The organism is Halomicrococcus gelatinilyticus, from assembly GCA_024227995.1.
GTDB classification, from domain to species: domain Archaea; phylum Halobacteriota; class Halobacteria; order Halobacteriales; family Haladaptataceae; genus Halomicrococcus; species Halomicrococcus gelatinilyticus.
Genome location: CP100465.1, coordinates 2,417,333 through 2,525,438 on the forward strand (window position 1 = coordinate 2,417,333; position 108,106 = coordinate 2,525,438).

Sequence of the window (108,106 nt, forward strand, 5' to 3'; positions counted from 1 at the left end):
CGACCGACGTTCACCTCGCTGCGCTCGGTGAACTCCCGGTCGGCGCACTTCTGCGACGAACGGACGTGAGGAGCGAATGCGGTACGAAGGGATTTGAGCCCTGCAAGTCACAGCCCACGCAGGGAGCGCAGCGACCGAGTAGGAATGTCTTGCTCCGGTTCAAATTCCGGTCGGCGCATTTTTCGGCGACCGACACGGCGAGCAGTTCATCTGCTCGCCACTGCGGGAGACGGAAAATCGGCCGAGGGATTTGAAGTAGAGAAGACGCAGCGCCGAGCGGAGCGAGGCGACCGTCTTCGCGTGGTTCAAATCCCGGTCGGCGCACTCCCTGTGGTCGTTTGCCGACCGACGTTCACCTCGCTGCGCTCGGTGAACTCCCCGCCGCCGCATTCGCTCCTCACGCTCCGCTCGCGTTCCCGACGACCGTCTGGTTCACCTCGTAGATGCGGACGCTGCCGAAGTGGTCGACCTGCGAGATGCCGGGATACCTGTCGAAGTCGGTGTTCACCCGTCCGTACCGCTCGGTCTCGTGCGGGCCGAGGTAGATGTAGCGCACGTCGTAGCGGTCGAGCAGGCGCTCGCGGGTCTCCCAGTCGGCGGTGTATATCTGATCGACGTCCGCCGTGCGCTCGCGGTAGGCGTCCGTGCCGCGGTAGATGCGCTCTTTGGTCCAGCCGACGACGGTCGGGAGGCCCGTCAGCGACGCCGCCGGGTTCGACCACTGGTAGGGTTTCCCGGGCGCGGAGACGATGTGGGGCCGGCCGCTCCGGGCGTCCAGCCACGCGATGGCCGCCGTCTCGGTCGGGTGCGTGGACTCGACGAACGCCTTGCCGTCCAGCGTCGGGTCGTCCGCGCGGTGGATGCGCTTGTCAGCGGCGACGTGCTCGCCCAGCGCGAAGACGCCGTAGACGCCGGTCGAGAGCACGAGCGCGACGGCGAGCACGGCGCTCACCTGCCGTCTGGAGACGGGGAGGCCGGGGACGTCCCAGTCCGGGACCGCCCCCGAGACGAGGCTCGCGAGCGCGACGCCGGCGGCCGTCCCCCACAGCACCCAGACCTGCATGTACACCTTGAACACCGTGTTGTACCGGGTCGGGACGGCGTTGTCGCGGACGTAGACGAACTCGACGAGGAGCACCAGTCCCGCGCCCGCGACGACCAGGACCGTCTCGAAGTCGACGCCGTCGGTGGTGCGCAGCAGCGCCCACGCGACGAACAGGAGCGGGGCGACGAGCGCGATAGCGGCGACGTTCCACTGCCAGCCGGCGAAGAGGAACGCCGCGCCCAGCGCGCCGACCTCGGTGGCGCTGTCGGTCACGGTGCGCTTCGCGTACGAGCCGAGGTAGAGCGCGAACACGGCGAGGAACGCGCCGTGGACGACGAGCAGTCCGACGAAGCTGCTCCGGTCGGGGAAGAAGACGATGCCGCGCGACCCCGCTGCGCCGAGCAGGACGTTGAGGACGAACGGGCCGGCCCAGACGAACGCCAGGACGCCGACGACGGCGGTGACGGCCAGCGCACCCAGGATGCGGACGAGCTCCTCCCGGAGTCGTCGGTCGGGGGCCGGCGCCGCGACGCGTGGCAGGAGTGACAGCGGGTGGGCGTCGGCGAACGTCAGTCCGAGCCAGGTGACGCCCAGCGTCGTCGGGAAGCTCCAGAAGTTGGTGGTGGCGACCAGGCCGGACGCGGCCGGGAGCGCGCCGAAGACGATCGCCTGCCGTCGGCGGGTGTCCTCGGCAGGCGTCCGATAGGCCACGTACGTCAGCGCGGCGACGATCACGAGGAACGGCTGGCTCATCATGTGCGCGTGGAGGTCGCCGTTGATGTACGCGAACAGTGGGAACTCCGTGATGGTGCCGGGGATGACGCGGCTGGCGTCCCAGTAGAAGAAGTCCTTCGGAGCGAGTCCCAGGCCTTCGTCCATCTCCAGCACGGTGGCGACGTGCGTCGACAGCGACGCGGGGAGGACGCCCGCGGCGAGGCGCAGGGCGGTGAACAGGTTGCTCGCGAACGCGACGAAGAAGGCCGCCAGCCCGCCGGCGAGCCGTCGGGACGCGCCGCGGCTGTCGGCGACGGCACCCGCGAGCCCGTAGACGGACGTGACGAGCATCGCGTAGAAGCCGGCCAGCGCGAGGTTGTAGGCGTAGCGCGGGAGCGTCCCCGTTATCGTCGTGAGGACCGCCGTCATGAGGTGGCCGCCGTAGTAGTACGCGACGGGTTCCCCGGCCCACCACATGTCCTCTGGCGGGAGCGCGGGCGCGCGCATGAGCGACTTGAGCAGGCCGAAGTCGAGGAACTTCTCGCCGGCACGTGGCGTGATGGCGGGGTCGACCGCCCGGACGGCGACGAGGAACAGGAACGCCACGGTGAACACCGCCATCGCCTCCGCGTACGCTCGCAGGTCGAGGTCGCGGTCGCGAGCGAGCAGCGCGGATGCAGCGACGACGACGGCGACGGCGACAGCGACGGTCGCAGACGTGAACGCGACCTGGCCGAACCAGTCGGCGAGCAGCGTCACGGTCCCGAGCGCGACGGGTAGTGCGAGCGTCGCACCGCGGTCCGGGAAGCGAGAGAAGAGGGCGGAGGCGACCGGCAGCGCGGCGAGCGCGAACGCGTAGTAGGCGACCAGCCACAGGACGACGAGCGCGTACTCCATTCAGGTCGTTGGTGGCGGCCCGGATAGATAAACATCTTGGGGACGTGAAAGGTCGCCGAGAAGTCGCCCGCGGCGAGGCCGTCACGAAATGCCACGCCGTCTTCGAATCACAACCCTTAACTACAAAACCGGACTACCAGATAGTAGCGGGATGGGATAGCCAGGAGATTCCGGCGGGCTCATAACCCGCAGATCGGTAGTTCAAATCTACCTCCCGCTACTTTCCTTCCGAATTTTCCTCCCCCAGCGAGATTGCTCTGTCTTCCGTTCGACCGTCATCGATCCCGTTGGTTCGTCACGAGGTTCCCGTCATTGATTCGTTCCGGGACGAGCGGGTCCTCATTGTTGTTCGTCTCCCCATATGTATCGTCGCTGGCGCTCCGTTCACGTAGCTTCGGGGCCTTCACGGCAGGGAAACCGGCACGAACCCAGGCGGCCCCGCCACTTATTACCGGAACTTCCGTAACGGAAACGATGACATCAGCACTGTTCGTCGTTAGCGAGGAAGGGTACTGGGGAGAGGAGTGCGTCGAACCGCTGGAGACGCTCTCGGACGCGGGCGTCGAGATATCGGTCGCGACGCCGACCGGGTCGAAACCGGTCGTCGACGAGCGGTCCGTCGACCCGGACGCCGTCGGCGAGGAGACTGCCGAACGCGTACGCGAGGTCCACGAGACGGACCCGCGACTGGCCGACCCGGCACCCATCGCGACCGTCGACGCGGACGACTACGACGCGGTCGTGTTCCCGGGCGGTCACGGAACGGCGTGGGACGTCAACCAGGACCGGCACGCACGCGGGCTGCTCCGCGACGCCCTCGCTGGTGACGAGGGGACGGCGCTGGTCGTCTGCCACGCCGTCGGCCTGCTCGCGTTCACCCGCGACGACGACGGTACCCCCGTCGCGGACGGCCGCGACGTCACTGGATTCCCGAACGAGTGGGAGGAGGACATCGTCGACGAGAACGACTGCATGCCGGACGGCCGGAAACTCCCGTACTGGGTCGAGACGGAGGTGACGGCCGCGGGCGGCAACTGGAACTCGGACCTCGACGCGGACACCTGCGTGCGGACCGACGGCGACCTCGTGACCGGCCGCGGACCGGGGTCGTCGCACGCGGCGGCCGTCGAACTGCTCGACCAGCTCGGCGTCCGGACGTCGGCGTAACGCCGTTCGGCAAGCGAGGGCGCTCTCCCGCCGGGGGCGTCGACTGTCGTACGGCCTGCCGACTGCACCGTTCGCTGTACGCCGTCTTCCGTCTCCATTTCATCGCTTCCACGTCCGTGGCTTCCTCGCGTACGACGTAGGATAAGGGAAGTCGGCGTAACGAGAGGTCCACGGACGCAGGGTCACGTCGAAGCGTGTGATTTATTCACTTGCTCCACACAGTTGCGCCAGAGGAATCGATTGTGCTCGGAACGCGCGGCGTGCTGGCGATCATGGCCGGTCTCGCGATGACCGGTGGTCTCGTCGTCCACCGGAAGGGACGTGAACAGACCGGGCTGTGGCTGCTGACGGCCGGGTTCGCGCTGGCGAGTCTCTGGTCGGGACTGAGCGTCGTCTGGGCGCCGGACAACCCGAGCATGCTGCCTGGTGACTCCTATCTCGTCATGGGGACGACTGCCGTGGCCGGGACGATCTACTACGGCACTCTGGCGCAGGAGAGCGCGAACAGGTCCCGGTGACCCGGTGAAGTTTGCAACTGTCGAGTAGATTGCCCCAGTCCTATTCTTGGGTTCCTTATTCCCGCGGAAACAAAAACCTTCTGTTAATCATTATCTTTAAATACATCTTGTACAAGTGTATGGTATGCCACGGCGACGCAACCCAAGTGGTAAGGATGACAGTCGACGTAACTTTCTGAAGGCGAGCGGTGCCGGTGCGGTCGCACTCTCGCTGGCCGGCTGTTCCGGCGGTGGAGGGAACAATACCAGCACGACCGACGACGGCCCCAGTGGCACCGGTACGACCACCGCCACCGAGAACACCATCGGTCCCGACCAGATCGAACGCGGTGGCACGCTCCGGTACGGGATGGCGACGAACCCGGACACCTCGAACATCATGACGTCCGGCTCCGTGTACGCGGCAGTCGGGTGGTACCCGGTCTACGACTTCGGTCTGACCCAGGACCCGATCACGTTCGAGTTCCACGAAGGCGTCTTCACTGACTGGACGATCGAGAACACCGATTCGGAGAAACCGGACATCTACGCGAACGTCCGCACGGAAGGACTGGAGTGGAACGACGGCGAGGAGTTCAAGCCGATTGAGGACGTGCTGTTCTCCCACCAGTTCCTGCTCGACAACGAACCGGGCGAGTGGACCGCCTGGAACGACTACGAGGCGGTCGAGGAGGCCAGCAACGACTGGGACATCCACATCAAGATGTCCAACCAGGTCGGCACGTGGGAGTCCGCTATCCTTGCTAGCGTACCGATCATCCCGAAGCACATCTGGTCGAACGTCGACTGGGAAGCGTACGCCCCCCACGAGGAGCGCGAGGAAGGCCCCGTCGGTACCGGGCCGGCGAAGCTCGTGAAGTTCAAGCCCGACACGTCGATGCAGCTCAAGACCCGGCGCGACTACGTCGAGAACACGTACGCGCTCAACAAGCTCGACTGGAAGAAGGAACACCCCTCCGTCATCCACGGCGGGCCGTTCCTCGACGGCGTGAACTTCAAGGTCTACGGCGGGAAGAACCCGAAGACGCAGGCGTTCCTCAACGGCGACATCGACACCCACTACGGAACGCTGGACACCTCGAAGATTCCGAAGGCGCGAAAACAGTCCGGACTCGGTCTCGTCAAAGCCTTCGACAGCGGTTTCACCTACATCGGTTACAACCTGCGCCGCGCGCCGCTCGACGACGTGTCGATGCGGCAGGCGATGGCGTTCGCCTGGGACGAGAAGTTCTGGACGCAGAGCCTGAAGGGCGGCTACGTTATCGACGGCGACTACGCACAGCCGCCGGGCTACCGTGCCGTCCGCCCCGAGACGGTCCACGATGCCAAACTGCTCGAAGCACCGGAGACGAACATGTTCACGTTCCGCCGGAAGTCCGGCAAGACGGTCGACAAACAGGCCATCCGTGACTTCCTCACGAGCGGGAAGGTCATCGGCGCGGACGGCGGCACGTTCGCCGGGAAGGACGTGCCCGGCACGTTCTCCGGCGTCGATGCGAGTCGGTCGAGCGCGAAGCACGACTACAGCTTCGGCGAACCGGTGTCCGAGGCCATCAGGGAACAGGATGGTGCGGACAAGGAGATCCGCGTCAACGGCAATACCATCCCCGAGATGATGGACGGCGACGCGATCACGCTGCTCATGGACCCGCCGGGCGACAAGCCCAACGAGGCGAAGGCGCTCCAGCAGTGGACCAAGAACCTCCGCCTCGTCGGTATCCCCATCAAGACGACGCCGATCGAGTTCAACGCGATGAGCGAGCGGGTGTACGAAACCGAACAGTTCGACATCTACCCCATGGGATGGGGTGGCTGGAACTCGTTCGGTCTCTCCATCGAGGCCACCTTCCACTCGCGGAACGCGGGCAACGACACGGAAGTGTTCTCCGCGAACGCGATGAACTACGGGAACACCGGCGGCAGTGCGGACGATCTCATCGAGGACGCGTACTCGACCTACGACACGAAGCCGCGCAACAAGAAGTGGGCGAAGGCGCTGGAGCGCATCTACCTTGACCAGCCCTACATGCTCATGGACTACGCGAAGTACCGTTGGCCGATGAACACGGCCAAGTTCGGCGGCTACATCGAGGGCATCGTCGACCCCGGTTACGCGACCTGGACGGACCAGTTCAACAACATCTACCTGAAAGAGAACGTGAAGGAGTAAACGGACGTCCTCCCTCCTCGCTCGTTTTTTGACGGGTGCAACGCCGACGAAGTTTGATAATCATTACATTGATAATGAGTCTGTCCCATGCTTGGGATACGCAGCCGTACGTAATATGCTAATCAGGAAATCGGACACGACGAAGATGCAACCATGACAAACATCAGCGCACGCTATCTGGCGAAACGCCTGGTGGTCTCCTACCTCACCCTGCTGGTCATCATGACGATCCTGTTCGTGCTCGTCAGGAGCATGCCGGGGTCGTTCATCAGCAGCATGATCACCCGGGAGATGGACGCCGAGCAGGTCAGGCGACTCAGAGAGGTCTGGGGACTGAACGAACCGCTGTGGAGACAGTACATCGACTTCATGATCAACTACCAGACCGGGGAGTTCGGTCGTTCGCCGACGGAGCGCACGGCGGTCTGGTCTCTCATCATCCGCCGGTTGCCACGGACGCTCATCCTCTTCGGGTCGTCGTTCATCGTCGCGTACACGGTGGGGCCGCTCGTCGGGATGTACCTGGGCTGGTGGCGCGGGACGAAGAAGGACAAGTCCATCTTCGCGACCGGCCTGACGATGTACTCCATGCCCCCGTTCTGGATCGCGTGGCTGTTCATCTGGCTGTTCGATCACAAACTCGAGCTGCTCAAGTCCACGTTCATGCTCGACCAGTTCGCGGAGTTCACGTGGACGCCGGTCACGGCGATGACGAACATCCTCCATCACATCGCGTTGCCGCTCATCAGCATGGCGTTCGTGGGCTGGGTCGGCGCGATGCTCGTCATGCGTCCGTCGATGAACAACGTCACCAGCCAGGACTACGTGTTCCTCGCGCAGGCGAAGGGACTCAGCGAGCGGACGGTGATGATGAAGCACGCGGCGCGGAACGCGCTCATCCCGGTGGCGACGCAGGCCATCGTCGGCATCGCGTTCATGATCGACGGCAGCGTCATCATCGAGCAGGTGTTCAGCTGGCCCGGCATCGGGAAGCTGATGATAACGGCGGTCCTGCAACAGGACTACCCGATAACGCAGGCGACGTTCTTCCTGCTCGCGGTGATCATCGTCGCTATGCGACTGCTCACCGACATCGTGTACACGATACTCGACCCGCGGATCAAGTTCGGGGAGGAATCATAGATGTCGACGGAATCTGAACAGGCCTCCAGGGTCAACGACTTCAAGGAACGCTGGGAACCGCGCATCGAACGCTTCCGTCGCGGCTGGGACCGCTACACGCGCCACCGGATGGGCGTCATCGGACTGCTCATCCTGACCGTCTACATCCTGTGGGCGCTGTTCCCGTCGGTGTTCGCACCGCACGGCATGGAGTGGCGCGCGTTCGCCGGCAGCGACGCGAGCGCGTACCTCACGCAACAGCAGCGGGCACAGCTTCCCCACCCGCCCGCGTTCGGTTCGCTCACCGGTGACGAGTTCTTCGCACCGTTCGGCACGAACAAGCTCGGATACGGCATCTTCACGAAGATGGTGTACGCCGCCCGTTCGGCGCTCTACATCGGCTTCGCGGCCGGCCTGCTGTCCAGCCTCGTGGGCGTCCCCCTCGGGCTCATCAGTGGGTTCTACGGCGACACCTGGGTCGACGAACTCGTCCAGCGCATCGTGGACGTGATGTACGGCATGCCGTTCATCCCGTTCCTCATCGTCCTCGTCGCTATCCGCGGCATCAGCACGACGAACATCATCTTCGGTATCGCCATCACGTCGTGGCTCAACAACTGCATCCTCATCCGCGGCGAGACGCTGTCGCTGAAGGAGCGGTCCTACATCGAGTCCGCGAAGGTTGCGGGCGCGAGCGACACCCGGATCGTCTTCCGTCACATCTTTCCGAACGTCGTCCCGCTCGCGTTCGTCTTCCTCGCGCAGGACGCGGCGGTGGCGATCCTCGCCCAGGCGTCGCTGGCGTACCTCGGGCTGGCCGACTTCACGACCAACTCGTGGGGACTGATGATCCAGAACGTCAAGGCGTCGGGGTTCATCTTCAGCGCGCCGTGGTGGCTCATCCCGCCGGGGCTCGCCATCACGTCGATCGCCGCGGCGTTCTACTTCATCGGCTTCTCCGTCGAAGACGTCGTCAACCCACAGGACTGATATCATGACACTGCTAGAAGTAAACGACCTTCACGTTCGGTACGACGCCGACGGCCAGCAGGTTCACGCTGTCGACGGCGTCGACTTCAGCGTCGAACACGGCGAGACGTACGGTCTCGTCGGCGAATCGGGGTGTGGCAAGACCACGCTGGCGAAGTCCCTCGTCCACCTGCTGGACTCGAACGGCCACATCGAGAACGGCGAGATATGGTTCGACGGGACGCTCCCGCACTGGGAGGACGAGCGCGGGGAGCCCCGTCGCGAGATCATCGAGGACGACCAGTATCCGGTCCGCGAGGACGGGATGACGGACCTCGCACAGCTCGACAACCAGCAGATCCGCGACGTCCGGTGGCGCAACGTCGCGCTGGTCCCGCAGAGCGCGATGAACGCGCTCAACCCCGTCTACAAGGTCGGCGACCAGATAGTCGAGGCCATCCTCCGTCACGAGCCGGAGACGACGAAGGCGGAGGCGGACCGGCGCGCGCGCGACCTGCTCGAACGAGTCGGTATCGACCCCGAACGAGCGGACGACTACGCCCACCAGTTCAGCGGCGGGATGAAACAGCGCGCGGTCATCGCGATGGCGATGGCGTGCAGTCCCGACCTGCTCATCGCCGACGAGCCGACGACGGCGCTCGACGTCATCATCCAGGACCGCATCCTGGAGGAACTCGAGGAACTGCAGGAGGAGTTCGGCGTCGCCATCCTCGTCGTCAGCCACGACATCAGCGTCATGGCGGAGATCTGTGACAAGCTCGCCGTCATGTACGGCGGGAAGATGATGGAGTCGGGGCCGAAGGCCGACGTCCTCGAGGAGGCAGCCAACCCCTACACGCTGGGGCTCAAGAACTCCTTCCCGACGGTCGAGAAGGCCGACCAGGACCTCGTCTCGATCCCCGGGACGCCTCCGACGCTGCTCGACCCGAGCGACGGCTGCCGCTTCGCGAACCGGTGTCCGTTCGCCATCGAGGAGTGTCACTCCGAACATCCGCCGATGTACGACGTCGAACAGGCAGCGAGCGGGAAACGAACCGAGGCCGGGACGGCGTCCGCGCACCGCTCGGCTTGCTATCGCGTCGACGAACTCGACGCGATGCGAACCGAAGCACGCAAGGAGGAAACATGGCAGCAAATCAACGCGAAGAACCACTGATAGAGATCGACAACGTCTCGAAGCTGTTCGACACGTCCCAGGGGGTCGTCGACCGGCTGCTGGGTCGCGAACCGACGCCCGTCCGTGCAGTCGACGACGTCAGCCTCACCATCAACGAGGGCGACATCATGGGCATCGCCGGCGAGTCCGGGTGTGGGAAGACCACCCTCGGAAAGCTCCTGGTGAAGCTGTACGATCCGACCATGGGGTCGATCGAGTTCGACGGCAGGGACATCACCGATCTGTCCGCCGAGGAGGAGAAGATGTTCCGCCGACGCGTCCAGATGATCTTCCAGGACCCGTTCCAGAGCCTCAACCCACGGATGACGGTGTTCCAGTCGGTCGTCGAGCCGCTGAAGACCAACGACATCGGCGACTCCTACTCGGAACGCCGTGAACGCGTCGTCGAGGTGCTGGAGGACGTCGGACTCGCCCCGGCGGAGACGTACCTCGACGAGTTCCCGTCGGAGCTGTCTGGCGGGGAGCGCCAGCGCGTCGCCATCGCACGCGCGCTCGTCGTCAACCCCGACTTCGTCGTCTGCGACGAACCGGTGTCGATGCTCGACGTCTCCATCCGGGCGGGCGTGCTGAACCTGATGAAGGAACTCCAGGACGAGTACGGCCTGACCTACCTGTTCATCAGCCATGACCTCTCGCTCATCCGGTACATGTGCGACCGGACCGCCATCATGTACCTCGGGAACGTCATCGAGCAGGGGCCGACCGACGACGTGGTGACGAACCCGAAACACCCCTACACGGAGGCGCTGTTCGACGCCGTCCCCGAGGTGGACGCGTACGCGGAACGCCAGCGCGCGAACGTGACGGGGGAGGTCCCCAACCCGCGCAACCCGCCATCCGGGTGCCGGTTCCACCCGCGCTGTTCGAAGATCATCCCGCCGGAGGACTGGACGGGCAGTCAGGCCGGGTTCCGGCGCGCGTACAAGTTCAAGCGCCTGACGCTGACCGGCGAACTCACCGTCGAGGACGTGGTTGCCGACCCGGAGACGGCGGACGAGCAGGCGCTCGCAGACGAACTGCTGTCCTACGGGCTCTCGCTCGAAGTCCCCGAGGAACATCGTATCGAGGGCGAGACAGCGACGACGGTCGACCTGGCGGCGCTCGATCTGTCGCGGGACGCCGAGGAGACGCTCCGTTCGGCGGCCCGTGCGCTCGCCGAGGGCGACCGTGAGGCCGCGGAGGCGGAACTCGACGGTGCGTTCCAGACCCTCTGTGCCAACCAGCACCCCGACCAGCGCGAGACCGGCCAGCAGACCACCGCCTGCCACCTCTACGAGTCGTCGTCCTCCTCCAGCGCCGAACCGGTCGCGCCCGACGCCTCCGACTGAGACGACCGACTGTCGCGGACGACCTCGTCGCCTCTCGTTATCGTCGTTCCGTCGTCTCGTGCGAAACTCTTAGGTGAGTGATATCCGAACGTAGACCTATCGTCATGTCAGCATCGCGCATGCGGTCGCTCGCCCGCCCGGAACGTCCCCTCGTCGTGGCCGCCGTCCTCCTCACCGCCCTCGTCACGCTCTGGCTCCTCGTCCCGACCGTGTACGGTCACCTCGCGACCTACCAGGTCGGTGACATCACGGTGTCGCCGACCGACGTCGAGATGACGGAGGACGGCGAGGCGGTTGCAGTCACGTTCGCGGTTCACAATCCGACGCCCCGTGCGGTTCAGTTCAACAGCGGGCGCGTGAACGTCTACGACGGCGACACGAAGCTGTCCACCGGTACGACGATGCAGTATTCGAAGACCACGATTCCGAGCGGTGAGACGAAGCGCATCACCGGCACCGTCGAGATCGACGCCGAGCACGCGGACCAGACTCGTCGCGCGATCGAGACGGATGGCCTCCGCTACCTCGGGGAGCTCGACGGCGAGATCGGCGACAACTCGATAACGATCACGGTCGGAGGTGACGAGCCGTGACCGAGACGCCGAACGGCTGGTCGGACTCCGGATACGAACACCGCCGAGTGTGGAACGCGCTGGTGACGCTCGGGAAGGGAACCGCCACCGGCGTGACGGCCGGTCTGGCGACGTTCGTCTACGTCAAGCAAGGGCTGATGGCGGCAGACGTGGACCCGGTTGTCCTGCTCGTCATCACGGCTCTCTGTGGCGCGTACGCCCACCTGCTCTCGAACACGCTCCGGGAGAGCATCCGCGTCGGGATGACCGGCTTCTTCGCCGGCGTCGTCGCGTTCGTCGGCGTGTGGATCTCCCCATTGTGGGTGCTCCATTACTCGCCGACGGTTCGGGACGTGTTGCTGCCGTCACTGCTCGGATCGGCCCTCGTGGGTGCGATGTTCCTCTACGCGGCGGCGTACTTCAGCGGGTACCTCACGGCCGTCGTGGTCGACGCGTACACCTGACCGCCACGACCGTCGGCGTCCGGGTGGAACGTATCGTCTGGCACGTGAGAAACCGTGGACGTTTTATCGCTTTCACGCCATGACTGTGCCGTGACGAAGGACACCCCACAGCGAGAACGCTCCGTCCGGGAACGCGGCACGTACGCGAAGCACGGCGACGACCCGACGCTCGCCAGCTACGTCTCCTCCCTGCTGTACGTCCTCTCGGTGCCTGCGCTGCTGCTCGTCACCTACGCGGGGTACTGGTACGACGTCTACGGGTACGGTATGTTGGTGCCCGTGTTCGCCGGTCTGCTGGTCGGTACCATCGCGGTGGCGCTCGCGGTGATGCACCTGCTCACGCGCTAGCGAGCGTTGCTCTGGAACGTCAGGTACAAGAAGATCGCGACGGCCCCGGTGAGCAGCGCGAACTGGAGTCTGGTCGGCGGACCGCGGTGGAGGAAAAAGAGGGTGAGACTGGCGAGCCCCAGCAGGGTCGCGAGGACGAACAGGCCGAGGATGCGGTTCGTCTCGTCGAAGAGGAGGTCGACCAGTCTCGTTCCAGGGTCGTCCATGCAGGACCGTCAGAAGGGGACGTCCTCGTAGACGCACTCCACGGGGTCGGCCGCGAGCTGCTGTGCGAGTGCGTACGTGGTGAGGGCAAGCTTCGTGTCCGCGGTGAACGGCTCGTCGTCCTCGCGCCACTCTGCGACGCTCGCGGCGAACCGGACGTGGGAGTCGTGGACGGTCATGAGCCACTCCGACGGGAGTTCGTCGTGGTCGCCGCGATGGGTCGCCCGGAACAGGTACTTGAACGTGGCGTCGGTCCGCCAGCTGATGTCCTCGCCGGCTTCGTACTCGGGGAGCTGTGGCGTCCCGAACAGCTGGACGAGCCGGTACAGTCCGACGCCGATGTTCGAGCTGTCGGTACCGTCGGTCTTGTGACTGAGGTAGGCCATGACGTCGAGGTCCTCGCGCTCGCGGACGTTGTCCTCGACGAGCACCTGTCCGTCCGAACGTCGACGCTCGATCTCCTCGCGCGGGACGGGTTCGACGACGAGCTCCGCCAGCTCCTCGGGGTCGGGGGCGTCAGGGTGCTTTCGGATCTCCATGTCAGTACGAGAAGTAGGTGAAGCCGCGCCAGCCGGTGTACCCCAGCCCGAGCGTGGCGATACCGACCGCCAGGACGACGAGCGATTCGGTCTTCGACATGGCTCCGGGGTCGAGGCTGGTGAGGTCGAAGTACAGCGACAGTCCGAACATCACGAAGATGTATCCGACGACCGTACTCAACAGGGCCACGGTGATAGAGAGGAACCCAACCGGACCACGGAGGGATTTCGGCACGCTATTTTTGAGCGCCATGGTTTGTGGTACTGTGGAACAAGCTTAAAAGTTCTGCAATTTCGCCTTGTCTTCACTCGTCGTCCTGCGTTTCGAGGTGCTCCAGCCCCTCGTCCCCGAGCGGCGACATATCCTCGTCGAACTCCTCCTCGTCGGATTCGACCGACGGCGTGCTCTCCGTGAGGATGTCGGTGACGAGGCTATCGCGATGGATCTTGAGGCGGTAGCCGACCCAGATGAGGGCGACGCCGGGGACGACCCGGAAGACGGCCGCCGGCGACGTGGGAGAGTACTGGCTGGTCACGACGCCGCCGTGGAGCGCGTCACCGACCAGCAGCGCCCCACCGACGAGCGCCGTCGTCGACAGCATCGCGAGGAACTGGCGCGACGGCATCGTTACCCGTCGCCGTCTTCGTCCTCGATGACCACTTCGCCGTCGACCACGTCGACGTTGATGAGCGTCTTCACGTCGTGGTCGGTGTCGTCGAGTTCGTTCTCGCCGACCTTCTTGATGACGGCGACGATGTCGACGACGTCGGCGCCGATGTACCCCAGCGCCTCGGTGACGGCCTTCATCGTGCCGCCCGTGCTGAGGACGTCGTCGAGCACGAGCACGCGGTCGCCGTCCTCGACGTTGTTGATGTACATCTCGTTCTCGGAGTAGCCCGTCTGCTGGGAGAGCGCGACCTCGCCGTCGAGGCCGTACTGTCGCTTGCGGATGACGACCAGCGGGATGTCGGTCATCAGCGAGACGGCGGTGGAGATGTGGATACCCATCGCCGCGGGCGTGACGATCTTGTCGACGTTCTCGAGGTCGGCCTTGCGGATGATCTTGATGACGATCTCGCGGAGGAGGCTCGGTTCGAGGACGGGGATCCCGTCGCTGACCGGATGGACGAAGTAGTGGTATCCGTTCTTCTCGATGATAGGGGCGTCGAGCAGCGACTGCTTCAGTTGGTCCATGTTGGGGGTATTCGACCCACAGGAAAAAGGTGCCGGTATCACGAGCCGTGCGCGTCACGTCCGCACACGTCACTCGTCGGCGTCAGCGCTGAATCGCCCGTCCGCCGAAGTCACCCGTCGGCGTCCGCACCGCCCTCGATGAGCGTCCCCGGGGTCCCGCCGCTCAGGAACGCCCCGAGTGCGTCCGGCCCGAAGACGGAGGCCGGCGTCGCCAGGCCCAGCAACGCCCTGACCTTCCCCGCCATGCCGCCGGTCACGTCCGTCGCGTCGCTCTCGCCGAGGACGTCGGCGACGGCGTCGTAGTCGTCGATGCGCTCGACGACCGCGTCGTCGGCGTCGAGTACGCCCGGGACCGTCGAACAGAACCCGACGCGGTCGGCGTCGAGTCCGCGCGCGAGGGAGACGACGAGTTCGTCGCCGCTGACGACGGTGACGCCCTCGCCGGCGTGGGCCACCACGTCGCCGTGGAGGACGGGCACGAACCCTTCGCCCAGCATCGTCTCGACCTGCGCCGTCGGCAGCGCGAGCGTCGCGTCGGCGTCGCGCGTGGCGGCCGAGAACGGATGGACGGGTACGGCCGGCACGCCGCGGTCGTGCAGGCGCGCGAGCACGAACTCGTTCAACGTCTTCATCGCGCCGTGGATGTCCACCGCAGCTCCTGCGTCGTCGCTTCCCGCCGTCTTCGAGACCCCGTGCTCGCTGGCGTGGTGGTGGCCGAAGCTACCGCCGCCGTGGACGACGACGAGGTCGTCGACGTCGACGGCGGCGATGGCGTCCGCCAGCCGGTCCAGCGCCGCGCCGTCGAGGGTGTCGGCGCGGTCCTTCTCCGTGATGACGCTCCCGCCGAGCTTGACGATCGTCGTCATGCGTCCTCCGCGCGAACGCCGTCGGTGTCCAGTTCGGCCCGGAAAGCGTCCTCGCAACCGGGCGTGAACCGCAGCGCCGTGGTGGTCTCGTCGGTCGGGTCGAGCGCGACGATGCAGCCACCGCCGCCCGCGCCGGTCAGCTTCGCGCCGAGCGCGCCCGCGTCCCGGGCCGCCCAGACCATCCCGTCGAGCGAGCGCGAAGAGACGCCGAGCGCCTCCAGCAACCCGTGGTTGAAGTTCATCAGCCGTCCGAGTTCGGCCAGGTCGCCGTCGGCGAGCGCGTCCTCGCCGCGGCGGACGACGTCGCCGATGCTCTCGACCGTGTCCGCGGCGAAGTCGTACTCCTCGCGGAGCGCCCGCACGCCCGCGACGAGCTTGCCGGTGTCGCCCGCGCCGCCGTCGAACCCGACGACGATGGGCAGGTCGGGCGCGTCGATGCTGCGGCAGTCGTCGCCCTCGACGCGGACCGCGCCGCCGGTCGCCGAGCAGAAGGTGTCGGCGCGCGAGGCCTGGCCGTCCTGGACCGCGAGCTCCGCGCGGTAGGCGCGCTCGGCGATCTCCTCGTCGGAGAGGTCGACGCCGAGTTCGCGCGTCGCGGCGTCGATGCCGGCGACGGTCACTGCGGCGGACGACCCGAGGCCCGCCCCGAGCGGTATCTCGCTCTCGATGGTGATGTCGAAGCCGGCGTTCGGCGCGTCCGCCGCCTCGCGGGCCTCCGAGACCGCGGCGTCGACGTACCCGATGCCCTCCTCGACGAGCGGCGTCGACACGTCGACGTCCGGCGTCGCCCCCGTCTCGCCGCTGTACTCGACCGTGAAGCCGTCGAGGCTCAGGTCCTGGGCGTGGACCCGCAACCGGTCGTCGTCGCGTTCCTCGACCGTCACCGTCGCACGGCGTTCGATGGCGCACGGCACCGCGGGTTCGCCGTAGACGACGGCGTGCTCCCCGAAGAGGTAGACCTTCCCCGGGGCACTCGACTCTGTCATGGTCGTGGCTGCGCGTCCGGACGTAACAGGGTTTTCGGAGTCGCTCCCGCGCCCGGCGGTACTATCAGTCTGCTGTCATCGGTTAGTCGATTCCAAGCATTAATCAGGGAAGAGTGCGGTTTCTCCCGGTAGAGTTCATCCATGGCGACCGAACAGGTAAACGCGACGTCGGCGATCGCACCGGACGACGACGCCGTGTTCTGGCGACAGGCATTCGAATCGCTCGTCGAGACGCTGCCGGAGCCGGCGTTCGTCGTCGACGGCGACGGGTACGTCACTCACTGGAACGACGGCGTCGAATCGCTGACGGGCTACCCGGCGGCGGACGCCGTCGGCGAACACGCCTTCGACCTGTTCGGGACGAAGGGGCAGGACGAGACCCTCGCCGAGGAGGTCGTCCGGACCGCGGAGCCGATCCGCGAGACGGCCATCCGTAGCGCGGAGTCTGCCGACGGCGACGTGTTTCACGGTCGCGCCCTCGGCGTCCCCATCACGACGCCTGCCGGCGAGTCGGTCGGGGCGGTCGAGATAATCACCCGTCTCACGGACCTCGTCGAGCAGCGCGAGCAGGTGCGCGAACTCCAGCAGAAGCTCTCCGGCGAGGTCGAGGTCGCGGTCGACGAACTGCGCGACTCGGCGACGGAGGTCTCCGAGAACGCCCAGGAGATCAGCGACTTCGCGCAGGAGCAGACGGACAACCTCGAGGAGATCCAGTCCGAGGTCGGCACGTTCAGCGCCACGGTCGAGCAGATCGCCTCCAGCGCGGAGGAGGTCAGCAGCCAGAGTTCGGAGGCGAAGGCGCTCGCGGAGGAGTCCGCCGACGCGGCGGAGGAGACGCTCGACGCCGTCGAGGACGTCGCCGACGAGGCCGGCGGCGTCGCCGACGACGCCAGGACCCTCGAGGAGCGCGTCGACGAGATCGACGAGATCGTCGACGTCATCAACGACATCGCCGACCAGACGAACCTGCTCGCGCTCAACGCCAACATCGAGGCCGCGCGCGCGAAGGACGGCGGCGACGGGTTCGCCGTCGTCGCGAACGAGATCAAGGACCTCGCCGAGCAGTCGAAACAGCGCGTCGACGAGATCGAGCGCATCGTCGAGGAGGTCCGCGAGACGGCGCTCGGGACGGTCGACAGCGTCGAATCGCAGACCGACCGCATCGACTCGGTCGCCGCCGACATCGAGACGGTCGTCGACAACCAGCAGTCCATCGTCTCGGCCATCCAGGAGACCGACGTCGGCGTCACCGAGATCGCGGAGGCCACCGACGACCAGGCCGCCAGCGCCGAGGAGATCGCCAGCATGGTCGACACCACCGTCGACCGGAGCGCGGAGGTGTCCGACGCCGTCGAGGAGGTCGCCGCGGCCAACGAGGAGCAGACGATGATGGTCGAGGACCTCGAGGAGAGCCTGGAGTCCGTCGAGGAAGAGATACAGGCGGTTCTGGACGACTGAGGCTGCACGGTCGCCACCTCGTTCTCTCCTTTCCATCTACCGGCATCAGGAGCGCCATCAGCAGCGACCCTGGCGGTGACGGGTGGCGAGTTGCTGCGTCGCTTACCGACGGTAGGAAGCGCGAGAAAACGGCCTAAATAGCAGCGAAAACGGCGTTAAATCCCGCTCTCGAAGTCGTCGAGCGAGTAGGCGGGCTCTGCGCCACGGCGGTCGAGCGTCTCGTTGGCCAGCAGCCAGTAGACGACCGACAGCGCCTTGCGCCCCTTGTTGTTCGTCGGGACGACGAGGTCGACGTTGCTGGTGTTGTTGTTGGAGTCGCACATCGCGATGACCGGGATGCCCACCGTGATGGCCTCCTTGACGGCCTGGGAGTCACCGATGGGGTCGGTGACGACCAGGACGTCCGGCTCGATGTAGCCGTCGTACTTGGGGTTCGTGAGCGTGCCCGGGATGAACCGTCCGGTGCGTGCGCGCGCGCCGACCGCGTCCGCGAACTTCTCCGCGGGGAAGCGGCCGTACTGGCGCGAACTCGTCACGAGGATCTGTTCGGGGTCGTAGTTGGCCAGGAAGTCGGCCGCGGTCCGGATGCGACCGTCCGTCCGGCTCACGTCGAGGACGTAGAGGCCGTCCGTGCGGACGCGGTGGATGAACCGCTCCATGTCCTGGGTCTTCTGCTGGGTGCCGATGTGGACGCCAGCGCCGAGGTAGTCCTCGACGGGGATGAGGAGGTCGGCCTCCTCGTCGCCGAGCACGTCCTCGTCCAGCTGGGGGCCCTCGTCTTCGGTCTCCGTTTCGGCCTCGTCCGCCTGCGCGCCGACGTCCTCCTCGGGGTCGGTGCCGGGGTTCGCGCCCGACTCGCCCTCGGGTTCGGCGTCGATCTCCTCCTCCGCGGCGTCGAGACCGTCCGCTTCGTCTACCTGTTCGGGGTCGTTTTCACTCATAGTCGTGATGCGTTCTGCTCGATCCGCACGAGCTCGTTCAGCTTGGCAGTTCGCTCGCCGCCGACGGCGCCCGTCTTGATGAACGGGGCGTCCGTCGCGACGGCGAGGTGTGCGATGGTCGTGTCCTCCGTCTCGCCACTCCGGTGGGAGATGACCGGGTCGTACCCGTTGCGGACGGCGAGTTCGACCGCGTCGAACGCGTCCGAGAGGGTCCCGATCTGGTTCGGCTTGACGAGGATGGAGTTGCCCGCACCGACGTCGATGCCGTCCGCGAGGCGGTCGGTGTTGGTGACGAACAGGTCGTCACCGCAGATCAGCGTCCGGTCGCCCACCCGCTCGGTGAGCTCCGCGAACCCCTCGTAGTCGTCCTCGTCGAGCGGGTCCTCGACGTACGCGAGGTCGTACTCCTCGACGAGGTCGGCCACGTAGTCGACCTGCTCCTCGGGCGTCCGCGTCTCGCCGTCGTAGTGGTACTCGCCGTCCTCGTACAGTTCGGCGGCGGCCACGTCGAGGCCGAACCGGATGTCGAAGCCGAACTCCTCGGAGACGGCGGCGACGGCCTCCTCCATCACGTCGAACGCGTCGGCGTCGTCGATGGAGGGCGCCCACGCGCCCTCGTCGCCCTTGCCCGCGGGCACGCCGCGCTCGTCGAGCAGGTCGGCCACCTCGTGGTGGACCGCTGCGTTGGCGAACACTGCGTCCTGGACGTTCGGCGCGCCGACCGGCGCGACCAGGAACTCCTGGATGTCCGTCGCGTCGGCGGCGTGTTCGCCGCCGCCGATGACGTTGCCCAGCGGGACCGGGAAGTCGTCACCGCGGAACGCACCGCCGAGGTGCTGGTACAGTGGCGCACCGAGCACGTCGGCGGCGGCCTTCGCGGCGGCCATGCTGATGGCGACGGCGCTGTTCGCGCCGATCTCGGAGAAGTCGTCCGTGCCGTCGGCCGCGCGGAGCGTCCGGTCCACGTCGCGCTGGTCGCCGACGTACACCTTCCCTTCGAGTCGCGGCACGGCGTACTCGCGCGCCGCGGCGATGGCCTCGCCCGGTTCGAGTTCGATCGCCTCGTACTCGCCCGTGCTGGCACCGCTCGGCGCGGCCGCGCGGCCGAACCCGCCGCTCTGGGTGACCACGTCGGCCTCGACGGTCGCGTTACCGCGCGAGTCGAGCACCTGCCGGAGGCGGACGCTCTCGACGAGCGTCATTGGCCCTCCCGACGTACGGTGAACGGCAGGACGCCGGCGTCGTACTCCTCGGCCGCGATGAGGATGGGTTGCGACTCGTCGGTGTCGACGAGCACGGGCGCACCGTAGGACACCTGCAGGGCTCGCGCCCCGATGATGCGTGCTTTCTCGTACCGGGAGTAACGTTGTCGGGCCATCACTGGTAGGGTGCGACGATGTCGACCAGGTCCTTGTGCGAGACGAGCATCCGCCGACAGCACTGGCGGTCGACGCCGAGTTCGTCGAGTACCTTCTCGGGGTCTTCGTCGCCCTCTTTCGTCTCGGCACGTGCCTTGAACTCTTCCCAGTGTTCACCGACGACCTTGCCGCACGTGAAACACCGGACTGGTACCATCATGGTTGGATCACTTAGCGGTAGGACTTCTGGTAGCGAGCCCGAGCGCCGGGGCCGCCCCACTTCTTGGGTTCGGACTGGCGGACGTCGTTCACCAGCAGCGAGCGGTCGAACTCCATGAACGCGTCGCGGAGTTCGGCGTCGCCGGTGTGCTGGACGATACCGCGCGCGATGGCGGTGCGGACCGCGTCCGCCTGGCCGCTGATGCCGCCGCCGGAGACGTCGATGTCGACGTCGACGTCCTCGCGCTCCTCTTCGGCGATGCGGAACGGCTCCAGCATCTTCAGGCGAGCCATCTCCGGTTCGACCAGTTCGACTGGCTGAGAGTTGATTCGCACGCGACCCTCGCCGTCCGTGACCGTCGCACGGGCGATGGCCGTCTTCTTCTTGCCGCTCGTGTTCGTTACCATGTGACGTTAGCACCCAGTTGTTCGCTGACCTCGCCCAGCTGGACGAAGCGGATGTTCGAGAGTCGGTCCAGCGAGGTGTCCTCGAGGACGTCGGCGTCCTCGTCGAAGGGGTTCCCGACGTAGACGCGGACGTTCTCGAAGGCCTCGCGGCCGCGGTCCTTCTTGTACGGCAGCATGCCGCGGATGGACCGCTTGAAGATCATGTCCGGTCGCTTCGGGTAGTAGGGACCGCTGTCCGATCCCAGGTTGACGCGCTTCCGGAACGTGGACACCACGTCGTCCTCGCTGCCGGTGATGACGGCGTCCTCGGCGTTGACGACGGCGACCGTCTGGCCGTCCATCGCCTTCTGTGCGACCTGGCTCGCGACGCGACCCAGGATGCAGTCGCGGGCGTCCACGACGACGTCGGCGTCGAATTCTGCGATACTCATCGAATCACCCGTACGTTCGAGCCGCTGGGGTTCTGTTCCACTGCCTGTTCGAGTTCGATGGGCTCACCGCTAGCCTGCTCGATCTTCGTCTCCGCGGTCGAGGAGAAGTCGACTGCGGCGACGGTGACGTTCTTTTCGAGCACGCCACTCCCGAGAACCTTGCCGGGCACGACGACGGTCTCGTCCTCCTGGGCGTATCGCTCGATGCGACCCAGGTTGACCTCCGCGTGCGTACTGCGAGGTTTCTCGAGGCGTGCTGCAACGTCGCTCCACACGTCGGCGTCCGAATCGCGGGACACCGACTTGAGTTCGGCGATAAGACTAGTGAGCCTCGGATTCGTCTTGCTCATGCTACTTCCTCCTTGGAATAAGAGCTGAAGTGCAGGGAGCAGGATTTGAACCTGCGGACTCCTACGAGACAGCGCCCTGAACGCTGCGCCGTTGGCCTGACTTGGCTATCCCTGCACGCTGAGAACACGTGCGCACCCTCGCGGGTATCACACAGTTGCAGGCGACCCTTCAAACCACTTTCGGTCTGCCGTTTTCGGCTGGCAGACGTCGGTGTCTGCGAGCGCCGAACGGCAGTTGCCACTCCGACAGCGGCGGACGCGTCAGGGAGGTTCGAAGGGTCAGTCATTCTATAGTTGGATTGCTTCTTCGAGTTCGTTCGCGCGCGCTTCGATCGTGTCGACCGCCTCGGTCACGAGGTCCTCGATGGACAGCGACCCGTCGGTCTCGACGTGGAACACGAAGGCGTTCGGTACGTCGTGGACCTCGACCTCCTTGCCGGTGTACCGGTTGGTGAGGTCGTGGTCGAACGTCTCGGTCGGCACGAGGTCGCCGTCCGTCGGCTCCTCGCCGTCCGGGCCGGGCGACGCGTGTTCTGCCTCGTGTTCCTCGATGGTGCCGCGAAGGATGTGCGGTTCCGCTTCCTCGTACTCCTCGCGGTCACCGACGACTTCGACGCGCTGCAGGTGGCGGTAGCCGACCGCGACGCCACCCTGGTGTTTGGCGTGGTCCTTGCCCGTCGAGAGGACGGCGTCGGCCTCGAGCTCGAGGCGCTGGTCGTCCTTCAGATCGATTATCGGGATGTTGTCGTCGGCGGGTTCGACCACCTCGTCGGAGCTGATCAGGTCGCCCGAGAACGCGGTCCCCGGCCCCGACACGTCGAGGCTCAGGGTGACCGTGTCGCCCTCCTCGAACTCGCCGGCCGGCGCGGCCAGCGGCACGAGACCGAGACGGAGTCCGATCTGCTCGTCGAACATGACCGACGAGTTCTCGATGACCCGGACGGTGTCGATGGCCATCGTCGGCACGTCCGCGACGATGGCACGCCGGATGCCGTTGGCGAACGCCGGCGTGACGTTGCGGACGAGGAACCGCGCGGTGCGGTCGTCGCGGTCGATGAACTCCACGTCGAAGTCTTCGGTCATGTGTTAGAATCCACTACCTTTCGGTGCGCGGGTTCCGTCGTGCGGGATGGGCGTCACGTCCTCGATGCGGCCGATCTCGAGGCCGGCACGTGCCAGCGCTCGAATCGTCGCCTGTGCGCCCGGGCCGGGGTTCTGCTGCTGGTTCCCGCCGGGACCGCGAACGCGGACGTGAACGCCGTCGATGCCCGCGGCCTTGACCTCCTCGGCGACCGTCTCGGCCATCTGCATGGCCGCGTACGGCGAGGACTCGTCGCGGTTCTGCTTCACGACGGTTCCGCCCGAGGACTTCGCGATGGTCTCGGCACCGGTGAGGTCGGTGATGGTGATGATGGTGTTGTTGAACGATGCGTGCACGTGGGCGATGCCCCACTTCTCTTCGTCGCTCATTCGTTATCCCCCGCGCGTTCCGGGTGCAGTTCGTCCGCGAGCGGACTGTTCTCGTCGAACTCGACGGTCGCCTCCTCGTCGATCTCCACCTTGTAGGAGGGGATCGACACGCGACGGCCGTCCACGCGGACGTGGCCGTGCGTGATGAACTGGCGCGCCTGTTCGGGCGTGTTCGCCAGGCCCTTGCGGTAGGCGACGGTCTGGAGGCGACGTTCGAGGACGTCGGTGACCTCCAGCAGCAGTACGTCGCCGAGCTCGTCGCCGTCGTCGAGGATGCCGAGACGCTTCAGACGGGAGACGAACTCCTCGTCCTCGTCGGTGTCCTCGCCGGTGAGCCCGCCGAGCAGCTGGCGGGCCTCGCGACGGAAGTTACGGAGCTGGCTCTGGGAGCGCCAGAGCTCCTCCTTGTTCTTCAGGCCGTAACGGTCCATCAGCCCCTGCTCCTCGGCGATGCGTTCGCCCTGGAACGGATGGTTGGGGGTCTCGTAGAACTTGGTGTTCTCACCAGGCAGCGACATTACTCTTCACCACCCTCTTCGCCTTCCGCGGCCTGTTCTTCCTTGATCTCTTCGACGTTGACGCCGATGGTACCCTCGGTACGACCCGTGGACTTGGTCCGCTGACCGCGGACCTTCTGGCCGCGCTTGTGGCGGATGCCCTTGTACGAGTCGATCATCTTCATCCGGTTGATGTCCTGCCGACGCGTCATCTGCAGGTCGTTACCGGTCTCGTGGGTGCTCTCGCCGGAGAAGTATCCCTTGCGGTGGTTCGTGAGCCACTCCGGAACCTCCTCGGCGTACTCGTCGACGGCCTCGACGACGGATTCGATCTCGTCGTCTTCGAGTCGGCCGAACGTCGCCGTCCGGTCGACATCCGCCTTCTCAGCGATGATTCGTGCAGTCCGACGACCGACCCCGTTCATCTCGCTCAGGGATCGCTCGACGGTCTTCGTCCCATCGAGGTCGGTTTGCCCGATGCGGACGAAATATCGGAGGTCTTCGTCCTCCTCGTCCTGTGGTTGTTCTGTACTCATAGTTGGTCTGTCGAACGGATTCGGAGCGTCGAGGGAGGGATTCGAACCCTCGAGGCTTGACGCCACAGAGTTAGCAACCCTGCGCCGTGGGCCAGACTAGGCTACCTCGACACGCGTGTTCACGTTCGCCCTTCCGGACTCGGGGCGTTCGCCCCTACAGTTCTCTGCAGTCGTACGTTGGACGACGGGTTATTTAAGCCCAACGAATCCGATGGAGTGTGGTGGTTCGCCGCGAGGACGGGGAGAACGATTGTCGTCAGCGATACACTGGGGGTCGTCAGTGGTACACCGCGGTGTTGCCGCGCGTCTCGACGAGGTCGGCGTCGACGCGTTCGGCCAGTTCCTCGGCAAGTTCGTCCACCGACGTGCCGCCGCGGGCCGCGCGGAGGAACTTCACCTTCACGAGCTTCCGGTCGGAAAGCTGGTCGCCGAGTTCGTCCGTCACTGCCTGGAGGCCGCTCTTGCCGACCCAGACGGTCACGTCGAGGTCGTGGGCCTGCTTCCTGAGCTCCTGGTCGGTCATGGTGAACCCACCTTGGGGTCGCCCTCGTTTAAAGCTTCTACAGTCCAGCGCCCCGGGTACACGGTTGCGCGCCACACGGTTGCACCCAGTCTGCGCCTCGTTGCACCAGTCGGCGTCTCACACGTGCACGCGCGCAAGTCTATTCAACCAGCGCGTTCACGTCGGTAACGATGGCGACGTATCAACGCGAGGTATGGGTCGACGCGCCGCTGGCCGACGTGTGGGAGTTCCACTCCACGATCGACGGCCTGGAGGCGCTCACGCCGGGGTGGATGAACCTCCGCGTCGAGGGTATCAGGGGTCCGGACGGTGAGAGCGAGACGTCGGTCCTGACGGCGGGAACGGACGTCCGGCTCTCGGCGCGCCCGTTCGGCGTCGGTCCGCGCCAGGAGTGGGTCTCGACGATAACGCGTCGCGAGGAGAGCGACGGCGCGGCGGTCTTCGCGGACGAGATGCGCGGCGGGCCGTTCGCGACCTGGAACCACACGCACCAGTTCTACGCCGACGACGGCCGGACGCTGGTCCGCGACCGCGTGGAGTACGAGTTCCCGCTCGGCCCCGCGGGCCCGGCGTTCGACCAGCTAGCGTGGGTCGGCTTCGAGCCGATGTTCCGCTATCGACACCGGCAGACGAAGGGACTGCTCGAAAGGGGGTGACGCCTGCGCCGAGGTCGCGGGCGACGGTGGCCCCTGTGGGACGGCGTCACCGACGGGGTGCAGTCGCTGGATTCGTCGAACCGTGAACGGCGGTCGTTTCGACCGCACTGCGGCGGGGGTTACTCGTACTTGCCGGCTTCGCCGTAGTCGCCCCCGAACTTCATGAAGAAGTAGGTGAGGCCGAGCGTGCTCAGCATCGCGCCCGAGGTGGCGACGCCGAGCGTCTTGGCGCTGCCGGGGACGGTCGGGAGCGAGGCTCCGCCGCCGCCGCTCCCGGGTGCCGACCCAGAATCGTTGACGACGATGTCGGCGACCATCCCGGAGGGCTTGTGCGGTTCGCACCAGTAGTGGTACTCGCCTTTCGTCTCGAAGGTGTACTCGTAGGTGTGGCCCGTGTTGTACGTGTCCGAGGGACCGCCCTTCGTCCCCTCCCAGTTCGCGCCTTCGGGCTGCTCGCCGACGACGATGTTGTGGTTGTCCGACTCCCAGACGAACTTCACCGTCGTCCCGGGCGTGATGTACAGCGGCTCATCCGTCCCCGGGGTGAACACGAAGTCGCCGTCCGGGCCGACGATCACTTCCTCCGTTCCGCCGCCACCGCTGCTACTGCCGGAGCCGCTGGAGCCGTTGTCACCGCCGCCGGAGCTGTTGTTCTCCTGAGCACTCGCGGTGCCGGCCACGCCGGCGGCAGCCGCGCCCGCCGTACCGAGCAGGAATCCGCGCCTCGTCACCGATCCGTCCGTTTCCCCATCTGTCATGAGCGGGGGTTTGAACCGCCGGCTACTGAATACTTTGGTTTTCACTCCCGGCGGTCGCCGCGCCCTCCCGGGGTGGAGATTCCGACTGCTCGGTGGCCGACGGGGGCGCGCACCGGCGTTTCGACAGAGGGGGAGTGCAAACGGAACTGCGCAGAACCGTCCGGCTCAGAGACGTTACAGTCTGTAGTCGTGTTCGCCCGTCTCCGTCTCCAGGAAGGCGGCGAGGAGGTCGATGGCCGCGGCCACGTCGTCGCTGTGGACGCTCTCGGTCACGGTGTGGAGGTAGCGCGTCGGCACGGAGATGGCGCCGACGGGCTTCGCACCGTGGGTGTTCTGGAAGCCGGCGGTGTCGGTGCCGCCGGAGGGGAGGATCTCAGTCTGGTGGGCGACGTCGTGCTCCTCGGCAACCGCGCGGAGCCGTCGATTGACCTTCGGGCTCGTGACGACGCTGCCGTCCTTGAGCTTTATCGCGGCCCCTTCGCCGAGTTCGGTCACGTAGTCGGCCTCGTCGTCGACCGCTGGGACGTCCCGGGCGACGGTGACGTCGAGCGCGACGGCCAGGTCCGGGTCGAGGTCGACGCCCAGCGCGGCCGCGCCGCGGAGGCCGACCTCCTCCTGCACCGTCGCCGCGTAATGTATCGTCACGTCGGGGTCGGAGACGCGCTTCGCAGCTTCCAGGACCGCGAACAGGCACACCCGGTCGTCGAGCGCCTTTCCGGTGACGTGCTCGCCGACGCGCGTCGTCGTCTGCTCCATCGTGACGAGGTCGCCGACCGCGACGCGTTTCCGGGCCTCCTCGGCCGGCAGGCCCAGGTCGACGTGGACGTCCTCGACCGACGGGTCGTCCTCGTCGTCGTCGAGAAGGTGCGGCGGCATCGACCCGATGACGCCGGTCAGGTCGCCGTCGTCGGCGTGCACCGTGACGCGCTGGGCCTTCAGGACGCGGGGGTCCCAGCCCCCGAGCGGTTCCAGCGCGACGAACCCGTCGTCGTCGACGTGCCGGACCATGAAACCGATCTCGTCCATGTGCGCGGCGACCACGACCTCGTAGTCGCCGTCGCCGTACACCGTCCCGACGACGTTCCCCATGGCGTCCGTCCGCACCTCGTCGACCACGCCGTCGAACTCCCGCCGCACTATCTCGCGCACGCGGTCCTCGTACCCCGGCGCGCCGCTCGTCTCCGTGAGCTCCCGCAGCAACTCGAAGTCGAAGTCCATCCCGTCTCTATCTGCGGGCAGCGGGCTTAAACCCACGCGATGCGGTGAATGAACTCACAACTCGTGTATTGTTGTTCCGGAACGTTTTTGCCCCGCAACGACACAAAACCTTCACATGGCAGACAAGGAAGCCGAATTCAGAGAGCAGTTCCACGACGCCTTCGAGGGCGCAGACTACCCCGTCAGCAACCCGATGGACCTCGTCCCGGCGCTGCCGGACGGGCCCGGTACGCGCTTCGAGGCCGGCGACACCAGTTTCACGGCGATGGAACTGGCGACGAAGATGTCCGACACGCAGGACTTCCCCTACGACGACGTCGACAGCCTCGTCGACGACCTCGTGGAAGGCCTGAAGCAGAAGGATATGCTGTAGTTACTCTTCCTCGGATTCCCCTTCCTCGTTCGGTATCGCGATGAGCAGCACCTCCCAGACGTCGTGTTGCTCGTTGAACGTGCTGTCGAGGACGCGGTCTTTCTCCCCGATCGGTATCGGCTGCTGGGGATGAGACACCTCGAGCCACGTCAGCGTGGGCTCCGTTATCTCCATCTCGGCGATGTCCTCGACCGTCTGCGTTTCGACGCCCGGTTCGCCTACCCCTGGCTGTGGGTCGTGTCGTTCCATGTTGAACCCCCGTCGGTGGTACCACAGGACTTCACATAACCTTGCTGGCGACGATTCGCCGTACGGCCGTCTATCGGTCCACTTCGGGGTCGTCAGGGACCTGTTCGCGCTGGGCGGGGTGGCGCGGATGTTCGTCGGCGTAGACGTGGTCGAAGATGGCGTCGGTGTCGAAGCCGTCGTGTTCCTCGGCGGCCTCGACCGCTTCGGCCACGCGCCGTTCGGCCTCCTCGCGGAGCGCCCGCTCGTCGTCCTCCGACCAGCCGTGTTCGGATTCGAGGTACTCGCGGGTGCGCTCGATGGGGTCCCGCTCGGCCCACGCCTCGACCTCGGACCGGTCGCGGTACTGCGTGGGGTCGTCGGTGGTCGTGTGTGCGCCCTGGCGGTAGGTGACCGCCTCGACGAGCATCGGCTCGCCGCGACGGGCGCGGTCGAGCGCCTCGCTGACCGCGCGGTAGACGGCGAACACGTCGTTGCCGTCGATGCGGACGCCGTCGAAGCCGTACGCCTCGGCCTTCTGGGCGATGGTCGCGCTCGCCGTCTGGCGCTCCATCGGGACCGAGATGGCGTACTGGTTGTTCTGACAGAAGAAGGCGACCGGCGCGTCGTACACGCCGGCGAAGTTCATCGCCTCGTGGAAGTCGCCCTCGCTGGTCGCACCGTCGCCGAAGCTCGCCAGCGCCACGGCCTCGTCGCCGTCGTAGTCCGCCGCCATCCCGACGCCGACCGCGTGTGGTAACTGGGTTGCGATGGGGATGGTCGGCGGGAACGTCCTGAGGCTCCCTGGGTCCTCGCGGTCGACGTAGTTGCCCGCGCCGAGCAGGTGCAGGAGGACGTTCCGCAGCGAGTGCCCCCGCGTGAGGTACATCGCGTGGTCGCGGTAGGTGGGGAAGCAGTAGTCGTTCTCGGAGAGTGCGTAGGCGGCTCCCACCTGCGCTGCCTCCTGTCCCTGGAGCGGGGCGTAGGTCCCGATGCGCCCCTGACGGTGCAGCGACACCGCCTTCTCGTCGAACGTCCTCGCGAGTACCTGGAGACGGTATATCTCGGTCACGTCCGCCGCCGACAGTTCGACGTCACCGTCGACGGTCCCGTCCGGTGCGACGACCTGCGTCACGTCAGGAGCCTGTGAAGCCATTGCGACTGTCTATCGGCGGGACGGCTTCTTTCATTATAAAACATCGCCGGTGGCGGGATACGCCCAAATATCTGGCAGTGGTATAAATACGTGTTCGACGGACCGTCGGATTCGACCGCGACACGACGGGGGCTCCCGACGATTCTTCGGCATGTTCCGATTCGAAACACTTAGGCCCGCGACGGAAGAGGTGCCAGGGTATGACACAGTGGATCGGTTCGACGTTCACCAGCGACGCCGGGTGGGACCACCTCGAGACGCTGGTCGACATCGGCGACCGGATGGCCGGCAGCGACGGCGAACGACGCGCCGCGGAGGCGACGCGGGACGCCCTCGCCGAGGTCGGCGCGCGCGACGCCCGTCTCGACGAGTTCGACGTCCAGGGGTGGACCCGCGGCGACAGCGAGATTCGCGCGGGCGGGACGGTCCAGGACTGTATCGCCCTGCCGCGCAGTCCGGCCGACGAGGTGTCGGGCGAACTCGTCGACCTCGGCTACGGCCTCCCCGCGGACTTCGAGGACGCCGACGTCGAGGGGAAGGTCGTGATGGTCGCGACGAACGTCCCCGACTACTACGACCGGTTCGTCCACCGGCGCGAGAAGTACTACTACGCCGTCGAGGGCGGCGCGGCCGCCTTCGTCTTCCGGAACCACGTCGAGGGCTGCCTGCCGCCGACCGGGAGCGTCGGCACCGCCGACGACCCCATCGGCGACGTCCCGGCAGTCGGCGTGAGCAAGGAGGTCGGCGCGCGCCTCGCGCGGCGCTTCGACGGCGACGAGGTGACGGTGTCGGTCGACGCCGAGGCCCACGACGCGACCAGCCAGAACGTCCACGCGGAACTCGGGCCCGACACCGACGAACAGGTGCTCGTCACCAGCCACGTCGACGCCCACGACATCGCCGAGGGAGCGATGGACAACGGTGCCGGCACCGCAACGGTCGTCGAGATGGCGCGGGCGCTGGCCGAGCGCGAGGACGAACTCGACACGCGGGTCCACTTCATCGCGTACGGCGCGGAGGAGGTCGGCCTCGTCGGGTCCGCCTACCAGGCCGAGGTCACCGAGCACGACAGCGTGAAGGCCATCGTGAACAACGACGGGGTCGTCCGTGGGCGCACGCTGACCTTCACCACCCACGGCTTCGACGCGCTGGACGAGGCGGCCCGCGAGGTCGCCGACCGCTTCGACCACCCCGTGAAGACCGTCCCCGAGCAGGGACCCCACAGCGACCACTGGCCGTTCGTCCGGTGGGGCGTCCCCGGCTACCACGTGATGAGCGAGACGGGCGACGAGGGCCGCGGATGGGGCCACACCTACGCAGACACGCTCGACAAACTCGAGGTCCGGGACCTCCGCGAGCAGGCCATCCTCCTGACGGAACTGACCGTCCACCTCGCCGACGAGGCGTTCTCGGTCGACCACGTCGACCCGGGCACCATCGCCGCGGCGCTCCAAGAGGAGAACAAGGCCGAGGGAATGAAGATCACCGGCGACTGGCCGTACGACGAGTAGCCTACCCCTCCCACGCCTCGAACGAGCGGTAGATGCCCTTCGAGAGGTAGCGCTCGCTGGAGTCGGGGAACACCGTCACGACGGTGTCGTGGGGCGCGTCGATCTCGCCGTCGCGGATGTCCTCGGCGACGGCACGCGCGGCGACGCTGGCCGCGCCGGCGCTGGAGGCGACGAGGTGGCCCTCCTCGCTGGCGAGTCGCTGCACCTCCTCGTGGGCGGCGCGGTCGGCGACGCGGACGATGTCGTCCACGCGGTCCGGCTCGAACAGTTCGTTCGTCGTCGGGTCGTGGGTGCCGATGCCCTCGATCTTGTACTCGGCCTCCTCGACGTCCGAGCCCTTCGTCTCCGCGTACAGCGAGCCCTCGGGTTCGACGGCCACGACGTAGGTGTCGGGGTCCTGTTCGTGGGCGTACTTCGCCATACCCATGAGCGTGCCCGCGGTGCCACAGCCGGCGACGATGGCGCCGACCTCGCCGTCGAGCGCCTCGAATATCTCCGGCCCGGTCGTCTCGTAGTGGGCCTCGACGTTGAGCGGATTGGCGAACTGCTGGGGGACGACGGCGCCGTCGGTCTCCTCGGCGAGCTGGTGGGCGCGCTCGATGGCGCCGCCCATCCCGTCCTCGGTGGGCGTGTTGATGACCTCCGCGCCCAACGCGGTCATGAGCTGCTGTTTCTCCAGGCTGAACCGCTCGGGGACGACGAAGACGGCGTCCACGTCGAGCTGGCCGGCGGCGAGCGCGAACCCGATGCCGGTGTTGCCGGCGGTCGGTTCGACGACCGTTCCGCCGGGGTCGAGGTCGCCGCGGTCGAGCATCTGCTCGAGCATGTACTTCCCGATGCGGTCCTTGACGCTCGCGCCGGGGTTGAACGACTCAAGCTTCGCGTACACCGGCACCGACTCCGGGGCGGCGTGGACGCGAACGAGCGGCGTTCGCCCGACGGTGTCGAGCACCGAGTCGAGCGGTTCCCGATGTGTCGTCATCTGGGTGGGAGGTGGGCGGCGTCGCGGTTAGTCGTTGTTATTCGCCGGACCCGTCCGCGGTCGTCGCCTCCGATTCTGCGCCGGCGTCGGCGGCCTCCGCCGTCTCGGCGTCCAGGTCGGCCAGCACCTCGTCGACGTCGACGCCCTGTTCGCGGGCGAGCGCCTCGACGAGCGCCTGCTGTTTGGCGTTCTCGACCTCGAGCTGTTCGACGCGTTCGCTCGTCTCCTCGAGGCTCTCGCGCAACTGCTGGACCTGGTCGTACACGTCATTGAGCTTGCTGTACAGCTGTTCCGCGCGGTCGGCCACTTTCTGGATCTTCTTGGCCGTGCCTCCGAGTCCCATGCCCTCCCCTTCGTGCTGCAATACCCTCATTTTTCCGACTCAAGCGCGGGGCTTAACTCGGTCGGGTGAGTGCCCCCGGGCATGAGCCAGCGACTCGCCCCGAAAGTCGGCATCGCGTCGTGTCTGGCCCTCGTCGCCGCCATCGCCTTCCCGTACTTCGTCGCGCCGGGCGCGGCGGTCGCGGTCTACTACGGCACCGTCGCCGTCCCGGTCGAACTGCTCGACGTCCTGTTCGCGCTGGTGGCGGTCATCGCCTTCGGCTCCGGACTCAACGAGCGGACCGACCCGCCCACGGTCGCGGGTGCGACGGTCGCACTCGGCGGCGTCATCGCCCTCCTCACGCTCTGGTGGGCGCTGGCGACGTCGGCGGCGGCGACGGACACGCTGATACAGGCCGCGCGGATGGATTCGCTCGCGTACCACCGCTGGGTCGTCCTGCTAGCGGCGCTTGCCATCCCGGCGAGCGCGGGTTGGTACGCCCGGACCGTCCTGTAGTCGCACGTTTCGTGAGCCAGTGGCCCGTTACCACGGGTCAGTCTGGCTATAACAAAGTGTCGGGACGCCGGAGTCGTCACCGTGCACCGACCCGACCCCGACGCCGCAAGACCGACCGACGCCGGATCGCGATGGTCGCACGTCTCGCCACCGCTGTTGCTCGCCGTCCTCGTGGTCATGCTCGGCGACGTGGTGACGACCGGCTTCGGACTGTACATCGGCCTCGACGAGGGGAACCCGTTCGTCGCGACGCTGGTCGCCGAACTCGGACTGGGCGGTCTCGTCCTCCTGAAGGCCGTCACCGCGGCGCTGCTCGTCGCGCTCCCGTCGCTCACCCGGCGCTCGCGCCGAACCTTTCGCTTCGGCAGCCTCGTCTACCTCGCGGTCGGCACGCTCGTCGTCCTCTCGAACCTCGTCGCCATCGCCTCCGTCGCGGCCTGACGGTCGGCGGCGGCGTCCGTCACGGTGGACGTGGCTGCGCTGGTGACGGCGTGGCGACGCCGGTGACCGTCTCCTGCGACCGGCCGACGGAGGACGGTCGAAGGCGAAAGGCCCTTAAGTCATAGACGGCTACGTTGGGATGGACTAGGTCGGGCAGTTAGGCCCTGCTCGTCACCCGCGCTATGGTCTTGAGCGGGGACCGAACTCCGGGGGCGTCCGGTCAGACCGGTCCGGGCCCCGGAAGCCGACGCAGAAGCCTCGTCCTGCGGGGACAGAGGTCTGCGGCGCGCGCTCGCAGGAGCGTCGTCGTCGCAGTTAATCGGTGGTAATCCGTCAGGCACGGAAGTGAGCAGCGGACCACCGGACATCTGTCGCTCGTAGGGTTGCGGGGTGGAGGAGGCACCTGGGAATACTCGGTCCGGAACGCCGGGCAACCCCGGCCGTCCGCATTCATACTTCATACCTCACGTCCGTCAGTGTCGACTCTCTGCGTCGACGCGGCCTGTCCCCAGACGCCGCCGACCCGCACGTCCACAGGTTCCCGCAGCGTCGCGTTCGCCCGTTCCGCGCCGGCCGACCGTCGTCGTTGCGAGCGTGGCAAGCGCAAGAAAAGGTTTTATCATCGGCCTTACAACGTCCATCCACGAATGTCGGCCTGGGAATGCGACATCGACGACTGTGGGAAGCAGTTCGGCAGCGTCGAGGACGCCATCGTCCACCAGACGACCGAACACGAACGCCGCGAGTGTGAGGTCTGTGGGTCGGTCGTCCCCGACGGCTACTTCGCGATCCGGCACGCGTTCGACGAGCACTCGCGCGCCGAGTACGTCCGGTCGTACGACGCCGACTCGAGCGCCGTTCGCGTCCGCGAACAGGTGCGCGACGAGGTCGAGGAGGCGGCCGACCTCAAGAGCGTCGTCGACCGACTCGACGAACTCGACGGCAGCGAACTGCCCTGAACGTTCCTCGCCGCCACCGACTGCTTCCCACGCCCTCCGCGACGGGCCTTCCGTCGCCGCTCTCGACGCCGCACCAGCACCTGCCGGCGCGGTCGGTGCCCACGTCGCCGACCGGAGCGAACCGCGCCGAAGTAAAGTATTTTGAGGCGCGTGCGTGAATCTCGCACCACGGAGGGACACGATATGGATACGCTAGCGGACGTAGACGAGGTCGTCCACGAGCCGTCACGGGAGTTCGTCGAGTCGACGAACGTCTGGCAGTTCATGCAGGACCACGACATCGACGACTACGACGAACTGGTCGAACGGACCACCGACGACGTGGAGTGGTTCTGGGACGAACTCGTCGACTACCTCGACGTCGAGTTCTACGAGGACTACGACACGGTCCGCGACGACAGCGAGGGCCCGCAGTTCTCGGAGTGGTACGAAGGGGGCACCATCAACATCGCGCACAACGTCCTCGACCGCTGGGCCGACCCCGAGTCGGAGCGGCGCAACAAGGTCGCCTGCATCTGGGAGGGCGAACCCGGCGACGTCCGAGAGGTGACCTTCCACGAGCTCCACCGCGAGTCGAACCAGGTCGCCAACGCGCTCGCCGAGCGCGGCGTCGGCAAGGGCGACACCGTCGGCCTCTACATGCCGATGGTACCCGAGGTCATCTCCATCCTCTACGGCATCCTCAAGGCCGGTGCCATCGCCGTGCCCATCTTCTCCGGGTTCGGTACCGACGCCACGGCGACCCGCATCGACGACTCGGAGTGCTCGGTCCTGTTCACCGGCGACGGCTTCTACCGGCGCGGCAGCGAGATAACCCTGAAGGGAACCGCCGACGAGGCCATCGACGAGGTCGGTCACGTCGAGCACACCATCGTCTACGACCGGCTCGGCGGCAGCGAGGGCGAGGTCGAGGTTCCGTGGGACGACGAGCGAGACGAGTGGTGGTCGGAGGCGGTCAAGACCCGGGACGACGCGTTCGACACCGTCGAGATGGACGCTCGCGACGAGTCGATGCTGCTCTACTCCTCGGGAACGACGGGCAAGCCGAAGGGCATCGTCCACACCCACGCCGGCCAGCTGATGCAGTGCGCCAAGGAGCTGTACTTCGGGTTCGACCTGCAGCCGAGCGACCGCTTCTTCTGGGTGAGCGACATCGGCTGGATGATGGGGCCGTGGACGCTCATCGGCAACCACGCCTTCGGCGGCACCGTCTTCATGTACGAGGGCGCGCCGGACCACCCCGAGCCGGACCGCTTCTGGGAGATGATCGACCGCCACGGGCTGACCCAGTTCGGCATCTCGCCGACAGCCATCCGCGCGCTCCGCCAGCACGGCGACGAGTGGCTGGAGGGCCACGACCTCTCGACGCTGCGCCTGCTCGGGTCGACCGGCGAGCCGTGGGACCCCGAGTCCTGGCAGTGGTTCTACGAGAACGTCGGCGACGGGGAGGCCCCCATCATCAACATCTCCGGCGGCACCGAGATCTGCGGCTGCTTTTTGATGCCGATGCCCATCCAGTCGCTGAAGCCCTGCACGCTCGGCGGTCCCGGCCTCGGGATGGACGTCGACATCGTGGACTCGCAGGGCGAGTCCATCGCCGACACCCACGAGCGCGGCTTCCTCGTCGCCCGCGACTCCTGTCCCTCGATGACCAAGAGCCTCTGGTCGGGCGACGACCGCTACCTGAACGAGTACTGGTCCAGCTTCGAGGACCCGCCGCTGTGGGACCACGGCGACTGGGCCCAGAAGGACGAGGACGGCTTCTGGTTCCTGCACGGCCGCGCCGACGACGCCATCAACGTCGCCGGTCGCAAGGTCGGCCCCGCCGAGGTCGAGGGCGCGCTCATCGACCACGAGGCGGTCAACCAGGCCGCCGCCGTCGGCGTCCCGGACGACACGACCGGCCAGGCCGTCGTCACCTACGTCATCCTGGAGGACGACGAGGAGCCGGGCGACGACCTCCGCGACGACCTCCGCGCACAGGTCGGCGAGGAGCTCGGCAAGCCGTTCCGCCCGCGCGAGATACTGTTCGTCGACGAGTTCCCGAAGACCCAGAGCGGGAAGATAATCCGCCGCGCCATCGAGGCGACCTACACCGGCGAGGACCTCGGCGACATGTCCAGCATCGAGAACCCAGGGGCGCTCGACGAACTCGAAGAAGCCCGGTAACGACTGCGCCACTCCTTCGGTCCGTTCCTGACGGCTCCCTCGTCAGCGGCCGCACCGGCGCTCACTGTCGCCGAGGCGACTCCGCGCCGCTCAGAGCGACACGTCGTCGACCGGCAGCGTCGCCGCCTCCGGGGCGTCGCCGCCCGGTTCGACGACGGCCGCGTCGCCGACTGCCTCGTCGTCGGGCAGGAGCACCGCCGCTCCCGCCAGTAGCGGCGCGAGGACGCCGGCGGCGACGGCGCGCGGGTCCGCGAGCGGTGCGCGCACCGCCACCTCGTCGCCGACGGTGAGGTTCCAATCCGTTGCGGCGGACTCCGCGGCGGCGAGCAGGTCGGCGTGGGCGTGGTCGGCGTCGCCGGTCGTCACCGCCGGGGCGTCGGGCGACACCGGCGTCGGGGGGAACGATGGGTTCTCGCTCCAGACGCTCTCGCCGAACCAGGCGACCGCCGGGTCGTCGGACTCGGCGTCGAAGGCGACGCGCTGGCTCCCCGGCGGGAGGTCGTACGCGTCCATCTCGTCGCCGGGCGCGACCAGCACCCGGGCGGCGACGTCGAGTGGCGGGGCGAACCGGACGCGCGCCCCGAGCAGTGCAGCGCCGAAGAGAACGAGAAGTGGCTCGGGCGCGCGCGAGGGAACGACGGCGACGGTCGCTCCCGCGAGCGGTTCGTCCCGCTCCGTGACCTCGTCGGTAGAGCGGACGCCGAGCCGACGGAGGTAGTTCCCCGTCTTCCAGGTCGTGGTGCAGAAGCGGCGGTAGTCGTACTCCCGGGGCGTGTTCCCCGGAACGCGGACCGCCGGGTCGTCGGACCGGCGTTCGCGCGAAACAAGGTCGCCGAGGGTGTCCATGTGGGCGCTCCGCTCGGGGTGGAGAAAAACGCGGCGGTATCCAGGACTGCAGTCAGATCTTCTGTTCGGCGTCGTCGGCGAGTTCCTTCATGCGCTTGCCGATGCGGCCGGCCTCGCTGAACTCGTCTTCGCTCATGACGGTCGCGAGCGAGTTGCCGAGCACGAACACGGCGTGTTTGTGTTCGCTCTTCGACTTGTGGACGTGCGACGGGTCCACGTCGAGCTGGTCGTACGTGTCGAACGTTCCCTCGGGGACGTCCTCGGACTCCCGGAAGTACTCCATGATGGCGACCATCTGTTCGTGAAGTTCCAGAAGCTCGTCTTTGTGCATACGCGCGGATTGGGAACTCGGCGGTTTAAGCGTTTCCCAGAACTGTCGCGTATCGGAACGAAAGCGGTCTAGAAGACGTACTCGTCCTCGTGACCCATCATTCCCTCGTCTTCGAGGCCGGCGTCGCGCTCGTCGTCCTCCATGGGGCCGCTCGTCTTGTAGGCCTTGAGGCCGGTCGCGAGAAGGTCTTCGATGGCCTCTTCGCGGTTGACGAACTCGCCCTGTTCAACCATCTGGGCAATCTGCATCTCGAGGTGCTCCGGGACGGTGATCTCTACCTTCGGCATTGGAACAATTGTGGGCTTCGGGAGGGGTGTTCTTAAGTCTGACGGGTAGATAGCATCACGCTCGCAAAACGAATGTTTGAAATTCCGGAATAGAAGTTCCTCTGCACGGCAAGAACGTTACAGTTCGGAGAACGCTGTCCGCTCCCGTCGCAGATAAAGGTGGAAGATGTCGATGCCGTCGCTACCGGTTGAGCATCTGGTCGAGCGACTTGACGATGCTGCTGGCGCCGATTGACTCCAGTCGTTCCTCCATCCGCTTCTGGTTGAAGTAGCTGGCGAACGCGAGGATGGTCGGCGGCCAGAGGCCGACGAACAGTCCGCGCTCCTTGTCCCCCCGGACGAAGAACTGGTGCCACGCGAGCAGCACGGACATCGCCGACGCGATGATCGCCACGTCGCGCGTGGACTCCTCCGCCGCTTCCATCGTCGTACTCTCCGGTCTGGTCGGTGTTTGCTCTGCCTCGGACATGCACACACCGATTGCGCGAGGGCGTCCTTTGTTATTCAGTCGCTACCCCGGGGAAGGGTCACGGTACGTGTGGTTGTCGCGATTACTGACGCATAAGGAGCCGTTTACGCGGCGGCTCGCAAGACGACGACGTCGCCGGCGTGGCGCGTTCTCGGCGGAACGGGTCGCCGAACCGTGTCGTCAGACATACGTGCGCGCCGTCCCACGTGTCCGCCATGAGCGTCACGGACGTCACCGACCTCCACGAGGAGTTCGACGGCGAACGGCTCCCGCCGGGACAGCGCGAGACGAGCAAGTTCCCCGTCCTCTCGAAGGGGGACACGCCGGAGTGGGACCCCGAGACGTGGGAGTTCACCGTGACCGGCGCGGTCGAGACCGACCTCGCGTTCTCCTGGGACGAGTTCACCGACCTGCCCGCCGAGCGCCAGCGCCAGGACTTCCACTGCGTGACCGGCTGGAGCAAGTTCGACTGCGAGTTCACCGGCGTCTCGTTCCGCGAACTCGCCGAGCGCGCCGGCGTACGCGACGACGCCGTCCACGTCATGTTCTCGGCACTCGACGGGTACACGACGAACCTGCCGCTGACGGACTGCATGCGCGAGGAGGTGCTGTTCGCGTGGGAGTACGACGGCGAGCCGATCCCGCGCGAACACGGCGGCCCGCTGCGGGTGGTCACGCCGCACAAGTACGCCTACAAGGGGGCGAAGTGGGTCGACGGCGTCGAGTTCCTCACCGAGCCCGAGCGGGGGTACTGGGAGCGACGGGGCTACTCCAACACCGCGAATCCGTGGAACGAGGAGCGATATAGTTAGGCTGAAGGGTCGCCACCCCCGAGTTGAACTGAAATGCCACCGCACCGCGACGGCCAGGTGTCGGCAGGGGTCAGGCTCGTGACGCGGTCCTGTCGGGTCCCGGACGTCTCGTTCCGCTCGTTTCTCGCCGGACGCGCCGCACCGCGCGTCCACTGGGCCGCGCCGGACGGGTTCGAGGTCGCCGCCACCGGGGCGGCGGCGCGCGTGACCGCGGACGGTCCCGGCCGCTTCGAGACGGTTCGCGAGGACTCGTCGGCGCTGTTCGACGCGATGGCTCCCGACGACGACGCCCCCGACGCCACGCGCCCGAGACTGTTCGGCGGGTTCGCGTTCGGAGACGACCACGACCCCGCACCGCCGTGGACGGGCTTCGCCGCCGCGGAGTTCGTCCTCCCGCGCGTCCAGTTGACCCGGACCGACAGCGACACGTGGCTCACCGTCGCTGCGGACGACGCGAACGCCGCCGCCGACCTGCTCGTGACGACCCGTGACGACCTCGCCGACATGCCCGAGATGCGACCGAGGGGCGACCCGCCCGGGGTCGAGACGACCCGTCACACCACCGCCCGCGAGGAGTGGTGTGAGCAGGTCGACCGGGTCGTCGACCGCATCCGCGAGGGCGAACTCCGGAAGGTCGTCCTCGCCACCGCGCTCGGGGTCGACCTCGCGAGTCCGGTGTCCGTCCCCGACGTGCTCGAACGGCTCCGGTCGTCGTACCCCGACTGCTATCGGTTCCTCGTCGAACCGGGCGACGACGGCGGCTTCTTCGGCGCGCCCCCCGAGCGCCTCGTCTCGCTGCGCGGCCGCACCGTCGAGACCGAGGCGCTCGCGGGGTCGGTCGGCCGCGGCGACACGCCCGAGGAGGACGACGAACTCGCAGCGGAGCTGACGGACAGCGAGAAGGTTCGCGAGGAGCACGCCCTCGTCGCCGAGACCATCCGCGACCGCCTCGCCCCGCTCGCGGAGTCGGTGACGGTCGCCGACCGCCGCCTGCGCCGCCTCTCGACCATCCAGCACCTGCAGACGCCCATCTCGGCGGAACTTGCCGGGGACGGCCACGTCCTCGACGTCGTCGAGGCGCTCCACCCGACGCCGGCGGTGGGCGGCCTCCCGCTGGGCGAGGCGCTGCGGACCATCCGCGAGACGGAGACGTTCGACCGCGGCTGGTACGCCTCGCCCGTCGGCTGGTTCGACGCCGACGGCGACGGCGAGTTCGCCGTCGCCATCCGCTCCGGCGTCGCTGCCGACGAGCGGGCGACCCTGTTCGCCGGCAACGGCATCGTCGCCGACAGCGACCCGACCGCCGAGTGGGAGGAAGTGCAGCTGAAGTACCTGCCGATACTGGACGAGCTCGAATGACGGCCCCGAACCGGAACGCGCTGTGGGCGCGAACGCTGGTCGAGGAACTCGTCGCGAGCGGCGTCGACGCGGTGTGTCTCGCGCCGGGCAGTCGGTCGACGCCGCTGACCGTGGCGTTCGCCGAGCACGACGAGGTCGAGGTGTTCTCGCACCTCGACGAACGTTCGGCCGCCTTCTTCGCGCTCGGTCGCGCCCGGCGCACCGGGACGCCGACGCCCGTCGTCTGCACCTCCGGCACCGCCGCGGCGAACTTCCACCCCGCGGTCGTCGAGGCCAGCCAGGCCCGGGTTCCGATGGTCGTGCTCACGGCCGACCGGCCGCCGGAACTGCGCGACAGCGGCGCGAACCAGACCGTCGACCAGGAGAAGCTGTACGGGGACAGCGTCCGCTGGTACGCCGATGTGGCGGAACCGGAAGCCGACGCGCGCAAGCTCCGCTCGCTGCGGACGACCGCCGCGCGCGCCGTCGCGGAGGCGACCGGGACGCCGGCCGGCCCCGTCCACCTCAACCTCCCGTTCCGCAAGCCGCTGGAACCGGTCGAGGTGCCGGACGACGTGCCAGCCGACTTCGCCGAACGCAACCCGCTCGCCGGGGAAGGGCGCGACGGGCCGTTCGTCTCCGTGGCGCAGGGCGCTCCCGCCCTCGACGCGGACGACCTGGAATCCGTGGCGGCGGCCGTCGCGGCCGCCGACCGCGGCCTGCTCGTCGCCGGCCCGTCGGACGTCCCCCCGCCCGCACCGTCACGCGACGCGCTCGCCGCGCTTTCGGAGGCGACCGGCTTCCCCGTGCTGGCGGATCCGCTGTCCGGCCACCGGTTCGGCCACGAGGAGGGCGTCGTCGGGGGCTACGACGCCTACCTCGTCCCCGGGGTGACCGACGACTGGCCCGACCCCGACGTCGTCGTCCGGTTCGGCGCGTCGCCGACCTCGAAGACGCTCCGGCAGTACCTCGAACGGACCGACGCCCGGCAGTTCCTCGTCGACCCGGCGGGCGGGTGGCGCGAGGCGACGTTCACCGCGACCGACCTCGTCGTCGCCGACCCGACCCGGTTCGCACGCGGCGTCGCCGACGCCGTCGACCGGGACGCTGGGGCCTGGGCGGACGCCAGCGGGGCAGACGCCCGCACAGACTGGCGAGCGCGCTTCGAGCGTGCGGAGGCGGCGTACTGGGACCTCGTGGACGACGTCGGGGAGTACTTCGAGGGAGCCGTCGTCGGCGCGGTCGCCGACCTGCTGCCCGACCCGGCGACGCTGTTCGTCTCCAACAGCATGCCCGTCCGGGACCTCGACCGGTTCGCCCGCCCGCGGGCGGCGGACGTGACCGCGCTGGGCAACCGGGGCGCGAGCGGCATCGACGGCATCACCAGCAGCGCGCTGGGCGCGGGCAGCGCCACCGACGACCCGCTCGTGCTCGTCACGGGCGACCTGGCGTACTACCACGACATGAACGGCCTGCTCGCGCTCGCGCGCTGCGGCGTCGACGCGACCGTCGTCGAGATCAACAACGACGGCGGCGGCATCTTCCACATGCTCCCCATCGAGGCGTTCGACCCGCCGTTCACCGAGCAGTTCCGGACGCCCCACGGTCTGGACTTCGAACCGACGGACGACCTCTACGACCTCTCCTTCGACCGCGTGGAGTCGCTGCCGGCGCTCCGGGAGGCGGTCGAGGCGTCGGTCGAATCGTCGGGAACGCAGGTCGTCGAGGTGGTCACCGACGCCGAGGCCAGCCACCGGACGCGGGAGCGACTGCAGGAGCGCGCCGTCGAACGCGTCGCTGGCGACTGATCTGCAGAAACGGCTTTTGAACCGCTCTACTGGTGAGGAAGCCCAGCCGTCGTGGCTGCATACGCGGCGCGTATCGGTCACCGGACCACGGTCACCGTCACCGGTGCTTCGCTAACGACCTTCGTTGCTACTGTCCCGAGAAGGCGTGCGACCAGGCCGTCGTTCTCGCCCCCGTGGCCACCCATGACGACGTGGTCCACGTCGGTTTCGTCGACATACGCGACGATAACGTCGGCCGGGTCTCCGGTCTCGATTACGGTCTCGACATCCTGCCCGTATTCCGCGGCCTCCTCGTACGCCGCCTCGACCAACTCCTCGGCCCTCTCCTCGGCTTCGGTGATCCGCTCGTCTCTGCGCTCCCGAACGCCACCCTCGCTCATCCCGCTCCCGATCGGCGTGACGACGTTGAGGACCGTGACCTGGCAGTCGTAGGTCTCCAGGGCGTGGCGGAGTGCCTGGTCCGCGAGTGGCGAGCCATCGAGCGGGACGAGGACGTGTTCGGGTGCCATAGCGGAAGGTGGTAGTCCAGCCTCAAAAACACCACACCGACCTCCGAACTCTGTATTCAGCAGCCGACTTCTATCAGTCGAGGAGGGTTCGACAGAGCGGAAGAAACGGCGTTCGGACGGTGAACGACGAGGTTCAGACGGTCTCTAGACCAGGCTCCGGCCGTCGAACTCGTGGTCGGGGTAGTCCATCTCCATCAGGTCGAGGATGGTCGGCGCGATGTCGAACAGGTCGACGTCGTCGCCGACGGTGACGTCGGGGTCGTCGACGAACAGGGAGGCGTTGTCGAAGCTGTGCATGCCGTTGCGCGGACCGGTGCCGAACACGTCGTCGTGACCCTTGAACCCGGCCTTCAGGTCGAAGCCGTAGTTCGGGATGGCGACGAGGTCGGGCGCGATGTCCTCGTGGTCGCCTTCGAACGCATCCTCCTTCTCGACGACGCGGGCGCAGACCTTCTTGCCGTTCGGCCCTTCGAGGTCTTCGAGCGCCTCCTTCAGTTCGGCGCGCTTCGCCTCGTACTCCTCCTCGGGGACGCTGCCGCGCGGTTCGCGCCCCTCGAGGTTGATGTAGAAGCGACCGGGGATGAGCGAGTAGGCCTCGGTGTCGTCGCTGATGTCGCCCAGCTCCTCGTGGTCGTCGTCCTCGTAGGAGAGCCACCCCTCGTCGGCGAGCCACTGGTTGAAGTGGACCTCGTAGTCGAGGCTGGTGAAGCCGTGGTCGCTGGCGACGACCATCGTCACGTCGTCGGCGAGCATCGAGCGGAGTTCGCCGAGGTAGCGGTCGACCTTGCGGTAGAAGTCGACGAACTCCTCCTTGTAGTCGCCGTCCTCCTCGTAGTGTTTGAACAGGAAGTGGTTGACCCGGTCGGTCGTCATGAAGACGCCGAAGAAGAGGTCCCAGTCGTCCTCCTGGACGTAGTGCTTGAACGCCTCGAAGCGGGCGTCGAGCGTCTCGTGGGCGTTCTCGATGAACTCTGCCTTGTCCTCGTCGTGGCCGAGTTTCGCGTCGGCGTCGATGCGGTAGTCGATGGAGTCGAGGTAGTTCTCCAGGTCCGTCGGGTGGGCGGCCTTGTCGACGCCGGGGGAGAGGAAGCCGGAGACCATCCGCTGGACGTTGCGCTGCGGCGGGAACGTGACGGGGACGTTCATCACCGTGGCCTTGCGGCCGGCGTCGGTCACGCGGTCCCAGATGCGGGTCGCCTGGACGTCGCGGCCCATCGGGACGTACGTGTCGTACGACCCGATCTCGCGGTCCTGGAAGCCGTAGACGCCGGTCTCACCGGGGTTGGCGCCCGTCGTGAGCGCCGGCCAGCAGGCCGACGACTCCGGGGGGACGATGCTGTCGATCGGGCCGGCGCTGCCCTCGTTGGCCAGTGCGGCGAGGTTCTCGAACTCGGAGGCGTTCTCCTTCAGGAAGCTGTACGGCACACCGTCGATACCGAAGAAGGCGACTCGGGGTTCGTCGCCGCCGGTCAGCCGGTCGAACAGACCCATAGGCCGCCCTATCACGGGCGTACACAAGTACTTTCTTTTCCGCCGCAAGGCTTCACGAAGGTGGTACACGACCCGCTACGCGGGTGACGACGGTCGTCTGGCGTCATCCGCCCAGAAACATGTGGCCGACTGCCCACCTCAGGACTGCTCGAACGCGGAGAACAGCGCCTTCCGCGTGCTGGCGTCGATGAGCGAGTCGAGGGTCCGCTCGTGCTCGCCCTCGACGCGGGCGAAGATACCCAGCGGCACCCGCGCCGTCGCGGCGTCGGCGTTTCCGCCCGTCGTCTCGCTGGCGTCGAACGCCTCGTCCAGGATGTCGACCGCGTTCACCCGGACGTCCTCCGCGCGGCAGGAGACGACGATGGTCTCCTCGTGGATGCCGAACACGGCCGCCGTCGAGACGCCCTCCAGTCGCAGCAGCGAGTCCGAGGCCTCCTCCAGGGCGCTGACCGAGGGAACGGCGCCCACGTTCGTCACCGCCAGGCTGGCCCGTCGCTCGCGGTTGGCGATGGCGTCGCCGAGCACGTCGAAGGTGTCGCCGCTGACGCCCGGCGAGCGGAGGTCCTCGATGCGGCCCAGGTCGGCGTACGTGTGGAGGAAGCCGGCGGCGTCGTAGTCGTTGGTTCCGCTCGCGCGCCGGAACTCACGGGTGCCCGCCCGGATGCCGTACAGCAACGCGGTGGCGACGCGCTGGTCGGGGACGAGGCCGGACTCCCGGACCAGTTCGGTCACCGTCGTCGAGGTGGAACCGTCGTCGGCCCGGGTGATGGTGAGGATGTTCTCCTCCGCCGTCGGTCGGTGGCGGATGACGGCGACGACCGGGGGGTTGTTCGACAGCCGCGGCACTGCACCCCCGCCGCCGACCGCGACGGCGGCGTCGCAGTCGACACCTTCCGTGCCGTCGTCGATGACGGTCAGGTCGACGTCGAAGATGTTGCAGAACGCCTTGCCGTCCTCCTCGGTCACTTCGCCCTCCGCGAGGACGCGGGCGGCGACGCCCCACTCCTTGCAGAGCGCCTGGAGGCCGACGGCCGCCGCGAGCGCGTCGATGCTCGCCCCCTCGGGGACGACGAGGGCGACGCGGTTCTGTCCCGCGACGGTGTTCTGGAGCGACACGACCGGTGACGTTTCCTCCGTCGTGTCAGTTCGGCGTGACCTGGCGGCGTACAGGACGACCCCGCTAGAGAGGAGGAGAACGGTTGCCGTGATAACGACAGTCGCAGTGTTCTCGACGGCGAGACCAACGGCCATTGGTATCGGTTACCCAACCCCTGGGACAAATACTTTCCGGGACCTGTGCGAGAAAATGGGATGCTTCGGAAAATGAACTGTTCGCGGAACGGTGCCTCGGTCGAGGGGTTGCGACCGTCGCCGGTCAGGCGAACTTTTCGTCGTAGAGGTCCTGTGCGTGCTCGATGGCGTCCATCGCGGCCTGCTTGTCCTCCCAGCCCAGCGTCTCGACTTCCTTGCCCTTCTCGAGGTTCTTGTAGGTCTCGAAGAACTCGTCGATCTCGTCGAGCTGCTGCTGGGGGATGTCGTCGAGGTCCTGGATGTGGTCGAAGCGCGGGTCCTCGGTCGGGACGGCGATGACCTTGTCGTCCTGCTCGCCGTCGTCGTCCATCTTCATGAGCGCGACCGGACGGGCCTCGATGACGCAGCCGGGGAACGTCTGGTCCTCGACGAGGACGAGCACGTCGAAGGGGTCCTCGTCGTCGTAGTAGGACTGCGGGATGAACCCGTAGTCGCTGGGGTAGTGAACGTTGCTGTGGAGGACGCGGTCGAGCACGACGCCGGGGACGTCCTTGTCGTACTCGTACTTGTTCCGCTCGCCTTTGAGACACTCGACGACGGCGTAGATCTCTTCGGGCGGATTCGGACCGGTCTCGAGGTCTTCCCAGAGATTGGTCATGGGTCAGTTTCGACTCCACGGGAAGACCAAAAAGTCCTTTCGGCATGGATTCAAAGGTACCAGATGCACGACCGCCCCGGAACACGCCTCCGTGCCCGCGGCGGGTTCGAACACTAAAACCGAGTGATAGCGGAGAGAAACACCAAGAAACTTGAGAAGGGTTAAATATCCCGGTTACATATTGAGTCCTGTCAAAGCCAATGTCAGAGGCACAAACACTGAGTGAGACGAGTACAGCACGCGACCTCACTGCGTTCCAGCGGAATATCCTGATGGTGCTCACCGAGGAGTCTATGTACGGTCTCGCCATCAAGCGTGAGCTGGAGGACTACTACGACGAGGAAGTGAACCACGGTCGTCTCTACCCCAATCTGGACACGCTCGTCGAGCGTGACCTGGTCGGGAAGAGCGAACTGGACAAGCGTACCAACGAGTACGCGCTCACGGAGAAGGGCCTCGAAGCCGTCAAGGACCAGCTCAGCTGGTCGCTGTCGAAGTTCGTCACGAGCGAGGAGCGCGCGGAGCAGGTCCGCACGCTCATCGAGGAGTAGCGCCTGCCGACTCGAAGACGAGTTCGACGGACTCGTCGACCACCGCCTTCTGTTCGTCCGTCGGCCACGCGTTTCGCGGGAAGTACTCCGTGAGGAACTCCTGGACCTCGGCGTCGGTCGCCGACTCGACCGGCCGCGCGTAGTGGTTGCTCATGAAGTCGGCGAACGCCGCCGCGTTCGCGCCGTGAACGTCGCCGTGTGCGTCGCCCACGGCCGCGGCGACCGCCCGGTTGTGCTCGTCGACCTCGTCCCAGTCGTCGGGGTCGCCGGGACCGTCGAGCGGGATCTCCGCCGCCCGGTCGGTGTCGTCGACGCGCTCGACCCGGATGGTCCCGTCCTCGGTCCACTCTCCTGGGTGGAGGACGAGCACGTCCCGGGTGTCCTCGCTGCGGACGCGCGCGGTGAAGTCGTGCGGGTCGAGCAGCGACTCGCGTTCCGCCAGGTACGCCTCGCGCTCGTCGTCGTCGGTGGCGTTGCGGGCCAGTCGGGTGAGTCGTTCCGCCTCCTCGACGGTGTCGTCTGGCAGGTCAGCCATCGTCCAGAGCCTCGTTCGCTAGTTCGTCGGCGCGCTCGTTTACCTCTCGCGGTACGTGGTCGATGGACCACTCGTCGAACGCGTCGAGCAGTTCCCGGACCCGGATCCGGTGTTCGCGCAGGTCGGGGTCGTTGGCGTTCCACGCTCCCGTCACCTGCTTGACGATGAGCTGGGAGTCGCCTTTCACCTCGACGGTGTCGAAGCCGTAGTCGCGGGCGGCCTCCAGCGCCCGGGTCAGCGCCGCGTACTCCGCCTGGTTGTTGGTCGCGCGACCGATGCGCTCGCCGCCCTCGGCGGCGATGCCGTCGCTGGTGACGATGACCCAGCCGACGGCGGCCGGTCCGGGGTTGCCGCGGCTCGCGCCGTCGAAGTAGGCGTAGGCGTGTCCGCCCTCGTCCCGCAGGACGGCTTCGATGTCCTGTGGCTGTTTGCCCTGGACGACGACCTTGTCGTCGTAGGCGACCGCGACGGCGTCGCCGCGCTCGGCGCGCCAGCGCTCGTGCTCGCTGCTCCCCTCTGTGATGGTCGCGCCAGCGTCGGCGAGTCGCTCGCGCGCGTCGTCCACGTCGCACTCGATGACCGGCATCTACCGGGCTTCGGCCGTGGCGGAGTATACGTGTTCCGATGGCACGTCCGGCCCGTCGGGCCGTGGGGCCGTTTCTCGCGGGCCGTGTTAGAACGTGGCGCTATCGACCGAGGGTTTAAGTGCGTGGGTGATACTACTATAAAAGTGCGATGACACGGTCCACTCGCCAGCGGGAGCGCCAACTCGAAGGGGAGCAAACGGCGGACGAAAAAGAGGGAGAGCGGGCTTGTCCCGAGTGTGGGTCCGACAATCTCGTCAAGAGTTCTGATCGCGCGGAGCTTGTCTGTGACGACTGCGGCCTGGTCGTGGAGGAAGAACAGATCGACCCCGGGCCCGAGTGGCGCGCGTTCAACCACCAGGAGCGCCAGCAGAAGTCCCGGGTCGGCGCACCGACGACCCAGACGATGCACGACAAGGGACTGACGACCACCATCGACTGGAAGGACAAGGACGCGTACGGTCGGTCGATCTCGTCGAAGAAGCGTAGCCAGATGCATCGGCTGCGGAAGTGGCAGGAACGGATACGAACGAAGGACGCGGGCGAACGGAACCTGCAGTTCGCACTGAGCGAGATCGACCGGATGGCCTCTGCGCTCGGCGTCCCGCGGTCGGTACGCGAGGTCGCCTCCGTCATCTACCGGCGTGCCCTGAAGGAGGACCTCATCCGGGGGCGCTCCATCGAGGGCGTCGCCACGAGCGCCCTCTACGCGGCCTGCCGGAAGGAGGGCATCCCCCGAAGTCTGGAGGAGATCTCGGAGGTGTCCCGGGTCGAGCGGAAGGAGATCGGGCGAACCTATCGCTACATCTCCCAGGAACTCGGTCTGGAGATGAAACCGGTCGATCCGAAGAAGTACGTTCCGCGGTTCTGTTCTGAACTCGAACTCAGCGAAGAGGTGCAGTCGAAGGCCAACGACATCATCGAGACGACGGCCGAGGAAGGGTTGCTGTCGGGCAAGTCGCCGACGGGGTACGCGGCCGCCGCCATCTACGCGGCGTCGCTGCTCTGCAACGAGAAGAAGACCCAGCGCGAGGTCGCCGACGTCGCCCAGGTCACCGAGGTCACCATCCGCAACCGCTACCAGGAACAGATCGAAGCGATGGGTATCCACAGCTAACCCGTCCGTTCTCGTTCTCGAACGCCGGACGCGAACGGCGAGTGGCGTCCGGAAAACTCAGACCGCTCCGTATCGGCGACGAGTAGCGACCGCCGTCTCATCCGCTGGACGTGTCGCCCGTCGCGAGTGACGACGGCGGTCGAGAACGGACGGTGGTCCGCGAGTCCTCAGTACGGCTCCAGCTCGGAGAGGTCCACCGTCTCGTCGCCGGAGAGGATCTGTACGTCCGCGTCGCTACCGGTGGCCTCGACCTCGCGCTCGAAGTCCTCCGGGTCCTGCTCGATCGGCGGGAACGTGTCGTAGTGCATCGGGAACGCGACGTCAGCGTCCACCCAGTCGACGGCGACGGCAGCCTGCATCGGTCCCATCGTGAAGTGGTCGCCGATGGGAACCGCGACTGCGTCGGGTTCGAGGTACGGGCCGATCACCTCGCGCATCTCCGTCATCAGTTGCGTGTCGCCAGCGTGGTAGAACGTCTGGCTCTCCTCGTCGCTGACCTGCGTCGGCATCGCGTCGCTGACGACGAAGCCGGCGGGCATCCCGGCGTACGCCTCGTAGCCCGTCTCGATGCCGCTGGAGTGGTCGGCGCGGTGCATCGTGACGAAGGCGTCGCCGCACTCGACGGTGCCGCCGAGGTTCATGCCGACGGTGTCGTCGACGCCGTACTCGTCGGCGACGTACCCCGCCAGTTCCGGCATGGCCACCACCGTGCTGTCGGCGAACTCGCCGACGTGTGCGATGTGGTCGGCGTGCCCGTGCGTCAGGAGGACGTAGTCCGGGTCGTCGACGTCCGCCGGGTCGAGGTCCGTGTGGGGGTTGTCGAAGAACGGGTCGATGAGGAGGCTGGTGTCGTCGACCGTTACGTGCCACGTCGAGTGTCCGTGCCAGGTGAGTTCCATGGGTACGTCTCCAGGTTCTTCCCGCGCTCCCATAAATGATGGCGGCCGCAGGGCTCGCTACCGTCGACGCCGTCCGTTTTCCGCCAACCGAACCGTTTAGAGGCGGCGGGCTAACCACCTCCGTATGCGACGAGTACGATTCCGCGACCCCGCAGGCTCCGTGCGGACCGGCGAGTGGACCGACGCTGGCATCGCCTTCGGCGGCGAGACGTACGACCCCGAAGCAGTCGACGTCCTCGCGCCGTCCGACCCCTCGAAGATCGTCTGCGTCGGCCTCAACTACGCCGACCACGCCGCCGAACGGAACAAGGACGTCCCGGACCGGCCGCTGCTGTTCCTCAAGCCGCCGAACACCGTCTCGGCCCACCGGTCTACGGTCACGCTTCCCGCCGGGAAGGAGCGCATCGACCACGAGGCCGAACTGGCCGTCGTCGTCGGCGAACAGTGCCGGAACCTCGACGCCGCGGACGCGATGGACGCCGTCGCCGGGTTCACCTGTGCGAACGACCTCTCGAACCGCGACGACCAGGACCGCGAGCAGAACTGGGTCCGCGGCAAGGCGTTCGACAACTCCTGCCCGCTCGGGCCCGTGCTGGCGACCCCCGACGAGGTGCCCGACGACGCCGCCGTCCGCCTGCGCGTCAACGGCGACGTCCGCCAGAAGTCCTCCCGCGACGAGTTCATCTTCTCGGTGCCGGAACTGCTCGAAGAGATAACGGCCTACCTCACCCTCGAACCGGGCGACGTCGTCCTGACCGGTACGCCGTCAGGCGTCGGCCCGCTCGACGACGGGGACAGCGTGGCGGTCGAGGTCGAGGGCGTCGGCACGCTCACCCACGACGTCCGGATTCCGTAGTCGAGAGGATCAGACGGTCTCGGGCGTCTCGTGGAACTCCAGTTCGACCTCGCGCGGTTCCCCCTCCAGGTCGGCGACGATGCGCTGGACGACGCGCTCGGCCTCGTCTAGCACCAGTGGTCGAACCCTGCCGACGACCCAGCCGAGCGAGACGAACGCCGGCAGGTCGAGCATCCCCGAGTCGGCCGTCGACGCGTCGAACTCGATGAGGAGGTAGATGCGGGACGCCGTCTCGTGACCGTCGGGGGCCTCGTCCGGCACGTGCTCCACGTACCAGTGGCCGTGAGCGTGGAGGTCCTTGACGACCTCCCAGTCGATGCGGTGGGGCGGTTCGAGGTTCGTCACCTTCGACCGGACGGTGTAGTTGAGTTTCCACCACCGGAGGTGGATGTCGTACTCCGTCCCCGGGCCGCCGTCGCCCTGCCGTGTCACGCCGGCGAGATGCTTCGAGTAGTTCGCGTACCCCGGGAAGTCGATGAGGAACTCGTAGGCCTCCTCCGGCGGCACGTAGACGACGGTGCTGAGTTCGACGTTGTCCACGGTATTCAGTAGCGAGCGTCCGAAAATAAGTGTTCTGGCGTCCGGACCGCCACCGTCCCCGGAACGAATCGAGCAGTTTGTACCCCTCCGCCGACTACCAGACTCCATGACCGAAGCAGACGACGCAGGCGACGCCGGTCCGTCGAACGAGCGACGGTGGTCCGGCGACGTGGTGGTCGTCGGCGGCGGCGTCGCGGGCCTCTCGACGGCGCTGTTCACCGCCCGCGCCGACCTCGACACGCTCGTCCTCCAGGACGGCGTCTCCATCCTCCAGCGCAACGCCATCCTCGAGAACTTCCCGGGCTTCCCGGCTGGTATCGACCCGCGGCTGTTCTGTCTCATGCTCGAGGAGCAGGTCGAACGCGCCGGGTGCGGCCACCGTGAGTCGCGCGCGCTGGCCGTCACCCGGACCGACGACGGCTTCGCCGTCGAGACCGACGACGGCACCGTCGAGGCGACCCGCGTCGTCGCCGCCTCGTGGTCCGACACCGACTACCTCGACCCGCTCGACGTCGACCTCGTGGATTCCGGGAGTAAACGGTACGTTCCCGTCGACGACGCCGGGCGAACCGGGGTCGACGGGCTGTACGCTGCCGGACGCCTCGCCGAACGGTACCACCAGGCCATCGTCGCCGCCGGTCACGGCTCGCAGGTCGGCATCACCGTCGTCGAGGACGCCGACCCCGACTTCTACCACGACTGGGTGACGCCGGAGGGGTACTTCACCAATCGCGGCCGGGAGGTTCCGAAGGGCTGCGAGGAGATCAGCGAGGAAGAACGACGGCGTCGCGCTCGCCGCGCCCACGACCGCCTCGGAACCTACCTCGACGAGTGGGAGGACGAGACGCCCGTTCCGCACCCGAGTTTCGTGGGCGACGTCAAGGAGTAGTCGGCAGCGGATTTCGAAACGGCGACCGCGACGAGGGACGGCCGTTCCACGTTCGGGTTTCGGGTTCCACGTTCGGGTTTCGGGTCGCGTTCAGGCCTCGGGGACGTCGACGTACTCGTCGTTGACCTCCCACTCGCCGTCGCCGTTCCGGACCATGTACTCGCCGTAGTAGGGGACGCGGTTGGCGACCGTCTCGCGGAACGTCGCCCTGATCTCCTCTTTCGTCATCTCGCCCATCGACCGGAGGTCGTCGTTGCGGTTCAGACACCCCTTGAGGTATCCCTCGTGCGTGACGCGCACGCGGTGACAGTTTGCGCAGAACTCGGGGTTCTCCACGGGGTCGACGATCTCGACCATGCCGCCGTCCACCCAGTAGCGCCGCCGGCCGTGCATCTCCCGTATCTCTATCTCGTCGGCCTGCTCTTCGAGCCAGTCGTGGACCCGCTCGATGTCGATGGCCCACTCCGGGTTGCCGGTGAGCTCCGGCATGTACTCGATGAGCTGCAGGCGGAGGCCGTCGTTCTCGGCGACGTGTTCGACCATCTCCGGGACGTACCCGGCCGTCGCCTCGAACACGACCATGTTCAGCTTCACGGGGTCGAGCCCCGCCTCGACCGCCGCCTTCACCCCGGCGAGCACCTGCTCGTACGCCCCGCTCTCGGTCACCTTCGCGAAGTCGTCCGGGTCCAGCGCGTCCTGCGAGACGTTCACCCGTTCGAGCCCCGCCTCCCGGAGCGCTTCCGCGCGCCCGGGGAGGAAGGTCCCGTTCGTCGTCAGCGACACCTCCATCTCGTCGGGCGTCCGTCGGATGATCTCCTCGAGGTCCTCGCGGAGCATCGGCTCGCCGCCCGTGAACTTCACCTTCCCGACGTCGAACTCGCGCGCGATCTCGAGGAACCGGACGACGTCGTCCGCGCTCATCTCGTCGTCCTGCGGCTCCATCGGGCCGCGCGTGTCCCCCAGTCCCTCGTTGTGACAGTAGACGCAGTCGAAGTTACACCGGTCGGTCAGCGACACGCGGACCCCGGTGACCTCGCGCCCGAACGAATCTTCGAGCATTGTCAGCTACTTTCGCACGAACCTTCTTAAACTCGCTGACGGACCTGCCCCAGATGTAACCGTCTGCGGTTACGCCACGACGGGCGCGCAACTCCTGCCCGTTCCTGCTTCGGTCGGCCGTCGACTTCACGCTTCACAAGCCTTATCGACAAGTCGGTTCCTAGTCGTTGGCATGGACGAAGCCGACGTTCGCGACCGTCTTCGCGAGGTCGAGGACCCCGACCTGGGCGACGACATCGTCTCACTCGGGCTCGTGAACGACGTCACGGTCGAGGGTGAGACGGCAAGCATCTCGCTCGCGCTCGGAGCGCCGTACGCCCCCAACGAGACCCAGATCGCCGATCAGGTCCGGGAGGTGCTCGCCGAGGCGGGACTCGAGGCTGACCTCTCCGCCAGGGTCGAGGACGACGTCCCCCCGGACGAACAGATACTTCCCGGCGTGAAGAACGTCATTGCCGTCGCGTCCGGCAAGGGCGGCGTCGGCAAGAGCACGCTCGCCGTCAACATCGCCGCCGGCCTGTCCCAGCTCGGCGCGCGCGTCGGGCTGTTCGACGCGGACGTCTACGGGCCGAACGTGCCCCGGATGGTCGACGCGGACGAACACCCTCACGCAACCGAGGAGGAGAAGCTCATCCCACCAGAGAAGTACGGACTGAAGCTCATGAGCATGGCCTTCCTCGTCGGCGAGGACGACCCCGTCATCTGGCGCGGACCGATGGTCCACAAGGTGCTCACCCAGCTCTGGGAGGACGTCGAGTGGGGCCAGCTCGACTACATGGTCGTCGACCTCCCCCCGGGTACCGGCGACACGCAACTGACGCTCCTCCAGAGCGTCCCCGTCACCGGCGCTGTCATCGTCACGACGCCACAGGACGTCGCCCTCGACGACGCCCGCAAGGGACTCCGGATGTTCGGCAAGCACGACACCCCCGTCCTCGGTATCGCCGAGAACATGAGCACGTTCCGCTGCCCCGACTGCGGCAGCGAACACGACATCTTCGGCCGCGGCGGCGGCGCGGCGTTCGCCGAGGAGAACGACATGCCCTTCCTCGGCGCTATCCCCATCGACCCCTCCGTCCGCACCGGCGGCGACGAGGGCAAACCGATCGTCCTCGACGAGGACAGCGAGACCGGCGACGCGTTCCGCGTCCTCACCGAGAACGTCGCCAACAACGTCGGCGTCCTCAACCGGCGCGAGCAGGAGTGACTCATGCCCCGCGAGACGAAATCGTTCGACCCCGACCCGGAGCGCGCCGCCACGCTGCGTGACATCGCCGACGACGTCCGCGGCGACAGCAGCGAGAGCAAGCAGGTCGCCGCGCTGCTCTACCGCGTGAGCGACCTCTACGACGCCGAGGAGGAGACCACGCCGCGCGACATCTACGTCAACATGCGCGAGATTCTCCGGACGAAAGAGGAGTGACCGTCACCGTAACTTGCGTGCGAGCAACAGTGCCCCGAGCAGTCCGGCGACGACGTAGACGACCGGGACTCCCTCGACCTCGTAGCTGCTGACCTTCTCTTCGACGCTCTTGGAGTACGTCTCGTTCTCGTACGAGTAGGTGTTCTTCTCCTGCCACGGTCCGCGAACGGGTTCGTACGACTCGTTCCAGACCGTCGTATTCTCGCCCGCCCGTCCCACGAACTCGACCTGGTCGAGGGCGCCCTCCTCTCCGGAGAGGTTCTTCGTGTACAGGCGGGCCTCGCCGGCTATCCTTTCACCGCGATCGTCGAGGAGTTCGACCTTTACGGTTTTCGACTCGTGCGGTTGCACGGCAGGTACGTAGAAACTCCCGTCTGTCTCCTCGGTGTGTACCATCAGCTTGGATGCGTACAACTGGATGGATGGATTGACGATCGTGACGTACGCGACGGACGATGGTTCGTCTTCGATCGTTCCCTCGGCTATTCGGACGTCTGTGATGTGGGGTTTTGGGAGACTAGTGTTCGAGGCGTCGATTTCTCTCGTGAAATTGAATTGAGTCGCATTACCGTAGGTCGACACGGTGACCGTGTGGTTGTCCTTCAGGACGTCGAGATGGCGGGATACGTTGATTGTCTTCGTCCATCGCTCATCCGCGGATAGGTTGTACGATACAGCAGCGACCCGCCGATCGTCTATTCCCACCACCAATCTATCATTTTGTATGTCTTGATGGGATGGATTCTGTACAAACAATAGTAGTTTGTTCGCCTTAGTGTCAATACTAGTGGTGATGCAGGATCCCCATTCTGATTTAATAGTTGTATTATCTTCAGAATTTACTACGCAACTCCCTTCTTTGCTTTTCTCATCTGCAAGTCCAACTGTTGTACCCGTGATAACCAAATAGAGGACGACCAAACTCAGTATCTCACCCTTCATACTATATTATTCTAATATTATATTTAATAAAATTTTCTAGCCAGTGACGCAACCACCTCCTTCCAGACACCGTCCATCGGTATCGGATTCATCACCAAATTCACCTGCCTTCTCTCGTATCTCCTCTCGGGACATCTTTCCGTAGAACGTCTCATCGACAGTCCGCTCACCCAGGTCGACCAGTTTCGTTCGATCTTCCCCGATGTAGACGAACTTCTCCTTGACGTCGCCTGTGACGGTGGCATAGGTTTTCACGACCTCGTCTTTCTTCAGATACACCGGAACCTGCTTGGTCTGCGTTCCTTTGGGCTTGTTCAGTGTCCACCGGATTTTCGGCTCGGTTCCACCAATTCGGTATCCGTCAGTCCGCGCGAGACTCTGCGCATCGGAAAAGCTATCCAAGGTCGTTTTCTTCTGCCACTCGTATCGCGCGTCCCGGATCTTCTTCCGTTTCGTTGCCTCGTAGCGGAGGATCGTCTCGGTCACCTCGTGGGTGTACTGGTAGCGGTACTGCGTCTCGTACTCGGCGTCGCTCACCTTGACCCGCTTTCGTTTACCGGTCGCCCAGTGGTCCCCGCCCGTCTTTCGAGTGGCCCAGTACGTCTCGGTGCGAGAGACCGTATACGTGTACGTCTCTGTGGTCGTGTACGTCTTCTCGACCGTCGTCTGGTATGTGGTCTTCTTTTCGACGTCGTAGCAGAGATTCGGGAGCGGACACTTGCGAACCGTCTTCGTCCCGGTTCTCGTTACTGTGACCTCTTTCGTCTTGGTGACCGTCCGCGTTCCCGTCTTCCTGATGTCCCGTTCGTACGCGAACTGTTTCAGGTTCCGGTATTCTGCAGGTTCGGTCTTCACCCTGCGCGTCTCTCCAGTGAACGTCCCACGACCGGACTTCGAGTCGTACCACGCCGTTTCGGTCACCGTTCGTGTCACCTCTCTCGAGGTCGCTCCCGCTGATGACCACTTCCGATGTTGGTCGACGAAACTCTCCATCCGCCACCGGTTCTCGAACGATCTCGTAACCGTTCGATACTTCGCGTCGCTAACCTTCACGCGTTCTTCGATGAGGTATTCCCGTCCTTGCTGCTCTTTGTCGACCACGGAGTAGCCCTCGTTCTGGAATCTCTCTTTTTCGGTGGGCGAGTCAGTGGAGACCCAGTCGTAGATTGGCCGTTTGACTAGATACTCGACGTTTTCGATGGTAGTGTTCCTCCAAACTTCCCCATACCGACGAAGAACAGTAACGTGAGGTAGATCGACCTCCTTGCTTGTTGCGTGATGTTTCTCATTGAACACGCGGACGCTGGGGTCTTTGATATTGCCGGCCAAATCTGATGCATCCACTTCCAATATTCCCACGTATCTACGTGGGTCGTCTATATGGACGGAGTCGTTTTCTTCGTTGATTATCTTCTTCTCCCATTTGACCACATCTCCGCTTGCACCTTCGACGTCAATACCTAATCCAAATTTTTTGTGGTAGCGATTTTTGGGGAATCGATATTGTCGAGTCTTCACTTTGATTCTTACGTCATCTGTTGATTTAAACTTGGTGTCGTTTATTACTTTCACATCCTGTATTCTTGGTACATATCGGTCGAGGAAATGGAAGTCTCTTGAGGTAGTTTGATTATTCCCGTCTTTAATCGTCAGATCAACAATTTGGGTATGCGTAAATTTAGCAGTAGAATTATCCTTACTTATTGGTGTAGCACCAGTACTCCATGCGTATCTAATTCTCGTCCCATCCGGGTCGAATGAGGCACCAGCGTCAACTACGAGACCCCATCTTCGTGGGTAATGTTCCGGTGTTCCATCATCTATCACTTCTGCTCGCATTTCAGGCGGACTCGGTGTAACTTCAAAAACTGAAGCTTTCTTTTTTACACCTTCTTTATTATGTCTGCTGTGAATATTCGCTCCAATCTGGTATTCTCCTGGTTTATTAGCAGCCCAATATGTATGTATGATTAGTAGGTTCTCTTTCACATGCTCATGACGCATTGAAGGAAGATTGTGTGTCTGATTCTTTGTGTGGCTGTATCCGACAACAACATCCGACGCGTCCATCCCGTTCAGGTCGATCTTCATCCGGTGGTGCGCCGCGTAGCGATCCCTGTCGATGCGTTCGTGGTACGAATCGACGGGGCCGTTGACGAACCCGGCCTCGACGATGTCGGGGCTCTTCGTCGGCTCGATAGTCTTCGTTACCGTTGTTCGTTGCCCGCGGCCGTCGACCGCGACGACGGTCAGCTCGTAGCTCTTGCCGGGTTCGAAGTCGCGATGACTGAACTGAACTTCCTGGCTCCGACGTAGTACCTCGCCTCGTTTCAGACTCAGTCCGGAGCGACCGACGACGCCACCGTCGAGTTTGACAGTGACCGACATCAGGTTCCCGTACGCGTCGGTTCCCACGCCGGTCCCAGAGATGACGTCGTGCTGGTCGAGCGAGGTAAGGTTCACCTCGGGTTTCGGATCGGCGACGACCGTCGTCGAGCCGTCACCGAACCGTGCGACGTCGGTCGACCCGTCCGCGTAGGTCACGACTGCGTAGAGCGAGTGGTCCCCGGGCTTCCAGGTCGTCGTCATCATCTCTCCCGTCCCGATCATCCTGGAGTTAGCCATCCACTCGACTAACGTGATGGACCCGCCCCCGCCAGTGATTCGGTAGGTCGCGCGAAGCGGGGTCGCTCCAGTGACGACGTCCTCACCCTGGACGTTCGGGGAGTACCGTTCGGCGCTCGTTCGACGGTCCGTCGGCGGATCGGGCGAGGGGCTGGCCGGGGCTGACACGGACGCCGAGATCGTCTCGGTCGTGCGCTGTCCGTCGACGTCGACCACCGTGGCGGAGATGGTCTTGTTCCCCGCTGCCGGGAACGTCCGGGTGAGAGTGTCGACACCCTGGACGCCCGAGAGCGACGTGTTCGCAACTTCAGTACCGTCGACCGACCAGACGACGTACGCGAGCGACGCCGCTCCTGCTTCGGCGGTCGCAGTGTAGGTGTTCGAATTCCCGGTGACGGTCGTCTGCGGTCCGGAGAGGTCCATCGACGGCGGCTCCCCTGGCGAGACGGTGACGTAGAACGTGTCGGTGCTCGTCGCACCGTCGTCGTCGGTCACGGTCAGCGTGACCGCGTAGGTGCCGACTGCGTTCGGTTCGAATCGCGTCCGCGAGCAGTCGCCACAGCGGGGGTCCGTGGTCCCACCCGAAGGCGTCTCGATCGACCAGTCGTACCGTTCGATTCGTCCGTCAGGGTCGCGCGACCCGGTCGCGTCCAGGTAGACCGTCGTTCCTTTCGACACGTCCTGGTCGAGTCCGGCGTCTGCGAGCGGTGCTTCGTTCGCCGCGACCACTGGAAGGCTCATCGCTGCAGCGAGAAGTACCAGCGCCGCGAAGCTCGCGCCCACTATCTTCATGGTGTCAGCGGGGTTTAATCTCCCGTTATCTTATAAAATTTCGCCACGATTGTGGGAAAATTGCCCGGTGATTGGTGTCGATTACTGGATGCAACGACGGGTCCGATCGTCCTGACGACGATGGCGGGGCAAAGGTTGCCGAAAAACTTTCGTCGCCAGAACTGTATCCGCCGAAACCACCGGCTAGAAGCCATCTATAACAATCATTCCTTGCTAATGTATGGCAAAGGCTTTACCTCCTAGCGATGCAACTGTAGCCAAGGCCAGGGAGGCCAGGAGTTCCAATTATGACAGACGAACTTATCTGGCGAATCGCAGGTGGTTCCGGTGACGGAATCGACTCGACGAGCCAGAACTTCGCGAAGGCCCTGATGCGATCGGGGCTGAACGTATTTACGCATCGACATTATCCCTCGCGCATCCGGGGTGGCCACACCTACGTCGAGATCCGGGCGAGCGACGACGAGGTGAAGTCGCGCGGGGACAACTACAACTTCCTCCTCGCACTGGGGGACAGCTTCGCACGCAACCCCCAGGAGGAGGCGTACTACGACAACGAGGAGGTGAAACCGCTGTCGGAGAACCTGGACGAGCTCCGCGAAGGCGGCGTCATCGTCTACGACTCGGGACTGCTCGACGCGAGTGAGATCCCGAACTTCGACGAGCGCGTCGAGGAGAACGACTGGCACGTGTACGACCTCGACCTGCGCGGCCTCGCCAAGGAGCACGGTCGCGAGGTCATGCGGAACACGGCCGGCGTCGGGGCGACCTGCGCCATCGTCGGGCTCCCGCTCGACCCCGTCGAGGAACTGATGGACGAGGCGATGCCCGACAAGATCCTCGAGCCGAATCTGGAGATCCTCGAGGAGGCCTACAACGACGTCCTGGAGAACTACGAGACCGACGTCGGCGTGACCGTTCCCGAGAGCACCCACGACGAGGAGCCGGTGCTCATCTCCGGGAGTCACGGCATCGCCTACGGCGCCATCGACGAGGGCTGCCGGTTCATCTCCGGCTACCCGATGACGCCGTGGACCGACGTGTACACCATCATGACCCAGAACCTGCCGGACCTCGGTGGCATCTCCGAGCAGGTCGAGGACGAGATCGCGGCCGCCTCGCTCGCTATCGGCGCGAGCCACGCGGGCGCGAAGGCGATGAGCGGGTCGTCCGGCGGCGGGTTCGCCCTCATGTCCGAGCCGCTCGGACTGGCGGAGATGACCGAGACGCCCGTCGTGCTCGTCGAGGCGATGCGCGCAGGGCCGTCCACCGGGATGCCGACCAAGCCGGAGCAGGGCGACCTCGAACACGTCCTCTACACCAGCCAGGGCGACTCGAACCGCGTCGTGTTCGCGCCGGGCAACGCGAAGGAGTCCTACGAGCAGACCCGGAAGGCGTTCGAGATCGCGTACGAGTACCAGATTCCGGCCATCGTCCTGTACGACCAGAAGCTCTCGGGCGGCCACGAGACGGTCCCCGAGTCGGTGTTCGACGAGGAGCCGAACCCCGACATCGGAAAGGTCGTGACCGAGGAAGACCTCGAGGACGCGGAACGACTGGCGGGTCGGTTCCAGCGGTATCGCCACGACCCCGAGGACGGCGTCAGCCCGCGTTCGCTGCCGGGCCAGAAGGGCGGGAACTTCCTCGCCTCCGGCAACGAGCACAATCAGGCCGGTCACATCAGCGAGGACGCGGACAACCGCGTCAACCAGATGGACCGCCGGATGTCGAAGCTCGACGCCATCCGCGAGGACCTGAACGCGATGGACGAGTCCTTCCAGACCGTCTACGGTGCCGACGACCCGGACTACGCCATCCTCAGCTTCGGCAGTATGAAGGGCAGCGTCGAGGAGGCGGTCGACCGCCTGAACGAGGACGGACACTCGGTCGCGTCGATGAACATCAGCGACATGAAGCCGTTCCCGAAGGCGGAGGTGGGCGACCTCCTCGCCGACGTCGACGAGGCGCTGGTCGTCGAGATGAACGCGTCGGCGCAGTTCCGTCGACACGTCCAGGGCGAACTCGGCCAGTACGGCGAGAAGCTGTACAGCCTGCTGAAGTACGACGGCAACCCCTTCGAACCGGCCGAGGTCGTGGACGGGTTCGAGACCCGGATCGAGGGCAGCGTCGAAACGGGCGGCTACAACACGCGCATCGAATCCGCAACGGGTGACTGACAATGAGTGCTTTCAACGCAATCGGTGAGGAACGGGAGATCGACCGAAACGAGTTCACGCCCGAACTCGAACCGCAGGCGACGTGGTGTCCGGGCTGTGGCGACTTCGGCGTCCTGAAGGCGCTGAAGCAGGCGATGCCCGAGGTCGGCCGGTCGCCGGACGAGACGCTGCTCGTCACCGGTATCGGCTGTTCGGGGAAGCTGTCGAGCTACTTCCAGAGCTACGGCTTCCACTCCATCCACGGCCGCGCGCTGCCGGTCGCACGCGCGGCGAAGATGGCCAACCCGGACCTGGAGGTCGTCGCCGCCGGCGGCGACGGTGACGGGTACGGCATCGGCGGGAACCACTTCATGCACACCGCCCGCGAGAACCACGACATGACCTACATCGTGTTCAACAACGAGATCTTCGGCCTGACGAAGGGCCAGACCTCGCCCACGTCGCCGAAGGGTCACAAGTCGAAGACCCAGCCGCGGGGCAACGCCAAGAGCCCGATCCGGCCGCTCTCGCTGGCGCTGACCTCCGGAGCGTCGTACATCGCCCGGACGGCGGCGGTCAACCCGAACCAGGCGAAGGAGATTCTCGCCGAGGCGATGGAACACGACGGGTTCGCCCACGTCGACTTCCTCACGCAGTGCCCGACGTGGAACAAGGACGCCAAGCAGTACGTCCCGTACGTCGACGTGCAGGACAGCGACGACTACGACTTCGACGTCAACGACCGTCGCGAGGCGTCCGAGATGATGCACGAGGTCGAGGACAAACTGTACGAGGGGACGGTGCTGACCGGTCGGTTCTACGTCGACGACGAGCGTCCGTCCTACCAGCAGGAGAAACAGTCCACGGGCGACATGCCCGAGACGCCGCTGGCCGAGCGCTACTTCGACGACGACTACGACTGGGAGCGCAGCTACGACCTGCTCGACCGGCACAAGTAGCCCGTTCACCGTCCTTCCGCGTCGGTTCTCGCCGTCACTTCGTGTCGGTTCGCGCAACGTTTCTCCGGTCGACAATGTCTTTAACAGTTCGCAAGATATTTTTTCCTGTGCGGGAAACACTCCAGTAGCAATGAGCACCGAATCGACCGAAGACCGGATTCTCCGCGTCCTGGAGGACGACGCCCAGGCGTCGTACGCACAGATCGCCGAACGCGCTGACGTCTCGAAACCCACCGTCCGGAAGTACATCGACCGCCTGGAGGACGAGGGCGTCATCGTCGGCTACACCGCCGAGATAGACCCGAAGAAGCTCTCCAGTCAGAGCATCGCGCTCGTCGGCATGGACGTCGCCAGCGAGCAGTACGTCGAGGCGACGCGCGCGCTCAAGGAACTCGACGACGTCGAGACGCTGTACACCTGCAGCGGTGACCACATGCTGATGGCCGAGGTTCGAGCCCCCGACGGCGACGCGCTCGGCGACGTCATCAGCGACGAGATACTCACCATCGACGGCGTCACCGCCGCCCACCCGTCGTTCCTCCAGGAGCGCCTCAAGTAGCACGCGGCGTCGATTCGGCAGCCGCTCCCCGGGTCCAGGACACCGGTCTCCGTCCGTTGCTCTGTCTCTCGTACGCCGCTCTGCCTCTCGCACGTCGTTCTGGCCCTCGTACTCGCAGTGTGCCCGTCAGTGCTCACCGCGATAACGACCGACAGACCTGTTCGGGCGCCGACCTGACCGCCGGCAGCGAGACAATGACTCGCATTGGGGACGGGGTTTCAAAGCCTTTGTATCGCATGACTCCCGAGATGCGCGTATGAGTGCGAAGGTCGTCGTGCTCGGTGCCGGGTACGCCGGCGCCGGAGCGATCAAGCAGCTCGAAGAAGAGCTACCCAACGCGGAGATCACCTGGGTTTCCGACAACGATTATCATCTCGTCCTCCACGAGGCCCATCGCGTCATCCGGGACCCCCGGGTGAAGGACAAGATCACCCTGCCCGTCAGCGACATCAAGTCCCCCAGCACGCGGTTCGTCCAGGGCACGGTCACGGGCGTGGACACGAACGAGCGGACCGTCGAACTGGCTGACGGCGACGACGTCGACTACGACTACCTGCTCGTCGGCCTCGGGAGCCAGACCGCCTACTACGGCATCCCCGGTCTCGACGAGAACTCCCTGACGCTCAAGAGCCTCGACGACGCGCTCGAGATCCACGAGGCCGTTGCGGACGCCGCCAGCGAGGCGTCGCGCAACGACCCCGCAAAAGTCGTCATCGGCGGCGCGGGGCTGTCGGGCATCCAGAGCGCGGGCGAGGTCGCGGAGTACCGCGACAAGCACCGCGCCCCCATCGACATCTACCTCGTCGAAGCGCTCGACGAGATCATGCCCGGCCAGGACCCCGAACTCCAGGGCACGGTCAAAAAGCACCTCCTGGAGAAGGACGTCGAGATCCTGACCGGCGACCCCATCACCGAGGCCACGGAGGAGGAGATCCAGTTCGACGAGGGCGAACCGCTCGACTACGACGTGTTCCTCTGGACCGGCGGCATCACGGGCCGAGAAGCGATGGACGACTGCGGCCTCGACAACGAGCACAACCGCGTCACCGCCGAGGCGAACTTCCAGACCAGCGACGACCGCGTGTTCGCCATCGGCGACTGCGCCATCGTCGACCAGGGCGACAACCCCGCGCCGCCGACCGCGCAGGCCGCGTGGCAGGCCGCAGAGGTCGCCGGGAAGAACATCGCCCGCGAGATCCGCGGTCAGCCGCTCGCGACGTGGACCCACGAGGACAAGGGGACCGTCATCTCCATCGGCGACGAGGCGGTCGCCCACGACGTCCCCGTCGTCCCGCTCAACACCTTCAACTCGTGGCCGGCCGAGACGCTGAAGAAGGCCATCGCCGCGCGATGGATCGCCGACATGACGTCCTGGGGCCGCGCCGTCGACGCCTGGGACTCGCTGTAAGCCGACGACCGCCCTCGCTCGCTGCTTTTCGATCGCACCTCGTTCGCTCTCGACCGACGTTTGGTTCGACGCCGTTTCCGCGTGACGCGACTTCTACGGGCTCCGTCTCGGACTCCTGCGGGAGCCGTTTCTGGACGGCCGGCCGGAACGTGGAGCCGACGCTGCAGTCGCTAGAGATGGGGACGCACCGCGTCTCGCCACTCGACGGTCGGGGAGAACGAGAAGGAGTACGCCGTTCAGACGACGGCGTTCCAGTAGTCCTTGACGAGGAAGAACACCGAGATGTACGCCGCGTAGAGGAACACGACGAACGACGCCACCATGGCCGCCGTCGGGCGGTCGAGCGGCACGTCCCGGCGGAGTTCGACGGACCGGGCCTCGACCTCGAAGAAGTCGGTGATGAACAGTCCGAGCACGAGCGTCGAGAGCACGATGCCGGCGTGGTGGTGCAGCGTCAGGTAGTAGAACGACACCAGCACGAGGAGCAGGTTCGACAGCTCGTGGGGAATCCAGCGACTGACCTCCTCGCGGTCCTCGTCGTTCGCCTGTTTGCGGTAGTTACGGAACGCGAGCCACCGCGTACCCATGTTGACCAGCACGAGCGCGAGCACCAGGTATCCGGCCACGGGCTCGAGCACGTCGACGGGCCCGAGCAGCGATAGCGGTTGCATGTGCGAAACTGAGAGCGGTGGCGTATTATATTCTTTCCAATTCGGTCGCGTTTGCCTTACCCGAAGAATCCCTCGCTGTCAGGGACCGTCGCCAGCGTCAGCGCGCCGTCGAATCCGAGTTCGACGGTCGTCCGTGGTGGGACGTCGCCGTGCTCGCGGTCGTCGACGTACAGCGACACCGCTCCTTCGTCGCGCTCGACCGACAGCGTCACCGGTCCGGAGAGCATCCAGTCGTCGACGTGGGTCGCGAAGGGCGCGACGGGGACGACGGAGACGACGCCCGTCCCCGGTTCGACCGCCGGGCCGCCGGCGTCGCGCGCGTAGCCAGTGCTGCCGGCCGGCGTCGCGACGACGACTGCGTCGGCGCGGAACTGCGCGACCGTCCCGCGCTCCGTCCGGACCGCGTACTCGGAGATGCGGGCGGGTTCGCTCGTGACCAGCGTCGCGTCCAGCAGCGCGTCGGCGACGTGCTCGCCGTCGACCGCCACCGACAGGAGCGGCCGCTCGGTCGTGGCCCACCCGTCGTCGAGCAGGGCCGCAACCGCGCTCTCGGCGGCCGGTCCGGGGACGCTCTCCAGTCCGGGCCCCGTCGCGACCGGGAGCACGGGTGCGGAGACGCCGGCCCGGACGAGGTCCAGCACCGCCGACTCGCCTGTCGCGACGACGACGTCCGCTGCGTCGTCGACCGCCGCCGCGTCCCCGCGTTCGACCGCCTCGCCGGCGGTACGCACCGCTTCGGCCACTCGTGTCGCGATGTCGGACTCACCGACGACTCCGACCCTCATCGCACTGCCTCCCGATGCACCGTGTCGCTCATCGTTCGAACTTGCTCGCCGGGGATTGAAAAGGATGCGGACGACCTGTCGAGTGGCGGCCAGTTCGGTCAGGGCGTCGTCGGCCGGAAGCGAGACGCCACGACGGGTCGGGAAGCTTTTTGCCTCTGCTCCCGTCGCTGCCTCCATGGACGAGGCGGAGGAGTCCGACGATCGCCGCACACCGCCCGGGAGCCCCGGGACGCACCGCGCCGCGTCAGACGGTGGAACGGAGGACATGAAGGCGCAGGTCGGGGAGTACATGACCCGCGACGTCGCCACCGTCTCCCCCGACGCGACCGTGGAAGCGGTCGCGCGACGGATCGCCGAGAGCGACGGCCACAACGGCTTCCCCGTCTGCGACGGCCGGCGCGTGGAGGGGTTCGTGAGCGCGCGCGACCTGCTTCTGGCCGACGAACAGGAGCCCATCTTCAAGGTGATGTCACAGGACCTCATCGTCGCCCATCCCGAGATGGACGTCGACGACGCGGCCCGGGTCATCCTGCGGTCGGGCATCCAGAAGCTCCCCGTCGTCGACGACGCCGGCAACCTGGTCGGCATCATCAGCAACACGGACGTCATCCGGAGCCAGATCGAGCGGGTGACGCCGGGGAAGGTGAGCAAGCTGATGCGGACGCTCGAATCCATCCACGACACCGAGGTGCGCCAGGAGCGCCGGACGGTGCCGCTTGCCGACCTCACGCCGACCCAGGGTCGGGTGTACGCCGACGAACTGGAGGGGCGCGTCTACGAGATGGAACACGGCCTCGCCGAACCGCTGGTCGTCATCGAGAACGGCGACACCACGCTGCTCGCCGACGGCCACCACCGCGCGAAGGCCGCCGACCGCCTCGACATCGAGGAGATGGACGCATACGTCATCCTCACGAACGAGCGCGTCGAACTCGGGATGGCCGAGACGGCGCGCAAGGAGGGGCTGGAGACCATCGACGACATCGACGTCGTCGACTACGCCCGCCACCCGCTGGTCGAGACGACGAAGCGCCTGCAGTAGTTCCGCTCTTTTCAGTCTCGTTTCGTGTCGACGACGGTCCCCTCGTCGTCGAGCACGACCCGCATCTCCTCGTCGTCTTCGCGCAGCGTGACGCTGACGCGAACGGGGTCCTCCGAGACGATGGACTGCTCCGTACCGGAGTAGGAGAGACCGACGAACGGCCAGTCGTGGACGTTCACGCCGTGGTCGTGGTAGAACGCGACGACCGCCGGGTGGAGCGTGGCGACGCCGGCGAGCGGGACCTCGACGTTCGCCCAGCACCGGCCGCAGTCGTAGCGCACCTTCGGGCCCGGAGCGCTCGTGTCTTCGAACCGCGACGTCGCTTCGGGCCATCGGATCGTCGCGTCCACCTGCCCCCAGCAGTACGGGCAGACGCCGTCCGCCGCGTGGGACATGTCGCGGCGCGCGCTCCGGTTCGCGAGTTCGAGGAGTTCCTCCGTCGTCCGCCCCTCTGTCGCGCCGGGCGGTAGAAGTACGCGGGAGAGGAGGTCGTCCTCGTCGCACGAGAGCTCGAGGAACCCGTCTCCGTAGGTCACCGTCAGGCCGTCGCCGCATCGGGGACAGTCCCGGTCCGTCTCGACCGTCTCGGTGTCGTCGCCGCCGGTGTAGGTTCCCGCGCGGATCGCGCTGACGACCATCAGTCCAGGGTACCGGAGCACGTAGCCGTCGTCGGTCTTCTCCACGAAGGTTCCGCGGAGGCGGTCCAGGTGGTAGTTGAATTTGCCCGGGTCGCGGACGCCGACGCGCTCCCGCAGGGTGGAGAAGGAGAGCCTGCTGTCCGGCGACTCGCCCATGGCGTCGGCGAGTTCGCGGAGGATGCCGACGCGGATGTCGTTCCCCAGGACGGAGAACGCGTCAGTGGCCGCCATCTCGTCCATGCGCGTCGCTCGTCCACGACTGACAAAAGCGTTACCTGTGTGTCGGTGAGGAACGGTCCACGACCGGCGGAAGTATAGGGAGAGTAACCGTTCACTTTGTAGTACAGAGTGAAATCTTCTGCAAAGTTTTATCTGGTACAAACATATCGTATCGAACGATATGTCGATCGAAGCTGACGCCGACGCCGGTCGTCCCGCGTCCACCGGTGACCGCAACGGCTGGCTCAGGCAGGCCGGCGCGTTCGCCGGCCGCGACCTGCGAGAACTGGTGCGCAACAGGGCGGTGCTGTTCTGGTCGCTCGGTTTCCCGGCCGGGTTCTACCTGCTGACCGTCGCGGTGTTCATCCCCGACGGCCAGGTGCCGGACGACGCCATGCCGACGGTGAAGGCCGCGACGGCCATCGGCTACGGCATCTTCGGCGCGACCATCGTCTGCCTGAACGCGTTCGGCCAGCACCTGGTCTCCGACCTGGAGGACCGCCGCTACGCGCAGTTCCGGTCGCTGCCCATCCACCCCTCCGCCGACCTCGCGGGGCGGACGGTCGCCGCCCTCTCCTTCGCGTTCGTCGCGTTCGGGTTCGTGCTCGCGGTGAGCGTGGCCACCGGCGCGGCGTACGCCCTCCGGAGTCCCGCGGCGATTCCGGTCGTCCTCGGGGCGCTCGCTCTGTCGAGCGTGCTCTGGCTGGTGGTCGCGCTCGCCATCGCCGTCCTCGTCCGCGACGCCAGGTACGCCAACATCATCTCCATCAGCGTGGCGATGGTGGCCTACTTCCTGACGGGGTACAACGGTACGTCGCCGAACGCGTTCACCGCCGACCCCGGACTGCTGAACCTCATCCCGAACTCGCTGGCGGCGCGCATCGTCGTCTACAACCTGCTCGACGCGTCGAGCTGGGGCACGACGGGCCTGACGCCGCCCGCGATGCCCGCCGACCCGGCGTTCCTCGGCCTGCTGGCCGCGTACGCCGTCGTCTGCGGGCTCGTCGGCGTCGCGCTGATGCGCTCGCAGGTGTACGACCGGGGGGTCCTGCGATGACGGCGATCCGCGCCCGGGACGTCCGCAAGGAGTTCGACGGCACCGTCGTCCTCGACGGCGTGGACCTCGACGTCGAGGACGACGAGACCCTCGTGCTGATGGGCCCGAACGGGGTCGGCAAGACCGTCCTGCTGTCCTGTCTCGCCGGGAGCACGACGCCGACCGACGGGGACGTCGAGGCGTTCGGGGGCGAGGTCCCGACGCCCGAGGTCGCCTTCCTCCGGCAGGAGGCGATGGGCATCGACGCCCTCACCGGCCGGGAGAACGTCTCGTTCTACTCGCGGCTCCACCCCGAGTTCACCGACCGCTGGGAGGAGTACGTCGCGCGCTTCGGGGTCGAGGACGCCCTCGACAAGCGCCTGGCGGACTGCTCGGTCGGCATGCAGCGCAAGGTCGAACTCGCCATCGCGCTGAGCATCGACGCGCCGGTGTACCTGCTCGACGAACCGACGGCCGGCCTGGACCTCTCGATGATACAAACGTTCCACGAGGTCGTCCGCGAGCGGGACGCCGCGTTCGTCGTCTCCAGTCACCTGCCACACGACGCCGACCTGGCCGACCGCATCGCGTTCGTCGACGACGGGAGCGTCGTCGCCACGGGCGCGCCCGACGCGATGCTCGACGCGCTCCCGCCGGTCGCCAGCGTCATGGGCGTCGAGGCGGGGTCCGCGCTGGAGGAGTTCGTCGTCGACGGCCGCGTGTTCAGCGACGGTGGTCAGACGCGTGGGTTCCTTCGCGACGGCGTCGACGTGGACGACGTCGCAGCAGCCGTCGACGGCGGCGACTCGCCCGCCAGCGACCGCGAGCGGGTGACGGAGTCGCCGCCGACGTACACGGACCTGTTCAACTACTACCTCCACGTGGAGGGCCGCGATGCCGGGTGACGGAGTCGTCCCGGGCGAGGCCGGTGCGAGCGACGACGTCGGTTCGGACGCCGAGACCGTCGACAGGGCGGTGCTCAAGCGCGAACTGCACGACATCAAGGACGCGATGGGGATCGAGGAGCGCCACCCTGGTATCGTCCGCGTCTGGCTGCTGTTCGGCGCGCTCGTCCTGGTGGCGTCGCTCGCCTCGCAGTACGTCCTGTTCGAACGTCTGCCGGGCTACTGGTTCGGCGCGATATGGTTCGGGCTGATGGGCCTGGGCGGCGTCGGGTCGTGGTGGCTCGGCCGTCGTGGCGGCGACGCGCCTGCCGCGCCGTCGGAGACGACCCCCGACCCGTGGCTCCAGTTCGGGGTCGCGTACGCCGCCGCCGTCGCCGTCCAGGCCATCGCCGCGCCGTTCCTGGCCGACCTGGACTACGTCGCCTCCACCATGTTCCCCTTCGCCGTCTGGGTCGCCATGGCGGGCGTCGGCTACCTCCTGCTCGGGAACGCGCTGAAGGCCTACCGGGTGCGGCGGAGCGACCGGCTGGCGTTCTACCTCGGCGGCGCATGGATGATTCCGCTGGCCGTCGCCATCCCGCGCACGGACGTCCTGCGCACGTGGGGCTACGCCGTCTTCGGCGTCACGTTCTTCGTCCACGCGCTCGGAGCGTACCTCGTGCTCTCGCGCCGATGAACTTCGACCAGCTCGTCCACCAGCCCACGCGGCTGCAGATATTCGCCCACCTCTACGTCCACGGCGAGACGGAGTTCACCGGTCTCGTGGACGCGCTCGACGTGACCGAGGGGAACCTCAGCAGTCACCTCCAGACGATGGAGGACGCCGACGCCGTCGCCGTCGAGAAGACGTTCGTCGACCGCCGTCCGCGGACGACGTACCGCCTCACCGACGAGGGTCGCGCGGCGTTCGAGGGTCACGTCGAGACCCTGGAGGCCCTCATCGAGGGGCTGGAGGACTGACCGCCCGGCGAACAGCTACTTGGTACCGCAGGACGTACGGGAGTTCCATGTCACGCTCACGCGTGCGGTCCTGGCTCACGTCGTCGCTCGGCGTCGCGGCCGGGCTCTCGCTGCTGTGGATCGGAGCCGGCGCGTACGCCCGGGTTCGAACCGACGAGGTCCCCTACGAGACCGCCGTCACGCTCGACGGCGTCGAGATACGCCGTTACCCCGAGACGGTCGTCGCGCGGACGCGTGCAGACGACCCCGGGGCCGCGTTCGGTCGCCTCTTCCGGTACATCGAGGGGGAGAACCACGCCGACGAGACGGTCGCGATGACGGCGCCGGTGGCCACCCAGCCGGAGGCGCTCGTCCCGCGCTCGGAGTCCATCCCGATGACGGCACCGGTGGCCACCGAGGAGACCGACGAGGGGACCGGGATGGCGTTCTACCTGCCCGAGGGGTACACCGTCGAGTCCGCGCCGGTGCCGGACGACCCGGCCGTGTCGGTCGAGCGCGAGCCGTCACGGACCCTCGCGGTGCTCCCGTTCCGGTGGTACGCGACCGACCGGCGCGTCGAACGCAAGGAGCGCCGACTGCTCGACTGCCTCGACGACCACGGGTTGACGACCGTCGGCGAACCGTTCCTGCTGCGCTACGACCCGCCCTGGACGCCGCCGTTCATGCGCCGCAACGAGGTTGCGGTGAGCGTCCTGTCGGGCGAGTAGCGTCGGTCGTGCGACCACCGGTGGCGTCGAGACCGACGACCGCGCGCGATATTCTTCCTCCATCTGTCTCCTCGAAAACTTGGTCGCGGAGAAACACCGCACAGCGCGCCGGTTGGGTAGCGACCAAGGGAGTATAAGGTCTTAAATGAAACTCCGGGGCGACGATGTCGTGCGGTTTTCCCCGACGTGGCAGTACTGGGAACAGTTAACCGTCCCAACAGTACCTGTCCGACCGACACTATTAAATACGAGGTGGCCGCTGGACACGAGTACCATGTCACAGCACGACACGACAGGTTCCTCCGAAAGGGGGGGTCGAGTTCTTCAAGGGCACGTTAGCACATTCCGACGAGATCGATAACGTTCGTATTTTCGACACCACGCTCCGCGACGGGGAGCAGACGCCGCGCATCTCGTTCGACCACGGCGACAAGCGCGCCATAGCGGCGACGCTGGACGAGATGGGGACGCACGTCGTCGAGGCCGGGTTCCCGGCGAACGGCGAGGCCGAGTTCGACGCCGTCAGTCACATCGCGTCGTCGACCAGCGCCACGACCTGCGCGCTGGCCCGCGTCGTCGAGGGGGACGTCGAGGCCGCCCTGGACACCGGCGCAGAGATGGTCCACGTCTTCGCGTCGACCAGCGACGTCCAGATCGAGGATTCGATGCACGCCACCCGCGAGGCGGTGGTCGAACGCGCCGTCGAGTCGGTCGAGCGCGTCGCCGACGCCGGCGCGACGGTGATGTTCTCGCCGATGGACGCGACCCGGACCGACCGGGACTACATGGCCGAGGTGGTCGAGGCCGTCACCGAGGCTGGCGTCGACTGGATCAACATCCCTGACACCTGCGGCGTCGCCACGCCAGGTCGGTTCGCCGACCTCGTGGCGCACGTCGACGACCACACCGACGCTCGCATCGACGTCCACACCCACGACGACTTCGGGATGGCCACCGCCAACGCGATGGCCGGCCTGGAGGCGGGCGCGGACCAGGTGCAGGTGAGCGTCAACGGCATCGGCGAGCGCGCCGGCAACGCCGCCTACGAGGAGGTCGTCATGTCCGCCGAGAGCGTCTACGACGCCGAGACGGGCATCGACACGCCGATGATATCGGAGCTGTCGACGGTCGTCTCCGACCGGAGCGGCGTCCCCGTCCCGGTCAACAAGCCCGTGGTGGGCGACAACGCCTTCGCGCACGAGAGCGGCATCCACGCGGCCGGCGTCATCGAGAACAGCGACACGTTCGAGACGGGCGTGATGACGCCCGAGATGGTCGGCGCCGACCGCGAGTTCGTCCTCGGCAAGCACACGGGGACCCACGCGGTCCGCAAGCACCTCCGGCAGGCCGGGTTCGCCCCGACCGACTCCGAGGTACGCACCATCACCCGCAAGGTGAAAGACCGCGGCGCGGACAAGGAACGCGTCACGGTGGCGGACCTGCGACGGTTCGCCCGCGAGCTGGACGTCCGGTCGCGCGAGGAGGTCAACGCGTAACCATGCCTCACCGCCGTCGTTCGCACCACCGACAGCAGCGCGTGGTCCGCGCGACCGGGACGCCCCAGCGCGCGTGCAAGAATTGCGCGCCGCGAAAGGTCTATCTGACCGGGCGTCGGAGCACCGTGCACACGGATGAGACAGTCACCCGACGCCACCGGTTCGTGGACCCTGACTGTCCAGTACGTGCGCCCTGCGGCGCGTATTGTAGGGGCGTAGCCCCTACTCCACCCTTCTCCACCGACGGAATCGACGCATCGACGCCGACCAGACCGCAGCACGCGCACCAACGAATGTACCAGTCACGACACGACCGACACGCGTATCGAACGCACGACACACGCACAGCGAGTAAACCATGAGCGAGCACGCATCGACACGGCGCGTCAGCCAGGACGACGTCGACGACGCGCCGACCGAGGACGAGGCACCGTCGACCGACCACGTGGCGGACGACGCGCCGACCGAGCAGGCGAGGGACGACGCGCAGTCGACCGAGACGACCGGCGCGGCCGCCGTCGTGGACGCCCTCGAGGCGACCGGCGTCGAGACGCTGTTCGGCATCCAGGGCGGCGCCATCATGCCGGTGTACGACGCCCTCACCGGCTCGTCGCTGCGCCACGTTACGATGGCTCACGAGCAGGGGGCCGCACACGCCGCCGACGCCTACGGCATCGTCTCCGGCGACCCCGGCGTCTGCATGGCCACGTCCGGTCCGGGCGCGACGAACCTCGTCACGGGCATCGCCGACGCGAACATGGACTCCGACCCGGTCGTCGCGCTCACGGGCCAGGTGCCGACGAACTTCGTCGGCAACGACGCCTTCCAGGAGACGGACACGACCGGCGTCACCGCGCCCATCACGAAGGCGAACTACTTCGCGGGCGACGCCGACGCCGTCGGCGACACGGTCGGCGAGGCGTTCGCGCTGGCCGAGACGGGTCGCCCCGGACCGACGCTCGTCGACCTGCCGAAGGACGTGACCCAGGCGACGACTGAGGACCGCGAACCGACCGCCGAGACGCCCCAGCACTACGACCCGCAGTACGAGCCCGACGAGGACGCGGTCGCCGACGCTGCGCGCACGCTGGAAGACGCCGAGCGCCCCCTCGTCCTCGCCGGCGGTGGCGTCATCAAGGGCGAGGCGAGCGAGGAACTGCGCGAGTTCGTCACCGAACACGACATTCCCGTCGTCACGTCGATGCCGGCCGTCGGCGCGTTCCCCGAGGACGAGGACTGCTCTGTCGGCATGATCGGCATGCACGGCACGGGCGCGGGGAACATGGCGGTCACCCACTGCGACACCCTGTTCGCCGTCGGCACCCGGTTCGACGACCGCCTCACGGGCGGCGTCGAGACGTTCGCCCCCGAGGCGACCGTCGTCCACGTCGACATCGACCCGGCGGAGATCTCGAAGAACGTGTACGCCGACGTGCCGGTCGTCGGCGACGCCGCAACGGCGATGGAGGCGATCACCGACGAGATGACGACCTCGCCGGACGCCGACGAGTGGTGCGAGCAGGTCACCGACTGGCAGGACGAGTACCCGATGACCTACCGCGCGCCCACCGACGGCCCGGTCAAACCCCAGTTCGTCGTCGAGGCGTACGACGAGGCGACCGACGACGACGCCGTCGTCACGACCGGCGTCGGCCAGCACCAGATGTGGGCGGTGCAGTACTGGACCTTCAAACAGCCCCGGACGTGGGTCTCCTCCCACGGCCTCGGGGCGATGGGGTACGGGCTGCCCGCCGCCATCGGCGCGAAGATGGCCGTCCGCGACGCGGGCGACGACCAGCAGGTCGTCTGCTTCGAGGGCGACGGCTCCTTCCTGATGACCGTCCAGGAGCTGTCGGTCGCCGTCCGCGAGAACCTCGACATCACGGTGGCCGTCCTGAACAACGAGTACATCGGGATGGTCCGCCAGTGGCAGGACGCCTTCTACGACCGCAACCGGGTCGCCTCGGAGTACTCCTGGTGTCCCGACTTCGCCACGCTCGCCGAAGCGTTCGGGGCGAAGGGAATCACCGTCGACAGCCCCGACGAGGTGGCCGACGCCGTCGAGGCGTCCGTCGAGTACGACGGCCCCTCGGTCGTCGACTTCCACATCGACCCGGCCGAGAACGTCTACCCCATGGTGCCCAGCGGCGGCGCGAACGGGAAGTTCGCACTGTCGGAGGACCAGCTATGAGCGGCGAGGACGACGCGCCGACGGAGGGGATGCCGGGGCCGAGCCCCGTCGAGCGCCCCCACCCCGAGGCGCGCCGGACCGAGCACGGCGTCCGCGTCGATTCGCAGGCGGACGCCGAACCCGAGACTCGAACCGCGGTCGTCTCCGCGCTCGTCGAGCACGAACCGGGCGTCCTCTCCAGCGTCTCCGGGCTGTTCTCCCGGCGGCAGTTCAACATCGAGAGCCTGACGGTCGGCCCGACGACCGTCGACGGCCACGCCCGCATCACGCTGGTCGTCGAGGAACCCGACCACGGCATCGAGCAGGTGCGCAAACAGCTCGCCAAACTGCCGCCCGTCATCCAGGTGGGCGAACTGGCGGAGACGGCCGTCCAGGCCGAACTCGTCCTCCTGAAGGTGCGGGGCGACGAGCCCGACAAGGTCCACGCCATCACGCGGATGTACGAGGGCCAGACGCTCGACGCCGGTCCGCGGACCATCACGGTCCAGATCACGGGCGACCAGCAGAAGATCGACGACGCGGTCGACGCCTTCCGGCAGTTCGGCATCATCGAGATCGCCCGGACCGGCCAGACGGCGCTCGCGCGCGGCGACACGCCGACGACGCCCGGCGAGGAGCCGGGACACTCCACGGAACCGGACGTCCCCGACGACGAACCAGCGACCGACGATTCACGACAATGACAGAGTTCAACACCACAGTACACTACGACGACGACGCGGACGAGGCACAGCTCGACGGAAAGACGGTAGCGGTCCTCGGCTACGGCAGCCAGGGCCACGCGCACGCCCAGAACCTCCACGAGAGCGGCGTCGACGTCGTCGTCGGTCTCCGCGAGGGGTCGTCGTCGCGGCGCGCCGCCGAGGCGGACGGCCTGACGGTCGCCACGCCGGTCGAGGCGGCCGCGAGCGCCGACGTCGTGTCGATGCTCGTCCCCGACACCGTCCAGCCGGACGTGTACGCCGCCATCGAGCCCGAACTCGACGCCGGCGACACGCTCCAGTTCGCCCACGGGTTCAACATCCACTACGGCCAGATCGAGCCGCCCGAGGACGTCGACGTGACGATGGTCGCGCCGAAGTCGCCGGGTCACCTCGTCCGCCGCAACTACGAGGCCGACCAGGGGACGCCGGGCCTGCTCGCGGTGTACCAGGACGCCACCGGCGAGGCGGCCGACGAGGCGCTCGCGTACGCGAAGGCCATCGGCTGCACCCGCGCGGGCGTCGTCGAGACGACGTTCCGCGAGGAGACCGAGACCGACCTGTTCGGCGAGCAGGCCGTCCTCTGTGGCGGCGTCACGTCGCTCGTCAAGCAGGGCTACGAGACGCTCGTCGACGCCGGCTACTCCGAGGAGATGGCCTACTTCGAGTGCCTGAACGAGCTGAAGCTCATCGTCGACCTGATGTACGAGGGCGGCCTCGGCGGGATGTGGGACTCGGTCTCCGACACCGCCGAGTACGGCGGGCTCACCCGCGGCGACGTCGTCGTCGACGAGCACGCCCGCGAGCGGATGGAGGAGGTCCTCGAGGCGGTCCAGGACGGCACCTTCGCCCGCGAGTGGATCAACGAGAACCAGGCCGGACGGCCGTCCTACCGCCAGCTGCGCCAGGCAGAGAAGGACCACGAGATCGAGGCCGTCGGCGAGAACCTGCGCGAACTGTTCGCGTGGGCCGACGACGACGGCGAGCGAGAGGAGGTGCCCGCCGATGACTAGCGATTCTCCGACGGAGAAGCGAGGACGCGAGCGGGGAGCCGAGCGACCCGCGAGCGACGCGGACGGCCGGACGATGGGCGAGATCAGCCACACCCATCCGCACACCGACCGCGGCGCCATCAACCGACCGTTCGAGCGCGGTCCGACGGTCGCCGCCGACGGCGGCCGCCGGGACGCGGCGTCCGAGGAGCAGGAGACGATGGAGGACGTGAGCCACACGCCGCCCGCGGGTGCCGGTAGCGCGGACGGCGTCTTCGACCGCGGGAACGAACGCGACGAGGAGCGATGAGCGAGGGGACGCTGTACGACAAGGTGTGGGACCGCCACGCGGTCGCCGAACTGCCGACGGGCCAGACGCAGCTGTTCGTCGGCCTCCACCTCGTCCACGAGGTGACGAGTCCGCAGGCGTTCGGGATGCTGCGCGAGCGCGACCTCGACGTGGCGTACCCCGAGCGCACCCACGCCACCGTCGACCACATCGTGCCGACGGCGGACCAGTCGCGCCCCTACGGCGACGACGCCGCCGAGGCGATGATGGCCGAACTGGAGGAGAACGTCCAGGAGGCCGGCATCGACTTCTCCCATCCCGGGACGGGCAACCAGGGCATCGTCCACGTCGTCGGCCCGGAGCAGGGGCTCACCCAGCCCGGGATGACGATCGTCTGCGGCGACAGCCACACCGCGACCCACGGCGCGTTCGGCGCGCTGGCGTTCGGCATCGGCACGAGCCAGATCCGGGACGTCCTCGCGACGGGGACCGTCGCGATGGAGAAACAGCAGGTTCGCCGCATCGAGGTCACGGGCGAACTCGACGACGGCGTCACCGCCAAGGACGTCATCCTCGAACTCATCCGCCGACTCGGCACCGACGGCGGCGTCGGCTACGTCTACGAGTACGGCGGCGAGGCCATCGAGTCCATGGACATGGCGGGCCGGATGAGCATCTGCAACATGTCCATCGAGGGCGGTGCCCGCGCGGGCTACGTCAACCCCGACGAGACGACCGTCGAGTACCTCCGCGGGCGCGACGCCGTGCCGGAGGGCGACGAATTCGACGAACTCGTCGAGTACTGGCGCTCCGTCCGCAGCGACGAGGACGCCGCGTACGACGACGTGGTCGAGATCGACGGTAGCGAGCTCGAACCCACCGTCACGTGGGGCACCACGCCCGGCCAGGGCGTCGGCGTCACGGAACCGATTCCCGAACCCGAGGACCTGCCCGCGGAGAAGCGCGAGACCGCCCGGCGCGCCCAGGAGCACATGCGCGTCGAACCGGGCGAGACGATGGAAGGCTACGATATCGACGTCGCCTTCCTCGGCTCCTGTACGAACGCGCGCCTGCCGGACCTCCGGCGGGCCGCCGACGTGGTCGAGGGCCGCGAGGTCCACGACGACGTCCGGGCGCTCGTCGTCCCAGGCAGCCAGCGCGTCAAGGCCGCCGCCGAGGCAGAGGGCCTGGACGAGACGTTCCGCGAGGCCGGCTTCGACTGGCGTGGTGCGGGCTGTTCGATGTGCCTCGGGATGAACCCCGACCAGCTGGAGGGCGACGAGGCCTGTGCGTCCTCGTCGAACCGCAACTTCGTCGGCCGACAGGGCAGCAAGGAGGGTCGCACGGTCCTCATGAGTCCCGAGATGGTCGCGGCCGCCGCGGTCCGCGGCGAAGTGACCGACGTGCGCGACCTGGAGGAGGTGGCGACGGTATGAGCGACCCCGTCGAGCACGTCGCCGGCACGGCCGTCCCCGTCCGCGGGAACGACATCGACACCGACCAGATCATCCCCGCGCGGTTCATGAAGGTCGTCACCTTCGACGGTCTCGGAGAGTACGCCTTCTTCGACCAGCGGTTCGACGAGGACGACGGCGTTGCTCCGGAGGAGCAACGGGACGGAGACGGCGGAGCCGTCGGAGTCAAGGACCATCCGTTCAACGAGGAGCGGTTCCAGGGCGCTTCGGTGCTCGTCGTCAACGACAACTTCGGCTGTGGCTCCTCCCGCGAGCACGCGCCGCAGGCGCTCGCGCGCTGGGGCATCGACGCCATCGTCGGCGAGGGCTTCGCCGAGATCTTCGCGGGCAACTGCCTCGCGCTCGGCATCCCGACTGTCACCGCCGACCAGGACGCCGTCGAGGCGCTGCAGGACTACGTCGACGAGCACCCCGACGCCGAGGTCGCGGTCGACGTCGCAGACGAGACGGTCAGCTACGACGACAGCGAGATCGACGCCACCGTCGACGACGCCCAGCGGAAGGCGCTCGTCGACGGCGAGTGGGACACGACGGCGCTGCTGCGGTCGAACGCCGACGCCGTCGCCGAGACGGCGGCCGACCTGCCGTACGTCGACGAGGCGGAGGTGCCCGACGCGTGACCGACGAGATCGTCGTGATTCCGGGCGACGGCATCGGGAACGAGGTCGTCCCCGCGACGCGCAGGGTCCTCGAAGCAGTCGCCCCCGGCTTCGAGTTCGTCGAGGCCGGCGCGGGCGACGCGGTGAAGGCGGAGACGGGCACCGCGCTCCCCGAGGCGACCCGCGAGCACGTCGCCGACGCGGACGCCACGCTGTTCGGCGCGGCGGGCGAGACGGCCGCCGAGGTCATCCTGCCGCTGCGGAGCGCGGTCGACTCGTTCGTCAACGTGCGCCCGGCGCGGGCGTACCCCGGCGTCGACGCCGTCCGCCCCGAGACCGACCTCGTCTTCCTCCGGGAGAACACCGAGGGCGTCTACTCGGGCCACGAGTCGCGGCTGAACGAGAACGTCAGCACGCTCACCCGCGTCGTCACCGAGTCCGCCTCCGAGCGCCTCGCCGAGTACGCGTGCGACTACGTCGACGACGACGCGTTCACTCTCGTCCACAAGGCGAACGTGATGCAGGAGACGGACGGCCTGTTCCGCGACACCGTCGCCCGCGTGGCCGACGAACACGGCGTCGAGACCGACGAGGTCCTGATGGACGCGTTCGCCACCCACGTCTGCCTCGACCCCGGGCAGTTCGACGTCGTCGTCTGCCCGAACCTCGCCGGCGACGTCCTCTCGGACCTCGCCGCCGGCCTCGTCGGCGGCCTCGGCCTGCTCCCGAGCGCCAACGTCGGCCCCGACAACGCGCTGTTCGAACCCGTCCACGGCACCGCGCCGGACATCGCCGGCGAGGGCGTCGCCAACCCCGCCGCCACGATGCTGTCGGCGGCCATGCTGCTCGACTACCTCGGCCACGAGGCGTCGGGCCAGCGCGTCCGCGAGGCCGTCGAGACCACCCTCGAACAGGGTCCGCGCACGCCCGACCTCGGCGGGTCGGCGACGACCGCCGACGTGACCGAGGCCGTGATCGACCGGCTGTAACTACCGACCGTTCCACTCCGACCTTTTTACGTCGTCGGGTGTCGACTCCGACCTTTTTACGTCGTCGGGTGTCGACTCCGACCTTTTTACGTCGTCGGGTGTCCTCGCTCGCTGCGCTCGCTGCGGGCACCCTCCTCGCAAAAACGTCGATGAAAAACGTCCCGCTCGCTCCCTGCGGTCGCTCGCGGTGAAACGGCGCGCGGGGCGCGCCGTACGACACCGCATCCGCCACAGCCGCCGCATTCCGCCATCCGCCACCGCACTGCAACCGCCTCCGCAACCGCGACCGTGGGCCGCGACTGAGCTGCTTCCGCTACCGCCTATCGCACCGCCACAGCGACCGCACTCCGTCCGCACCGCAACCGCACCGCCTTCTCTTTCGACGCTCCCTACTCCTCCTTCGCGCCGGGGTTCGTCACCGCACCGTTGGCGGCCGACCCGAACGTCGTCCCGTACTTCGCTAGCACGCCCGACTCGTACGCCGGGTCGCCGGGTTCCCACCCGTCGAGGCGTTCGGCGAGTTCCTCGTCGGAGAGGTCGACCTCGAGGCGGCGCTCCGGGACGTCGACGGTCACCTCGTCGCCGTCTTCGAGGGCGGCGATGGGGCCGCCGGCGCGCGCCTCCGGCGCGACGTGACCGATCATCGGGCCGCGCGTCGCGCCGGAGAACCGGCCGTCGGTGATCAGCGCCACGTCGTCCTCGTGACCCTGGCCGACGACGGCCGCCGTGACGCCGAGCATCTCGCGCATACCGGGGCCGCCGCGCGGCCCCTCGTTGCGGATGACGATGACGTCGCCGCTCTCTACGTGTCCCTCCTGGACGTACTTCATCGCGTCCTCCTCGTTCTCGAACACCCGTGCGGGGCCGACGTGGTGGAAGGTGTCGTCGCCCGTGACCTTCAGCACCCCGCCGTCCGGCGCGAGGTTCCCCGTCAGCACCCGGATTGCGCCCTCCTCGCTGAACGGGTCCGAGACCGGCCGGAGGAAGTCGGCGTCGATGGCGTCGTCGTCCGGCAGGTCGAGGTGGTCGAGCTCCTCGGCGATGGTGCGGCCGGTGACGGTCAGCGCGTCGCCGTCGATCAGGTCGGCGTCGAGCAGTCGCCGGAGGACGACCGGGACGCCGCCCACGTCGTAGAGGTCCTTCATGACCTTCGTCCCGCCGGGCTGGAGGTTGGCGATCTTCGGCGTGCGCCGGGCGATCTCGTCGAACTCCTCGACGCCGAGGTCGATGCCGGCCTCGGCCGCGAGCGCGAGCAGGTGGAGGACGGCGTTGGTCGACCCGCCCATCGCGACCTGGAGCGCGATGGCGTTCTCGAACGACGCCTTCGAGAGGAGTTCGGACGGCCTGCGGTCCTCGGCGATGCAGTCGAGGACGAGTTCGCCCGCGCGCTCGGCGACCTCGTAGCGCTCGTCGAACTCCGCCGGCGCGCCGGCGGACCCCAGCGGCGCGAGGCCGAGCGCCTCGCTGATGGACGCCATCGTGTTCGCGGTGAACATCCCGCCACAGGAACCCGCACCCGGACAGGCGTTGCGTTCGAGGCCGTCGAGTTCCTCCTCGCTCATCTCGCCCTGGGCGTACGTGCCCACGCCCTCGAAGACGTCCTGGACGGTCACGTCGCGGCCCTCGTGGCTCCCGGGGAGGATGGACCCGCCGTAGAGGAAGACGGTCGGCAGGTCGGTCCGCACGGCTGCCATCATCATCCCGGGGAGGTTCTTGTCACAGCCGGCGACGGTGACGAGGCCGTCCATCCGCTCGCCGAACGCGACGAGTTCGACGCTGTCGGCGATGACCTCGCGCGAGATGAGCGACGCCTTCATCCCCTCGGTGCCCATCGAGATGGCGTCCGAGATGGTGATGGTCCCGAACTCGATCGGCATGCCGCCCGAGTCGTCGACGCCGTCGATGGCGGCCGCCGAGACGTCGTCGAGGTGCACGTTGCACGGCGTGATGTCCGCGGCCGGGTTGGCGACGCCGACCATCGGCGAGGAGAGGTCCGCGTCGTCGTACCCCATCGCCCGGAACATCGCCCGGTGTGGGGCGCGTTCGGGCCCTTCGGTGACCTCGCTGCTTCGCAGTGACTCGTCCTTCTGCGGCGGGTTTCCCATGACGACGTGTGTCGGTCCCACGAGCGGTTAAAACCTCCTGAAGTGACAGACGTTGCAGTCGCGCGTCGCCGGGGCTTCGCCGCGCCGGCTCGTCCGACTCCCGTCAGTCGTCCCGCTCGACGGTCCGCAGTATCCGCTCGGCGCGGTCGCGGGCGGCCGCGACGTGCTCGTCGGCGTCCGGGTCGCCGGTCCCGTCGACGTGCGACAGCAGTTCCCGGACCTGTTCGACCCGTTTCGCGACGACCGACGCCGGCGGTTCGCCCGTCGCCACGTCGGCCGCCACCGCCTCGGCCTCGCCCAGCCACCGGTTCGCGTCGGTCGCGACCGGCCGCTCCGCCGTGGCCGCGAGGTGGTCGTGGAGGTCCGCGAGCCATTCGCTGATGCGCTCGTTCGTCATGGTCGCTACTCTGCCCCCCACGGTGATGAAACGTTCCGCCGTCGGCGCGGTGCCGGTCGGGGCAGGGGAGGATGGACCGCTAGCCGTCAGCCGCGGGCCCGCGCCGTCACCGTCACGCTCGGCCGGACGTCGTCGAGTGCGCCGACGGTGGGGCCGTTCACGACGGTGACCGTCTTCCCGTCCCGGACCACGTGGAACGCGTCGCCGAAGCCGCCGCGGTCGATGACCCAGGTGTTCGGCCCGACCTTCGTGGCGTTGCGCCCGGCGAGCAACTCGCGGTAGGCCCGCTGGAACTCGCGTGCGTCCTCGGCGGTGTCCCACGCCGTCCGCCAGACGTAGCCCCGTCTCTCGCCGTTCCTGACCGGCCAGAGCCGGTCGTTGGCCCAGCCGTCGGAGGGGACGCTGGTGTAGTTGAACTCGTCGAAGGACCCCTGGTCGGGCGACTCGAAGCGACGCCAGGGGATGACCCGGTTGTCGTCCGCGCGTCCCTGGTACCAGAACATGGTGTAGATGCCCGCCTCGCCGACCGTCTGTGAGCCGTTCACGCCCTGCTTGCCGAACAGCTTCCAGCCGTTCGCCGGTAACGCGCCGATCCGGAGCGTCGGTGGCGGGTCGACCGTCCGCTCCGATTCGATGATCTGTTCGGAGCTGACGGGCGGCTGCTGGTAGTCCAGCCGCGACCAGTTCCCGACGGACTCGTTGGTGGCGTCGACCTGCGCCGCGACGTACGCCGGTCCGTCGGAGTAGGGCTGGATGGACGCGACCTGCATCGCGAGGTTGTAGTCCGGCAGCGGGCCGCCGCTGTACGGCGCCCGCGGCGGCTCCGGACCGGGCGTGGTCACGCACTCCCACTCGTCTCCACAGCGCCGGGTGTACAGCTTCTCGACCAGCGTGGCCTCGCCCTCGACGAGCCCCTCCTGGCCGCGTCGCCCGTCCATCGTCTCCGCCCGCAACGACTCCGAGGTCAGGCCGACGTGCTGGTCCTGTAGCGCGTGGACGAGTTCGTGGACGAGCGTCGCGTTGTCGACCACGAGCGAGCCCTGCCGGTCGGTGACGGTGTAGATGCTGTCCGTCCCGGGAAGGTAGAAGCCGGCGACCCGCTTCGTCCGGATCTCGACCTGTTCGCGGACGGCGTCGGTCGTTTCGTCGACGGCGAACAGCGCCTCCCACACCTGATTCTCCCAGGCGCGCTGGGCGGGTCCGAACTGCCGCTGTGCCTGTACCCGGACCAGCCGCTGGTACTCCGCACGCGGTAGCGCCTCGACCGTCACGTTCCGTTTGAACTCCTTGTCGCGCAACTTCTCGACGCGCGCCATCGCGCGACCGACGTACGCCCGTCGTTCGGCGTCCGTCAGGCCGTCACGCTGGTCGACCGAGATGGACTCGTTGTACCAGTACCCGTTCTCCCACCCGATGACGTCGTTCTCCGGGTCCGCCAGGGAACCGGCCGACCCGTCGTCGGTTCCCCCCGCGCCGACGGCGGCGCCCGGCGCGACCGCCATCAGCGATATCGCCACGATAACGACCCCCACAGTTCGCATACAGGAGGCACGGACGCGCCGACCATAACGATTGGCCGTTCCGTGTCGGCTCCGCGTCGGTCGAATTTGGCGTGGGCAGGTCGGAGCACGGCCAGGCGGCCGGTCCGGGTCGGCGAACGGCCGCTGCCGGCGGAACGCCGCCGCTACCGCGCCCGGAACCGGAAGCCGTTCGCGTCGCCGGTGTCGTCGAAGACGCTCGCGACGCCGGCGCCGAACGCGTACGCCACCGCACTCGTGCCGCCGCGCAGGCGCTCGCGGAAGCCGCGCTCCGGTTCGAACTCCTCGACGGTGACCGTATCGCGGCCGAGTCGGTCGGCCAGCAGGTCCTCGACTTCCTCGCGGGTGGCGAGGCCGTCCACGAGACCGACCTCCTCGGCGTCGGGGCCGAGGTAGACGCGCGCCTCCGTCTCCCGGACGTCCTCGGCGTCGAGGCCGCGCCCCTCGGTCACCCGCTCGACGAACGTCTCGTAGTAGCCGTCGATGAGGCCCTGGAGGTACTCGCGCTCGTCTTCGGACATCTCCTTCAGCGAGACGCCGGCGTCCTTGTACTCGCCGGCCGCGAGGCGCTCGTAGGAGACCCCGAGCTTGTCGGCCAGGCCGGCGGCGTTCACCCGGGAGCCGATGACCCCGATGCTCCCCACGAGGCTCCCCTCGCGGGCGTACAGTTCGTCGCAGCCGCTGGCGATCCAGTAGCCGCCGCTGGCGCAGACGTCGGTCGCGTACGCGACCGTCGGCCCGTCGAAGCGCTCCGCGGCGAGGCGCACGTCGTCGCTGGGGACGACCTCCCCGCCCGGGGTGTTCAGCTTGAGCAACAGGGCTTCGGCACCGTCGTCCTCGTCCGCCCGCTCGATCTGGTCGACGATGGCGTCGGTCGGCGTGCCGGCCGGATTCGGGAACGTACCGCCGCCGTCGCGGCGGATCGGCCCCTCGACGGCGACCTCCGCGACGTCGTAGCCGGGGTAGATGCTGTCGGCGATGCGACCGGCGAACCGCAGGCCGGCGACGCCCGTCAGAAGCACCAGGACGACGCCGAGCAGGTCGGCGAGCGTCCCCGGCAGGACGACGAACAGTTCCCAGCCGACCGCGACGGCCACGAGCAGTCCGACCAGCGCGATCGCTCCGCGTACGAGTCGCGAACCGTTCTCGGCCATGCTACGTCCTCACCATGGGCTATCCGTGGTGTGGACCGGCGTTAAAACTTCGGCAGACAGAACAGCGACGTTACAGGAGCCCCGTCTTCTGGAGCTTCATCAGGTCCTCGGTGTCGAGGGTCTCGCCTTCCTTGAACTGCTGGTAGATCTCCTCGGCCTCCTCCTTGGCCTTCTCGCGCTCCTTCTCCTTCTCGGACTTGCGCTCTTCCTCCTCCTGCTTGTCGAGTTCGCGCAGTCGCTTCTGGACGCGCACGAAGTCCTCGTGGTGCTGGTCGGCCGACTCCTGGGCCTCGACGAACTTCTCGTGCATCTCGTCGGCCTCGTCGCGGATGTCGTCGGCCTCGCGATAGGCCTCGATCATCTGGTTGTGGTGCTTCTGGGCCTTGTCGGCGAGCTCCGTCACCTTCTCGTGGTGGCGGCTGGCCTCGGCGCGGACCTCCTCGGCTTCCTCGACGAGGTCCTCGAGCTCGTCACTCTGGTCGAGTTTCTCCTTGCGCTGCTGGTACTCCTCGCGTTTTCCCTCGATCTTCTCGATGAGCTCGCGCTCCTCCTCGGTCGAGAGGACCTCCGTCTGCTGCTTGAACTCCAGGTCCTCGATCTCGCTCTCGAGCTCCTCGAGGTCCTTGCCCTCGTCGAGTTCGAGGTCGGACTTCATCTCCTCGACGCGGTCGAACAGCTCGTTGGCCTCGGCGTTGAGCTCGTTGCGCTGTTCCTTGTGTTCCTGGACCTTCTCGTTGAGCTCGTCGCGCTTCTCGCGGTGCTCCTGGGCTTCGTCGACCTTCTCGCGCGTCTTGGCGTTGAGGTCGTCGCGCTTGGAGGCGCGCTTGCTCGCCTTCTGGTTCAGTTCGTTACGTCGGTCGCGGAGCTGTCCCGCGAGCTTGATGAGCTCGCCCTTCGACTTGTTCTGAAGTTCATCTTCCGTTACACTTACCATGCTTAATTAAACCTCGGTGCCTTCCGCCCCGGCAAACGGGTGGCGTCGCCACTCCGATGTCGTCGTACCAACCGTCGGTTACAATATTCCCATGTCATCGGTTGACGCGCTGTGCTGCCGTGACCGCCGGAGGCGTTCAGGTGATAGTTCATAATCGGCATAGCTATTTAAAGTTTGTCCATCGGATACTGTGGAAACGGTTGTCACGGGCCTCAGAACCAGTGGAAACGCTTCGCACGGACTCCGGGGGCTATATAAAAGTCTCGCGCCGTCGCGGCGACGGGTCGTCCCCGTGGGGCGGTTGGCCGACCACTTTCACTTTCACTCCGGGGACGGCGCGGTTTGACGGTGTCGGAGGACCAACGGGGAGCTATGAGAGAACTGCTCCGCTGTACGTGCGAGGCAGCCGGTTGCGACCGCGACCTGGGGGAGGACCAGTTGATGCTCACGATGGAGACCGACGGCGGGGTGCGACGCGCCTACGAGTGCGACTGCGGCGCGGTGACGGTGACCGTCTCGCGGTGACCGGGAAGTGAACGCCTGAAGTACCCCCGGGCGCAAGCCCGTGGCATGCAGGAGACGATCCGTGCCGGCGGTCACGACAACGTCACCGCCGCGCACGCGAGCACGTTCGAGGTCACGACCGACGACTTCCTGACGCCGGCCGGCGACTGCATCCTCGGCATCGAGGCCGACCGCGCGCCCGCCGACTTCGACCCCGCGTTCGTCGAGGCCTGCCGGGACGCCGACGCGACCATCACCGCCACGTTCGAGGCCGGCGGTCACGCCGCGACCGTCACCGGCCGCGGCCACCCCGACCTCTCCTTCGAGAGCGACCGCAGCGCCGTCGGCCGCACCAGCGACTACGTCGACGAGCGGACGGTCCTGGTCGGTGCCGAGTTCGCCGCCGAGGGGTTCGACCGCGACCTCGTGGCCGCACTCGCGGACGGGGCGGACCTGACGGTGACGCTGAGCGTCGAGTAGCGGCCGAACTTTTTTAATCGCGTACGTGTCTACGAATCTATATGGATGGTCGGGCAATCGCCCTCGCCGTCCTCCTCTACGCCCTCGTCGAACCCCTCGCACTCCTCGCCCACGAACTTGCCCACGCCGCAGCGGTGCTCGCGTTCACCGACGGCGACGCGGCGGTCGTCGTCGGGAGCGACGACGGGTGGCGGTGGCAGCGAGGACGGCTCTCGGTCACCGTCGACCCGACGACGACCGCCGCGCTCTGGTACGGCGTCTTTCGATGCGAGACGTTCCCCGACAGGACGTGGCAGGCGGTCGCGGTCCCCCTCGCCGGTCCCGCGGCGACGCTGGTCGTCTTCCTCGGCGTGACCGCCCTCATCACCGTCGCGTCGGGGGCCGTCCAGTTCGCGCTCTACGGGCTGTTCTGGGCCGAACTGTCGCGCCTGATCGCGACTCTCGTCCCGATCCAGTACCCGTCGTGGTGGGGGCAGTACGCCGGGAAGCCGAGTGACGGTCGCCGTGCGATGGCCGCGCTGACCGCCGCTGGCGACCCCTCGACCTGACGTCGGAACGTAGTTGAGAATCGCGCACCTACGCCGGCGCATGAGCGACGACGAACCGGACGTCAACATCAGCGGCGGCAGCGCGGGCGGCGGGACGGCGGCCGAGTTCGCCGCCGGGGCGGCCGACACGCGCGCCGAAGCGGTCGTCGACCGCCTCGGAGAACTGTACTGGCAGAAGACCTACGGCGGCCAGGACGCCTTCGAGTGTCTCGTCCGCACCGTCCTGAGCCAGAACACCAGCGACGTGGCGAGCCAGCCCGCCCACGACGCACTGATGGAACGGTACGCCGACCGCGATGACGCGGACGGTCTCGCGGACGCGCTGGCCCACGCCGACCACGGCGAACTCGCGGACACCATCCGGTCGGCCGGCCTCTACAACCAGAAGGCGACGGTCCTCATCGACGCCGCCGAGCGCGTGCTAGCGGAGCACGGGAGCGCCGACGCCTTCGACGAGTACGTCCGCGAGCGGGAACCGGCGACGGTGCGAGACGAACTCCTCGACCTGGACGGCGTCGGTCCCAAGACCGCCGACTGCGTCCTCCTCTTCGCCGGCGGCCGCGGCGGCGTCTTTCCCGTCGACACCCACGTCCACCGCATCTACCGCCGCCTCGGCGTCGCGCCGCCCGACGCCGACCACGAGGCCGTCCGCGCCGTCCTGGAGCGTGACGTCCCCGCCGCGAAGTGCGGCTTCGGCCACACCGCCAGCATCCAGTTCGGCCGCGAGTACTGCTCCGCGCGCAAGCCCGCGTGCCTGGACGGCCCGGAAGCGTGCCCGATGGCCGACCTGTGCGAGCAGGTGGGCGTCGACCCCGGATCCGGAAGGGTCGTCGACCCCGCAGACGCCGCGTCGGACGGGCGCTAGAGCCGATGTAGGCGGCTGCCGGGCCGGTGGAGGACCGTATCGGCTGGTCAGCAACGGGCGTCACGCATACTTCCTTCGGTCGCCTACTGGTAGCGACTCATGAGTGTCATCCTGGAGTTCACCGTCGACGACGACCAGTTCACGCTCGGGGACGTCCTGTCGGGACCGCCGCAGATGCGGATCGAACTCGAACGGATCGTTCCGACCGGCGACGCGGCGATGCCGTTCCTGTGGGTCACCGGAGACGACCACGAGGCGTTCGAGGAGAAGATGCTCGCGTCCGAGCACGTCGAGGACATCGTCGCGATCGACAGGGTCGATCAGAGCGCCCTGTACCGCGTCGCGTGGCTCGGAGACCACGACGGCATCATCCAGGGCATCACCGAGACGGGGGGAACGGTACTGGAGGCCTACACCGACGACGGCTGGGAGTACCGCATCCGGTTCAACGACCACGACAGGCTCTCGCAGTTCTACAACCACTGCACGGACCACGACATCGACATCCACATCGTCCGGACCTACACGCTGACCGAACGGACCGAGAGCGTCCGCCAGTTCGACCTCTCCAACGAACAGCGCGAGGCGCTCGTCCTCGGCCTGCGGTCGGGCTACTTCGACACGCCGAGCCAGGTGAGTCTGGAAGAACTCGCCGACGAACTCGACATCTCCCAGCAGGCGATGTCGAACCGGATCCGACGGGGGACGAAGCAGGTCCTCGCGGAATCGCTCCTCTCGTCGGCCGCGACCTTCGATTGAAGCAGGCTCCATTTAGTGAGGTTGTCCGAACAACGGAGTTCGATAACTGTGGTGGACAACTACGGGCAAACACGACGATGTCGAGTGACCCTCACGAGAGCCAGTTCGAAACAGCGGCGGTGGACCTGTTGCTGTCAGCGCTCTCCAGCGAGTGCAGTCGATGCGTGGTGAACTACTTCAGTGAATCGTCCGGCGACGTCGCCTCGGTCGACGAACTCGCCGAGTACGTCGCCGACCGGCGGATCGAGAGCGACCGCTACGACGTGGACCGTATCGCGACTCGACTTCACCACGCGAGCCTCCCGAAGCTCGCGGACGCGGGCGTCGTCGAGTACGACCCCCAGGCCACGACCGTCAGGTACCGCCCCCGCCTCGCAGTGGCGCAGGAGCTGCTCGGACGACTCCCCGGGCAGGACGAGGCGGCGTGATGGCCATGCTGATGTGCCTGAGCTGTGGGCACTTCGTGCCCGCAGTACGGGACGAGGAGAGACTACTGCCGATGAAGGATAGCTGCCCGGAGTGTACAGGGTCCGAGTTCAAGAACTCCACACCAACGAGTCGTCGACGATGGCGAGGAGTGATCCGGTGACGGAACCACCATCGGTGACTGACGGACGATGGCCGACGGACGACGACCGACGGTCCTCGAACGGGGCGACCGGAGCTACTCCTGGCCGGTCTCGACACGCACGAGGCCGTCCGCGGACACGGTTATCTCGTGGGTCCTGTAGGCGAAGACCACCTTCCCCGCCGTTCTCCCGGCGGTCGAGGTGGCGGAGAAGAGCTGGTCCAGGGCGTCGGGGTTGACGACGTCGTACAGCGGTGGAGTGAGGTCCTCGGTGTCGACTCCTTCTGCTTCGGCAACTGCCTCGATAACGGCCTGACTTACGCTACGTTTCTCGACAGTGGTCCTCACCGATTCCATGAAACTCCTATATTCGCCCCTCCTTCTTGAACGTGTCGGGGAATCTGGAACATGCAGCGGCGTTCGATGTCGGCGCCGACCCGCTCGCCGACGTCCGCGGTCGTGAGCGGGACGTTCGTCGCCGGCGTGCTCGCGACGGCCCTCGTCGACGCCACCGTCCGACGTGGCGCGCGAACGAGCTCTGTGGCGTGACGACGAGTCGGGGCTACTCCTCGCGGTCGAAGCGTTCGGCGGCGGACTCGAACGCGGCCTCGGCCTGCTCCTTGCTCCGTCGCCCTTCCGCCTCCGCGAGCGCCTCCGGGTCGGGGTTCACGTCGTCGTCGATGCGCGCCCACGAGTCGTGAATCTTCGCGTGACACCACCGGCAGAGGTACACCGTTATCTCGTGGGAGAGTTCCGCGTCCTCGTCCGACCGGAGTTCGCCGCTGTAGGAGAGGTGGTGCTCCTCGAGGAGCGGTCGCTCGTCGGAGTGGGCCATCCGGCGCTCCTCCAGGCCGCAGCGGACGCACTCGCGGTCGCGGTTCCGACAGCGGTAGTGGCGGCAGTCGGCCCAGTCAGCGTCCTCGGCGACCGGACACCGGTACTCGTCCTCGCGGCGTTCGCGTGCGAACTCGGGGTCGTGCTCGGCGTACTCGAAGGCGTACCGGCACCTGCCCTCGTCGGTGAGGTGGTCGCAGAGCCCGGCGTACTCGTAGGGGTCGTCGACGCCGACGGAGGTGCCCGACGGGGTCTTCTCCATGCCCGAGTGCTCCGTGCGCCATCGCACAAAAGTTTTCCCTCCCCCGTGAGGAGGAGCGAACGTGCGCGTCGAACACGAATCCGGCGGCGGGTCGCGGACGCTCGCGACCACCGTCGAGACGGCGGACTCGTTCCTCTCGCGAGCGCGCGGGCTGATGTTCCGGCGCTCGGTACCGGACGACTACGCGCTGGCGTTCCGGTTCGACGACGCCGGCGTCCGGGACGTCCACATGGTGTTCGTGCCGTTCCCGCTCGACGCCGTGTGGGCGGTCGACGGCGAGGTGACTCGCGTCGAGCGCCTGTCGGCGTGGACGGGACTGGCGAAGGCGCGGGCCGACGCACTGTTCGAGCTGCCGGCGGGGAGCGCCGACGACGTCGCGGTCGGGGATACCGTCCGGCTGGTCGGCTAGCTCGACTCGACGTCGGCCAGCGGATCGAAGCTGTCCACCGGCGTCACCGAGTAGTCGATCGTGAGCGTGTTCTGGGTCGCGCGGATCTTCCCGACGAACGTCGAGATCTCCTCCAGCGACCCCTCGAGGACGAACAGCTCCATGCAGTTGTGGTCGCCGACGTGGTTGTGGAAGTTCGACGCCACCAGCCCCTCGTGCTCGTGGCGCAGGTTCATCATCTTCTCCTCGACGTTCGTCGTCTCGTAGTCGAACAGGACGGTGACGACGCCCATCAGTTTGCGCCCTTCGAGTCGCCTGTCCTCGAACTCGCCGAGCAGGTTCCGCGCTGCCTCCCTGACGACCTCGCTGCGGCCGGTGTAGCCGTGGTCCTCGGAGAACTCGTCGATCCGTTCGAGCAACTCGTCTGGCATCGAGACGCTGACGACCGTCATGTATTAACAGAAGGCGATTGAGTTATTAGAATCTTATTATCAGCCGGGTGTCGAACCCGGTCGCGGCATCACCGCCCTATGCGAACTCGATGCGTTCGGCGTCCGGGTCGACGGTGACCTCGCCGCCCAGCGGAACGGGGGCGACCGGCGCGGTGTGGCCGAAGTCGAGGTCGAAGACGATCGGCGCGTCGGGGTTGTACTCGCCGACGACCTCGGTGATGGTGTCGCGCTGGCGCTGGCGGTACGCTTCCCGCTCCTCGGGGTCGTTGTCGACCGCCATCGACCGCGCCTTCGCTCGGCCGACGAGGACGGCGTCGAACCGCTCCAGCAGGCCGCGCTCGCCCATCCCCATCAGCGCAAAGCGCACGTCCATCGCGGAGGGTACCTCCTCGGACGTCTCCAGCAGGAGGACGCCGCCGTCGAGGGCGTCGGGGTCGGGCAGGTGGCGGCCGACGGAGAGTTGCAGGTCGAGGATGCTGACGCAGCCACCCCAGGTGCGGCCAGTGACGGTCTCGTCGCCGCCGCGCCACGTCCACCCCGGGTTCGGCTCCATCTCGCGGTGCTCGTCCAGCGTGTCGGGGTCGGCCCAGTCGAGGTCGTCGTCGGTGAACCGCTCTGCGGGTCGGAGTTCGCCCAGCGATTCCTCGAACATGGCGCGTTCGAGGTACTCGACGGTGTAGTCGTGCATCGACCCCTGCATGGCGAACTCGGTGAAGAGGGTGCCGCCGTAGAAGGAGACGACGCCCTGTTTGTAGAGTTCGTTCGCGAGATTCGTGTTGTCGCTGATCCCGTAGAACCGCGTCGGATTCTCCCGGAGGACGTCCGCGTCGAGGTGATCGAGGATGCGCACCTGGTCGAATCCGCCGAGGGTGGTGACGACGCCGCGAATCTCCGGGTCCGCGAACGCGTCCATCACGTCCTGCGCGCGGGCCTCGGGGTGGTCGTACAGCCACTCGGCGCTCTTCCGTGCGGTCGGGAACTCGACCGGTTCGAGGCCGAACTCCCGGACCCGATCCAGGCCGAGTTCGTACACGTGCGGGTACTCGTCTGCCCGGTTGGAGCCGGGGGAGACGATGGCTACCCTGTCGCCTTCTTCGAGGCTCGGCGGAACGACGAACTCGCTCATGTGACCGGTATCGTCCAGTCGCCCGAAGAAACTTTCCGTCCGACAGAACGGTTCGTGCACGGCCTCCCGTCCGAACCGTGCCGGTCTAACGACCCGTTAACGCTCGCGTGCGCGGAGAAGAGCTTCTCTACCGCCGCGTTAACCGTGCCATAACAAAGACCCGTTCCGCCGACGCGGCTGGTATGTCGAACAGTTCGGTGGGGGATCTCTGGACCGGGGAGAGGCGGGCGTCGCTCGCGCCGACCCGCGTCCAGTTGCTGGCCGTACTCGTCGCGGGGAAGACCCTCGACGCCGTCAGCACCGTCGTCGTGCTCAATCTCCGCGACGACGTCTACGAGTCGGTGTGGCTCACGAGGGAACTGATGCAGGCGTTCGGGCGGATTCCGGGGTCGTTCGTCACGCTCGTCATGGCCGTGGTGGGCGTCGCGGTGCTCGCCGAGAGCGGCCTCGCCATCGAGCGGGCCTTCCCCGACGGGTGGACGCCGGAGGGGTATCCGACGGCGTTCCGGACGACGACGTACCTCGCCGCCAGCGCCTGGTACGCGTACCTCGGCGTCCACAACTTCTCGCACCTGCTGTAGAAGGGGTGGTTCGTCTCGCGCGGTCTCGCCACACGGACCGCAGTATCAGGGGCTCGGCGTCTGGACGTGCGACAGGTAGGACGCCAGGTCCGTCGTCGTGATCATGCCGATGACGCCCTCGGTGTCGTCGACGACCGGCATGTGGTGGAACCCGTGTTCCAGCATCTCGTCCGCGACGTCGCGGATGTCCGCCTGCGCCGTCGTCGTGATCACGTCGGTCGTCATGTAGCGGGCGACCGTCGTCTCGGCCTTCGGCTTGCTCTCGCAGACGATGGAGACGAAGTCCGTACTCGTCAGGATGCCCTCGAGTTCGTTGTCCTCGTCGACGACGACGAGCGACCCGATCTCGTTCTCCAGCATCGTCTCCGCCGCGTCCTCGACGAGCGTGTCGGGGGTGACGGTGTGGAGGCTAGACGACATGATCCGCGCCACAGTGATGTCCATGAGCATTGGTAACGCCGCAACGGCATAAGAATTGTCGTGGTGGCGATAGCTCGACGAGCGCACGCGGCGCTCCGTCCCGTCGTGCGGTTCGCGTCGGTCGCCGCCACGGGACGCAGCGACCGCTCGCGGACGCGTGGGAGTCGAAGAAGCGCCGAGGAGGAGATTTGAACTCCTGTGTCCTGACGGACAGTTGCTCTCGAAGCAACCGCCTTGGCCGGGCTAGGCTACCTCGGCTCACCACAATATACCGCGGTCTGCATTTTATGAGTTTCGATTCGCGGAACTGAAACCCTGCTGACCACCAAATTAACATCACTGGCCGTCGCCGAATATTTCATGGACGTTACAGACGCGAGCGAACGGTCCGATTCGGTCCTCGACGCGGTCGGCACCGCCGTCATCGCCGACCGCGAGTTCCTCGAGACGGTCCTCCTCGGCATCATGGCGCAGGGACACGTCCTGCTGGAGGACGTCCCCGGCACCGGCAAGACCCTCACTGCGCGGAGCTTCGCCGCCGCGCTCGGCCTCTCGTTCAGTCGCGTGCAGTTCACGCCCGACCTCCTCCCCGCGGACGTGACCGGAACCCACGTGTTCAACGAGCAGGACCGCGAGTTCGAGTTCAGCGAGGGCCCCATCTTCGCCAACGTCGTCCTCGCCGACGAGATCAACCGCGCACCGCCGAAGACCCAGGCCGCCCTCCTGGAGGCGATGGAGGAGCGGCAAGTCACCGTCGACGGCGACACCCACCCGCTGCCCGAACCGTTCTTCGTCATCGCCACGCAGAATCCCGTCGAGCAGGAGGGGACCTTCCCGCTGCCGGAGGCGCAGGTCGACCGCTTCGCCGTCAAGACGAGCCTCGGATACCCCGCGGAGGACGGCGAGGTCGAACTGCTGCGCCGCCGCGCCGACCGCCACAGCCAGAGCCCCTCCGCCGACGAGGTCCTCGACGCCGAGTCGGTCCGGGAACTCCAGGACGTCCCCGAGACGGTCCGCGTCGAGGAGGACCTCCTCTCGTACATGGTCGCCGTCGCCCGCGAGACGCGCGAGGACCGCCGCGTCGAGGTCGGCGTCTCGCCCCGGGGCACCCAGCGCCTCTTCGAGGCCGCCCGGACCCGCGCCGCGATGGTCGGCCGCGAGTACGTCACCCCCGACGACGTCAAGCGCGTCGCCTACCCCGTGCTCTCCCACCGCGTCGTCCTCACGCCGGACGCGAAGGTGAACAACGTGAACAAAGACGAGGTCGTCGAGACGGTGCTGGACAGCGTCCCCGTTCCCACCGTCGAGTGACGGACCTGCGGACCGGTTGACGGACCTGCGGACCGGTTCTTACCGTACTTACGCACGCGCGATGAGCCATATCCACCCGTCGGCGTCCTCCGGCGACCCGTCTCCGTCCACCGACCCGACGGTGAACCCCGCTTTCTCGACCAGCCCCCGAAGCTCTGCCGGCCGGTAGAGCGTGAACTGCCGCTCGTCGCCGTCGTACGTGCCACCCCTCCGCTCGCCCTCGCCGCGCTTGACCGAGAGGGCGAGGACGCCGCCAGGCCGCAGCGTCCGGTGGAACGCCGCGAGCGCGTCCGGGGCGTCCTCGCGCGGGACGTGCAGGAAGGAGGCGCAGGCCCACAGGCCGTCGAGGGCGTCGTCGCCGATTCCGGGGCTGCGCATGTCCATCCGCGCGAACGCGGCGGTCGGGGCCTCCTCGCGCGCCGCCCGGAGGAAGGCGGGCGTGAGGTCGACGCCGAGGACGTCGTGACCGCGCTCGGCGAACGTCGCCGACTCCCAGCCCGGGCCGCAGCCGACGTCCGCGACCCACCCCGGTTCGTGGTCGGTCGCGTCCGCCACCTCGTCGAGGAACCGTTCGACGAGGTCGGCGACCGGCGAGCGGTCGTCGTGGCGCTCGCGGTACTCGTCGGCCACCGACTGGTAGGTGGCGATGGTGTCGTCGTCCGTCACGTTCCCGACTCTCTCGCGGGGGTTCATTACGTTTTGCGACGGGAAAGGCGGTCAGTTCCGCAGCGCCGAGGTCAGCGCGACGGCGGCGACGAGCAGGAAGACGAGCGCGGTCATCGGCTGGTTGCCGGTGCCGGCGAGGTAGATGCCGTAGCCGACGCCGGCGGCCGCAACCGCGACGATGGTGCTCGCGGCGGCGTGGGCCAACTCCAGCCGTTCGGTGTGGGCCTCGCGGCCGAGTTGCTCGCCGACGTTGATGGCCTGCTCGCCGAAGTCCCACATCAGCACCGTGGCGACGGTTCCGGGCAGCAGTAGCTCCGGCGGGGCGGCGTTCAGGCCGCCGAAGAGGACGCCCACCAGGGCGACGAAGCTACCGACGGTGACCAGCCGCCGCGACCCGAGGGCGACGCCGCCACCGACGAGAAGGACGCCCGCGACGGCAGCGAGGCCGCCGTTCGTGCTCGCGAGCGCGGTGGCACCGACGGCGACCGACCCCGCGACGACGGCGAGCAACTGGCTCGTGCGGGCGGGCGACCGGTCGACGCCCTCCGCCGTCGTCACGAGCGCCACCTCCGGTCGGCGTGGGTCAGGGCGACGCCGAGGTGGTCGTCGGTGTCCCAGTCGACGGCCCTGACGCCGCCGGCGCGGAGCGACCGCAGGTGGCGGACGCGCTCGGCCCTCGCGAGGCGGGTGCCGGGCGTGTCGTCGACGGTCGGGTCGGGACTGACGACGGTGACGGCGTGCCCCGCGGCGTCGAGGCGGCGCGCGACCTCGGGCGCGTAGCCGTCGCAGAGCGGCGAGAAGAACACCACCTGCGCGTTCGCCGGCAGCCGCCGGCGGAGCCACCGCATCGTCACCGTCGAGTAGAACGGGTCCTCGGGCGGCGTGCGCGACAGCGACTCGTGGTGGGCGAGGAACTCGCGCGCCTGCGCCCGGTGCTGGTTGCCCGCGCCCGGCGCGAGCCAGCCGTTCTCGGGCGCGAGGGTGGCGACGCCGACGCGGTCGCCGCTGTCAAGCAGCGCCGCGAACGTCTTGCCGGCCGCCCGGACCGAGTGCTCGACGGCGCTCGGCTCGTCGGGCGAGGCGGCGACGTACGCCTGCTCGCGGGCGTCGACCAGGAGGACGACCGTCGCGACCCGCTCCTGGCGGAACTGGACGGTCGTCAGTTCGCCGGTCTTCGCGCGGCGGTTCCAGTCGATGCGACTCATCGGGTCGCCGGGTCGGTACTCGCGGGTGGCGTAGAACTCCACGCCGGCACCGCCCTCGCCGGTCGTCACCCGGCCCGTGTGCCGGGTGGTCTGCTCGCGCAGCGGCACCTCCTCCGCGGTGGCCGACAGCTCCGGCGTGCACGCGAGGGTCGTGTCGTTCTTCACGTCGAACTCGCGTTCGACGGCGCCGCTGAAGTCGCGCGCGACGACCGTCGCCGGGTCGAAGCGGTGTTCGCCGCGGACCGCCTCGACGGTGTAGGCGAACGCGGCCTCCTTGCCCGGCCGGAGCGCGGTGCCGAGGCGCGCCGAACCGTCGGTCACCCTTAGCCCCTCGGGGACGCCGTCGACGACCCGAAGGTCCGGCAGCGTCGCGTCGCCGTCGTTCGTGACCGTCACTTCGACGCGTACCTCGTCGCCGGGGGCGGGGTCGGCGTCGTCGACCGATCGCGACACCGACACGGCGGTCGACGGCGGCGTTCCGCTGCGGGCGTACGCGGCGAACGCGACGCCGACGACGCCGACGAGGAGGGTGACCGGGCTGCCGGCGACGACGCCCACCCCGCCGGCCAGCAGCGCCACCGCGCTGACGCCCGTCCAGCGCTTCGTCTCCCGTACCGTCATCGTTCCCCCTCCACGTAGCGCACGACGGCGTCGGCCGTCCGCCGGGCGCGTCGCTCGAACCGCGTCTCACCGCCGAGCGACTGGCGAAGCCACGCGCTCCACGACCGACGGGGCGGGTTCGGTCCGCCGACGAAGGCGGCCGCGTAGGGGTCGTCCGTCCACTCGCCCGTCTCCAGTCGGGCCTCGGCCTCCTCCGGCGAACACCCCTCCTGCTGGACGATGGCGTCGGCGACGGCCGATTCGAGCTCGTTCTGGAGCTGCTTTCGCGACCTGAACCGTTCCTCCCGACTGCCGACCCGCACGCTCCGGAGTCGCTCGTCGAACCCCTCGCCGGGCGTCGGTGCCGGGACGGCGGTCTCGGGGTCGTCCGTCTCGGCCTGGTCGACGTCGCTCCTGCGGCGCTCCTGGACGACACGGAGTCCCTGTACCGCCGCCAGCAGTCCGACCAGCTTGACGAACGTGTAGTTCGTGTCCACCAGCCCGGCGAGTTCTGGTGCGAACAGCGTCGCGAGCCCGCCGGCGACGGCCAGCAGGCCGAGGAGCGTGAGCAGCGGGCGGTCGGTGCCGAGCCGGTCGCTCACGTTCGGTCACCCGCGCCGTCCGTGGTCGTGTCGTCCGCGTACTCGCGTTCGATGCGCCGTAGCGCGCTCACGGCGCGCTCCTCGCGCTCGCCCGTCGGTGCCTCGCCGCCGTAGCGCACCTCCTCGAAGAGGTTCGTCAGTTCGTCCACGTCGTCGCGGGCCATCCCCGCCGACACGGCCGCCGTGGCGAACTCCCCGGGCGTGCTCGACTGCGGTGCGGACACGTCCAGGTTCTCGGTCATCTCGCGCCACGCGCGGTAGACCTCGTTCCCGACCGAGGCGTCGTCCTCGATGCGGTCCGCGGCGTCGCCGGCCGCCCGTCCGACCGCGGCCACGTCGGCGTCGTCGTCGACCGCCTTCCCGGGCGGTTCGTCCAGTTCGTTCCCGCTGGACGAGCGCACGAGCAGGACGACCGCGCCGACCAGGGCGACGCCGAGCACCAGCAGGAGGACGGCCGAGGGCGACAGTGACGTCGCCGTGCCGTCACCGGGCGAGGCACCGCCACCATCGGGCATCGTCATGTTGGGGGTCTCGCCGGGGAGGATGCCTCTGTCGCGCGGTTCCGGGTCGCGGCACGACGTCAGCAGCGCGTACACGAGGAACGCCGGGATGCCGACCGGGCCGACGACGGCGATGGCACCCAGCAGCCCCTTGCGCCAGTACGCGATGCCGACGAGGACCGCGAACCCGGCCAGTATCGCCAGGACGGTCGACGTCGAGGTCAGTATCGGATAGCACGGGAAGTCGAGCGACCCCATCTGGCCGCCCGAACCGCCGAAGCCGGTCTCCGACCCGTCCGACGAGCCGACGCCGGAGCCGTCGTTCCCCCAGCCCAGCCCACCTCCCCCGGAACTCTCGCTCGCGACGGCCGAGTTCAGGGTCGCGGCCGCGAGCGCGATCGCCAGGACACAGAGGAGGGCTAAGGCGATGGGACGAGCGTTGTCCAGATCCACGCTACTGACTAGCGTGATAGTTAACTTAGGCTTTCTGTCTGATCCGCTGGCGGCTAACGACGCGGTGGCACGGCGTACTCCTGCCGCTCTTGCCTCGTGTCGATTCCGGTCGTCGCGTCGCTGCGAGCGTCGTGTCGGCGGGCGGAACGTTCTGGGAGCTCGGGCCGATTTCGGCGCTTCGGGGGTCCGACGCGGACGATACTGCGAGCAGGCTCCCGTTCCGGTGACCGCCCGGCCCTGCCGTTTAAGAACTGTTAAGTCGGGCCCGTTGCTCAAACACGAACGTGCAACCGACATCGGAACCGGTAGCCGTGGTTGTACTCGCGCTGGTCGCGCTCCCGTTCGCGGCGGCGGCACTGACGCCGCTCGTCTACCGCGTCCTCGGGGAGCGCACCGCCTACTACGCGGCGGCGGTGGCGCTGGCCTGCTTCGGGCTGGTCGCCAGCCAGTACGGGAGCCACGGCTCCGTCTCGTTCGAGTGGATTCCCGCGCTCGGCGTCTCGTTGCGGTTCTACGTCGACGGCCTGTCGCTGCTCATCGGCTTCCTCGCCAGCGGCGTCGGCGTCCTCATCCTCACGTACTCACGGGGGTACATGCACGACGAGCCGGGCAAGGCGAAGTACTACACCGCGCTGCTGGCGTTCATGGGCTCGATGCTCGGCGTCGCGTTCGCCGCCGACCTGATCTCGCTGTTCCTGTTCTGGGAGCTGACGAGCCTGTCGTCGTTCATCCTCATCGGCCACTACAGCGACCAGCGGTCGTCGCAGTACGCCGCACGGAAGTCGATGCTCATCACCGTCTCCGGCGGCCTGTTCATGCTCATCGGGTTCCTCCTGCTGGCCGACGTGACGGGCACGTTCGACCTCGCGTACATGGTCCAGAACCCCGAGATCGTCCGCGAGGCGCTCCACGGCGCGGGCCTGTTCGTGCCCGTGCTGGGCCTCATCGCCATCGGCGCAGCGGCCAAGTCCGCGCAGGTCCCGCTGCACATCTGGCTGCCGAACGCGATGGAGGCACCCACGCCCGTCTCGGCGTTCCTCCACTCTGCGACGATGGTGAAGGCCGGCGTCTACCTCGTCGGTCGCTTCCGGCCGGTCTTCCTCCCCGAGGGCGTCCACGGCATCCCGGAGTGGTCGCTCGTGTTCACCGTGCTCGGCCTGGCGACGATGACCGTCGCGGCCATCCTCGCCGTCGGCGCCACGGACATCAAGGAACTGCTGGCGTACTCGACGGCGAGCCACCTCGGCCTCATCGTCGCCGGGTTCGGCTTCGCCTCCGACCTCGGCGCGGAGACCGGCGCGTTCCACATCCTGAACCACGCGCTGTTCAAGGCCGCGCTGTTCCTCGTCGCCGGCATCATCGCCCACGAGGCCGGCACCCGAAAGATTTCGGAACTCGGCGGCCTCTGGGAGGACCTGCCCATCACCGGCGCCATCACGGTCGTCGCCGCGCTCGGGATGGCCGGCGTCCCGCCGTTCAACGGCTTCTACTCCAAGGAGTTCCTCTTCGAGGCGGCCTACCACGCCGCCGAACTCCAGGGCGGCCTCGCGTGGCTCTACCCCGTCGTCGCCGTCTTCGGCAGCGTCTTCACCTTCCTCTACTCGGTCCGCTTTTTGATGCTGTTCTTCGGCGACCAGCCCGACCGCCTGCACGTCCACAGTCCGCCGAAGGCGATGCTCGTCCCGCCCGCAATCCTCGGGACGCTCGCCGCGCTCGTCGGACTGGGCGGCGTCACCACCACCTTCGGCGCCGCGCCCGCGCCGCTGGACCACTTCGTGGCGGAGGTGATGGCGAGCGTCGCGCCGCCGGGCGGCGAGGAGGTCCACTTCAGCTACTACCTGCCCGACCACGTCACGCCGGCCGTCACCATGAGCGCGGTCACCATCGCGCTCGGTGCGGCGGCGTACCCGTTCTACGACCGCCTGCACGCGGGCGTCAACCGCATCACGTCGGTCGACCCGCTGCGCGCGAACTGGTGGTACGACGGCGGCGTCGCCGGTCTGACCGACCTGAGCGCGACGGCGACGCCCCGCATCCAGAACGGCCTGCTGCGAACCTACGCCACGTGGGTGCTCGGCACCGTCGCGGCGCTGGCGCTCGCTGGCTACGCAGCGGCGGGCGTCGCCGTGCCCGGCTTCGAGTTCGCGCCGGGGATGACGCTGCCGCTCGCCATCGTCCTCGGCATCGCCGTGGTGGGCGCGGTCGCGGTCGCCATCGCGCCCTCCCACGTCGCGGGTGTGCTCACCCTCTCCATCCTCGGGTTCATGGTGGCCGTCTTCTACGTGCTGGCGGACGCGCCGGACCTCGCGCTCACGCAACTGGTCGTCGAGACGCTGACGCTGGTCATCTTCCTGCTCGTGCTCGACCGGTTGCCGGCGTTCTACGGCACCATCGACCGCGCCCGCGCGGTCCGCGACGGCGCGCTCTCGGTGGTCGTCGGCGCGACGGTCGCCGCCACCGTCCTCCTGTCGACGACCGGTGAACCGGACGCCATCGCGTCGTACTTCACGAGTCCCGAGCAAACCGTCGACGTGGCCGGCGGGCACAACATCGTCAACGTCATCCTCGTGGACTACCGTGCCTTCGACACGATGGGCGAGATAGCCGTCGTGGCGATGGCCGCGCTCTCGGTGTTGACGCTGGTCGCGATGCGCGAACGAGGTGAGACGCAGTGACGACCGTCGTCACCCGCACCGTCACGCGCACGGTCGTTCCGATCATCCTCGTCACCGCCATCGCGCTCATGCTGCAGGGCCACAACCTTCCCGGCGGCGGCTTCATCGCCGGCGTGCTGACGACGACCGCGTTCGCCCTCATCTACGTCGTCTACGGCCTGGACTACCTGGAGGACGAACTGTTCGGGAACGTCGTCCGCGGCCCCATCGAGCACCTCCAGTACGGCATCGTGGAGAACTACCGCGCGCTGTTCGCGGTCGGCCTCGCGCTGGCGGCCGGGAGCGGCCTCGTCGTCATGCTGCTCGGCGAGCCGTTCCTCTGGCAGACGTTCGAGGTCTACCACCACCTGCCGATCTACGGCGAACTCCACGTCGCGTCGGCGCTGGCGTTCGACACTGGGGTCTACCTCGTCGTCGTCGGCGCGCTCCTGACGATCCTCTCGGTGGTGGGAGCGGAATGACGCAGTTCGTCCTCGCCGCCGTCGTGGGCGCGCTGTTCACGCTCGGGACGTTCCTCGTCCTGCGCCGGGACGTCGTCCGCGTCGTCTGGGGGATCACGATGATCAGCCAGGGGGCGAACGTCTACCTGGTGACGATGGGCGACTTCGGCGGCAGCGTCCCCATCCTGGGCCACGGCGGCGGCCACGGCATCACGGACCCGCTCGTCCAGGCGCTCGTGCTCACCGCCATCGTCATCGGCTTCGGGACGACCGCGTTCGCGCTCGTCCTCACGTACCGCGTCTACGAGGAACACGGCACCATCGACATGAACGAACTGGGTGATTCGACATGAACGACCTCGTCATCGCTCCGCTGCTCGTCGCGCTCGTCACGGCCATCGCCACGCTGCTCGTCCGGCGGCTCCCCCGCCTCCAGCGCGCGGTGAGCGTGCTCGGCGGGCTCGCGTACGCCGGGGCGGTCGCGCTGCTGTGGACCGAAGTCGACCCGCTCGGCGCCGCCGAGACGATCCCCTACCAGCTCTCCGGCTGGGTCGCGCCGTACGGCATCTCGCTCGTCGCCGACCCGCTGTCGGCGTTCATGCTGGTGCTGGCGGCGACGCTGTCGGTCGCGGCGCTGCTGTTCTCCCTGGGCCACGTCGACGAGTTCGGCCAGCGGCTCTCCTACCACCCGCTGTACCACTTCATGATGGTTGGCGTCACCGGGTCGTTCCTCACGGGCGACGTGTTCAACCTGTTCGTCTGGTTCGAGGTGATGCTGATGTCGAGCTACGTCCTCGTCGTCTTCTACTCCGGGCCGGAACAGACCCGCGCGGCGCTCCAGTACGTCGTGCTCAACCTCGTCGGCAGCGCCGTCATGCTGCTCGCCATCGGCGGCCTCTACGCCACGCTCGGCACGCTGAACATGGCGGACATCGCGCGCCGACTCGCCGCACCCGCGGAGTACGGCATCGAGAGCGTGCTCCCCGTGCTCGGCCTCTCGGCGCTCCTCTTCGCCGTGTTCGCGCTGAAGGCCGGCATCGCGCCGTTCCAGTTCTGGGTGCCCGCGGCCTACCGCGCCGCTCCCGCGCCCGTCTCCGCGATGCTGGCGGGCGTCGTCAAGAAGGTCGGCGTCTACGCCATTATCCGGCTGTACTTCACCATCTTCTCGGCGCTGTCGATCTCCGGGCTCGGCCTGCCCGGCTTCTCGGACCCCGAGGGCGTGAGCTCGGCGCTGGCGTTCTTCGGCCCCGTCCTGTTCGTGATGGCGGGCGCGAGCATCGTCGTCGGCGGCGTCGGCGCGGTCGACCGCGACGACATCGACGGCCTGCTCGCGTACTCCTCCATCGGACAGGTCGGGTTCATCGTCCTGCCGCTGGCGCTGGCGGCGACGGCGCCGGTCGGCGACGGAGCGTTCCGCGTGGCCGCCATCGCGGCGGCGCTCGTGTACGCGCTCAACCACGCGCTGGCGAAGGGCCTGCTCTTCCTCGTCTCCGGGTCGGTGTTTGCCGCCGCGGGCACCATCCAGTTCGACGAGCTCGGCGGACTGACCCGCGAGAACCCCGTGCTGTCGGGCGCGTTCTTCGTCGGCATGCTCTCGCTCATCGGCATCCCGCCGCTGTCGGGCTTCTTCGGGAAGTTCCTCGTGTTCGATGTGGCGGGCCAGGCCCGGGCGACCGCCGCGCTCGCCGTGGTGCTGCTCGGTGCCATCCTCACCATCGTCTACTTCTCGCGGGCGTGGAACCGCGGGTTCTGGGGGTCGCCGAGCCTGGCGGTCCGGAACGCCTCGCCCGCGACCGGCGTGACGGTCGGCGTCGCACTCGCGGCGCTCGTACTGCTGGTCGGCGTCGGATTCGACCCCGTCTACCGAGCCGCGGAGGCGGCGGCGAACGCGGCGCTGGACCGGCAGGGCTACGTCGACGCCGTCCTCCTCGGAGGTGAGCAGGCGTGAACGTCCGCAAGTGGCCGGTCGTCGGCGTCGTGCTCGCCGTCCTGTGGCTGTTCGTCCGCGGCGCGACGGCGGAGACGCTCGTCGGCGAGTTCCTCATCGGGCTCGCCGTCGGTCTCGGCGTCGCGTTCACGTTCCGCCAGTTCTACACCGAACGGACGGCGCTCGGCCGGAACGTCCGGGCCGTGCCGTACGCCGCGCTGTACCTCGGGGTCTTCCTGAAGGAACTGCTGACGGCGAACGTCGACGTTGCGTACCGCGTGCTCGCACCAGGGATGCCGATCCGCCCCGGCGTCGTCGTCGTCCCGCTGCGGGTCCAGACGGACGCGGCCATCACGACCATCGCCAACAGCATCTCGCTCACGCCGGGGACGCTCACCATGGACTACGACGAGGAGACCAACGCGCTCTACGTGCACAGCATCGACACCAGCGACCGGGACGCCGTCGTCGAGCCCATCCGGACGTGGGAGGACTACGCCCTCGTCATCTTCGACGAGGAGCACAAGCCCGGCGACCCCGTACCGGAGATGCCGGTCCACGGCAGGAGCGAGGAGGCTGCCGGTGAGGCGGACGACGACGACGCGCGTCGTGGCGTGACGCGGAACGACGGGGGTGAGCGGGATGCGTAGCGAGCGCGAGCCTCGTCGTGGAACGACGGCGGTTAGCGCGATGCGTAACGAGCGCGAGCCTCGTCGTGGAACGACGGCGGTTAGCGCGATGCGTAGCGAGCGCGAGCCTCGTCGTGGAACGACGGCGGTTAGCGCGATGCGTAGCGAGCGCGAGCCTCGTCGTGGAACGACGGCGGTTAGCGCGATGCGTAGCGAGCGCGAGCCTCGTTGCGCGCTTGCGTGCAATGGAGGTGAGCAGCGTGGCGAGTGACGCGCTCGCTCTCGCAGTGAACGCGAGCCTCGTGCTCGCCAGCGCGCTCACCCTGTTCGCCGGCTACCGGGTCATCCGGGGGCCGACGGTGCCCGACCGCGTCGTCGCGCTGGACACCATCAGCACGAACGTAGTCGCCATCGCGGTCCTGTTCGCGCTCCACACCCACCAGGGACTGTTCGTCACGGTGAGCCTCGTGCTCGCCATCATCGGCTTCATCAGCACCATCGCGGTCAGCCAGTACGTCATCGAGGGGGACATCATCACATGAATCTCCAGGACACCATCGTCGTCGCGTTGATCGTCGTCGGGAGCTTCTTCCTCACGGTCGGGACCGTGGGGCTGTTGCGGCTCCCGGACGTGTACAACCGGATGCACGCGACCAGCAAGGCGGCCACCCTCGGCGCCGCCTCGCTGTTCCTCGCGGGGTTCGTCTACTACGGTCCCTCGGGGGCGGGGCTGACCTCGCTGGTCGGCATCGTCTTCCTGTTCCTCACCGCGCCGACCGGCGCGCACATGATCTCGCGGTCGGCCAACCGGATGGGCATCGAGTTCTACGGCGACGAGGCGGAGTGGCCGGAGGAGTAGATTCACTGCTGACGGCCGCGTTCGCACCGCTGTCGACCGCGGCCGCTCACCCCAACCCATTTCAGGTGTCGGGCCCAAGCCCGGACCAATGGCGACCTGTGACGTGTGTGGCAAAGACGAGAACATGCCGTACCAGTGCAGGATGTGTGGGGACACTCACTGCGCGGAACACCGGCTGCCGGAGAACCACTCCTGTCCGGGACTGAACGAGTGGAACGACCCGGACGGCGTCTTCGACAGCGGCTTCGACGACAGCGTGCAGAACGAGGGCCGGACGTTCAGCGTGAACACCGGTCCCGGCGGACCGCTGGGCTACTTCCGCGGGAACATGACGTACGTCTTCCTCGGGCTGATGTGGATCACGTTCGCGTTCCAGTTCCTCGTCTTCCCCGTCCTCGGCTATGCTCGATACTCGCCGACGTGGCTCGACGTCTTCACGCTGAACACCGCGAATCCCCTCTACGTCTGGACCTGGGTGACCTCGGTGTTCGCGCACGGCGGCCCGATGCACATCTTCCTGAACAGCATCGTGCTGTACTTCTTCGGGCCGCCGGTCGAGCGGCGGGTCGGGAGCAAGAAGTTCACCGCCCTGTTCCTGGTCTCCGGGGCCGTCGCCGGCCTCGCACAGGTCGGTGCGACCATCGTGACCAGTCCGGGTGCGTTCGTCCCGGTGCTCGGCGCCAGCGGCGCAATCGCCGCCGTCATGGGCGTGCTCACCGTGCTCAACCCCAACCTTCGCATCTACCTCTACTTCTTCATCCCGATGCCGCTGTGGGTCGCGACGCTCGGGTTCGCCGTCTACTCGGCGTTCATCAGCGTCGCCGGCGGCATCGGCGCGGGCGGCGTCGCCCAGCTCGCCCACCTCACCGGCCTCGGCATCGGCCTGCTGTACGGCGCGAAGCTGAAGCGGGACGGAAAGAGCGCTCCCGAACAGCTCCAGTTCGGCGGCGGTGGCGGCGGCCGGATGGGCGGTCCCGGTCGAGGCCGGTTCTGATGGACGTCGTCCGGCCCGAGTTCGGACCGGACGCCTCCCTCTCGCGCGAGGAGATGGAGGCGCTCCAGCGCGACATCGCCGACGCGGCCGTCTTCGAGGACGACCTCGACGTCGACCCCGGGGCGGTGCGGACGGGGTCGGTCGAGGAGGGCCAGGCCAGCCTTCCCGACGATTCCGCGTCGGATGCCCCGGTCGTCGGCGTCGACCAGGCGTTCGTCGACGACCGGGCCGTCAGCGCCGCCGTCGCGCTCCGGGACGGCGAGGTGGTCGAGCGCGCCCACGCCGTCGCCGACACCGAGATACCGTACGTCCCCGGACTCCTCTCCTTTCGGGAGGGAACCGCCATCCTGCGGGCGTTCGAGGCGCTCGACGCCGACCCGGACCTCGCGCTGGTCGACGGCAGCGGGCGCATCCACTTCCGGGAGGCCGGCATCGCCACGCACGTCGGCGTGATGCTCGACCTTCCGACCGTCGGCGTCGCGAAGAACCTGCTCTGTGGCCACCTCCGGGACCCGCCGGAGGGGCACATGGCGGCGGGCGAGCGCGTCCCGGTGGTCGCCGACGACTCCATGACTGCGCCCGACGGCACCGTCGTCGGCTACGCGCTGCAGTCGCGCCAGTACGACGACCCGGAGCGGCGCCACGTCAACCCGCTGTACGTCAGTCCCGGGCATCGCGTCGGCGCGGCGACGGCGGCCGACCTCGTCTGGCAGACCTGCGCGGGCTACAAGCTTCCCGAGCCGACGCGGCTCGCGGACGCCGACGCGGCGGAACTGACGGAAACCGTTGATACTTAGCATCGGGCTGCCGAAAGTTACTCCATGACCGAAACGGTCCTGATAACGGGCTGTTCGTCCGGCATCGGCAGGGAGACCGCGCTGTCGTTCCTCGCGGACGGCTGGGAGGTCTACGCGACGGCGCGCAACCCCGCCGACGTGGAGACGCTGGGCGAGGAAGGCGCTACCATCGCCAGCCTCGACGTGACCGAAGACGACGACGTCGAGCGCGTCGTCTCGCGCATCGTCGACGAGCACGGCCACGTGGACTGCCTCGTCAACAACGCCGGCTACGGCCAGCCCGGCCCCGTCGAGGACGTGCCAGTCGACCGGGTCCACGACCAGTTCGACGTGAACCTCTACGGCCCGCTGCGGCTCATCCGCGCCGTCCTGCCGCACATGCGCGAGCGCGGCACCGGCACCGTCGTCAACGTCTCCAGCGCCGCCGGCCGAATCGCCGTCCCGGGAATGGGCATCTACTGCGGGTCGAAGTTCGCCCTGGAGGGCGTCACCGACTCGCTGCGCGGCGAGGTCGCGGAGTACGGCGTCGACGCCGTCCTCGTCGAACCAGGCCCCGTCGACACGGACTTCCACGACCGCGCGAACGGCGAGATCGAGGGTATCGAGCGCTCGGGAGCGTACGAGCGCTTCTACCAGATGTACGGCGACCGCCAGGCCGTCGACGGGGGGATGCCCGGCGCGGTCTCCCCGAAGGAGGTCGCCGACACCGTCCTCGACGCGGCGAACGTCCAGGACCCCGACCCGCGCTACCCGGTCGGGACGAGCGCGAAGGTCGCCGAGTACGGCCGCTTCGTGCCCGCGAAGTGGCGCGACCGGCTGTACGAGACGTTCTCGGAGTTGTCGACCAGCGACTGGGCGAAGAAGCTGTTCGGCTGAGCCATGTTCGTCGACCGCGACCGCCTCGCCGCGACGCCCGCCCGCGAGACGGCGCTGGACTGCGTCGAGGCCGGTGTCGCGGCCGCACGGCCGGCCGCGGTCGTCGACGACCGGGTCGCGCTCGACGGCGACCTGCTCCGGGTCGACGACGCCGAATACGACCTGACGAGTCACGACGAGGTGGTCGTCCTCGGCGGCGGCAAGGCGGCCGGGCAGGTCGCGGCGGCGCTCGAAGCCGTGCTCGGCGACCGCATCGCCGACGGCGCGGTGGTCACCGACGACCCCGTCGAGACGGAGCGCGTCGACGTCCTCGCCGGCGACCACCCGGTGCCGAGCGAGCAGGGCGTCGAGAGCACGCGGACGGTGCGCGAACTGGCCGCCGCCGCCGAGGAGGACACCCTGGTTCTCGCCGTCGTCACTGGCGGGGCGAGCGCGCTCCTCCCGGCACCCACAGCGGACCTCGACCTGGCGGCGCTGCGGGGTTCGACC

At 67.6% G+C, this 108,106-nt stretch carries 124 protein-coding genes, 4 tRNA genes and 1 other RNA gene (1 of these 129 only partly in view); 67 read left to right on the plus strand and 62 right to left on the minus strand.

Annotated features, from left to right (window positions below; genetic code table 11):
• Positions 1 to 397: 397 nt before the first annotated feature.
• Positions 398 to 2,656: a DUF2298 domain-containing protein gene (locus tag NKT36_RS12760; RefSeq protein ID WP_327051433.1), complete on the minus strand. Its 2,259-nt coding sequence runs from the start codon at positions 2,654 to 2,656 to the stop codon at positions 398 to 400.
• Positions 2,657 to 2,801: 145 nt separating this feature from the next.
• Between NKT36_RS12760 and NKT36_RS12765 the strand changes: the two genes are divergently transcribed.
• The 11 genes from NKT36_RS12765 (at position 2,802) to NKT36_RS12815 (ending at position 12,512) form a co-directional block, all read left to right on the plus strand.
• Positions 2,802 to 2,876: transfer RNA gene (locus NKT36_RS12765), tRNA-Met, on the plus strand.
• Between the two features lie 254 nt (positions 2,877 to 3,130).
• On the plus strand, positions 3,131 to 3,823 hold the full coding sequence (locus tag NKT36_RS12770; protein WP_327051434.1) for a type 1 glutamine amidotransferase domain-containing protein: 693 nt from the start codon (positions 3,131 to 3,133) through the stop codon (positions 3,821 to 3,823).
• 242 nt (positions 3,824 to 4,065) lie between these two features.
• Positions 4,066 to 4,341: a hypothetical protein gene (locus tag NKT36_RS12775; protein WP_327051435.1), complete on the plus strand. Its 276-nt coding sequence runs from the start codon at positions 4,066 to 4,068 to the stop codon at positions 4,339 to 4,341.
• 124 nt (positions 4,342 to 4,465) lie between these two features.
• Positions 4,466 to 6,511, plus strand: coding sequence for an ABC transporter substrate-binding protein (locus tag NKT36_RS12780; RefSeq protein WP_327051436.1), 2,046 nt, complete (start codon positions 4,466 to 4,468; stop codon positions 6,509 to 6,511).
• A gap of 153 nt (positions 6,512 to 6,664) precedes the next feature.
• On the plus strand, positions 6,665 to 7,654 hold the full coding sequence (locus tag NKT36_RS12785) for an ABC transporter permease (protein WP_327051437.1): 990 nt from the start codon (positions 6,665 to 6,667) through the stop codon (positions 7,652 to 7,654).
• Positions 7,655 to 8,623: an ABC transporter permease gene (locus tag NKT36_RS12790; protein WP_327051438.1), complete on the plus strand. Its 969-nt coding sequence runs from the start codon at positions 7,655 to 7,657 to the stop codon at positions 8,621 to 8,623.
• Between the two features lie 4 nt (positions 8,624 to 8,627).
• Complete coding sequence (locus tag NKT36_RS12795; protein WP_327051439.1) at positions 8,628 to 9,779, plus strand: ABC transporter ATP-binding protein; 1,152 nt, start codon at positions 8,628 to 8,630, stop codon at positions 9,777 to 9,779.
• On the plus strand, positions 9,749 to 11,128 hold the full coding sequence (locus NKT36_RS12800) for an ABC transporter ATP-binding protein (protein WP_327051440.1): 1,380 nt from the start codon (positions 9,749 to 9,751) through the stop codon (positions 11,126 to 11,128). The genes NKT36_RS12795 and NKT36_RS12800 overlap by 31 nt, the downstream gene beginning before the upstream one ends.
• A gap of 104 nt (positions 11,129 to 11,232) precedes the next feature.
• Entirely contained in the window at positions 11,233 to 11,721 is a 489-nt protein-coding gene (locus NKT36_RS12805; RefSeq protein WP_327051441.1) for an LEA type 2 family protein, read from the plus strand.
• Complete coding sequence (locus NKT36_RS12810; RefSeq protein ID WP_327051442.1) at positions 11,718 to 12,164, plus strand: hypothetical protein; 447 nt, start codon at positions 11,718 to 11,720, stop codon at positions 12,162 to 12,164. The genes NKT36_RS12805 and NKT36_RS12810 overlap by 4 nt, the downstream gene beginning before the upstream one ends.
• A 90-nt stretch (positions 12,165 to 12,254) precedes the next feature.
• The gene (locus tag NKT36_RS12815) at positions 12,255 to 12,512 is read left to right on the plus strand and encodes a hypothetical protein (protein ID WP_327051443.1); all 258 of its coding nucleotides are present in this window, start codon (positions 12,255 to 12,257) and stop codon (positions 12,510 to 12,512) included.
• On the opposite strand, the gene NKT36_RS12820 is transcribed toward NKT36_RS12815, so the two are convergent.
• From NKT36_RS12820 to mvk, 7 genes are all read right to left on the minus strand, one after another.
• Positions 12,509 to 12,718 carry a hypothetical protein gene (locus NKT36_RS12820; protein WP_327051444.1) on the minus strand — a complete coding sequence of 70 codons (210 nt, stop codon included), beginning with the start codon at positions 12,716 to 12,718 and terminating at the stop codon, positions 12,509 to 12,511. The genes NKT36_RS12815 and NKT36_RS12820 overlap by 4 nt on opposite strands.
• A 9-nt stretch (positions 12,719 to 12,727) precedes the next feature.
• On the minus strand, positions 12,728 to 13,255 hold the full coding sequence (locus tag NKT36_RS12825; protein ID WP_327051445.1) for a hypothetical protein: 528 nt from the start codon (positions 13,253 to 13,255) through the stop codon (positions 12,728 to 12,730).
• Position 13,256: 1 nt separating this feature from the next.
• Entirely contained in the window at positions 13,257 to 13,508 is a 252-nt protein-coding gene (locus NKT36_RS12830) for a hypothetical protein (RefSeq protein WP_327051446.1), read from the minus strand.
• Positions 13,509 to 13,560: 52 nt separating this feature from the next.
• Positions 13,561 to 13,881 carry a hypothetical protein gene (locus NKT36_RS12835; protein ID WP_327051447.1) on the minus strand — a complete coding sequence of 107 codons (321 nt, stop codon included), beginning with the start codon at positions 13,879 to 13,881 and terminating at the stop codon, positions 13,561 to 13,563.
• Between the two features lie 2 nt (positions 13,882 to 13,883).
• Complete coding sequence (gene hpt, locus NKT36_RS12840) at positions 13,884 to 14,450, minus strand: hypoxanthine/guanine phosphoribosyltransferase (protein WP_327051448.1); 567 nt, start codon at positions 14,448 to 14,450, stop codon at positions 13,884 to 13,886.
• Positions 14,451 to 14,560: 110 nt separating this feature from the next.
• On the minus strand, positions 14,561 to 15,316 hold the full coding sequence (locus NKT36_RS12845; protein ID WP_327051449.1) for an isopentenyl phosphate kinase: 756 nt from the start codon (positions 15,314 to 15,316) through the stop codon (positions 14,561 to 14,563).
• Entirely contained in the window at positions 15,313 to 16,302 is a 990-nt protein-coding gene (gene mvk / locus NKT36_RS12850) for a mevalonate kinase (RefSeq protein WP_327051450.1), read from the minus strand. Before mvk ends, NKT36_RS12845 begins: the two co-directional genes overlap by 4 nt.
• Positions 16,303 to 16,443: 141 nt before the next feature.
• On the opposite strand from mvk, the gene NKT36_RS12855 reads away from it, so the two are divergent.
• Complete coding sequence (locus NKT36_RS12855) at positions 16,444 to 17,760, plus strand: methyl-accepting chemotaxis protein (RefSeq protein WP_327051451.1); 1,317 nt, start codon at positions 16,444 to 16,446, stop codon at positions 17,758 to 17,760.
• A 155-nt stretch (positions 17,761 to 17,915) separates the two neighbouring features.
• Here the strand turns inward: NKT36_RS12855 and rpsB are convergent, their stop codons facing one another.
• The 14 genes from rpsB to NKT36_RS12925 form a co-directional block, all read right to left on the minus strand.
• Entirely contained in the window at positions 17,916 to 18,701 is a 786-nt protein-coding gene (rpsB, locus tag NKT36_RS12860; protein ID WP_327051452.1) for a 30S ribosomal protein S2, read from the minus strand.
• The gene (gene eno / locus NKT36_RS12865) at positions 18,698 to 19,903 is read right to left on the minus strand and encodes a phosphopyruvate hydratase (protein WP_327051453.1); all 1,206 of its coding nucleotides are present in this window, start codon (positions 19,901 to 19,903) and stop codon (positions 18,698 to 18,700) included. The genes rpsB and eno overlap by 4 nt, the downstream gene beginning before the upstream one ends.
• Positions 19,900 to 20,079, minus strand: coding sequence for a DNA-directed RNA polymerase subunit K (locus NKT36_RS12870; RefSeq protein ID WP_327051454.1), 180 nt, complete (start codon positions 20,077 to 20,079; stop codon positions 19,900 to 19,902). The genes eno and NKT36_RS12870 overlap by 4 nt, the downstream gene beginning before the upstream one ends.
• Positions 20,079 to 20,279: a DNA-directed RNA polymerase subunit N gene (locus NKT36_RS12875; RefSeq protein ID WP_327051455.1), complete on the minus strand. Its 201-nt coding sequence runs from the start codon at positions 20,277 to 20,279 to the stop codon at positions 20,079 to 20,081. Before NKT36_RS12875 ends, NKT36_RS12870 begins: the two co-directional genes overlap by 1 nt.
• A gap of 11 nt (positions 20,280 to 20,290) precedes the next feature.
• On the minus strand, positions 20,291 to 20,686 hold the full coding sequence (locus NKT36_RS12880; RefSeq protein WP_327051456.1) for a 30S ribosomal protein S9: 396 nt from the start codon (positions 20,684 to 20,686) through the stop codon (positions 20,291 to 20,293).
• On the minus strand, positions 20,680 to 21,117 hold the full coding sequence (locus NKT36_RS12885; RefSeq protein WP_327051457.1) for a 50S ribosomal protein L13: 438 nt from the start codon (positions 21,115 to 21,117) through the stop codon (positions 20,680 to 20,682). The genes NKT36_RS12880 and NKT36_RS12885 overlap by 7 nt, the downstream gene beginning before the upstream one ends.
• Complete coding sequence (locus NKT36_RS12890; RefSeq protein ID WP_327051458.1) at positions 21,114 to 21,467, minus strand: 50S ribosomal protein L18e; 354 nt, start codon at positions 21,465 to 21,467, stop codon at positions 21,114 to 21,116. Before NKT36_RS12890 ends, NKT36_RS12885 begins: the two co-directional genes overlap by 4 nt.
• Before the next feature lie 30 nt (positions 21,468 to 21,497).
• Positions 21,498 to 21,582, minus strand: a tRNA-Leu gene (locus NKT36_RS12895).
• 173 nt (positions 21,583 to 21,755) lie between these two features.
• On the minus strand, positions 21,756 to 22,550 hold the full coding sequence (locus NKT36_RS12900) for a DNA-directed RNA polymerase subunit D (RefSeq protein ID WP_327051459.1): 795 nt from the start codon (positions 22,548 to 22,550) through the stop codon (positions 21,756 to 21,758).
• Positions 22,551 to 22,553: 3 nt separating this feature from the next.
• Complete coding sequence (locus NKT36_RS12905; RefSeq protein ID WP_327051460.1) at positions 22,554 to 22,937, minus strand: 30S ribosomal protein S11; 384 nt, start codon at positions 22,935 to 22,937, stop codon at positions 22,554 to 22,556.
• Positions 22,934 to 23,455: a 30S ribosomal protein S4 gene (locus NKT36_RS12910; protein WP_327051461.1), complete on the minus strand. Its 522-nt coding sequence runs from the start codon at positions 23,453 to 23,455 to the stop codon at positions 22,934 to 22,936. The genes NKT36_RS12905 and NKT36_RS12910 overlap by 4 nt, the downstream gene beginning before the upstream one ends.
• Positions 23,455 to 23,970, minus strand: coding sequence for a 30S ribosomal protein S13 (locus NKT36_RS12915; RefSeq protein WP_327051462.1), 516 nt, complete (start codon positions 23,968 to 23,970; stop codon positions 23,455 to 23,457). Before NKT36_RS12915 ends, NKT36_RS12910 begins: the two co-directional genes overlap by 1 nt.
• A gap of 26 nt (positions 23,971 to 23,996) precedes the next feature.
• Positions 23,997 to 24,081 (minus strand) — tRNA-Ser (locus NKT36_RS12920).
• Positions 24,082 to 24,247: 166 nt separating this feature from the next.
• The gene (locus tag NKT36_RS12925) at positions 24,248 to 24,493 is read right to left on the minus strand and encodes a YhbY family RNA-binding protein (RefSeq protein ID WP_327051463.1); all 246 of its coding nucleotides are present in this window, start codon (positions 24,491 to 24,493) and stop codon (positions 24,248 to 24,250) included.
• A gap of 170 nt (positions 24,494 to 24,663) precedes the next feature.
• On the opposite strand from NKT36_RS12925, the gene NKT36_RS12930 reads away from it, so the two are divergent.
• A complete protein-coding gene (locus NKT36_RS12930; protein WP_327051464.1) occupies positions 24,664 to 25,149 on the plus strand; it encodes an SRPBCC family protein in 486 nt (161 codons plus the stop codon).
• Positions 25,150 to 25,268: 119 nt separating this feature from the next.
• Here the strand turns inward: NKT36_RS12930 and NKT36_RS12935 are convergent, their stop codons facing one another.
• A complete protein-coding gene (locus tag NKT36_RS12935; protein ID WP_327051466.1) occupies positions 25,269 to 25,907 on the minus strand; it encodes a plastocyanin/azurin family copper-binding protein in 639 nt (212 codons plus the stop codon).
• Between the two features lie 174 nt (positions 25,908 to 26,081).
• Positions 26,082 to 27,125 (minus strand): M42 family metallopeptidase, encoded by a 1,044-nt coding sequence (locus NKT36_RS12940; RefSeq protein ID WP_327051467.1) that lies wholly within the window; start codon positions 27,123 to 27,125, stop codon positions 26,082 to 26,084.
• A gap of 115 nt (positions 27,126 to 27,240) precedes the next feature.
• Between NKT36_RS12940 and NKT36_RS12945 the strand changes: the two genes are divergently transcribed.
• Positions 27,241 to 27,498: an MTH865 family protein gene (locus NKT36_RS12945; RefSeq protein WP_327051468.1), complete on the plus strand. Its 258-nt coding sequence runs from the start codon at positions 27,241 to 27,243 to the stop codon at positions 27,496 to 27,498.
• Here NKT36_RS12945 and NKT36_RS12950 read toward each other — a convergent pair whose 3' ends face one another.
• Positions 27,499 to 27,747, minus strand: a complete 249-nt coding sequence (locus NKT36_RS12950) for a hypothetical protein (RefSeq protein ID WP_327051469.1) — start codon at positions 27,745 to 27,747, stop codon at positions 27,499 to 27,501.
• Positions 27,748 to 27,817: 70 nt separating this feature from the next.
• Positions 27,818 to 28,879: a pyruvate dehydrogenase (acetyl-transferring) E1 component subunit alpha gene (gene pdhA / locus NKT36_RS12955; RefSeq protein WP_327051470.1), complete on the minus strand. Its 1,062-nt coding sequence runs from the start codon at positions 28,877 to 28,879 to the stop codon at positions 27,818 to 27,820.
• A 200-nt stretch (positions 28,880 to 29,079) separates the two neighbouring features.
• Between pdhA and NKT36_RS12960 the strand changes: the two genes are divergently transcribed.
• Entirely contained in the window at positions 29,080 to 30,390 is a 1,311-nt protein-coding gene (locus NKT36_RS12960) for a M28 family peptidase (RefSeq protein ID WP_327051471.1), read from the plus strand.
• A 1-nt stretch (position 30,391) separates the two neighbouring features.
• On the opposite strand, the gene NKT36_RS12965 is transcribed toward NKT36_RS12960, so the two are convergent.
• Both NKT36_RS12965 and NKT36_RS12970 read right to left on the minus strand, forming a co-directional pair.
• Positions 30,392 to 31,372 (minus strand): PLP-dependent cysteine synthase family protein, encoded by a 981-nt coding sequence (locus NKT36_RS12965; RefSeq protein ID WP_327051472.1) that lies wholly within the window; start codon positions 31,370 to 31,372, stop codon positions 30,392 to 30,394.
• Between the two features lie 37 nt (positions 31,373 to 31,409).
• A complete protein-coding gene (locus NKT36_RS12970; protein WP_327051473.1) occupies positions 31,410 to 31,715 on the minus strand; it encodes a DUF5798 family protein in 306 nt (101 codons plus the stop codon).
• A gap of 81 nt (positions 31,716 to 31,796) precedes the next feature.
• Between NKT36_RS12970 and NKT36_RS12975 the strand changes: the two genes are divergently transcribed.
• From NKT36_RS12975 to NKT36_RS12995, 5 genes are all read left to right on the plus strand, one after another.
• Entirely contained in the window at positions 31,797 to 32,210 is a 414-nt protein-coding gene (locus NKT36_RS12975; protein ID WP_327051474.1) for a DUF7548 family protein, read from the plus strand.
• Positions 32,211 to 32,291: 81 nt separating this feature from the next.
• Positions 32,292 to 32,651, plus strand: a complete 360-nt coding sequence (locus tag NKT36_RS12980) for a DUF5658 family protein (RefSeq protein WP_327051475.1) — start codon at positions 32,292 to 32,294, stop codon at positions 32,649 to 32,651.
• A gap of 137 nt (positions 32,652 to 32,788) precedes the next feature.
• Positions 32,789 to 33,101, plus strand: an RNA gene (gene ffs / locus NKT36_RS12985) — signal recognition particle sRNA.
• A gap of 197 nt (positions 33,102 to 33,298) precedes the next feature.
• Positions 33,299 to 33,610, plus strand: coding sequence for a DUF7565 family protein (locus NKT36_RS12990; RefSeq protein ID WP_327051476.1), 312 nt, complete (start codon positions 33,299 to 33,301; stop codon positions 33,608 to 33,610).
• A 183-nt stretch (positions 33,611 to 33,793) separates the two neighbouring features.
• Entirely contained in the window at positions 33,794 to 35,779 is a 1,986-nt protein-coding gene (locus tag NKT36_RS12995) for an AMP-binding protein (protein ID WP_327051478.1), read from the plus strand.
• A gap of 90 nt (positions 35,780 to 35,869) precedes the next feature.
• Here NKT36_RS12995 and NKT36_RS13000 read toward each other — a convergent pair whose 3' ends face one another.
• The 4 genes from NKT36_RS13000 to NKT36_RS13015 all read right to left on the minus strand — a co-directional run bounded on the left by NKT36_RS13000 (position 35,870) and on the right by NKT36_RS13015 (position 37,667).
• Positions 35,870 to 36,625 carry a hypothetical protein gene (locus NKT36_RS13000; protein WP_327051479.1) on the minus strand — a complete coding sequence of 252 codons (756 nt, stop codon included), beginning with the start codon at positions 36,623 to 36,625 and terminating at the stop codon, positions 35,870 to 35,872.
• A gap of 52 nt (positions 36,626 to 36,677) precedes the next feature.
• Positions 36,678 to 36,956: a UPF0058 family protein gene (locus tag NKT36_RS13005; protein ID WP_327051480.1), complete on the minus strand. Its 279-nt coding sequence runs from the start codon at positions 36,954 to 36,956 to the stop codon at positions 36,678 to 36,680.
• Positions 36,957 to 37,024: 68 nt separating this feature from the next.
• Positions 37,025 to 37,243: a ribbon-helix-helix domain-containing protein gene (locus NKT36_RS13010; RefSeq protein WP_327051481.1), complete on the minus strand. Its 219-nt coding sequence runs from the start codon at positions 37,241 to 37,243 to the stop codon at positions 37,025 to 37,027.
• Between the two features lie 181 nt (positions 37,244 to 37,424).
• On the minus strand, positions 37,425 to 37,667 hold the full coding sequence (locus NKT36_RS13015; RefSeq protein WP_327051482.1) for a hypothetical protein: 243 nt from the start codon (positions 37,665 to 37,667) through the stop codon (positions 37,425 to 37,427).
• A 260-nt stretch (positions 37,668 to 37,927) separates the two neighbouring features.
• Between NKT36_RS13015 and NKT36_RS13020 the strand changes: the two genes are divergently transcribed.
• Genes NKT36_RS13020 through menD form a run of 3 tightly spaced genes read left to right on the plus strand, consistent with a single transcriptional unit; the run spans position 37,928 to position 41,670 of the window.
• Positions 37,928 to 38,524, plus strand: coding sequence for a sulfite oxidase-like oxidoreductase (locus NKT36_RS13020; RefSeq protein ID WP_327051483.1), 597 nt, complete (start codon positions 37,928 to 37,930; stop codon positions 38,522 to 38,524).
• 33 nt (positions 38,525 to 38,557) lie between these two features.
• The gene (locus tag NKT36_RS13025) at positions 38,558 to 39,883 is read left to right on the plus strand and encodes an isochorismate synthase (RefSeq protein ID WP_327051484.1); all 1,326 of its coding nucleotides are present in this window, start codon (positions 38,558 to 38,560) and stop codon (positions 39,881 to 39,883) included.
• On the plus strand, positions 39,880 to 41,670 hold the full coding sequence (gene menD, locus NKT36_RS13030; RefSeq protein WP_327051485.1) for a 2-succinyl-5-enolpyruvyl-6-hydroxy-3-cyclohexene-1-carboxylic-acid synthase: 1,791 nt from the start codon (positions 39,880 to 39,882) through the stop codon (positions 41,668 to 41,670). The genes NKT36_RS13025 and menD overlap by 4 nt, the downstream gene beginning before the upstream one ends.
• A 77-nt stretch (positions 41,671 to 41,747) precedes the next feature.
• On the opposite strand, the gene NKT36_RS13035 is transcribed toward menD, so the two are convergent.
• The 4 genes from NKT36_RS13035 to NKT36_RS13050 all read right to left on the minus strand — a co-directional run bounded on the left by NKT36_RS13035 (position 41,748) and on the right by NKT36_RS13050 (position 45,579).
• Entirely contained in the window at positions 41,748 to 42,179 is a 432-nt protein-coding gene (locus NKT36_RS13035) for a universal stress protein (protein ID WP_327051486.1), read from the minus strand.
• A 144-nt stretch (positions 42,180 to 42,323) separates the two neighbouring features.
• The gene (locus NKT36_RS13040; protein ID WP_327051487.1) at positions 42,324 to 43,670 is read right to left on the minus strand and encodes an alkaline phosphatase family protein; all 1,347 of its coding nucleotides are present in this window, start codon (positions 43,668 to 43,670) and stop codon (positions 42,324 to 42,326) included.
• 138 nt (positions 43,671 to 43,808) lie between these two features.
• The gene (locus tag NKT36_RS13045) at positions 43,809 to 44,921 is read right to left on the minus strand and encodes a DHH family phosphoesterase (protein ID WP_327051488.1); all 1,113 of its coding nucleotides are present in this window, start codon (positions 44,919 to 44,921) and stop codon (positions 43,809 to 43,811) included.
• Positions 44,922 to 45,045: 124 nt separating this feature from the next.
• Entirely contained in the window at positions 45,046 to 45,579 is a 534-nt protein-coding gene (locus tag NKT36_RS13050; RefSeq protein ID WP_327051489.1) for an inorganic diphosphatase, read from the minus strand.
• 200 nt (positions 45,580 to 45,779) lie between these two features.
• Between NKT36_RS13050 and NKT36_RS13055 the strand changes: the two genes are divergently transcribed.
• Entirely contained in the window at positions 45,780 to 46,130 is a 351-nt protein-coding gene (locus NKT36_RS13055; RefSeq protein ID WP_327051490.1) for a PadR family transcriptional regulator, read from the plus strand.
• Here NKT36_RS13055 and NKT36_RS13060 read toward each other — a convergent pair.
• The gene (locus NKT36_RS13060) at positions 46,117 to 46,665 is read right to left on the minus strand and encodes a DUF7108 family protein (protein WP_327051491.1); all 549 of its coding nucleotides are present in this window, start codon (positions 46,663 to 46,665) and stop codon (positions 46,117 to 46,119) included. The genes NKT36_RS13055 and NKT36_RS13060 overlap by 14 nt on opposite strands.
• Positions 46,658 to 47,251: a ribonuclease HI gene (gene rnhA, locus NKT36_RS13065; protein WP_327051492.1), complete on the minus strand. Its 594-nt coding sequence runs from the start codon at positions 47,249 to 47,251 to the stop codon at positions 46,658 to 46,660. Before rnhA ends, NKT36_RS13060 begins: the two co-directional genes overlap by 8 nt.
• Positions 47,252 to 47,400: 149 nt before the next feature.
• On the opposite strand from rnhA, the gene NKT36_RS13070 reads away from it, so the two are divergent.
• Complete coding sequence (locus NKT36_RS13070; protein WP_327051493.1) at positions 47,401 to 48,366, plus strand: transcription initiation factor IIB; 966 nt, start codon at positions 47,401 to 47,403, stop codon at positions 48,364 to 48,366.
• A gap of 167 nt (positions 48,367 to 48,533) precedes the next feature.
• On the opposite strand, the gene NKT36_RS13075 is transcribed toward NKT36_RS13070, so the two are convergent.
• Positions 48,534 to 49,265, minus strand: coding sequence for a metal-dependent hydrolase (locus NKT36_RS13075; RefSeq protein WP_327051494.1), 732 nt, complete (start codon positions 49,263 to 49,265; stop codon positions 48,534 to 48,536).
• Between the two features lie 124 nt (positions 49,266 to 49,389).
• Here NKT36_RS13075 and NKT36_RS13080 point away from each other — a divergent pair, with 124 nt between their 5' ends.
• Entirely contained in the window at positions 49,390 to 50,121 is a 732-nt protein-coding gene (locus NKT36_RS13080; RefSeq protein ID WP_327051495.1) for a fumarylacetoacetate hydrolase family protein, read from the plus strand.
• A gap of 9 nt (positions 50,122 to 50,130) precedes the next feature.
• Here NKT36_RS13080 and NKT36_RS13085 read toward each other — a convergent pair whose 3' ends face one another.
• A complete protein-coding gene (locus NKT36_RS13085) occupies positions 50,131 to 50,661 on the minus strand; it encodes an SRPBCC family protein (RefSeq protein WP_327051496.1) in 531 nt (176 codons plus the stop codon).
• Between the two features lie 106 nt (positions 50,662 to 50,767).
• Between NKT36_RS13085 and NKT36_RS13090 the strand changes: the two genes are divergently transcribed.
• The gene (locus NKT36_RS13090) at positions 50,768 to 51,550 is read left to right on the plus strand and encodes an FAD-binding protein (RefSeq protein ID WP_327051497.1); all 783 of its coding nucleotides are present in this window, start codon (positions 50,768 to 50,770) and stop codon (positions 51,548 to 51,550) included.
• A gap of 90 nt (positions 51,551 to 51,640) precedes the next feature.
• Here NKT36_RS13090 and moaA read toward each other — a convergent pair whose 3' ends face one another.
• A complete protein-coding gene (gene moaA / locus NKT36_RS13095; RefSeq protein ID WP_327051498.1) occupies positions 51,641 to 52,609 on the minus strand; it encodes a GTP 3',8-cyclase MoaA in 969 nt (322 codons plus the stop codon).
• A gap of 172 nt (positions 52,610 to 52,781) precedes the next feature.
• Between moaA and NKT36_RS13100 the strand changes: the two genes are divergently transcribed.
• Together NKT36_RS13100 and NKT36_RS13105 are read left to right on the plus strand one after the other, a co-directional pair.
• Complete coding sequence (locus tag NKT36_RS13100) at positions 52,782 to 53,816, plus strand: Mrp/NBP35 family ATP-binding protein (RefSeq protein WP_327051499.1); 1,035 nt, start codon at positions 52,782 to 52,784, stop codon at positions 53,814 to 53,816.
• A gap of 3 nt (positions 53,817 to 53,819) precedes the next feature.
• Entirely contained in the window at positions 53,820 to 54,032 is a 213-nt protein-coding gene (locus NKT36_RS13105; RefSeq protein WP_327051500.1) for a hypothetical protein, read from the plus strand.
• Positions 54,033 to 54,035: 3 nt separating this feature from the next.
• On the opposite strand, the gene NKT36_RS13110 is transcribed toward NKT36_RS13105, so the two are convergent.
• Positions 54,036 to 54,974, minus strand: a complete 939-nt coding sequence (locus tag NKT36_RS13110; protein ID WP_327051501.1) for a hypothetical protein — start codon at positions 54,972 to 54,974, stop codon at positions 54,036 to 54,038.
• 36 nt (positions 54,975 to 55,010) lie between these two features.
• The gene (locus tag NKT36_RS13115) at positions 55,011 to 58,391 is read right to left on the minus strand and encodes a PKD domain-containing protein (RefSeq protein ID WP_327051502.1); all 3,381 of its coding nucleotides are present in this window, start codon (positions 58,389 to 58,391) and stop codon (positions 55,011 to 55,013) included.
• A 287-nt stretch (positions 58,392 to 58,678) separates the two neighbouring features.
• On the opposite strand from NKT36_RS13115, the gene NKT36_RS13120 reads away from it, so the two are divergent.
• The 4 genes from NKT36_RS13120 to NKT36_RS13135 all read left to right on the plus strand — a co-directional run bounded on the left by NKT36_RS13120 (position 58,679) and on the right by NKT36_RS13135 (position 63,473).
• Positions 58,679 to 60,568 carry a 2-oxoacid:acceptor oxidoreductase subunit alpha gene (locus tag NKT36_RS13120; protein WP_327051503.1) on the plus strand — a complete coding sequence of 630 codons (1,890 nt, stop codon included), beginning with the start codon at positions 58,679 to 58,681 and terminating at the stop codon, positions 60,566 to 60,568.
• A 2-nt stretch (positions 60,569 to 60,570) separates the two neighbouring features.
• Complete coding sequence (locus NKT36_RS13125; RefSeq protein WP_327051504.1) at positions 60,571 to 61,506, plus strand: thiamine pyrophosphate-dependent enzyme; 936 nt, start codon at positions 60,571 to 60,573, stop codon at positions 61,504 to 61,506.
• 130 nt (positions 61,507 to 61,636) lie between these two features.
• Entirely contained in the window at positions 61,637 to 62,065 is a 429-nt protein-coding gene (gene lrpA1 / locus NKT36_RS13130) for an HTH-type transcriptional regulator LrpA1 (protein ID WP_327051505.1), read from the plus strand.
• A 256-nt stretch (positions 62,066 to 62,321) separates the two neighbouring features.
• Positions 62,322 to 63,473 carry an NAD(P)/FAD-dependent oxidoreductase gene (locus NKT36_RS13135; RefSeq protein ID WP_327051506.1) on the plus strand — a complete coding sequence of 384 codons (1,152 nt, stop codon included), beginning with the start codon at positions 62,322 to 62,324 and terminating at the stop codon, positions 63,471 to 63,473.
• Between the two features lie 236 nt (positions 63,474 to 63,709).
• On the opposite strand, the gene NKT36_RS13140 is transcribed toward NKT36_RS13135, so the two are convergent.
• Together NKT36_RS13140 and NKT36_RS13145 are read right to left on the minus strand one after the other, a co-directional pair.
• The gene (locus NKT36_RS13140; protein WP_327051507.1) at positions 63,710 to 64,144 is read right to left on the minus strand and encodes a DUF7313 family protein; all 435 of its coding nucleotides are present in this window, start codon (positions 64,142 to 64,144) and stop codon (positions 63,710 to 63,712) included.
• 56 nt (positions 64,145 to 64,200) lie between these two features.
• Positions 64,201 to 64,929, minus strand: a complete 729-nt coding sequence (locus tag NKT36_RS13145; protein ID WP_327051508.1) for an NAD(+)/NADH kinase — start codon at positions 64,927 to 64,929, stop codon at positions 64,201 to 64,203.
• Positions 64,930 to 65,194: 265 nt separating this feature from the next.
• On the opposite strand from NKT36_RS13145, the gene NKT36_RS13150 reads away from it, so the two are divergent.
• Positions 65,195 to 65,971, plus strand: a complete 777-nt coding sequence (locus NKT36_RS13150) for a CBS domain-containing ParB/RepB/Spo0J family partition protein (protein WP_327053394.1) — start codon at positions 65,195 to 65,197, stop codon at positions 65,969 to 65,971.
• Between the two features lie 11 nt (positions 65,972 to 65,982).
• Here the strand turns inward: NKT36_RS13150 and NKT36_RS13155 are convergent, their stop codons facing one another.
• A complete protein-coding gene (locus tag NKT36_RS13155; protein WP_327051509.1) occupies positions 65,983 to 66,849 on the minus strand; it encodes a DUF7351 domain-containing protein in 867 nt (288 codons plus the stop codon).
• Positions 66,850 to 67,009: 160 nt separating this feature from the next.
• On the opposite strand from NKT36_RS13155, the gene NKT36_RS13160 reads away from it, so the two are divergent.
• The 13 genes from NKT36_RS13160 to NKT36_RS13220 all read left to right on the plus strand — a co-directional run bounded on the left by NKT36_RS13160 (position 67,010) and on the right by NKT36_RS13220 (position 79,168).
• Positions 67,010 to 67,885, plus strand: coding sequence for an ABC transporter permease (locus NKT36_RS13160; RefSeq protein WP_327051510.1), 876 nt, complete (start codon positions 67,010 to 67,012; stop codon positions 67,883 to 67,885).
• Entirely contained in the window at positions 67,882 to 68,769 is an 888-nt protein-coding gene (locus NKT36_RS13165; RefSeq protein ID WP_327051511.1) for an ABC transporter ATP-binding protein, read from the plus strand. Before NKT36_RS13160 ends, NKT36_RS13165 begins: the two co-directional genes overlap by 4 nt.
• A complete protein-coding gene (locus tag NKT36_RS13170) occupies positions 68,759 to 69,445 on the plus strand; it encodes a hypothetical protein (RefSeq protein WP_327051512.1) in 687 nt (228 codons plus the stop codon). The genes NKT36_RS13165 and NKT36_RS13170 overlap by 11 nt, the downstream gene beginning before the upstream one ends.
• Complete coding sequence (locus NKT36_RS13175; protein ID WP_327051513.1) at positions 69,442 to 69,729, plus strand: winged helix-turn-helix domain-containing protein; 288 nt, start codon at positions 69,442 to 69,444, stop codon at positions 69,727 to 69,729. The genes NKT36_RS13170 and NKT36_RS13175 overlap by 4 nt, the downstream gene beginning before the upstream one ends.
• Before the next feature lie 47 nt (positions 69,730 to 69,776).
• Positions 69,777 to 70,436, plus strand: a complete 660-nt coding sequence (locus tag NKT36_RS13180) for an SOUL family heme-binding protein (protein WP_327051514.1) — start codon at positions 69,777 to 69,779, stop codon at positions 70,434 to 70,436.
• A gap of 245 nt (positions 70,437 to 70,681) precedes the next feature.
• On the plus strand, positions 70,682 to 71,932 hold the full coding sequence (locus NKT36_RS13185) for a LeuA family protein (protein ID WP_407652215.1): 1,251 nt from the start codon (positions 70,682 to 70,684) through the stop codon (positions 71,930 to 71,932).
• A gap of 358 nt (positions 71,933 to 72,290) precedes the next feature.
• On the plus strand, positions 72,291 to 74,123 hold the full coding sequence (gene ilvB, locus NKT36_RS13190; protein ID WP_327051515.1) for a biosynthetic-type acetolactate synthase large subunit: 1,833 nt from the start codon (positions 72,291 to 72,293) through the stop codon (positions 74,121 to 74,123).
• Entirely contained in the window at positions 74,120 to 74,806 is a 687-nt protein-coding gene (gene ilvN / locus NKT36_RS13195) for an acetolactate synthase small subunit (protein WP_327051516.1), read from the plus strand. The genes ilvB and ilvN overlap by 4 nt, the downstream gene beginning before the upstream one ends.
• Positions 74,803 to 75,837, plus strand: coding sequence for a ketol-acid reductoisomerase (ilvC, locus tag NKT36_RS13200; protein WP_327051517.1), 1,035 nt, complete (start codon positions 74,803 to 74,805; stop codon positions 75,835 to 75,837). Before ilvN ends, ilvC begins: the two co-directional genes overlap by 4 nt.
• Positions 75,830 to 76,126: a hypothetical protein gene (locus NKT36_RS13205; RefSeq protein WP_327051518.1), complete on the plus strand. Its 297-nt coding sequence runs from the start codon at positions 75,830 to 75,832 to the stop codon at positions 76,124 to 76,126. The genes ilvC and NKT36_RS13205 overlap by 8 nt, the downstream gene beginning before the upstream one ends.
• Positions 76,123 to 77,541 carry a 3-isopropylmalate dehydratase large subunit gene (gene leuC, locus NKT36_RS13210; protein WP_327051519.1) on the plus strand — a complete coding sequence of 473 codons (1,419 nt, stop codon included), beginning with the start codon at positions 76,123 to 76,125 and terminating at the stop codon, positions 77,539 to 77,541. Before NKT36_RS13205 ends, leuC begins: the two co-directional genes overlap by 4 nt.
• Positions 77,538 to 78,200, plus strand: a complete 663-nt coding sequence (gene leuD / locus NKT36_RS13215; protein ID WP_327051520.1) for a 3-isopropylmalate dehydratase small subunit — start codon at positions 77,538 to 77,540, stop codon at positions 78,198 to 78,200. Before leuC ends, leuD begins: the two co-directional genes overlap by 4 nt.
• A complete protein-coding gene (locus tag NKT36_RS13220) occupies positions 78,197 to 79,168 on the plus strand; it encodes an isocitrate/isopropylmalate dehydrogenase family protein (protein ID WP_327051521.1) in 972 nt (323 codons plus the stop codon). The genes leuD and NKT36_RS13220 overlap by 4 nt, the downstream gene beginning before the upstream one ends.
• A 389-nt stretch (positions 79,169 to 79,557) precedes the next feature.
• Here NKT36_RS13220 and ilvD read toward each other — a convergent pair whose 3' ends face one another.
• From ilvD to NKT36_RS13245, 5 genes are all read right to left on the minus strand, one after another.
• On the minus strand, positions 79,558 to 81,273 hold the full coding sequence (gene ilvD / locus NKT36_RS13225; RefSeq protein ID WP_327051522.1) for a dihydroxy-acid dehydratase: 1,716 nt from the start codon (positions 81,271 to 81,273) through the stop codon (positions 79,558 to 79,560).
• A 103-nt stretch (positions 81,274 to 81,376) separates the two neighbouring features.
• Positions 81,377 to 81,670, minus strand: coding sequence for a hypothetical protein (locus tag NKT36_RS13230; protein WP_327051523.1), 294 nt, complete (start codon positions 81,668 to 81,670; stop codon positions 81,377 to 81,379).
• 86 nt (positions 81,671 to 81,756) lie between these two features.
• Positions 81,757 to 83,211, minus strand: a complete 1,455-nt coding sequence (locus NKT36_RS13235) for an Hvo_1808 family surface protein (protein ID WP_327051524.1) — start codon at positions 83,209 to 83,211, stop codon at positions 81,757 to 81,759.
• Between the two features lie 143 nt (positions 83,212 to 83,354).
• Positions 83,355 to 84,362 carry a signal peptide peptidase SppA gene (sppA, locus tag NKT36_RS13240; RefSeq protein WP_327051525.1) on the minus strand — a complete coding sequence of 336 codons (1,008 nt, stop codon included), beginning with the start codon at positions 84,360 to 84,362 and terminating at the stop codon, positions 83,355 to 83,357.
• 70 nt (positions 84,363 to 84,432) lie between these two features.
• On the minus strand, positions 84,433 to 85,296 hold the full coding sequence (locus NKT36_RS13245) for a coiled-coil protein (RefSeq protein WP_327051526.1): 864 nt from the start codon (positions 85,294 to 85,296) through the stop codon (positions 84,433 to 84,435).
• A gap of 372 nt (positions 85,297 to 85,668) precedes the next feature.
• Here NKT36_RS13245 and NKT36_RS13250 point away from each other — a divergent pair, with 372 nt between their 5' ends.
• The 6 genes from NKT36_RS13250 to NKT36_RS13275 all read left to right on the plus strand — a co-directional run bounded on the left by NKT36_RS13250 (position 85,669) and on the right by NKT36_RS13275 (position 88,880).
• Positions 85,669 to 85,821 carry a hypothetical protein gene (locus NKT36_RS13250; protein ID WP_327051527.1) on the plus strand — a complete coding sequence of 51 codons (153 nt, stop codon included), beginning with the start codon at positions 85,669 to 85,671 and terminating at the stop codon, positions 85,819 to 85,821.
• A gap of 45 nt (positions 85,822 to 85,866) precedes the next feature.
• Entirely contained in the window at positions 85,867 to 86,280 is a 414-nt protein-coding gene (locus NKT36_RS13255) for a DUF371 domain-containing protein (RefSeq protein ID WP_327051528.1), read from the plus strand.
• Between the two features lie 41 nt (positions 86,281 to 86,321).
• The gene (locus NKT36_RS13260) at positions 86,322 to 86,828 is read left to right on the plus strand and encodes a hypothetical protein (RefSeq protein ID WP_327051529.1); all 507 of its coding nucleotides are present in this window, start codon (positions 86,322 to 86,324) and stop codon (positions 86,826 to 86,828) included.
• 40 nt (positions 86,829 to 86,868) lie between these two features.
• Positions 86,869 to 87,693 (plus strand): endonuclease III domain-containing protein, encoded by an 825-nt coding sequence (locus NKT36_RS13265; protein WP_327051530.1) that lies wholly within the window; start codon positions 86,869 to 86,871, stop codon positions 87,691 to 87,693.
• A gap of 99 nt (positions 87,694 to 87,792) precedes the next feature.
• Positions 87,793 to 88,452, plus strand: a complete 660-nt coding sequence (locus tag NKT36_RS13270) for a helix-turn-helix domain-containing protein (RefSeq protein ID WP_327051531.1) — start codon at positions 87,793 to 87,795, stop codon at positions 88,450 to 88,452.
• A 77-nt stretch (positions 88,453 to 88,529) separates the two neighbouring features.
• Complete coding sequence (locus NKT36_RS13275; RefSeq protein WP_327051532.1) at positions 88,530 to 88,880, plus strand: DUF7344 domain-containing protein; 351 nt, start codon at positions 88,530 to 88,532, stop codon at positions 88,878 to 88,880.
• 236 nt (positions 88,881 to 89,116) lie between these two features.
• On the opposite strand, the gene NKT36_RS13280 is transcribed toward NKT36_RS13275, so the two are convergent.
• On the minus strand, positions 89,117 to 89,377 hold the full coding sequence (locus tag NKT36_RS13280) for a HalOD1 output domain-containing protein (protein ID WP_327051533.1): 261 nt from the start codon (positions 89,375 to 89,377) through the stop codon (positions 89,117 to 89,119).
• Positions 89,378 to 89,582: 205 nt separating this feature from the next.
• A complete protein-coding gene (locus NKT36_RS13285) occupies positions 89,583 to 90,116 on the minus strand; it encodes a DUF7097 family protein (protein WP_327051534.1) in 534 nt (177 codons plus the stop codon).
• A 61-nt stretch (positions 90,117 to 90,177) separates the two neighbouring features.
• Between NKT36_RS13285 and NKT36_RS13290 the strand changes: the two genes are divergently transcribed.
• Positions 90,178 to 90,525 carry a DUF192 domain-containing protein gene (locus NKT36_RS13290; RefSeq protein ID WP_327051535.1) on the plus strand — a complete coding sequence of 116 codons (348 nt, stop codon included), beginning with the start codon at positions 90,178 to 90,180 and terminating at the stop codon, positions 90,523 to 90,525.
• On the opposite strand, the gene nikR is transcribed toward NKT36_RS13290, so the two are convergent.
• On the minus strand, positions 90,522 to 90,956 hold the full coding sequence (gene nikR / locus NKT36_RS13295) for a nickel-responsive transcriptional regulator NikR (protein WP_327051536.1): 435 nt from the start codon (positions 90,954 to 90,956) through the stop codon (positions 90,522 to 90,524). The two genes, NKT36_RS13290 and nikR, sit on opposite strands and share 4 nt — an antisense overlap.
• Before the next feature lie 76 nt (positions 90,957 to 91,032).
• On the minus strand, positions 91,033 to 92,082 hold the full coding sequence (locus NKT36_RS13300) for a S66 family peptidase (RefSeq protein ID WP_327051537.1): 1,050 nt from the start codon (positions 92,080 to 92,082) through the stop codon (positions 91,033 to 91,035).
• Between the two features lie 182 nt (positions 92,083 to 92,264).
• On the opposite strand from NKT36_RS13300, the gene NKT36_RS13305 reads away from it, so the two are divergent.
• Positions 92,265 to 92,663, plus strand: coding sequence for a hypothetical protein (locus NKT36_RS13305; protein WP_327051538.1), 399 nt, complete (start codon positions 92,265 to 92,267; stop codon positions 92,661 to 92,663).
• Between the two features lie 45 nt (positions 92,664 to 92,708).
• On the opposite strand, the gene NKT36_RS13310 is transcribed toward NKT36_RS13305, so the two are convergent.
• Complete coding sequence (locus tag NKT36_RS13310; RefSeq protein WP_407652179.1) at positions 92,709 to 93,107, minus strand: CBS domain-containing protein; 399 nt, start codon at positions 93,105 to 93,107, stop codon at positions 92,709 to 92,711.
• A 149-nt stretch (positions 93,108 to 93,256) separates the two neighbouring features.
• Positions 93,257 to 93,341, minus strand: a tRNA-Ser gene (locus tag NKT36_RS13315).
• A gap of 102 nt (positions 93,342 to 93,443) precedes the next feature.
• On the opposite strand from NKT36_RS13315, the gene NKT36_RS13320 reads away from it, so the two are divergent.
• Positions 93,444 to 94,394: an AAA family ATPase gene (locus tag NKT36_RS13320; protein WP_327051540.1), complete on the plus strand. Its 951-nt coding sequence runs from the start codon at positions 93,444 to 93,446 to the stop codon at positions 94,392 to 94,394.
• Positions 94,395 to 94,442: 48 nt separating this feature from the next.
• Here NKT36_RS13320 and NKT36_RS13325 read toward each other — a convergent pair whose 3' ends face one another.
• The 5 genes from NKT36_RS13325 to NKT36_RS13345 are packed head-to-tail and all read right to left on the minus strand — an operon-like array spanning position 94,443 to position 98,420.
• Positions 94,443 to 95,060, minus strand: a complete 618-nt coding sequence (locus NKT36_RS13325) for a class I SAM-dependent DNA methyltransferase (RefSeq protein WP_327051541.1) — start codon at positions 95,058 to 95,060, stop codon at positions 94,443 to 94,445.
• A 51-nt stretch (positions 95,061 to 95,111) separates the two neighbouring features.
• The gene (locus NKT36_RS13330) at positions 95,112 to 95,618 is read right to left on the minus strand and encodes a DUF7519 family protein (protein WP_327051542.1); all 507 of its coding nucleotides are present in this window, start codon (positions 95,616 to 95,618) and stop codon (positions 95,112 to 95,114) included.
• Positions 95,615 to 96,886: a DUF58 domain-containing protein gene (locus NKT36_RS13335; protein WP_327051543.1), complete on the minus strand. Its 1,272-nt coding sequence runs from the start codon at positions 96,884 to 96,886 to the stop codon at positions 95,615 to 95,617. The genes NKT36_RS13330 and NKT36_RS13335 overlap by 4 nt, the downstream gene beginning before the upstream one ends.
• Positions 96,883 to 97,467, minus strand: coding sequence for a DUF7269 family protein (locus tag NKT36_RS13340; RefSeq protein ID WP_327051544.1), 585 nt, complete (start codon positions 97,465 to 97,467; stop codon positions 96,883 to 96,885). The genes NKT36_RS13335 and NKT36_RS13340 overlap by 4 nt, the downstream gene beginning before the upstream one ends.
• A complete protein-coding gene (locus NKT36_RS13345) occupies positions 97,464 to 98,420 on the minus strand; it encodes a DUF4129 domain-containing protein (RefSeq protein WP_327051545.1) in 957 nt (318 codons plus the stop codon). The genes NKT36_RS13340 and NKT36_RS13345 overlap by 4 nt, the downstream gene beginning before the upstream one ends.
• A gap of 284 nt (positions 98,421 to 98,704) precedes the next feature.
• Here NKT36_RS13345 and mbhE point away from each other — a divergent pair, with 284 nt between their 5' ends.
• The 11 genes from mbhE to NKT36_RS13400 all read left to right on the plus strand — a co-directional run.
• Complete coding sequence (mbhE, locus tag NKT36_RS13350) at positions 98,705 to 101,095, plus strand: hydrogen gas-evolving membrane-bound hydrogenase subunit E (RefSeq protein ID WP_327051546.1); 2,391 nt, start codon at positions 98,705 to 98,707, stop codon at positions 101,093 to 101,095.
• The gene (locus tag NKT36_RS13355) at positions 101,092 to 101,556 is read left to right on the plus strand and encodes an MnhB domain-containing protein (protein WP_327051547.1); all 465 of its coding nucleotides are present in this window, start codon (positions 101,092 to 101,094) and stop codon (positions 101,554 to 101,556) included. Before mbhE ends, NKT36_RS13355 begins: the two co-directional genes overlap by 4 nt.
• On the plus strand, positions 101,553 to 101,888 hold the full coding sequence (locus NKT36_RS13360; protein ID WP_327051548.1) for a sodium:proton antiporter: 336 nt from the start codon (positions 101,553 to 101,555) through the stop codon (positions 101,886 to 101,888). Before NKT36_RS13355 ends, NKT36_RS13360 begins: the two co-directional genes overlap by 4 nt.
• Positions 101,885 to 103,483 carry a complex I subunit 5 family protein gene (locus tag NKT36_RS13365; protein ID WP_327051549.1) on the plus strand — a complete coding sequence of 533 codons (1,599 nt, stop codon included), beginning with the start codon at positions 101,885 to 101,887 and terminating at the stop codon, positions 103,481 to 103,483. The genes NKT36_RS13360 and NKT36_RS13365 overlap by 4 nt, the downstream gene beginning before the upstream one ends.
• The gene (locus tag NKT36_RS13370; protein ID WP_327051550.1) at positions 103,480 to 104,112 is read left to right on the plus strand and encodes a Na+/H+ antiporter subunit E; all 633 of its coding nucleotides are present in this window, start codon (positions 103,480 to 103,482) and stop codon (positions 104,110 to 104,112) included. The genes NKT36_RS13365 and NKT36_RS13370 overlap by 4 nt, the downstream gene beginning before the upstream one ends.
• A gap of 224 nt (positions 104,113 to 104,336) precedes the next feature.
• Complete coding sequence (locus NKT36_RS13375) at positions 104,337 to 104,633, plus strand: monovalent cation/H+ antiporter complex subunit F (protein ID WP_327051551.1); 297 nt, start codon at positions 104,337 to 104,339, stop codon at positions 104,631 to 104,633.
• On the plus strand, positions 104,630 to 104,950 hold the full coding sequence (gene mnhG, locus NKT36_RS13380; RefSeq protein ID WP_327051552.1) for a monovalent cation/H(+) antiporter subunit G: 321 nt from the start codon (positions 104,630 to 104,632) through the stop codon (positions 104,948 to 104,950). The genes NKT36_RS13375 and mnhG overlap by 4 nt, the downstream gene beginning before the upstream one ends.
• 88 nt (positions 104,951 to 105,038) lie before the next feature.
• Positions 105,039 to 105,944, plus strand: a complete 906-nt coding sequence (locus tag NKT36_RS13385; protein WP_327051553.1) for a rhomboid family intramembrane serine protease — start codon at positions 105,039 to 105,041, stop codon at positions 105,942 to 105,944.
• Positions 105,944 to 106,741, plus strand: a complete 798-nt coding sequence (locus tag NKT36_RS13390; protein ID WP_327051554.1) for an endonuclease V — start codon at positions 105,944 to 105,946, stop codon at positions 106,739 to 106,741. Before NKT36_RS13385 ends, NKT36_RS13390 begins: the two co-directional genes overlap by 1 nt.
• Before the next feature lie 24 nt (positions 106,742 to 106,765).
• The gene (locus NKT36_RS13395) at positions 106,766 to 107,617 is read left to right on the plus strand and encodes an SDR family oxidoreductase (protein WP_327051555.1); all 852 of its coding nucleotides are present in this window, start codon (positions 106,766 to 106,768) and stop codon (positions 107,615 to 107,617) included.
• A 3-nt stretch (positions 107,618 to 107,620) separates the two neighbouring features.
• Positions 107,621 to 108,106 carry the beginning of a glycerate kinase type-2 family protein gene (locus NKT36_RS13400; RefSeq protein WP_327051556.1) on the plus strand. Its footprint extends 828 nt past the window's final position, so 486 of the gene's 1,314 nt are visible here — the first part of the coding sequence; it begins with the start codon at positions 107,621 to 107,623; its stop codon lies off the right edge, out of view.

Coding starts and splice junctions, on each gene's coding strand:
- NKT36_RS12770 (WP_327051434.1), top strand. CDS start 3,131: ATGACATCAGCACTGTTCGTCGTTAGCGAGGAAGGGTACTGGGGAGAG.
- NKT36_RS13390 (WP_327051554.1), top strand. CDS start 105,944: ATGGACGTCGTCCGGCCCGAGTTCGGACCGGACGCCTCCCTCTCGCGC.
- leuD (WP_327051520.1), top strand. CDS start 77,538: ATGAGCGACCCCGTCGAGCACGTCGCCGGCACGGCCGTCCCCGTCCGC.
- NKT36_RS13135 (WP_327051506.1), top strand. CDS start 62,322: ATGAGTGCGAAGGTCGTCGTGCTCGGTGCCGGGTACGCCGGCGCCGGA.
- NKT36_RS13120 (WP_327051503.1), top strand. CDS start 58,679: ATGACAGACGAACTTATCTGGCGAATCGCAGGTGGTTCCGGTGACGGA.
- ilvC (WP_327051517.1), top strand. CDS start 74,803: ATGACAGAGTTCAACACCACAGTACACTACGACGACGACGCGGACGAG.
- hpt (WP_327051448.1), bottom strand. CDS start 14,450: ATGGACCAACTGAAGCAGTCGCTGCTCGACGCCCCTATCATCGAGAAG.
- NKT36_RS13285 (WP_327051534.1), bottom strand. CDS start 90,116: ATGGAGAAGACCCCGTCGGGCACCTCCGTCGGCGTCGACGACCCCTAC.
- NKT36_RS13050 (WP_327051489.1), bottom strand. CDS start 45,579: ATGACCAATCTCTGGGAAGACCTCGAGACCGGTCCGAATCCGCCCGAA.
- NKT36_RS13115 (WP_327051502.1), bottom strand. CDS start 58,391: ATGAAGATAGTGGGCGCGAGCTTCGCGGCGCTGGTACTTCTCGCTGCA.
- NKT36_RS12975 (WP_327051474.1), top strand. CDS start 31,797: ATGAGCCAGCGACTCGCCCCGAAAGTCGGCATCGCGTCGTGTCTGGCC.
- NKT36_RS13230 (WP_327051523.1), bottom strand. CDS start 81,670: ATGACGAACGAGCGCATCAGCGAATGGCTCGCGGACCTCCACGACCAC.
- nikR (WP_327051536.1), bottom strand. CDS start 90,956: ATGACGGTCGTCAGCGTCTCGATGCCAGACGAGTTGCTCGAACGGATC.
- NKT36_RS13150 (WP_327053394.1), top strand. CDS start 65,195: ATGAAGGCGCAGGTCGGGGAGTACATGACCCGCGACGTCGCCACCGTC.
- NKT36_RS13145 (WP_327051508.1), bottom strand. CDS start 64,929: ATGAGGGTCGGAGTCGTCGGTGAGTCCGACATCGCGACACGAGTGGCC.
- NKT36_RS13385 (WP_327051553.1), top strand. CDS start 105,039: ATGGCGACCTGTGACGTGTGTGGCAAAGACGAGAACATGCCGTACCAG.
- NKT36_RS12870 (WP_327051454.1), bottom strand. CDS start 20,079: ATGGCCCGACAACGTTACTCCCGGTACGAGAAAGCACGCATCATCGGG.
- moaA (WP_327051498.1), bottom strand. CDS start 52,609: ATGCTCGAAGATTCGTTCGGGCGCGAGGTCACCGGGGTCCGCGTGTCG.
- eno (WP_327051453.1), bottom strand. CDS start 19,903: ATGACGCTCGTCGAGAGCGTCCGCCTCCGGCAGGTGCTCGACTCGCGC.
- mvk (WP_327051450.1), bottom strand. CDS start 16,302: ATGACAGAGTCGAGTGCCCCGGGGAAGGTCTACCTCTTCGGGGAGCAC.
- NKT36_RS12935 (WP_327051466.1), bottom strand. CDS start 25,907: ATGACAGATGGGGAAACGGACGGATCGGTGACGAGGCGCGGATTCCTG.
- menD (WP_327051485.1), top strand. CDS start 39,880: ATGACGGCCCCGAACCGGAACGCGCTGTGGGCGCGAACGCTGGTCGAG.
- NKT36_RS12945 (WP_327051468.1), top strand. CDS start 27,241: ATGGCAGACAAGGAAGCCGAATTCAGAGAGCAGTTCCACGACGCCTTC.
- NKT36_RS13320 (WP_327051540.1), top strand. CDS start 93,444: ATGGACGTTACAGACGCGAGCGAACGGTCCGATTCGGTCCTCGACGCG.
- NKT36_RS13040 (WP_327051487.1), bottom strand. CDS start 43,670: ATGGGTCTGTTCGACCGGCTGACCGGCGGCGACGAACCCCGAGTCGCC.
- NKT36_RS13080 (WP_327051495.1), top strand. CDS start 49,390: ATGCGACGAGTACGATTCCGCGACCCCGCAGGCTCCGTGCGGACCGGC.
- NKT36_RS13140 (WP_327051507.1), bottom strand. CDS start 64,144: ATGCAACCGCTATCGCTGCTCGGGCCCGTCGACGTGCTCGAGCCCGTG.
- NKT36_RS13300 (WP_327051537.1), bottom strand. CDS start 92,082: ATGAGCGAGTTCGTCGTTCCGCCGAGCCTCGAAGAAGGCGACAGGGTA.
- NKT36_RS12830 (WP_327051446.1), bottom strand. CDS start 13,508: ATGGCGCTCAAAAATAGCGTGCCGAAATCCCTCCGTGGTCCGGTTGGG.
- NKT36_RS12915 (WP_327051462.1), bottom strand. CDS start 23,970: ATGAGTACAGAACAACCACAGGACGAGGAGGACGAAGACCTCCGATAT.
- NKT36_RS12890 (WP_327051458.1), bottom strand. CDS start 21,467: ATGAGCAAGACGAATCCGAGGCTCACTAGTCTTATCGCCGAACTCAAG.
- NKT36_RS13170 (WP_327051512.1), top strand. CDS start 68,759: ATGCCGGGTGACGGAGTCGTCCCGGGCGAGGCCGGTGCGAGCGACGAC.
- NKT36_RS13280 (WP_327051533.1), bottom strand. CDS start 89,377: ATGGAATCGGTGAGGACCACTGTCGAGAAACGTAGCGTAAGTCAGGCC.
- NKT36_RS13110 (WP_327051501.1), bottom strand. CDS start 54,974: ATGAAGGGTGAGATACTGAGTTTGGTCGTCCTCTATTTGGTTATCACG.
- rpsB (WP_327051452.1), bottom strand. CDS start 18,701: ATGAGTGAAAACGACCCCGAACAGGTAGACGAAGCGGACGGTCTCGAC.
- NKT36_RS12790 (WP_327051438.1), top strand. CDS start 7,655: ATGTCGACGGAATCTGAACAGGCCTCCAGGGTCAACGACTTCAAGGAA.
- NKT36_RS13125 (WP_327051504.1), top strand. CDS start 60,571: ATGAGTGCTTTCAACGCAATCGGTGAGGAACGGGAGATCGACCGAAAC.
- NKT36_RS13305 (WP_327051538.1), top strand. CDS start 92,265: ATGTCGAACAGTTCGGTGGGGGATCTCTGGACCGGGGAGAGGCGGGCG.
- NKT36_RS12800 (WP_327051440.1), top strand. CDS start 9,749: ATGGCAGCAAATCAACGCGAAGAACCACTGATAGAGATCGACAACGTC.
- sppA (WP_327051525.1), bottom strand. CDS start 84,362: ATGGCCGAGAACGGTTCGCGACTCGTACGCGGAGCGATCGCGCTGGTC.
- NKT36_RS12995 (WP_327051478.1), top strand. CDS start 33,794: ATGGATACGCTAGCGGACGTAGACGAGGTCGTCCACGAGCCGTCACGG.
- NKT36_RS12855 (WP_327051451.1), top strand. CDS start 16,444: ATGGCGACCGAACAGGTAAACGCGACGTCGGCGATCGCACCGGACGAC.
- NKT36_RS13375 (WP_327051551.1), top strand. CDS start 104,337: ATGGAGGTGAGCAGCGTGGCGAGTGACGCGCTCGCTCTCGCAGTGAAC.
- NKT36_RS12885 (WP_327051457.1), bottom strand. CDS start 21,117: ATGAGTATCGCAGAATTCGACGCCGACGTCGTCGTGGACGCCCGCGAC.
- NKT36_RS13160 (WP_327051510.1), top strand. CDS start 67,010: ATGTCGATCGAAGCTGACGCCGACGCCGGTCGTCCCGCGTCCACCGGT.
- NKT36_RS12805 (WP_327051441.1), top strand. CDS start 11,233: ATGTCAGCATCGCGCATGCGGTCGCTCGCCCGCCCGGAACGTCCCCTC.
- NKT36_RS12835 (WP_327051447.1), bottom strand. CDS start 13,881: ATGCCGTCGCGCCAGTTCCTCGCGATGCTGTCGACGACGGCGCTCGTC.
- lrpA1 (WP_327051505.1), top strand. CDS start 61,637: ATGAGCACCGAATCGACCGAAGACCGGATTCTCCGCGTCCTGGAGGAC.
- NKT36_RS13245 (WP_327051526.1), bottom strand. CDS start 85,296: ATGGTAAGTGTAACGGAAGATGAACTTCAGAACAAGTCGAAGGGCGAG.
- NKT36_RS12880 (WP_327051456.1), bottom strand. CDS start 20,686: ATGGTAACGAACACGAGCGGCAAGAAGAAGACGGCCATCGCCCGTGCG.
- NKT36_RS12990 (WP_327051476.1), top strand. CDS start 33,299: ATGTCGGCCTGGGAATGCGACATCGACGACTGTGGGAAGCAGTTCGGC.
- NKT36_RS12940 (WP_327051467.1), bottom strand. CDS start 27,125: ATGGACTTCGACTTCGAGTTGCTGCGGGAGCTCACGGAGACGAGCGGC.
- NKT36_RS13365 (WP_327051549.1), top strand. CDS start 101,885: ATGAACGACCTCGTCATCGCTCCGCTGCTCGTCGCGCTCGTCACGGCC.
- NKT36_RS12785 (WP_327051437.1), top strand. CDS start 6,665: ATGACAAACATCAGCGCACGCTATCTGGCGAAACGCCTGGTGGTCTCC.
- NKT36_RS13265 (WP_327051530.1), top strand. CDS start 86,869: ATGAGCGACGACGAACCGGACGTCAACATCAGCGGCGGCAGCGCGGGC.
- NKT36_RS13165 (WP_327051511.1), top strand. CDS start 67,882: ATGACGGCGATCCGCGCCCGGGACGTCCGCAAGGAGTTCGACGGCACC.
- NKT36_RS13055 (WP_327051490.1), top strand. CDS start 45,780: ATGTCAGAGGCACAAACACTGAGTGAGACGAGTACAGCACGCGACCTC.
- NKT36_RS13060 (WP_327051491.1), bottom strand. CDS start 46,665: ATGGCTGACCTGCCAGACGACACCGTCGAGGAGGCGGAACGACTCACC.
- ilvD (WP_327051522.1), bottom strand. CDS start 81,273: ATGGGAAACCCGCCGCAGAAGGACGAGTCACTGCGAAGCAGCGAGGTC.
- mnhG (WP_327051552.1), top strand. CDS start 104,630: ATGAATCTCCAGGACACCATCGTCGTCGCGTTGATCGTCGTCGGGAGC.
- NKT36_RS13070 (WP_327051493.1), top strand. CDS start 47,401: ATGACACGGTCCACTCGCCAGCGGGAGCGCCAACTCGAAGGGGAGCAA.
- NKT36_RS13395 (WP_327051555.1), top strand. CDS start 106,766: ATGACCGAAACGGTCCTGATAACGGGCTGTTCGTCCGGCATCGGCAGG.
- NKT36_RS12780 (WP_327051436.1), top strand. CDS start 4,466: ATGCCACGGCGACGCAACCCAAGTGGTAAGGATGACAGTCGACGTAAC.
- NKT36_RS12760 (WP_327051433.1), bottom strand. CDS start 2,656: ATGGAGTACGCGCTCGTCGTCCTGTGGCTGGTCGCCTACTACGCGTTC.
- NKT36_RS12845 (WP_327051449.1), bottom strand. CDS start 15,316: ATGACGACGATCGTCAAGCTCGGCGGGAGCGTCATCACGGAGAAGGAC.
- NKT36_RS13100 (WP_327051499.1), top strand. CDS start 52,782: ATGGACGAAGCCGACGTTCGCGACCGTCTTCGCGAGGTCGAGGACCCC.
- NKT36_RS12950 (WP_327051469.1), bottom strand. CDS start 27,747: ATGGAACGACACGACCCACAGCCAGGGGTAGGCGAACCGGGCGTCGAA.
- NKT36_RS13155 (WP_327051509.1), bottom strand. CDS start 66,849: ATGGACGAGATGGCGGCCACTGACGCGTTCTCCGTCCTGGGGAACGAC.
- NKT36_RS12925 (WP_327051463.1), bottom strand. CDS start 24,493: ATGACCGACCAGGAGCTCAGGAAGCAGGCCCACGACCTCGACGTGACC.
- NKT36_RS13075 (WP_327051494.1), bottom strand. CDS start 49,265: ATGGAACTCACCTGGCACGGACACTCGACGTGGCACGTAACGGTCGAC.
- leuC (WP_327051519.1), top strand. CDS start 76,123: ATGAGCGAGGGGACGCTGTACGACAAGGTGTGGGACCGCCACGCGGTC.
- NKT36_RS12875 (WP_327051455.1), bottom strand. CDS start 20,279: ATGATGGTACCAGTCCGGTGTTTCACGTGCGGCAAGGTCGTCGGTGAA.
- NKT36_RS13020 (WP_327051483.1), top strand. CDS start 37,928: ATGAGCGTCACGGACGTCACCGACCTCCACGAGGAGTTCGACGGCGAA.
- NKT36_RS13335 (WP_327051543.1), bottom strand. CDS start 96,886: ATGACGGTACGGGAGACGAAGCGCTGGACGGGCGTCAGCGCGGTGGCG.
- NKT36_RS12825 (WP_327051445.1), bottom strand. CDS start 13,255: ATGGAGATCCGAAAGCACCCTGACGCCCCCGACCCCGAGGAGCTGGCG.
- NKT36_RS13015 (WP_327051482.1), bottom strand. CDS start 37,667: ATGGAAGCGGCGGAGGAGTCCACGCGCGACGTGGCGATCATCGCGTCG.
- NKT36_RS12910 (WP_327051461.1), bottom strand. CDS start 23,455: ATGTCGCTGCCTGGTGAGAACACCAAGTTCTACGAGACCCCCAACCAT.
- NKT36_RS13105 (WP_327051500.1), top strand. CDS start 53,820: ATGCCCCGCGAGACGAAATCGTTCGACCCCGACCCGGAGCGCGCCGCC.
- NKT36_RS13175 (WP_327051513.1), top strand. CDS start 69,442: ATGAACTTCGACCAGCTCGTCCACCAGCCCACGCGGCTGCAGATATTC.
- NKT36_RS12820 (WP_327051444.1), bottom strand. CDS start 12,718: ATGGACGACCCTGGAACGAGACTGGTCGACCTCCTCTTCGACGAGACG.
- NKT36_RS12965 (WP_327051472.1), bottom strand. CDS start 31,372: ATGACGACACATCGGGAACCGCTCGACTCGGTGCTCGACACCGTCGGG.
- NKT36_RS13275 (WP_327051532.1), top strand. CDS start 88,530: ATGTCGAGTGACCCTCACGAGAGCCAGTTCGAAACAGCGGCGGTGGAC.
- pdhA (WP_327051470.1), bottom strand. CDS start 28,879: ATGGCTTCACAGGCTCCTGACGTGACGCAGGTCGTCGCACCGGACGGG.
- NKT36_RS13270 (WP_327051531.1), top strand. CDS start 87,793: ATGAGTGTCATCCTGGAGTTCACCGTCGACGACGACCAGTTCACGCTC.
- NKT36_RS13025 (WP_327051484.1), top strand. CDS start 38,558: ATGCCACCGCACCGCGACGGCCAGGTGTCGGCAGGGGTCAGGCTCGTG.
- NKT36_RS12960 (WP_327051471.1), top strand. CDS start 29,080: ATGACACAGTGGATCGGTTCGACGTTCACCAGCGACGCCGGGTGGGAC.
- NKT36_RS13035 (WP_327051486.1), bottom strand. CDS start 42,179: ATGGCACCCGAACACGTCCTCGTCCCGCTCGATGGCTCGCCACTCGCG.
- NKT36_RS12900 (WP_327051459.1), bottom strand. CDS start 22,550: ATGACCGAAGACTTCGACGTGGAGTTCATCGACCGCGACGACCGCACC.
- NKT36_RS13090 (WP_327051497.1), top strand. CDS start 50,768: ATGACCGAAGCAGACGACGCAGGCGACGCCGGTCCGTCGAACGAGCGA.
- rnhA (WP_327051492.1), bottom strand. CDS start 47,251: ATGCCGGTCATCGAGTGCGACGTGGACGACGCGCGCGAGCGACTCGCC.
- NKT36_RS13255 (WP_327051528.1), top strand. CDS start 85,867: ATGCAGGAGACGATCCGTGCCGGCGGTCACGACAACGTCACCGCCGCG.
- NKT36_RS12795 (WP_327051439.1), top strand. CDS start 8,628: ATGACACTGCTAGAAGTAAACGACCTTCACGTTCGGTACGACGCCGAC.
- NKT36_RS13010 (WP_327051481.1), bottom strand. CDS start 37,243: ATGCCGAAGGTAGAGATCACCGTCCCGGAGCACCTCGAGATGCAGATT.
- NKT36_RS13360 (WP_327051548.1), top strand. CDS start 101,553: ATGACGCAGTTCGTCCTCGCCGCCGTCGTGGGCGCGCTGTTCACGCTC.
- NKT36_RS13045 (WP_327051488.1), bottom strand. CDS start 44,921: ATGGCCGTTGGTCTCGCCGTCGAGAACACTGCGACTGTCGTTATCACG.
- NKT36_RS13250 (WP_327051527.1), top strand. CDS start 85,669: ATGAGAGAACTGCTCCGCTGTACGTGCGAGGCAGCCGGTTGCGACCGC.
- NKT36_RS13005 (WP_327051480.1), bottom strand. CDS start 36,956: ATGCACAAAGACGAGCTTCTGGAACTTCACGAACAGATGGTCGCCATC.
- NKT36_RS13310 (WP_407652179.1), bottom strand. CDS start 93,107: ATGGACATCACTGTGGCGCGGATCATGTCGTCTAGCCTCCACACCGTC.
- NKT36_RS13000 (WP_327051479.1), bottom strand. CDS start 36,625: ATGGACACCCTCGGCGACCTTGTTTCGCGCGAACGCCGGTCCGACGAC.
- ilvB (WP_327051515.1), top strand. CDS start 72,291: ATGAGCGAGCACGCATCGACACGGCGCGTCAGCCAGGACGACGTCGAC.
- NKT36_RS13235 (WP_327051524.1), bottom strand. CDS start 83,211: ATGCGAACTGTGGGGGTCGTTATCGTGGCGATATCGCTGATGGCGGTC.
- NKT36_RS12905 (WP_327051460.1), bottom strand. CDS start 22,937: ATGAGCGACGAAGAGAAGTGGGGCATCGCCCACGTGCACGCATCGTTC.
- ilvN (WP_327051516.1), top strand. CDS start 74,120: ATGAGCGGCGAGGACGACGCGCCGACGGAGGGGATGCCGGGGCCGAGC.
- NKT36_RS13260 (WP_327051529.1), top strand. CDS start 86,322: ATGGATGGTCGGGCAATCGCCCTCGCCGTCCTCCTCTACGCCCTCGTC.
- NKT36_RS13180 (WP_327051514.1), top strand. CDS start 69,777: ATGTCACGCTCACGCGTGCGGTCCTGGCTCACGTCGTCGCTCGGCGTC.
- NKT36_RS13205 (WP_327051518.1), top strand. CDS start 75,830: ATGACTAGCGATTCTCCGACGGAGAAGCGAGGACGCGAGCGGGGAGCC.
- NKT36_RS12930 (WP_327051464.1), top strand. CDS start 24,664: ATGGCGACGTATCAACGCGAGGTATGGGTCGACGCGCCGCTGGCCGAC.
- NKT36_RS12970 (WP_327051473.1), bottom strand. CDS start 31,715: ATGGGACTCGGAGGCACGGCCAAGAAGATCCAGAAAGTGGCCGACCGC.